This window comes from Kitasatospora sp. NPDC004723, assembly GCF_040609255.1.
Lineage (GTDB): Bacteria > Actinomycetota > Actinomycetes > Streptomycetales > Streptomycetaceae > Kitasatospora.
On record NZ_JBEXJT010000019.1, the window covers coordinates 1 to 115343 of the forward strand.

Consider the following 115343-nt stretch of genomic DNA (forward strand, 5'->3'; position numbering starts at 1 on the left):
GTTGCCCCCCCCCCGCGGGCCCCGCTCTCCCCCCGGGGGGGTGGCCCGGGGGCCCCGGCCCCCCCCCGGGCGGGCCCCCCCCCGGCCCGGCGCGGCGCCGACGGCGCTCCGGGGGAACCCGGGGGTCAGCGGGCCTGTTCCAGCGCGCGCCGCACCTCAGCCGCCGGGTCGCCCTCGTGGTACGGGCGCTCGCTGTCCTCGATGTGGTCCAGGAACTCCTGGTACCGCAGCGCGTACCCGAGGTGGAACAGCGGAGGGGCCAGCTCCAGCGCCCGCTCCGGCGCGCAGCCCGGCACCCGCTCGCGCCAGGCCCGCGCCCACTCCCCGGCCAGCTGGGCCCACCGCTCCCCGGACACGAACGCCCGGGGCCGCAGCGCGTCGGCCACCGGGTGGCCGAGGCAGGCGTCCGCGAAGTCGAGGACCACCGGCCCGCCGCCGTCCGAGCGCCAGTTGCCCGGGTGGAAGTCGCCGTGCACCACGGTCTCCGGCAGCCCGCAGGCGGCCAGCTCCTCGACCAGCGCGGGCAGCCTCCCGGCCAGCGCCCGGGCGGTGGCGAGCTCCCCGGCCGTCAGCTCCGACCCGGCGGCGAGCCGGTCGAGCAGCCCGGGGACGGCGGCGGCCAGCGCGCGCGGGGTGCGGTCGCGCAGCCCCGCCGCGGCGGCCCGGCCGTCGGCCGCGAGCGCGGCCTGCGCGGCGACCAGCCGCGGCACGACGTCCGCCACCGCAGCCTCCGACGGGCCCCAGCAGTCCTCCCCGGGCACCTCGTCCAGCAGCACCCGCCCCTCGGCCGGGTCGGCGGCGAGCACCACCGGCACCAGCGCCGGGTCGGCGGCGCCGAACAGCGCGATCGCCTCCGCCTCACGAGCGTTGAACGCCGGGTTGACCGCCTTCAGCCAGACCGGGCCGGTGGCCGTCGGCAACCGGAACAGGCCGGACAGGTTCCAGGTGCGGACCTGCCGGGCGCGCCCGGTGACCGGCCGTCCGGCCGCCGCCAGCGCCCGCTCCGCCCAGTCGAGCGCCGCCCGCAGCCCCTGCGGCGTCGCCCAGCCGGCCCGCCGCTCGGCCGGCCCCAGCAGCGCCGCGGTCCCGGCGTCCGCCGGCCGTGCGGCCCGTCCGGCCGGGCGCTCCAGCGCCTCCACGTGGTACACCGGGTGCCCGCCGCGACCGCCCTCCCCGCCGGTCACCGCGACCAGCCGGACCACCGCCACCGGCACCCCGACCTCGCCCGAGACCCGCTCCACCACCGACCCGACCGACGACCACCACGGCTCCCCCACCTCGAAGGGACCCACCGGCCCGAGGTAGTCGCCCCCGTGGGTGAGATGGACACCGACCGTCCGCACATCCGCTTGATTCACCGTCGCAGGTTCCCGCACCCGCCCCACCCGCGCGACCGGTTTTCGGGCCGGGGTCCGGTCGGGGCGGCGGCCCCGTCGGATCACCGCCCCGAGCCGCGTGTTCTGATGGCCCGCATGGCCACACCCCCTGCCCCCGCGACCACGGCGGTCTGCCCCTGCGTGATCTGCGCCACCGAGGAGACGAAGCGCTCCGGCTCGATCCGCTCGCTGCTCCGCCGACCGGGCGGGGCGCCCCGGGTCTCCCGGCGCTGGAAGCGCGCGGCGGGGGACGTCCTGACGCACGGCCACCACGTGGTCGGCGTCGGGGGCGGCGGGTCCGTCCCCGACTGGGCTTTCACGGTGGGCCGCTGGCACACCGGTCGTCTCCCGGAGCTGGCGATGTTCGGGCTGGACGCGTACGGCCAGATGAACTGGCTCAACGAGGCCGTCGCCCGGCTGCGCGAGGGCGCCTCCGCCGAGCCGGACAGCCTGCTCACCGGGGTGATCGACGGCTACCCGCTGCTGGTCAAGCCCGTCGATGCCGGCTGGCACCGGCCGCTGCTCGGCACGGCCGTCGGGTTCTACCGCCGCGCCGCCGTCCCGGTGCTCCAGCTGGTCTGGCCCGACCGGAACCACCGCTGGCCCTGGGACCCGGAGGCCTCCCCCGGCTGCCGGGCGCAGCCTCGGCTCTGGCTGCCGGTCGCCGCCCACCCGGAGGGTGTCTGGACGGAGGAGGCGGCGTCGGCCGAGGCGGACGCCGCCCCCTGAACCCGGCGGACCCCGCCTGCTCTACGGGATGGCCACCGCCGCGCCGGAGACGCGGACGCGTGGGGCCGCCGAGTGCAGGTCGACGTGGAGCACGCCGGGGCGGCCGAGGTCCTCGCCCTGGTGGAGGGTGACGGCGGCCGGGGCGCCGGCGGGGTCGAGGGCGCGCAGGTAGGCGCCGAAGGCGGCGGCCGCCGCGCCGGTGGCCGGGTCCTCGACGACGCCGCCGACCGGGAACGGGTTGCGGACGTGGAAGACGTCGGGGGCGGCGCGCCAGACCAGCTGGAGGGTGACCAGCTCACGGGCGGTCATGAAGGCGGCGAGGCCGTCGAAGTCGTACGCGAGCCGGGCCAGCCGCTCACGGGTGGCGGCGGCCAGCACCAGGTGCCGGGCGCCCGCGTAGGCGCAGCGGGGCGGCAGCGCGGGGTCGAGGTCCTCGGGTGCCCAGCCGAGCAGGGCGAGCGCCTCGGTGACGTCGGCCGCGTCCACCTCGGTGACCTGCGGCTCGACGCTGGTGAGGGTGGCGCGCAGGCCGCCGTCGGGGTCCTCGGCGACCTCGACCGGCACCTCGCCCGCCGCCGTGCGGTAGAGGTAGTGCCCCGGGCCGACCCGCTCGGCCAGCGCCACGGCGGAGGCGACGGTGGCGTGGCCGCAGAACGGCACCTCGGTGAGCGGGCTGAAGTAGCGCACCGCGTAGCCGCCCGCCGGGTCGGGGGTCAGGAAGGCGGTCTCCGAGTAGCCGACCTCGGCGGCGATCGCGAGCATCCGCTCGCCGGACAGGCCGGCCGCGTCGAGCACCACGCCCGCCGGATTGCCGCCCGCCGGGTCGGCGGCGAAGGCGGCGTAGCGCAGGATCTCGGGTGCGCCGGGGGCGGCGTCGTCACTGGTCATGACCGCTCGAACGTGCCCCGTCCGCTCCGTGTTCCCCGTCACCGCAGCACCGCTTCCAGCAGGTCGGTGCCGAGCCGGGCGCTGCCGGCCAGGTCGAGCTGGTAGTGCATGTACCGCCCGCGCCGATGGGTGGTCAGCAGGCCGGCCTTGCGGAGCACCGCCAGGTGCCGGGACACCTCGGGCGCGCTGAGCTGCCAGGCGGCGGCGAGCTCGCCGGTGGTGTGCGGGCCGCGGGCGATGGTGCGGGCGAGCCGGAGCCGGACGGGGTGGGCGAGCGCCTCCAGCCGCTGCTGGACCACCGCGAGCGAGACCGGTTCGGTCCCGCCGCCCTCCTCGGCGACGGGGTACTGCACCACCGGCCGCCAGCCGGGCGCGGAGACCACCAGCAGGTGCGGACGGCCGAACGCGGTCGGGACGAAGGTGACGCCGCCGCCGGCGGTCCCGCTGGTGGTGTTGTCCTGCAGCTTGTCGACGACGATCCGGCGCCGCCCCTCGCCGGTGTCCTCCAGCTGCACCGCGGAGGAGACGGCAGCCAGTGCCTCGGCCGCGCCGTACCGTACCAGCAGGTCGGTCTTGCGGCGGGCGTCGGAGGCCAGTTCGGGCAGCACCCGGCGCCAGGCGTCGGCGAAGAAGGCGTCCGCGCAGTCCTCCAGCAGCCGCCGGACCAGTGCCCGGACGGCGGGCGGGTCGGTGAGCAGCCGGTCGGCGAAGTCGGCCTGCCGGGGGCCGCGGGCCAGGGCCAGGTCGCGGGCCCGCTCCTGTGCGACCGGGTCGGTGAGCGGCGAGGCGAACCGGTGCGCCAGCCGGGAGGCGCCGCAGGTCATCACGAGGGCGGCCCGGACGTACTGCTCGTCGTCGATCCGGTCGACGGCGTCCAGTTCCTCGGCGAGGGTGGCGCCGGGCAGTCCGGGGACCAGGAAGTCGGCGCGCGAGGAGCGCCAGAGGAACTCCGCCTCGCCGAGCCGGTCGGCGAGCGCGGGCGGGACGGTAGCCGTGGTGCTCGCCGCCCAGCCGTGCAGGGCGGGGTGGTGCGCCGGTTCGGCGAGCACGTGCAGCATGGCGCTGAGCTCGGCCAGCGGGGAGGGGGTGAACAGCAGGCGCTCGTCGGGCAGGCCGGTGATGTCGATGGTCAGGCTCACGACTCCGATCCTGTCAGCTGCGACGACGGCACCCGGCACCGATTGGCGGGACTCGTCAATCGACGTGCCCTCCAGGCGGGCGCGGGCCGACGGTACCGGTCATGAACCCGACCCGAACCCCACCGCACCGTTCCCCCGCCCCCTCCCCCGCCCGGTCCCCCGCGCCCTCCCCCGCCCCACCGGAGCCCCGCAGCGGACCGGCCGCCCTGCTCGGCCTGCTCACCGCCGCGGGCGGCCCGCGCTACGCGGCGGCGCTGCTGGTGGACGCCCTCGGCACCGGCCTGCTGCGGCCGTTCCTGCTGCTCTACGGCATCGGCGTGCTCGCCCTGGACGCGGGGACGGCCGGCCTCGCGATGTCCGCGGGGATGGTCGCGGGCCTGCTCGTCCTCCCGCTCACCGGCCGGTGGATCGACCGGGGCGCCCGCAGCCGGCCGGCGGCGGCGACCCTGCTGGTGCGGGCGGCCGGGGCGGTGACACTGCTGCTGTCCGACGGCACGCCGGGGTTCGTGGCGGCGGCCGTGCTGCTCGGGGTGGGCAGCCAGTCCTGGCCCGCCACCCACGCGGCCGTCGTCACGACGCTCACCGAGGGCCGCACCCGGGACGCCGCGCTGGCGGCCGGGCGGACGCTGCGCAACGCCGGACTGGGCGCGGGCGCGCTGCTGGCCACCCTCGCGGTGGCGGGCGGACCGGGGACGCTGCGGCTGCTCGCCGGGGTGACCGCCGTCGGGTGCCTGCTGTCGGCGGCGCTGGTGCACTCGCTGCGGGTGTCCGCGCCCCGGACGCCGTCGGCCCCTGCCGCGTCCGGGAGCCCTGCCGCGTCCGAGGGCCCTGCGGGCACCGGGCCCGCCGGGAGCCCGGCGCTGCGCCGGATCACCCTGCTCAGCGTGGCCAACCTGCCCTTCGCCTTCTCCTTCGACGTCCTGGAGGTGGCCCTGCCGGCGCTGCTGGTACTGCACCTGCAGGCCTCCGCCGCCTGGTCCTCGGGCATCTTCGTGGGCAACACCGTGCTGGTGATCACCCTCCAGCTGGCCGTGGTGCTCCGCCTCGCCCACCGCTCCCGGCACACCCTGCTGGCCCTCGGCGGCACCGCGCTCGCCCTCTCCTACCTGGGCTTCTGGGCGGCCTCCGGGATCGGCGGCACCGCCGGGGCGTCCGCCGTGGCGGTGGTGTCGGTGCTCTTCACCCTCGGCGAGATCCTCTACTCCGGCTCGGGCACCGCCCTGGTCGCCGCGAGCGCGCCGCCGCACCTGCTCGGCCGCGCCCTGGCCCGCTGGGAGCTGTCGATGGGCGTCGGCCGCGCGCTCGCCCCGGCCGTCCTCACCGCCCTGCTCGCCGCCGGGCCCGGCGTCCTGTGGCCGTCCCTCGCCGCCGTCACCCTCCTCGCCGCGGCCGCCGTCGCCCGCCTCCGCCCGGCCGGCTGAGGACCGGCGCTGCGGCCCGGGGTGCGGACCGGGGCGCGGCCCGGGGTGCGGGCGGGCCCCCGGTCACCGATCCTGGGCGGCGAGGCACGCGCGCGCACGCGCACGGCTCCGGTCGTGAGGAAGGACACCGCATGAGCGCCCTCGACTTCGAGGTCATCGACAGCCCGGACAGCTCGCTCGACAAGACCTCCGTGCTGGTCACCGGGCCGCAGGACGCGCTGCTGGTGGACGCCGGGTTCACCCGGTCCGACGGGCGGCGGCTGGCGGAGCGGGTGACGGCGAGCGGGAAGCGGCTGACCACGGTGTTCGTCAGCCACGGCGACCCGGACTTCTACTTCGGCGCCCAGGAGCTGCAGGACGTCTTCCCACAGGCCCGGTTCCTGGCCACCGCGTCGACGGTCGAGCACATCCAGGAGACCTTCGACGCCAAGAAGCGGGCCTGGGCGCACCTGGGGCCGGAGCTGCCGACCCGGTTGGTGCGCCCGGAGGTGCTGCACGGCGACGAGCTGGTCTTCGAGGGGCACCGCTTCGAGCTGCGCGGCGCGGACTTCCACCTGCCGGACCGGCACTACCTGTGGCAGCACCACCACCGCGCGGTGCTCGGCGGCGTGCTGCTGTTCCAGGGGCTGCACGTGTGGACGGCGGACACGCCGACGCCGGAGCAGCGGGCCGCCTGGATCGACCTGCTGGACGGCATGGCGGCGCTGGAGCCGGCGTTCGTGGTGGCCGGGCACCGCACGGACGGCGCGCCGACCGACACCTCGTCGATCGACCACACCCGCGACTACCTGCGGGCCTTCGAGACGGAGATCGGCCGGGCACCGGACGCGGCGGCGGCCAGGGCGGCGCTGGAGCGGCGCTTCCCGGAGCTGGGCATGCCGCTGGCGGTCGACCTCGGGACGAAGGTCGCCAAGGGCGAGCTGAGCTGGGGCTGAGCGCGATGATCGAGATCCCGAGGTCCGAGGCCGCCTTCGCGGAGTCCGACGCCCCGGCCGACGTGGTCCGCCGCCAGTACCTGGCCTCGGCGCGCGGCGATCTGGGGGCGCTGCGGAGCACGCTCGCCGACGACGTGGAGTGGACCGAGATGGCGGGTTTCCCGCTGGGCGGCACCTATCGCACGCCGAAGGGCGTCACCGGCGGGGTGATGGAGCGGCTGGCCGCCGAGTGGGAGGACTGGACGGCGCACGACGACCGGTACGTGGTGGCCGGGGAGGAGGTGGTGGTGCTGGGCCGGTACACGGCGGTGCACAAGGCCACCCGCCGACCGCTGGCGGTGCGGGTGGTGCACCACTTCACGGTGCGCGGCGGGCGGATCGTGCGGTTCGAGCAGTTCACCGACACCGCGCTGGTCCGGGACGCGATGACACCCTGACACGCCCTGACGCCCTGACGCCCTGCCCAGCGCGTCACCCGTTCGGGGGAGCCCGCGCGGCGCGCCGGACGCGCTCTCGACAGCTCCCCCGGCCGGCGGCAGGCTGTCCGTGATTTCCGCCGGAGAACGAGGAGTTCACCATGAGCACGGACAGCAGCGGCACCGACGGCGGCGGGCGGCAGCGCCCCTTCGTGATCGTCGGCGCCTCCCTCGGCGGCGCCAAGGCCGCGCAGGCGCTGCGCGAGGCCGGGTACACCGGTGGCATCGTGCTGATCGGCGACGAACACGAGCGCCCGTACGAGCGCCCGCCGCTCTCCAAGGGCTACCTGCTCGGCAAGACCGACCGGGAGAAGATCTACGTCCATCCGCCGCAGTGGTACGCCGAGCACGACGTGACGCTGCGGCTGGGCACGCCGGTGGTCGCGATCGACCCGGCCGCGCACACGGTGACGCTCGCCGACGACGGGCGGGTGGAGTACGCGAAGCTGCTGCTGACCACCGGCTCGGTACCGCGCCGGCTGCCGGTGCCCGGGGCGGAGCAGGAGGGCGTGCACTACCTGCGGCGGGTGGAGGACAGCGAGCGGATCCGCGGGGCGTTCCGCGAGGGCGCCCGGGTGGTGGTGGTCGGCGCGGGCTGGATCGGGCTGGAGACCGCCGCCGCGGCGCGGACGGCGGGCGCCGAGGTGACGGTGCTGGAGGCGGCCGAACTGCCGCTGCTGCGGGTGCTGGGCCACGAGGTGGCGCAGGTCTTCGCCGACCTGCACCGTGACCACGGGGTGGACCTGCGCTTCGGCGTGCAGGTCACCGAGCTGACCGGCGAGGGCGGCCGGGTGACCGGCGTCCGGCTGGCGGACGGAACGACGGTGGCGGCGGACGCGGTGGTGGTGGGCATCGGCATCGCCCCGACCACCGCGCTCGCCGAGGCGGCCGGCCTGACGGTCGACAACGGCATCAAGACCGACGAGCACCTGCGCACCTCCGACCCCGACATCCACGCGGCCGGCGACGTCGCCAACGCCTACCACCCCCTCTTCGGCCGCCACCTGCGCGTCGAGCACTGGGCCAACGCCCTCAACCAGCCGCAGACCGCCGCCCGGGCGATGCTCGGCGAGGACGCGGTGTACGACCGTGTCCCCTACTTCTTCACGGATCAGTTCGACCTCGGCATGGAGTACACCGGCTACGTCGAACCCGGCGGCTACGACCGCGTGGTGTTCCGCGGTGACCCGGCCGCCCGCGAGTTCATCGCCTTCTGGCTCTCCGGGGGCCGGGTCCTGGCCGGCATGAACGTCAACGTCTGGGACGTCACCGACCCGATCCGCGAACTGGTCCGCTCCGGCCGCCCGGTGGACGTGAAGGCCCTCGCCGACCCGGCCGTCCCCCTCACCGATCTCTGAGCGGCCCGGGTACGCCGAACGGCCCGCTCCCGGAAGGCTGTTTCCGGGAGCGGGCCGTTCTGATTCGCGGTGGTCGGGTGTCAGGCGACCGGCGGGAACGCCTCGGCGTCCGGCTTCAGCAGCTGGCCGGCGGCCGGGGCCTTCTGGTTCACCAGGTAGTCGGTGACCAGCTTGCCCAGCTCCTTGCTGCGGCCGACGGCGCAGTGCTCGACTACGTCGACCGAGACCAGCACCGCGTTGCCCAGCTGGCGCTGCATGCGCTGGGAGAAGGTGTAGTTGGTGGCCGGGTCGTAGAGGTTGCCGACGACCATCACCGGGGCGGCGGTCTTCTTGTTCCACGGACCGGTGAAGCGCTCGGCGTCGCGGGCCGGGGCCGGCCAGCTGGAGCAGGTCGGGCCGTCGAAGGCCTGGTAGCGGCCGAAGGTCGGCGACTCCTTCTCCCAGGCCTTGGCCAGGTTGACGAAGGTCCACGGGTTGGACGGGTACGGCTTGTCCTGGCAGTTGACGCCGTAGTAGGAGTCGTCGGCCGAGTACGCGGTCTCCGGCAGGGCCTCGCGCAGCGCGTTCGGCACCTCCGTCGCGAGCACCTTGGCGTCCTCGACGACGGCCGGGTCGGCCGGCGCGACCGGGGCCAGGCCCTGGGCGGCGGCGGCCGGGGCGTTGACGACCGAGTAGAGCGCCTGGAGGGACTTGGCCAGCGGCGCCTGGCGGCTCTGCGCGTACAGGGCGTTGGCGACCTGGCCGGTGAAGCTGGAGAGGGTGACCTGGGTGCCGTCCGGCAGGGTGGCTGGGCCGGTGCGCAGGCGGTCGCGGAGGGAGTCGAACTTGGTGCGGGTGTCACCGTCGCCGAAGGCGCAGCGCGGGGCGCCCGCGGTCTGGCAGCGCTTGAGGTACTCAGCGAGGGCGACCTCGAAGCCGGTGGCGCGCTGGCGGTCGTACTCGATGCCGTTGTGCATCCGCAGGTTGGGGTCGACGTTGCCGTCGACGATCAGCGCGCGGACCTTGTCCGGGTACATGCCGGCGTAGGTGGCGCCGATCAGGGTGCCGTAGGAGAAGCCGACGAAGTTCAGCTTGGTGTCGCCGACGGCGCGGCGCATCCGGTCGAGGTCGCGGACCACGTTGATGGTCGACATGTGCTCGATGAGCGGGCCGGCGTTGCGCGAGCAGGCGTCGCTGTAGTCCTCGGTGGCGTCGATGGTCTGGGCTATCTCCGCCTTGGTCACCGGGACGCCGACCATCCGGTCGTTGACGCCGGCGGCCTCCTCGTCGGTGGTGAAGCACTTGAGCGGGTTGCTGCGCTCCACGCCGCGCGGGTCGAAGCCGATCTGGTCGAAGCGGTCCTGGACGTCCTTGCCGAAGCGGGTGGTGGTCGCCCACATGTAGCCGCTGCCGCCCGGCCCGCCGGGGTTGATGAAGAGCGAGCCGATCCGCTTGGCCGGGTCGCTCGCGCGGCGGCGCATCATCGCGATGCCGGTGGTCTCGCCGTTGGGGTGGTCGTAGTCGAGCGGCACCTGGTAGACGGCGCAGTCGTAGATCTTCGGGTCCGGCTGGCTCGGATCGGGATTGCACGGCTTCCAGTCGACCGGTGCCACCTTGGCCTCGGGCGCCGGGCCGGCGGACGGGGCGGCGACGGCCGCCGCGGCCGAGCCGGCGACGAGGGCGAGGGCACTGGTGACCGCCAGTGCCGCGCTGGTGATACGGGACACGAAACCTCCTCCGGTTCTGCAAACCCGCACAGCCTGTCAGTACTCGATCAGCAGGGGAAGACGTGTGCGACGGGAGATTCTTGCGGGATCGGCCCGAGGGGGCGTCAATCCGTGGTTCCAGCGGCTGATTGACGGGAAACAGTGCGGTCGATGGCTGAAGATCATCATTCACCGTATGCTCTGGCAGGCTGTCATGCGCCTCAGCAGGCCTCAGCAGGCCTCGGCGAGCGCCCCGGTGGTGACCGGCGTCCGCCACGGGCGGTCGCGCTCGGCCCGGCGCACGGCCGGGCCCATGGCGCAGCCGGCGGCCAGGAAGAGCCCGCCGAGCAGCAGCCAGCCAGGGCCGCCGCCGTCCAGCAGCAGCGTGGTCAGCAGCAGCGGTCCGGCCGTGCGGGCCACCGCCACGCCGGTGCCGAAGAAGCCCTGGTACTGGCCGAGCCGGTCGGCCGGGGCGAGGTCGAAGCCGATCTGCCAGGACCCGGCGGACTGCTTCATCTCGCCGACCACCTGGAGCACCGCCCCGGCCACCAGCAGAGCCGCCGTCACCCAGAGCGGGGCCGTCGCGGCGGACAGCGCGAAGACCGCGCAGGAGGCGAGCAGCACCGCCCCGGCCTGCCGGACGGTCCGGGCGGCCGAGCGCAGTCCGGTGACGGCACGGGCGGTGCGGACCTGGAAGAGCGTCACGCCGAGGGTGTTGAGCACGAACAGGCCCGAACCGAGCCAGCCGAGCTGCGGGGCCCGGTCCGCGATCCACAGCGGGATCACCAGGCTGAGCAGCGGCATCCGCAGCAGCAGGACGGTGTTGACCAGCGCCACGAGCACGTAGCGACGGTCCGCCAGTACCGCGAACCCGCCGTCCCGGGCCGGGCGGCCCTGGCCGGTCCGCGCGGTGGCCGGGGTCGACACGGGCGCCGACCCGGGCGCCGACCCGGGCACGACGGGCAGCCGCAGCAGGAGCAGACCCGTCGTCAGGAAGCCCAGGGCGGTGAGTGCGAACGCGGCGAGGAAGGCGCCCCTGGTCCCGACCGTCAGCGCGACGCCGCCGAGCGCGGCGCCCACCGCCAGCCCGGCGTTGAGGGTGGCCTGCAGCCGGGCCAGCGCCGCCGTCCGCTCCCCCTCCGGGACCAGCCCGCCGACCAGCGCCTGCCGGGCCGCGCCCAGCCCGGACTGGGCGGTCGCGTAGAGGCAGGCGGCGGCCAGGAACGGCAGGAAGGAGCGGACCGTCAGGAAGGAGGCCACCACCACCGCCGTGCCGAGGGCGAGCGCCGCCGCCGTGCCGCGCGGTCCGCGCCGGTCGGCGAGGTGGCCGAGCGGCACCCCGGCGAGCGAGCCGATCGCCCAGGCCACCGCGAGGCCGAGGCCGAGCCGGGTGGGCGAGAGGCCGACGATCCGGGTGAAGTACAGCGCCGAGCTGGTGTAGTACGCGCCGTCGCCGATCGCGCTCACCAACTGCGCGATGGCGAGCGTGCGTCGGGCCGGGGAGGCGGGGCGGAGACGGAACGGCACGGTACTCCCTGGGTGGTGGCGGGCGGCGTGGGACCCTCAGTCTCGAACACCGGCGGACCGTCCGACAGGGCCAGTGATCATCGATGATCTTGGGCCACTTCGGTCCCTCGGGGCGCCCGGGCGACCCCCGGCGCCCGCCGGTGCCCCCGTCCGCCCCCTCGGCCGGACGCGCGCCCCCGGGGCGCGGACCGCCGGACGAATCCACCCCGCGCCGTGCCCGGCGCGGCCCGCGCCCTCCGTGTCCGTCCCGTCCGACGTCCGCTCAGCTGTCCGATCCCCTCCCCCGGCTGTCCGATCCCGCCCCGGAAAGCCGTGTTGACCGGCCAGTAGGGCCCTCCTATGCTCATCCGCGTTCTCGTTCGCGATCGTGGACACGACCAAGACGTGCACGCCCCGCGAGCGCCGTCCGGCACCGCGGCGGGAGCGTCGCGGCTCCCGTCCGGCGGAAGCCGGCACCCGGCGAGAAGGGCTCTCCCATCAGCACCTCCACCGCGCCCCCGGGCGACCCGGGCCCCGCCGCCGAGCAGCGGGCCGCGGCCACGGACCGCCGCCGCTTCCTGACGTACCTGCTCGCCGCGCCGACCCTCACCGTCGCCGCCCGGGCCGGCCTCGACGCCGCCGCGCCCGCCACCGCCCGGGCCGCCGGGGCGGCGGTACCCGCGCGGCCGTCCGCCGCCCCGGCCCCGCTGCTCGGGCTGCCCGGCATCCCGGACATCGTCGACCTCGGCCAGGCGCTCCAGCTCGCCGGGCTGCCCACCTCGCACCTGCTCGTCCTGGAGATCACCGCCGCCGGCCGCGCCGTCCTCCACCTGCCCCGGCTGGAGGTCGGGCAGGGCCTCACCACCACGGTCGCGATGATGGTGGCCGAGGAGCTCGACGCCCGCCTCGCCGACGTCGAGGTCCCGCTCTCCGACAGCCGTCCCGACCTGCTCTTCAACCAGCTCACCGGCGCCTCCAACTCGGTCCGCACGCTGTACGACCCGGTGCGCGCCGTGGCCGCCGCCGCCCGGGCCCGGCTGGTCACCGCGGCCGCCCGGCGCTGGTCGCTGCCGGCCGACACCCTGCGCACCGCCGACTCCGCCGTACTCGCCCCCGACGGCCGCCGGGCCGGCTACGGCGAACTCGCCGCCGCGGCCGCCGGTATCGCGGTGCCCGCCGTCCCCGCCACCCCCAAGCCCGCCGAGCAGCGCCGGGTGATCGGCCGCCCCACCGGCCGGATCGACGCCCGCGACATCGTCACCGGCCGCGCCCAGTACGCCGGCGACCTCGCCGTGCCCGGCGCCGTGCCGACCGTGGTCGCCCGCCCCACCACCATCAACGGCACCCTGGCCACCCTGGACGCCTCCGCCGCCCGCGCGATGCCCGGCGTGCTCGCCGTGGTGACGGTCCCGACCGGGGTCGCCGTCCTCGCCGAAACGTTCGACCAGGCGCTCAGGGCCCGCGACGCGCTGCGCACCAGCTGGCATCCCGGCCCGGTCGCCGCGCTCTCCGACGCCGACATCCGGCAGCGGCTGCGCGGCGCGCACGCCCCGTTCCTGGTGCCCCCGCTGCTCACCCAGTACGTGGACGGCGAGTTCGACTTCGCCTTCGTCAACCACGCGCCGATGGAGGTGCTGACGGCGATCGCCGACGTCCGTGCGAACCGCGCCGAGCTCTGGTTCGCCGCGCAGACCCCGATCGTCGCGCAGCAGACCATCGCCGCCGCACTCGGCCTGCCGCAGGACGCGGTGACCGTGCACGTGGTGCGCGGCGGCGGATCGTTCGGCCGCCGGCTGTTCTACGACGCCGCGCTGGAGGCCGCGTTGATCTCCCGCGCGGCCGGCCGCCCGGTCAAGCTGATGTGGACCCGCAACGACGACATGCGGCACGGCCGGATGCGCCCCGCCACCCACCACCGCATCCGCGCCACCTACGGCCTCGGCCAGGTACTCAGCTACGAGCACCGCGCCGCCACCGTGACGACCGACTTCGGCCACGGCCTCGGCGAGGCGCTCACCGCCGCCGGCTTCCAGCTGGAGGTCGCCGGGCTCTCCGTCGCCCAGGCGTTCTTCCTGCTCAGCCAGAGCAACCCGTACGACGTCGGCGTCCCCACCCAGGTGCTCGCCGAGGTGCCGCTGAGGATCCCGACCGGCAGCTGGCGCTCCGTCTACTCCGGCACCGTACGGGTGGCCGACGAGATCATGACCGACGAGCTCGCCCGCCGCTTCGGCCAGGACCCGGTGGCCTTCCGCCGCGCCCGGCTGCGCGACCCGGCCGGGCGGGCCGTGCTCGACACGGTCGCCCGGGCCGGCCGGTGGGGCCGCGCCATGCCGGCCGGCCAGGCCCAGGGCATCGGCTACCACGCCGAGAACGGCGGCCGCACCGCCTACCTGGTCGAACTCGACGCCTCGGAACCCACCCAGCCCCGGGTCACCAAGGCGGTGATCGCCGCCGACCTCGGCACGGTGATCAACCCGACCGGCCTGGAGGCCCAGCTGACCGGCGCGCTGATCGACGGCATCTCGGTGATCCTGCAGGCCGGCAACCACATCGACCACGGCGCCGTCCGCGAGGGCAGCTACGGCGACTTCCACTACGCGCGGCAGAAGCACAGCCCGCCGGTGGTCGAGATCCACCTGCTGCCGCCGAGCGGACCGCCGGGCGGCGCGGGCGAACTCGGCGTCCCGGCGGCCTCCGCCGCGGTGGCCAACGCCTACGCCCGGGCGACCGGCACCGGCCCGCGCTCCTTCCCGATCAACTTCTGACAGCCGGACGGGCATCCCCGCCCGCCGACCCCGCCCGCCGACCCCGAGGAACCCGCCCTCCCATGCCCAGCCACACCTTCGTCCTCAACGGCCGGCCGATCACCGTCGAGGCACCGGACGACATGCCGCTGCTCTGGGTGCTGCGCGACAAGCTCGGCGTCACCGGTCCCAAGTACGGCTGCGGGGTCGGCGTCTGCCGCGCCTGCACCAGCCACCTGGACGGCGAGGAGATCCAGCCCTGCATCGTGCCGGTCAAGGACTGCGCGGACCGCCGGGTCACCACCATCGAGGGCCTCGCCGACGGCGACACCCTGCACCCCGTCCAGGAGGTCTGGCTGGAGTGCGACGTCGCCCAGTGCGGCTTCTGCCAGCCCGGCCAGATCATGACGGCGGTCGCCCTGCTGCGCCGCAACCCGGCGCCGACCGACGCCGACATCGACCGGATCCAGAACATCTGCCGCTGCGGCAGCTACCCGCGGATCCGCGAGGCCATCAAGCGGGCCGCCGCCCGCACCGCCGCCGCGGGCGGCCGAGCGGCCGACCGCGCGGGTGGCTGAACCACCGGGTCAGGACTGGTCCCAGGCATCGACGGTCAGCAGCGCGTCCGGCGGGCAGGCGGCCACCCGCTCGGGGTGCGGCTCGCACGACGGGTGGCCGGCGTCGAACACCGAGCCGTCGGCCAGCAGCGGCAGGACCTCCTCGGCCCGGACGACGTAACGCAGCGGGTAGCCGTCGAACCGCAGCTGTTCGGCCCGTCCCGCCGCGGCCAGCGCCGCGATCCAGTCGAGACCGTCGAGGCCGCTCTCCCACTGGGCGAGTACCTCGCCCTTGCCGTCCCCCACGGCCGGAGCCGTGACCACGAACCACCAACCGAGCATGCGACGCCTCCCCCCGCGGTGCTCCGCGCACCACGGGGGGAGGCTACGCCACGGGTCCGTCAGGGGACGAGCACCAGCCGGATCGGGTTGCCCTTCTTCTGCTCCAGGGCCTCGACCGCCTCGGCGGCCTCGGCCAGCGGGAAGGTGCCGCTGACCGAGCGGGAGAACTCCAGCCGGCCGCCGCGGACCAGGTCGACCAGGTCGACCACGTCCTTGCCCTCCGAGCCGTAGTGGCCGCGGATCTGCTGGCGCAGGTAGCTGACCAGGGTGCCGTTGGTGATCGTCAGCGGCTGGTTGGTCAGGCCCACCAGCACCAGGCGGCCCTGCTCACCGAGCGCGGCCATCGCCTGCTCGCGGACCGGGGCCACCCCGGCGAAGTCGAACGCGGCGGCCAGCGGGCGGCCCCGGGTCGCGGCGCGCAGCCGGTCGGCGAACTCCGGGTCGCCCGGGTCGAGGGCGGCGTCGGCGCCGAAGGCGAGCGCCCGCTCACGGGCGGCGGGCAGCGGGTCGACCGCCACGATCGGGTGGGCGCCGATGCCGCGCAGCAGCTGGACGCCGTGGGCGCCGAGCCCGCCCACGCCCCAGACGCCGACGGCCTCGGCCGGGCGGACGGCGCCGGTGCCGGTGATCGCGGCCCACGGGGTGGAGACCGCGTCCGGGATGAAGCAGGCCTGCTCGAACGGCAGCTCGTCGGGGATCGGCACCAGGGTCTCCACGGTGGCCAGGGCGTACTCGGCCCAGCCGCCGTCGTAGTCGACGCCCCGGGTGAGGACGACGCCGTCCCGGGACTCCCCGGCCTGGAGCAGCACCCGGTCGCCGACGGCGGCCGTGGTGACGCCCTCGCCCAGGACGTGCACGGTGCCCGCGACCTCGTGGCCGAGGGTGACCTTGTCGCCCCGCAGGTGCAGCGGCTTGAGCATGCCCTCGATCAGGTGAACGTCGGAGAGGCAGACGCCGGCGGCGCCGACCTTGATGAGGACCTGGCCCGGCCCCGGCGTGGGCACGGGCACCTCCTCGACGGCGAAGGCGCCCTTCGCGACGTCGAGCCGGCCGGCGAGCATCGTGGCGGTCATCCCGGTTCCCTTTCGCAGGGGGTGGCGCGGTCGGCGGGCCGCACCATCCGAACTTACTTGTTGTTCAACAAGCAAGTTCCACCCTAGCATGGTGGTATGTCCACGCACGCTTCCCCGACGGAGTCCTCCCCCGCACCGGCCGACCGGCCCGAGCCGCCGCGCCGCACCCAGGCCGAGCGCCGCGCGCGCGCCGAGCACGCGCTGCTCGCCGCCGCCGCACGCCTGGTCGCCGAGCACGGCAGCGCCGGGGTGACCCTCGCCCGGGTCGGCGAGGAGGCCGGCTTCAGCCGGGGCCTGGCCTCGCACTACTTCGGCTCCAAGGGCGCCCTGCTGGCCCGGCTCCAGGAGGAGGCGCTCGCCGAGGCGATGGCCGCCGCCGCGCCGGAGCGCAGCGGCGCGGGCGCCGTGCGGGAGCTGTGCGCCTTCACCCAGGCCTGCCTCGACGGGGTGCGCCACCCGACCGACCTCGGCCGGGCCTTCGTGGTGCTGGGCGCCGAGGCGCTCGCCGGATCCTCCGAACTCACCGACGCCGTAGCCAGGTTGGACGCCCGGATGCGCACCTGGGTGGCCGAGGTGGTCCGCCAGGGCGCGGCCGACGGCGAGGTGCGGGCGGAGGTCGACCCGGACGCGGCCGCCACGGCGGTGGTCGGGCTGCTCAAGGGCCTGATCGTCCAGGCCGCCACCGCCCCCGGGACCCTCGCCCTCGACCGCGCCACCGCCGAGGCCCAGCGCTGGATCCGCCTCGCCCTCACCTCCGCCTGACCCGCCCCCCGACGGACGACGGCCGGCAGAAAGCGGCCTACGGGCGACGGTCCGTGAGACGCCCCTAGCCGCCGACAACCCGCCCCACCTAGGGTGATCCGACGTCACGACCGTTGACCCGAGGGGTGGATGACGATGATCCGGCGCCGTTCGCTGCTGACCGCCGCGGGGCTGGGAGGCGTGGCGCTCGCGCTGCCGGCCTCGGCCGTCGGGGCCGCGCCCGGGCCCGGCGGCGCCCCGGCGCCGATCGACCTTCCGGCACCGACCGTGGGGCACCCGGTCGGCACGGTGTCGCTGCACCTGGTCGACGAGGGCCGGCAGGACCCGTTCGCCCCCACGCCGCGGCCGCGCGAGCTGATGGTGCAGCTCTGGTACCCCGCGGCGGGCGCCGCCGGGCGCCCGCGTGCGCCGTACGCCACGGCGCGGGTGGCGGAGGTGATGGAGCAGGACTCCTTCCTGGACCCGGGCACCCTCACCCGGATGCGCCCCACGGCGCGGCTCGGTGCGCCGGCGCTCCCGGGCGCGCTGCCGTTGCTGCTGCTCGGCCACGGCCGGAAGGGCGGGCGCAGCAACTGCACCGCACTGGCGGAGGACTTGGCGGCGCACGGCTATCTGGTCGCCTCGCTCGACCACACCTACGACGCGGCCGCCGTCGAGTTCCCGGACGGCCGGGTGGTGCGCAGCGTGCTGGAGGACGAGCCGGCCGACTGGGACGCAGCCGAGCAGAAGGAGGTCTCCGCCCGGGTGGCCGACCTCCGCTTCGTCACCACGGAGTTGACCACCGGCGGGTCGGCGCTCCGGCCCCCGGGGCTGCCGTGCGCCGACCCGCGCCGGATCGGCGTGTTCGGCCACTCGATGGGCGGTGCGGCCGCCGCCGAGGCCGTGCGGCAGGACCGCCGGTTCGCGGCCGGGCTCGACATGGACGGCGGCTTCTTCGGCTCGCCGGTGGCGGACGAGGGACTGGACCGGCCGTTCCTGCTGCTCACCGCCCTGGCGGAGCACGACACCTGGCGGCGCTGGCGCTCCCACCAGCAGGGCTGGGGAAGGCAGTTGCGGCAGCGCGACTCCGGTCACCTCAGCTTCACCGACCGGCCGTACTCGGCCGGGCCGGGCCACGCCGCCGACCGCATGTCGCCGGAGCTCTACTCCGCGCTGTTCGGCACCATCGCCCCGGCCCGCTCCACCGCGCTGGCCCGCGCCTACGTGCGCGCGCACTTCGACCGGTTCCTGCGCGGGCGCCCGTCGCCGCTGCTGGACGCGCCCTCGCCGCGCCACCCGGAGATCTCCTTCGTCTGGAGCCGCGGCTGAGCCGCCTCCCGCACTACGCGCCGGCCTCCGGGTCGCGGCCGAAGAAGCCGGCGAGCCGGTCGTACACCGGCGCGTCGTCGGCGACCGCGACCTCCGGTCCGAAGGCGTGCCGCTCCTCCTCGCTCCCCCGGTACTCCGGCCGCAGCGCGCCGCGCCCCCAGGCGAGCGAGGCCTCGGCGACCTCGTGGTCCAGCCCCGCCGTGGACTGGCCGGTGGCGCGGGCCAGGTCCCAGGCGTGCACGGCGAACTCGGCGATCTGCTGGTCCACCGGGAAGCGGGCCGGCAGCTCGCCGACGCCGGGGACCTCGATGACGCCGTCGAGGTCCCCGGCCTCGCGCCAGGCGGCCACCAGCCGCTCGGCGCCGGCCTCGAAGGGGTGCAGCCAGTCCTCCTCGACCCGCTCGAAGGGCTCCGACCAGTCGGGCGCGCCGCCCTCCGCCCGGACGGTGAACTGCCGCAGGTCGTGCAGCAGATGGCCGACCAGCTGCCCGACGTCCCAGGAGCGGCAGGCGGTCGGGTGGCCGGCCTGCTCGACCCCGGCTCCGTCGATCAGGCCGGCGGTCTGCGCGAGGGCCCGGGCGAGCAGCTCGATCGGGTCTTCCACTCCGGTCATGACGCACCTCTCCGTCGTCGGGGCCGCACCGGCCCCTCACTCGGGACCCGGGCGCCGGCGCACGCCGCGGACGCGCGCCCGCACCCGTGGTCGGACCGGCCGATCGTAAACGCGGGCACCGGCAACCGGCCCGGAGCAACACCCCGAGCCGGCCGCCGGCCGCTGGGTCAGGCGGCGAAGCCGCCGTCCACCGCGATCTCCGCGCCGGTGATGTAGCGGCCCTCCGCGCCCGCCAGGTGCGCGACGGTCGCGGCGACGTCGGCCGGGCGCCCGAAGCCGCCGAGCGCGGTGAAGCCGGCCTGGAACCCGGCCGACGGCCCGTCGGCCGGGTTCATGTCGGTGTCGATCGGGCCGGGGTGGACCACGTTGACGGTGATCCCGCGCGGGCCCAGCTCGCGGGCCAGCGCCTTGGTGAGCCCGATCACGGCGGCCTTGCTGGTCGCGTAGAGGCTGCCGCCGGGGAAGGCGGCCCGCTTGGCCATGCAGCTGCCGACGGTCACGATCCGGCCGCCCTCGGCCAGGTGGGCGACGGCGGCCCGGGCGTACAGGTACGGCGCGCGGACGTTGACGTCCAGCACCCGGTCGACGTCGGCCGGACCGGTCTCCTCGATCGGGGCGACGAAGCCCGCCCCGGCGTTGTTGACCAGGATGTCGAGCCGTCCGAACCGCTCGGCGACCGCCTCGACGACGGCGCTCACCTCCTGCGGGTCCGCACTGTCGGCCCGGACCGCCCAGCCGCGCCGGCCCATCGCGGTGATCTTGGCCGCGACCGCCTCGGCCCGTTCGGCGCTGCCCAGGTAGGTCACCGCCACGTCGGCACCGTCCTCGGCGAGCCGCAGTGCCACGGCCTCCCCGATGCCGCGGCTGCCGCCGGTCACCAGGGCCACCTTGCCGTCGAGCTTCGCGAGCGTGGTCGTCGTCATATCGTCAGAACTCCTCAAGTCGTTCGCGGACATGACTCGATCCTCGGCCCGCGCCGCGCCTGAGTCCGGCGGTATTCGGACGCCGCGTTCAACGTTCAACCACCACCGGTCGGCGCACCTTCGGACGGCCCACGGCAACGGCCCACGACAAGCCGTGCGGCCACCCCTGGGGCAAGGGGTGGCCGCACGGGACCCCGGGCAGGGGGTGCCGGGGAGTACCGATCGCTCGGTGGAACGGGGGACGGCGGACGGTGTCAGAAGGACAGGGTCTGGCCGGGGAAGATCAGGTTCGGGTTGGCGCCGATCGCCTTGATGTTGCGGGCGTGCAGCCCGGCCGGGTCGAGGCCGAACTTGGCCGCGATGCCGCTCAGCGTGTCGCCGCTCTTGACGGTGTAGCCGCCGCTCGTGGGGTTCTTCTCGGGCGCGGCGGGCGCGGCAGCGGGGGCCGCGGGCTTCGCTGCGCCCTGGGAGGGGGCCTGGGACGGGGTGCCCGGCGCCTTGCGGGAGGTCGGCTTCTGGCCCTGGGCCGGCGCCTTGGCGGGGGCCTTGGCGGGGGCCTTGGCGGGGGCCTGCTTGGCCGGGGCCTGCTTGGCCGGCTGCTGCGCCGGGGCGGGCGCGTCGGACGTGTCGGGCGCGTCGACGACGGCCGGCGCGCCGCCCCGGCTGAGGCCCGCCTTCGCCGAGCAGACCGGCCAGGCGCCCGGGCCCTGCTTGGCGAGGACCTTCTCCGCGACCGAGATCTGCTGCTCCCGGCTCGCCTGGTGGGCCTGCGGGGCGTACGCGGTGCCGCCGTACGAACGCCAGGTGGACGGGGTGAACTGGAGCCCGCCGTAGAAGCCGTTGCCGGTGCTGATGCCCCAGTTGCCGCCGCTCTCGCACCGGGCGACGGCGTCCCAGGACGAGGCGGGGGCGGCAGCGGCCGAGGTGGCCGTGACGAGGCCAGCCACCGGCAGCGCCACGGCGGCGCCCGCCACGACAGCGAGCCGGACCCGGTTGCGCCTGGCCGTGCCGTTGGTGCCGGTGGTGGTGCTGTCGACGGTGCTGGAAGCGGCGGTCTCGTGACGGGGATTCATGGAATTCCTCTCGACAAGCCCCGGGCAGGCGTGCGGAACCAGGCCCCTGCCGGGGCCGGCTGTCGCTCCCTCACTCGGTGGGCGGCCGAGCACGCGTCCGACGTGCCGTGCCGCCCCGGCCACCCTCCGCTCGCCGACGGCCTGCGCGAGCCGGCCGCGTCGACGGGCACCGCCCTCGCGCCGGTGGTCAGTCGGCGGGCCGTGCATCGGGGGTGAACCCGGGTGGTGCTCGTTGCACCGCCAACGAAGCTAAGGGCGCCCACCGGGCGGCACAAGCAATTCTTGGACGCCGCAGGTCAGTTGACTGTTACCGGCGGTATCGATCATGTAACCGACCGGGAAACGACCGGCTTTGACCGGATTTCCCGACCCAAACGGTCGTTTTCCGTGCCGTCACTCACACCCGGCCGGCCCCCGCGCCACCCGCGTCATCGACAAATCGCTACGGTCATCTGACGCGCCGTCATCGCACCAATCGGAGTTCCCGATTCCACCCGCCGGCGATGTGGCGTTCACCACTCCAGCTACGGTGAGTGAGCAAAAAATCGCTCAGCGCATGGCACACGACCCGTCCGCGCACGGACCGAACGGGCCGTCAACCCACCGTTGCCCCCGGGCCCGGCACCGACGCGGACCCCCGGCGCCTCGGCTCAGCCGACGCCGTCCAGCCCCGCGTCCCGGGCCAGCAGCGCCGCCTGCACCCGGTTGTCGCACCCCAGCTTGGCCAGGATCCGGCTGACGTACGTCTTCACCGTCGCCTCGCTCATGTGGATCCGGGCGCCGGCGTCCGCGTTGGACAGCCCCTCCCCGAGCAGCGCCAGGACCTCCAGCTCCCGCTCGGTCAGCACCTCCAGCCGCTGCCGGGCCCGCGCCCCGCGGGCCGCGGCCGGCCCGGCCTGTCCGCCCGCCAGCGAGTCCACGATGTGCCGGGTCGCGGCCGGCGACAGGAAGGCGTGCCCGGTGGCCGCCGCCCGGACGGCCTGGATCAGCTCACCCGGCGCGGTGTCCTTCAACAGGAAGCCCGCACCGCCGTCGCTCACGGCGCGCAGCACGTTCTCGCGCTCCCCGAAGGTGGTGAGGATCAGCGCCCGCGCGCCGGGGGCGACCCTCGGCAGCTCGGCGAGCGCCGTCAGCCCGTCCATCACCGGCATCTGGATGTCCAGCAGGACGACGTCCACCCGGTGCGCCCGGGCCAGCTCCAGCGCCTGCCGGCCGTCGGCGGCCTCCGCCACCACGTCGATGTCGGCGGCGGAGGACAGGATCATCCTGATCCCGGCCCGGATGAGCGGCTCGTCATCGGCGACGAGGACTCGGATCACTGCTGGCCATCCCCTTAGTACTGGTCCTGACAGCGCGCCACCGCACCCGCCGGCGGCACCGGGGACCATCCTCACACCCGCGCCGGTCAGCTGTTCACCCGGTAGTGCTGCTTGTCGACCAGCACCCCGTCCTTGAAGCAGAACCGGTAGGCGGGCTGCTCGTTCCAGCCGCCCGACGAGTCCTCGGCGAGGAAGTAGCGGCAGACCGACCCGACCGGCGGGGTGGGGCCGGTGCCCCGCAGGTTCTGGGTGAAGAAGTCGCTGCCGGGCGGCAGCTGCCGGGTGACCTCCTCCTCCGGGGCACCGAGCCGCACCGCCTCGTACGCCGCCTGCGACATCGTGGAGTCCTCGGCGGAGCGGATGAAGCCGATGACGCCCCAGACCAGCAGGCCGAGGACGGCCAGCAGTACCGCCGCGGCACCGACCGCGCAGCCGAGCGCCGGGCTCCGGCGCTTCGCCGGCGCGGCGCCGACCGGCGGCACGCCGTCGAGCGCCCAGGCAGGCGCCCCCGCCGCGCCCGCCGCTCCGTCCGCCCCCCACGTGCCGTCCGCTCCGGCGCCCGCGGCCGGGCTCCCGGTGTCGGCCGGATTCTCCGCGCCCTCGTAGGGCAGCACCGCCGCCAGCCGGAACCCCGCCTCCGCCGTCGGTCCGGCGTGCACCATGCCGCCGACCAGCCGGGCCCGCTCCCGCAGACCGGTCAGCCCCTGGCCCCCGCTGACCGCCGGCACGGCGCCGCCGGAGCGCACGCCCACCGGCTCGGGCGCCGCCGGGTTCACCACCTCCACCACCAGCGCGTCCGGCTCGTACCGGAGCGCGACCGTGATCGGCGCGCCGGGGGCGTGCTTGTGCGCATTGGTGAGCGCTTCCTGAACGACCCGGTACGCCGCGTGACCGGCAACCGCGGTCAGCGGACGGCGCTCGCCCTCCCGCGCCAGGGCGACCACGGTGCCGGCCGCCCGGGAGGAGGAGACCAGCCCCTCGATCCCCTCCACCCCGCCCGTCCCGGCGCCCCCGGCCCCGGCCTCCGCCGCCGGCGAGCCGCCGACCGCCGCCCCGGCACCCGGCCCGGACGGCGCCGCCGTCGACTCGTCGTGCAGCACCCCCACCACCTCGCGCAGCTCGCGCATCGCGGTGACGGCCGCCATCCGCAGCACCCCGACCGCCTCGCGCTGCCGGTCGGTGAGCGTCCGGTCGACCTCCAGCGCCCCCGTGTGCACCGAGATCAGGGCCAGCTGGTGGCCCAGGCTGTCGTGCATGTCCTGGGCGATCCGGTGCCGCTCGCGCAGCCGCGCCTGGTGCGCGACCATGGCGTGCTCGCGCAGCAACTGCTCGTTGCGCTCGCGCAGCGCGTCCATCAGCTCCCGGCGCTGCGCCCGGTAGCGGCCCCAGAGCGCGGGCAGCACCGCGAACAGCAGGTAGCCGCCCAGCGAGAACCCGATGACGAGCTTGGCCGGCAGCTCCCCGGCGTCCTTCACCACGCCCAGGACCGTCATCAGCACCCAGCCGACGACGAAGGACCCGACCAGCACCCCGACCCGGCGCACCCGGGCGCCGGCCGACCAGCCGACGCAGACCGTCAGCGGCAACGGCCCGCCACCGAACCCGCTGGCCGCCGCGGTGAGCACCAGCACGGTCGCGGGCAAGCCGCGGCGCAGCAGGAAGAGGACGGCGACCGCCACTCCCATCACCAGCTCGAATCCGGAGCGGGAGGCCACCTCGATCAGCGCGGCGACCCCACCAAGCAGGAGCGCCCCCACCCCTTCACGGAGCACGGTCCCGAACCGCCAGGGCCCGGGCAGCGCCGTCCGTACCGCCTTCGACCAGGCTCTCGCTATGACGTCCACGCGTCGAGGCTAGCCAAGCGCTCGTGCCCGGCACCGCCACCGTTCGTCGCGGCCGGGGCCGACGAAAGTCGCTCGGCCGCGGCCCCCGGGGTCCTCGCCCCGGCTCACCGGTAGGCGGTGAGCAGCAGCGCGATGTCGTCCACCCGGTGCGTCGAGCCGAGCTCGTACAGCACCCGCTCGGCCAGCCCGTCCGGCCCCTCCGCCGCCAGCCACCCGGCGTCCGGGCCCGCCAGGGCGGCACACAGCCGCTCCACGCCCTCGTCGATCGCCACGGCCGGGTCCTCCACCAGCCCGTCCGTGTACAGCGCGAGCACCGAGCCGGGCTCCAGGGTCAGCGGGCTGACCGGGTACGCGGCGGCCCTGTCCACCCCGAGCAGCGGTCCGCCCGGCACCTCCAGCGCCTCCGTCCGCCCGTCCGGGTGCCGCAGCACCGGCGGCACGTGGCCGGCCCGGGCGACCAGGGCGGTGCCCTCCGCGGGAGTGAGCCGGACCAGGCAGCAGCTGGCGAGCAGCCCGGGGTCGAGGTCCAGCAGCTGCTGATTGGTGCGGGCCAGCACCTCGTCCGGCGGGTGGCCGCCGGTGGTGAAGGCGCGGACGGCGCTGCGCAGCTGGCCCATGGTGGCGGCCGCGCCGACGCTGTGGCCCTCGACGTCCCCGATCACCAGGCAGAGGTCCCGGCCGGTGACCACGGCGTCGTACCAGTCACCGCCGATCTCCATGCCCTGGGTGCCGGGCAGGTAGCGGGCCGCGATCCCGACCCGCTCCACGCGCGGCAGCCGGTGCGGGAGCAGCGCCTGCTGGAGGCCGCGGGCCAGGGTGAACTCGGCGTCGTACAGCCGGGCACGCTCCAGCGCCTGGGCGATGAAGCCGGCCAGCGCGGTGAGCAGGCCGCGCTCCTCCAGGGTGAAGACGCGGGGCCGGTCGAAGCCGAGGATGAAGCTGCCGACCGGGTGGCCGGAGGCGATCAGCGGCAGGAACGCCCACGCCCCCATGTCGTCCAGGGTGAGGTCGGGGTAGGCGGCGGCCAGCTCGTCGACGGACTCGAAGAAGATCGGGGTACCGGTGCTGAGGGTCTCGGCGCCGGGCACCCGGGCGCCGATCGGGATGCCCTCGAAGCGGTCGAGGAAGCCCTCGGGGTAGCCGCTCTGCGAGACCAGGTGCAGCCGCTTCTCCCGGACGGCGTAGACCGCGAGCTCCTGTCCGCCGAGCGCCGGCAGGATCTCGTCGGCCACCGCCCGGAACACCTCGCGGGCGGTGACCGCCTCGCTCAGCGCGCTGGCCAGCTGGAGCAGGTGGTACATGGCGCCGAGGCCGGTCCAGGTGCCGGGCGGGGCGGGTTCGGCCGGTGCGACGGCGCTGCCCGGGGGCGGTTCGGCGGCGACCACCCGGCCGGTGACGCCGTGCGCGTCGGGGTAGAGCGAGAACGCCAGCCAGTTGTCCGGCGGGCGCAGCGCGAGGAACGCGGTGGGCTGCTGGGAGAGCAGCGCGGCCCGGTAGCGGTTCTCGTACACCGGGTCGGAGAGCCAGGTCAGCACCTGCCAGGGGTGGTGGCCGACCAGGTCCTCGCGGCGGGCCTGGAGCAGCAGCTCGACGCTGTGGTTGGCGTAGGTGATCCGGCCGTCCGGGTCGAGCGAGAAGACGCCCTCGCGCAGGCGCTCGACCGCGGCGGCCGCGGCGGTGCCGGTGCGGGTGTCGAGGACGGCGCCGACCAGCCGGCCCCAGGTGTGCGGGCCGTTGTGCGGCGCGCGGGCCCAGAGTTCGACGGGATAGGGGTGGCCGTCGCGGTCCAGCACCCGTACCCGGGCGGCGAGCACCCGGTCCCCGTCGAGGGCACCGCGCACGGCGGCCCGGAACTCGGGCAGGTCGCCGGGGGCGATCCGGGCGGACAGGGTGTCGGCCCGGCCGTCGAAGTCGCCGGGGGCGAGGCCGAAGATCTCGCAGAACTGGTCGTCGGCGGTCACCGCGCCGGCCAGCACGTCCCAGTCGAACAGGCCCACCCGGGTGGTGGGCGCGGACGGCGGGGTGAGTTCGACGACCGTGGTGTCGCCGTTCGGCTCCACCACGTGGCCGTCCGCCTCCAGCGCGGCCAGCCCGTCGGCCAGCCGGTCGGCCACCGCGCGCAGATGGCGGCGCGCGCCCTCGGGCACGCCGTCGCCCGAGGCCGGCCACAGCACGCCCAGCACCCCGTACGTCTCGCCGCCCGCCCGGACCGGCACCCAGGCGGAGGCGAAGTCGTACGGCAGGCCGAGGGCGAGCTGCGGGAAGCGGCGCATGGTGTCCTCGGTGTCGGCGAGCAGCACCGTGCGGCCGGTGCGGTAGCCGACCGCGACCGGCAGCGGCCCGGCGGCGGCGATCCGCCGGAACGGGGCGAGGACCGACAGCGGCACGCCCGCGACGGCGCACAGCACCAGCGAGCGGCGGTCGCGCGAGCGCAGGTGGAGGGTCGCGCCGTGGGCGTCGGTGCCGCCGAGCACCGTGCGCACGGCGGAGGTCAGCAGGGCGTCCCGGTCGCGGACCGCCTGCTCGTCCGGGGACGGCCCGGCGTGCGGGCGCAGGCGGTGCGGACCGGGTCCCACCGCCCGGGCACCGCCGCCGCTCGGTCGCGGACCGGGCGGGTCCGCCGGCACACCCTCGCGCATCCTCTCTTGCTACGCCGGGCCCCGGGGGCTGTCAAGGCGAGCCCCACCCGCCCCGGGGTGCCCGCCGGGCCCGGCTGCGCCACCATCGACCCCATGACGACCCGTGCCTCCCGCCCCGGTCCGACCACCGTGGTCAACCTGAAGGGCCACCGCGACGACCCCGCGTTCGACGACGTGGTCTACGTCGGCCGGGCGATGCACCGCGGCGGCTGGCAGCTCACCGAGTCCCCGCTGCACTGCCCGTACCGCCCCGGCCCGGACCTGTCGCGCGAGGAGATGCTGGTCAGGTACCGCGCCCACCTCCTCGCCCACCCCGGGCTGCTGGCCCTCGTCCCCGGGCTGCGCGGCCACCGCCTCGGCTGCTGGTGCGCCCCGCTCCCCTGCCACGCCGACGTCCTGGCCGACCTCGCCGACCACGGCCTCGCCTCCTGACCGGCCAGGCCGACCACGGCCGTGCGGGCGGGGGCGTTCCACGGGAGCAGGGGCGGGAGGCCGCTTGGGTATTCTCCCTGGACAGCGCAGCGCAGACCGCTGCCCCGGGGGAGACGAGTAGCGAAGCATGGGATCCACACCGTCCGATCGTTCGGCGGGCGAGGCGTCCTGGCAGTGGGACGGGGAGGACGAGGGCCGCGCCGCCGGTGCGCCCGGTGACGTGGTGAGCGGGGGTGCGGACGGGGACGGGCCCCGGCTGAGCCGGCGCGGACTGCTGACCGGAGCCGGGGTGCTCGCCGCGGGCGCCGCCGTCTGGGGGGTGTCCCGGGCGGTGGGCGGGTCGGATCCCGCTCCGCCGAAGCCTCAGCCGCTGCCCACCCGGGTGGTCGGCCCGGAGCCGGCGTGGGTCTACCGGGGCCCCGAACCGATGACGCCCGGCCGGCAGAGCGGCCGGCTGTTCGCGCCCGCCTACCTCTCCCGCAGCGGTGTGCGCCTGCTCGACCCGGAGACCGGCGCCGTGACCGCCACCGTCGAGGAGGGCCCGCCGAGGGGCTTTCCGGACGGCTCCCCGCTGGTCCTCGGCGCGGGCCGGCTGTTCACCGCCTCACCGGGCCATGTCGACGCCCGTACGCTGGTGGGCCCCACCGCCGGCTGGAGCCTGCCGCTGCCACCGGAGCTGGGCGACCGGATCACCGTGTACGGCTGCGACGGCGACAAGGTGTACGGCTCGGTCACCGCCAGGGGCGTCCTGAACCGCAACCTGTTCGCGATGAACGCCAACGGCACGGGGCTGCTCTGGTCCCGCCCGGCCGCCGACCGCGACGAGACGTCGATCGCCGTGCTCGACACCGGCGCGGGCCGGCTGCTCGCCTGGGGCGCCGATCCGTCCGCCGGTGTCTCGCTGCTGGACGGCGCCACCGGCGGCCGGCTCTGGTCCGCCGAGAACACCGGCACCGCCTGGGCGGCCGTCGACCAGCGGCACGTCTACCTCCCGGCCGGGTCGGGCGGGGTCCGGGCGCTGCGCCTGGCGGACGGCACCCCGCGCTGGTCGGTGCAGCCCCGGCCCGGCGAGCAGTGGCGCGCCCTGCCGCCGGTGAGCGACGACTTCCGGGTGTACGTGCTGCGGGACGACGGGCTGGTCACCGCGCACGCGGCGGACGGCGGCGAGCAGGTCTGGCAGCTCCAGCTGCCGTTCCGGCTCGACCGGCGCTGCCGCCCGCTGCTGACCAGTACGACCCTGGTGGTACCGGGCCCGGCCGACGCGGGCGTCCAGTTCGTCGAGACGGAGAGCGGCCGGACGTTCACGACCTTCGCCGACTCCGGCCCCGGCGTCGACGTCTGGTCGGTGACCAGCGACGGCACCCGGCTCTTCGCGGGCCACGACAGCACGCTCTACTGTCTGGGCGTGCTGCCGGTGCCCTGAACGTCCGGGGTGTTCGACGACGAGCGCCGCCCCTCCCGTCCCCCCGACCCAGGATGATGCCGTGCCGATTCGCCCGATCTCGCCCGACCGGCTCGTCGAACTGCTCGCCGACCGGATCGCCGCGCTGCCCGGGGCCGGCGAGCGCCGGCTGCGGGTGGCCGTGGACGGCGCCGCGGCTGCCGGGCCCGGGGTGCTCGCGGACGCCCTGGTCGAGCCGCTGCGGCTGCGCGGCTTCCCGACCCTGCGGGTTCCGGCGGCGGGTTTCCTGCGCCCGTCCTCGGTGCGGCTGGAGTACGGCCGGTACGACGCGGACGCCTTCCACGACCTCTGGCTGGACGACGGCGCGCTGCTGCGCGAGGTGCTGGACCCGCTGGAGCCGGGCGGCAGCGGCCGGGTGCTGCCCTCGCTGTGGGACCCGGTGACGGACCGCGCGACCCGCGCGCGCTACACCGAGCTGGCGCCCGGCGGGGTGCTGCTGCTGGACGGTGCGCTGCTGCTCGGCCGGTGGCTGCCGCTGGAGCTGACGGTGCACCTGGCGCTCTCCCCGGCGGCGCTGGCCCGGCGGACCGCGCCGGAGGAGCGGTGGACACTGCCCGCGTTCGCCCGCTACGAGGCCGAGACCGTACCGGCGGAGGCGGCCGACCTCACCGTCCGCTGCGACGACCCGCGCCACCCGGCCCTGGTCGAACCCGCCTGACCACCGGTCCCGCCTGCCCGAACGGGTCCCACCTGCCCGAACGGTCCTCAGCGCCCACGCCGTCCGGGCGGTCCGGGCCGGGCCTCCGGGGCGGGACCGCGCTGGCAGGACGGGCACCAGTACGCCGGCCGCTCCCGCTCCGCCGTCCCGTGCCGCGCCGTCAGCACCGTGGCCCCGCAACGCGCGCAGGGCCGCCCGGCCCGGCCGTAGACCCACTGCTGGTGGCCGCGCCGGGTGTCGCCGGTGGTGACGTGGCCCGAGCGCAGCCGGTTGGCCTCCAGCAGGTGGTGGGCGCGGGCCACCAGCCGGTCGGCGCTCGCCAGCTCGCCGACCGGCGTCCACGGGGTGACGCCGGCCAGGAAGCAGAGCTCGTTGGCGTACACATTGCCGACGCCGGCCAGGTTGCGCTGGTCGAGCAGGGCCTCGGCGACCGGCCTGCCGGGGTGGGCGAGCAACCGGCGGGCGGCCTCGGCCGGGTCCCAGTCGGGCCCGAGCAGGTCCGGTCCGAGGTGGCCGACGGCGCGCTGCTCGTCGGCGGTGCGCAGCAGTTCCACCACGGGCAGCCGGTAGCCGACGGCGGTTCCCCGCTCGGTGCCGAGGACGGCGCGGATCTGGTGCGCCGGTGCGCCGGTCCAGCGCTCGCCGGGGCGGAAGAGCACCCAGCGGCCGTCCATCCGCAGGTGGGTGTGCAGGGTGAGGCCGCCTTCGAGGCGGGTGAGCAGGTGCTTGCCGCGCGGGACGACCTCCAGCACCCGGCGCCCGGCGAGGTCGGCGGTGGCGTGGGCGGGCACCCGCAGCTCGCCGGTGGTCAGCACCTGCCCGGCGAGGGCGGCGTGCAGGCGGGCCGCCGCGCGGTAGACGGAGTCACCTTCCGGCATGCCTCCATCCTCCCTCCGCGCGACGGCCCGCCGCAGCCGATCGGCCGGTTACTCGGCGGCGTCGCCGTCGCCCTCCTCGCCGCCCACGCCGTGGCGGACCACGACCACCGGGCAGGGGGCGTGCTCGGTGAGGTGGCGGCTGACCGAGCCGAGCAGGGCGCCGGTGAATCCGCCGAGACCGCGGCTGCCGACCACGGCCAGCGCGGCACCGCGCGAGGCCTCCAGCAGCGCCTGGGCGGCGTTGCCGGGCTTCACCGACTCGGTGATCCGCACCTCGGGCTGCTTGCCGACGACCCTGGTGACGGTGTCGGAGAGGGTCTTGCCGGCCAGTTCCTCGGGGTTGAACTCGGGGGCGGGCACGCTCGCGCCGGCCCAGCCGTAGAACGCCGGGTACTCCCAGGCGGCGATGGCGTGGACGGTGCCACCGGTCAGCCGGGCGTAGTCGACCGCCCAGCGCAGTGCCCGTTCCGAGGCGGGCGAGCCGTCGACACCGACGACGATCCTGGGGTTCGCGCTGTTGGCCATGCCGCTGCTCCTTGCTCGACGTGCTGCTGTGCTCGACGTGCTGCCTTGCCCTCCAAACATAGATCAAAAGGGGCATTTGTCAGCTAATTGCCGCGCCGAACGGTTCGCACACCTCCGAAACTGGTACTGGCGGGTGCGCGGCGTGCTCGCCGCGCACCCGCCAGGGCCTCAGCTCCCCGCGCGGGGACCGTCAGGCCCGGTAGGCGGCCCAGGAGTTGGACATCCGGGCGACCTGACCGGGGGTGAACTGGGTCATGCAGGAGTCGTAGGTGTAGTCCATGAAGTTGTGGATCGGGTCGAGGCCGGCGGACGTGCAGGTGTCCCGGCCGGCCGGGCACTGGTAGGCGGCGCTCGCCTCGGCCGGGGTGTCGGCGACGTAGTCGCCCTGGCCGCTGCAGCCGCCCTGGAAGGTGTGGTAGAGCCCGAGCCAGTGGCCGACCTCGTGGGTGGCGGTGTCGCCCTCGTTGTAGTTGGTGGCCGAGCCGCCGGGGAACGAGGAGTCCAGGATCACCACGCCGTCGTCGGTCGGGTTGGACTTGTAGGAGCTGGGGAAGGTCGCCCAGCCGAGCAGCGACTGGCCGAGCTTGGCGGTGTAGAGGTTGAGGGCGCCGGCGCCGCCCTTGCGCAGCGCGGTCTTCATCGCCTTCTCGGTGGTGGAGCCCGGGGCCACGCCGTTGTACCAGGTGGCGTTGTCGGTGTAGTCGGTGGCGGCCAGCTGGAAGCGGAACTGGCTCGCGGTGTTGCCGGCGCCCTGGCCGCCGTACGCGGCGTTGAGGACGTCGATCTGCTGGGCGATGGTCGCGGCCGACAGCTTGCCGGTGGTGCCGGAGTGCACGACGTGCATGTACACCGGGATGGTCGTGGTGGCGGCCAGCGTGCCGGGGGCGACCAGCGCGCCGCTCTGCGGGGTCTGCGCCAGCCGGCCGAGCCGGGCCTTCAGGTCCGCGTCCATCGCCTTGGCCTGGGCATCGGTGACGGCGTTGGGCTCGTGGCCCGCGGGGCTGCCCGCCGGCTTGCGGGCCGCGGCGTCCTGGGAGGTGTCACCGGTGCAGGCGGCGGCGGACGGCCCCTGGGCGGGCGCGCCGGCGGCGGTGAACGCGGTGGGCGCCGCGAACTGGGTGAGGCCGAGGGCGGCGACGACGGCCGCCGCACCGAGGAATCGACTGGTGGCACGCGAGGGGACACGGGCGGAACGACGCATCTGCGCTCCCGGGGAGGTTGTGGGGGACGGCGGTTGAGGGGGGCCGCCGTGTGCCACAGGCTACGCAGGCTTGCGTGTACGCGTCAGACAGGTTCAGGCCTGGAGCCTCTGGCGACAAATCGGACATAATCCGGAAGTTTGAGCGGCCCGGCCTTGCCGCACATGAGCATTTCCCGTCGCGCGCCTGCGCACAGTACCGGCCCCGACCTGTCCGAAACGTGACACCCCGTCTGCCCCGCGCAGCGGTGCGGCGGCCGGCGGATACGGACGAACGGGATGAACCGGGCGTCCGGACCGCCTCGCCGAGACTACGACGCGACGAAGACGATCTCCCGCAGGGCACGCGCACCGGCCCGGTCGAGTACCACGGCCGACGCACAGCCGGCGGGCGGGCGGCCCGTCCCCGCCAGCCGCCGGCGCAGCCGCCGGGCGGCCTCCCGGTGCCGGGCGAAGGCGTAGGCGGAGACCGACTGCCCCCGGACGCGCTGGCCGTCGCGGGCCTCCTCGGCGGTGGCGTCCAGCAGGACCAGGTGCACCCGGCGCCCCTGCCGACCGGCCTCCCGCACCAGCCACTGCCGCACGTACGGCACCGCGCCGCAGTCGTGCACGGCGAGCGGGCCGCCGGCCAGCACGGCGCGCCGCAGCCGCCGGTAGTGCGCGATCCGCACCAGCGGGCGGTACACCGCGTACGGCAGCCAGGACGGCAGCCGGGCCGCGTACTCCTCGCGGACCGACTGCGAGTCCACCAGCGGGGCGCGCACGCAGCGGCGCATCAGGGTGCTCTTGCCGCTGCCCGGCAGCCCGGAGACCACCAGCAGGTCGCCGGCCGGGTAGTGCAGCGCGACCGGCCGGCCGCGACCGGGCCGGGTCCGCCGCAGGTCCTGCAGGCCGCGCGGGCGCAGCGCGGCGGCGCCCCGGTCCGGCTCCGCCGCGACATCCGGACAGCCGGACCGGGGCGCCGGGACCACCCGGTCGCGGGGCGCCGTGCCGCGCGGCACCGCACCGCGGACCGCGCCGTCGAGGACCGTCCTGGAGACCTGTACGTCCGCCATCGAAACCCCCCTGCCTCGAAGGGCCTTCCCCTTCAAGAGAGAGTAAAGACTAGTGGTCAGACCGGGTCCGGGCCGAGCCCTCCACCGCCCCAGGTAGGTCACAGGAGTGCTCCGGGACCGTTACAGGGCGGTGGGGGCGCGGCGGATCAGCCGAGCTGCGGGGCGACCCGGGAGGCGATCAGCTCCAGGTGGTCGAGGTCGTCCAGGTCCAGGACCTGCAGGTACATCCGCTGGGAGCCGACGGCGGCGTACCGGCCGATCTTCTCCACCACCTCGTCCGGGGTCCCGGCCAGACCGTTGGCCTTCAGCTCGTCGACCTCGCGGCCGATGGCGGCGGCCCGGCGGGCCACCTCGGCGTCGTCCCGGCCGACGCAGACCACCAGGGCGTTGGAGTAGACCAGCTCGTCGGCCTGGCGGCCGGCCTTCTCGACGGCTTCGCGGACCCGGCCGAACCGGGCGGCGGTGTCCTCGACGGCGACGAACGGCAGGTTGAACTCGTCGGCGAAGCGGGCGGCCAGCGCCGGGGTGCGGGCCGGGCCCGTACCGCCGACCAGGACCGGGATCTTGGCCTGGGCCGGCTTGGGCAGCGCCGGCGACTCGCTCAGCCGGTAGTACTCCCCCTCGAAGTCGAAGGTCTCGCCCGGCCCGGTGCTCCAGAGCCCGGTGATGATCTCCAGCTGCTCCTCCAGCCGCCCGAACTTCTCCTTGGGGAAGGGGATGCCGTAGGCGGTGTGCTCCTGCGCGTACCAGCCCGCGCCGAGGCCGAACTCGACCCGGCCGCCGCTCATCGCGTCGACCTGGGCGACCTGGATGGCGAGCACGCCGGGCAGCCGGAAGGTGGCGGCGGTCATCAGGGTGCCGAGGCGGATGGTGCTGGTCTCGCGGGCGAGGCCGGCCAGGGTGATCCAGGCGTCGGTCGGGCCGGGCAGGCCGCTGACGTCGCCCATCTTGAGGTAGTGGTCGGAGCGGAAGAAGGCGCTGAAGGCGCCGAGCTGCTCGGCGGTGCGGGCCACCCGGAGGAGGGTGTCGTAGCTCGCGCCCTGCTGGGGCTCGGTGAAGATGCGGAGGTCCATGGCGGCCATTCTGGTACCGATCACGGGCGCCCACGGCGGATCCGTCGATCCGGTGCCGGAGGGCCGGTGCCGGAGGGCTAGCGGGAAGGGCCGGTGCCGGAGGGCCGCCGCACCTGCCGCGTGGCCAAGGTCTCAGCCCGCGACCGCTCCCGGCGGCCGGAGCCGCTCCCGCGCTCGCCTACCGTGGACGGATGTTCGCCACGCCCGACGAGTCGCGCCCGGGTTCCCCCGACGACTCCCCCGACCCGCGCAATCGACCGGCCGGCTGTCCGCTGCCCCGGATCGTCTCCGCGTTCACGCCCCGGCTCGCCGAGTTCGCCTTCGAGCCCGGCTTCACCGCGGCGGTCGACCAGCACGCCGCCGAGCTGCGCGAACTGCTGTACGCGCAGGGGCCGGAGCTGCTGCCCCGGCCCCTGGACCGCGAGGAGTTGTCCGACTACGCGCTGGGCTTCCTCGACGCGCTCGCCGAGATCGGCTGGCGCGAACCGGTCGGGTACGACTACGCGGTGCACCGGCTGACCGCGATCTGCTGGCTGGTCCGGCAGGACGGCCTGCTCGCGGTCTGAGCGGTGTCCGCCCGACGGCGCCGTGCCGCTCGACCGGACCGCTCGACCGGACCGATCAGCCCGGCTGCTCACCCGGCCGGCCGGGGTCGATGCCCGGGGCGGGCGGCGTGCTCGGGGTGGTCGGCCGGGCCGGCTGGTTGGCCAGCGCGTCCGAGCGGCCCGCCTGGTAGGCGCTGCCGCGCAGCTTGGCGGTCTCCTGCTCCGCGCTGGAGAGCCAGCGCTCCCAGCGCTGCCGCATCGGGACGATCAGACCACCGCCGACGCCGACGATCAGCACACCGGCGATCGAGGCCAGCACCGCGATCAGCACCGGACCGGTGATCGCGGTGGCGATCCCGGCCTGCCCGAGCGCCGCGACCACGCCCAGCAGGACGATGAACGCCCAGGCGATGGTGGCCACCGTCCGCCCGTAGGCCGCGCCGGACAGCGCGTTCTGCACGATGTCGCGCACCGCGTTGGCGACGGCCATCGCGACGACCACGATGACGACCGCGACGATGCCCCTCGGCAGCCAGGCGACGATGCCGTGGATCATCACGCTGATCGGGTTCGGCCCGAAGACGCCGAAGGCCAACTGGAGGGCCATCAGCAGGATCGCGTAGTAGACGATCTTGCTGACGATCCCGGTCAGGTCGTACTTCGAACCCTCCAGGTACCGGGCGATCCCGGAGCGCTCGGACACCCGCTCGGAGCCGACCCGGCGCAGCACGCGGTCGAGCAGCCGGGCGATCGCCTTGGCCACGAACCAGCCGATGACGAGGATCGCCAGGAAGGCGATGAACTGGGGAATGAACTTGGCGACCTTCGACCAGGCCTCGGTGAAGCCGGAGCCGAAGTCGACGGACAGTGCGAGCTGCTGAGCCACGGGGGTCCTCCACTCGGCGACACCGCGCCGGGAGCGGCACGGCGACCCCCCGCCCTTCGTGGATACCAGGGCTCCCGGCGGCCCGCACGCCCCGGCGACCCGCGCTGGCCTCCACGGGTGAACCCAGGCCGGCCACCCGGGAGCCCCCGTCGGGCACGCCCCGGACGTACAGTGGCGGTCCACACGGCAGTACACGGACGGCGGGGCGGGGAGCGGGACGACGTGAGTGACAACCGTACGGGCGGCGGCGGCCACCGGGCACTGGTCTGGCAGGGACGGCCGCAGCGGCCGGGCGCCGCGGTGCTGGTCCTGCACGGCGGCCAGGAGCACAACCTCGCCCGGCCGGGGCCGCTCAACCTGGCCGGCCTGCGGATGGCCGGCTTCGTGCACGCGCTGCGCCGCGAGACGGCGGGCGCGGAGGTGGCGGTCGGCACCGTCCGCTACCGCCACCGCGGCTGGAACGGCGAGCGGGCCGACGCCGCCCGGGACGCCGTCGCCGCGCTGGACGACCTCGCCGAGGAGCTGGGGCCGGTCCCGACCGTGCTGGTCGGCCACTCGATGGGCGGCCGGGCCGCCCTGCGCGCGGCCGGCCACCCCACGGTCACCGGTGTGGTCGCGCTCGCCCCCTGGTGCCCGGCCGAGGACCCGTGCGAGCACCTGGCCGGCCGCGATGTCCTGATGCTGCACGGCGACCTCGACCGGGTCACCTCCCCCGCCGACACCCGCGCCTTCGCCGCCCGCGGCCGCGCCGCCGGAGCGCGGGTCTGCGGCTACACCGTCGCGGGCACCGGCCACACCCTGATGCGGCGGATCGGCGACTGGCACCGCGCCACCGCCCGGCTCTCGGCCGGGCTGCTCGGTCTGCGCGAGCTGCCGCCGGAGGCCGCCGCCGCCTTCGCCCTGCCCGCCGGCTCCGACGCCTCGCTCGCCCTCCCGCTCCCCGCCCACCCCCGCTCCGCCCCGGCCCGCTCCCCGGCCCGCCCCCTGCCGACCGACGCCTGACGTCCACCGGTGCCCACCCGTTCGCCGGCCGCGCTCCCCTTGGTGCCGACGAACGCCACGTGCTGCGGGCCGTCCGATGTCAGTGGCGTCTGATCCACTGTCCGCACAGTGGGACCACCTCCGAGCAGACAGGAGCCGCCGGCCATGGGCGTGCTGACCGACTACTTCCGCGCGGCCGACGACGCCGCCGTGCTCGCCGCTCTGGAGGACGCCGAGGGCGGGCCGCTGGTCGGCGGGGCGCGGCCGGTGTTCGACGGGGTCGAGGCGAAGGGCGTGGACCCGGATGTCGTCCTGGGGCAGCTGGTAGCCGTCGTGCGGGGCGTGGAGTGGGAGGCGGACCTGGTCGGCGGGGCGCCGGTGTGGCCGGCCACGCCGCCGCCCGGCCGGGAGGGGCCCGCCGACGAGGACGACCCGTGGGCCACCGGGCCGTGGGTGATGCGGCTCGGCGGCGCGGTGCGGGACACCCTGGCGGACCTCCCGCAGGCCGAGCTCGCGGCCGTCGCCGCGCGGTGGGCGGCGACGGCCGAGGAGCTGCCGGACGCGGACGGCGACGACCTGCGACCGCTGGTCGAGGAGCTGACCGGGCTGGCGCGTCGTGCCCGGGAGGCGGGTGAGGACCTCTACTGCTGGATCTGTCTCTGAGGCCGGTCCCGGAGGTGCCGGCCTCAGCCGGTGGCGGGGTGGGCCATGGTGACGTGCCGGGTCTCGTCCTCCGCGAGGCCCGCGTAGCCGCTGACGGCGGTGGGAGCGATCCCGGGGTCGCCGGGGCGCTGTGCTCCGGTGGCCGCGTCCAGGGTCACCGGCCCGGTGTTCGTCCTCCCGTAGACGAGGCCGTGCCAGGCGGTGGTGACGGTGGGCGCCGGCCGCGTTCCGGTGTCGTCGGGCAGCTTCCACAGGAGGTTTCCGGTGGCGGGGTCGGCGGCGACGACGAGGTCGCGGTCGTGGCAGACGGTCACGGAGCGGCCGTCGTAGGCGCAGATGCCCGGGAATTCACCGAGGTCGAGCAGCCGGCGACCGGTGCTCGCGTCCATCAGCCGGGCGAAGCGCTTCGGCGAGCCCTTCTCCTTGCCCTGCACGAGGACGGTGTTCGGGCCGGCCGGGCGCACCGTCGTCTCCAGGCCGTCGCCGTCCTCCGTCCAGGCGTCCCGCCCGTCGCCGAGGTTCACGGCGGACACCCGGCGTTCGGCGGTCGCCCGGTCCTTCTCCACGGCGCCGACGATCTGCCCGTCGCCGAGCAGGGCGCCCACGAACCCGGTCCGGCTCCAGAGCACCTTCCGGGAGGGCAGGTCCACCGCGAGGAGCAGGGCGTCGGCACCGTCCGTGACCGAGACGACCGCCGTGGTGCCCCGCACGCCGAGCAGGGTGACGTACTTGCCGTCGCGGAAGCGTCCGTCGGGGAGGTCCAGCGGCAGCGACCAGGCGGCCTGGTGGGTGGCGGTGTCCATGGCGACCAGCTCGGCGGCGGCGCGGGGCGCTCCCCCGCCCTCGCCGGGGATCGTCTCCGAGAAGGAGATGATGGCCAGGCGTGCTCCGCCGACCTCGGCGATCACGGGCCGCTCGAAGAACTGGGCGGGGTGCTGGGCGTTCACCGTGCCGATCACCTTGCCGTCGGTCAGATCGACCGCCTTCAGGCTGCCCTGGGCCGGAAGGTAGGCGGTCGGCCCGTCGAGCACGGCCCTCAGTGCGCTGGCGTCCGGGGGAAGCGCGACACCTCGGGCGCGGTCGAAGGCCGTCGGCGGGTCGTAGCTCGCCCGGGCGCCCGCGGTGGGCGCCTCGCTCCCGCCGCCGGTACTGCCGCTGCACCCGGTGAGCAGGACGAGAGCGACGGCGGCGCAGGCCGCCGGCCCGGAGAGACGCGGCTTCATCCTCGGGGTTCCCCTGACGTGATCTCATGGCCGCAAGGCCGAGGTCGACAAAATGATCACCATACCGGCCTGGCGGAGGCCTTCGGTCCGGGATCCGCGCCCCGGCCGGCCGAGGGGACGGACGGCCGCGCGGTGCCTGCGGCGCCGAGGGCGGGGGGATGCGGGATGCTGGCCCCATGACGACCGCGGTGGTGGTGGGCGGCGGACCCAACGGGCTCGCCGCCGCCGTACGGCTGGCGCAGGCGGGGGTGCGGGTGACCGTGCTGGAGGCCGCCGAGGAGGTGGGCGGCGGGGCGCGCAGCGGCGAGGCGATCGTGCCCGGACTGCTGCACGACCACTGCTCGGCCGTCCACCCGATGACCATCGGCTCGCCGTTCCTGCGCGGCCTGGGGCTGGAGCGCTTCGGGCTGGAGTTCCGGCTGCCGGAGGTCGACTGCGCCCATCCGCTGGACGACGGCTCGGCCGGCGTCCTGTACCGCTCGGTCGCCGACACCGCCGCAGGGCTGGGCGAGGCCGACGGCGCACGGTGGCGGCAGCTGTTCGAGGGCCCGGTCGCGGGGTACGACCGGCTCGCCGCCGACATCATGGGCCCGCTGCTCCGCCCGCCCCGCCACCCGCTGCGGCTCGCCCGCTTCGGGCTGCCCGCCCTGCTGCCGGCCGCCGCGCTGGCCCGGTCGTTCTCCGGCGAGCGGGCGCGGGCGCTGTTCGGCGGGGCGGCGGCGCACGCGTTCCAGCCGCTCCACCGGCCGCTGAGCGCCGCGATCGGGCTCGGGCTGCTCACCTCGGGGCACCGGTACGGCTGGGCGGTGGCCGCCGGCGGCTCGGGGGCGATCACCCGGGCGCTGGTCGCGCTGCTCACCGAGCTGGGCGGCACCGTCGAGACCGGGGTGCGGATCCGCTCGGCCGCCCAACTCCCCTCCGCCGACCTCGTCCTGTACGACCTCGCGCCCGGCGCTGTCGCCGGCATCCTCGGCGACCGCCTGCCGCCCCGGACCGCCCGCGCCTACCGCCGGTTCCGTCACGGGCCCGGCGCGTTCAAGGTGGACTTCGCCGTGGCGGGCGGCGTCCCCTGGACCGCCGAACCGGCCCGCCGCGCCGGCACCGTCCACCTCGGCGGCGGCTTCGCCGAACTCGCCGCCGCCGAGCGCGCCGTCGCCGCCGGGCGGATGCCGCGGCGCCCGTTCGTCCTGGTCGGCCAGCAGTACCTCGCGGACCCGCGGCGCTCCGTCGGCGACGTCCACCCGCTCTGGACGTACGCCCATGTGCCGCACGGCTACGCCGGAGACGCCACCGAGGCGATCACCGCCCAGATCGAACGCTTCGCCCCCGGCTTCCGCGAGCGGATCGTCGGCCTGGCCGTCCGCCGCCCCGCCGACTTCGCCGCCGAGAACCCCAACTTCGTCGGCGGCGACATCATGACCGGCGCCAAGGACGTCCCCCAACTGCTCCTCGGCCCCCGCGCCACCCTCCACCCCTACGCCACCGGCCTGCCCGGCCACTACCTCTGCTCCGCCGCCACCCCACCCGGCCCCGGCGTCCACGGCATGTGCGGCGCCCACGCCGCCGAGGCCGCCCTGCGCCACCTCCGCAGGCCCGGACACGGACGACCGGGCTGGCCGGGCTGACCGGGCTCCGGCTGGGCCGAATGCGTGTATCGCTCTCTTGACTGGCGTCACCGAAGCGCGATACTTGCCTCACTCCCCGCTCGCCCGATGAGGTGGCCCGCCCATGGAGCTCTCGCCCTCTGCGCACGTGGACACGTTCTGTCGCGACAACCTCCCGCCGCTCGACGAGTGGCCGGAATTCCTGTTCGAACTCCCGGAGTTGGCGTATCCGGACCGGCTGAACTGCGCGCACGAGCTGCTCGACGCGACGATCGAGCGGTACGGGCCCGACCGGCGCTGCCTGGTCACGCCGGGCGGGCAGTGGACGTACGGCGAGCTGCGGGAGCGCGCGGACGCGGTGGCCCGGCTGCTGGTCGGGCCGCTCGGGCTGGTACCCGGCAACCGGGTACTGTTGCGGGGGCCCAACGCGCCCTGGCTGGTGGCCTGTTGGCTCGGGGTACTGAAGGCGGGCGGGGTGGCGGTGACCACCATGCCGCTGCTGCGCGCCGGCGAGCTGAGCACCGTGCACGCGATCGCCCGGCCGGCGGTCGCGCTCTGCGACCGCCGCTTCCTGACCGAACTGGAGCGGGCCGAGACGCCCGGGCTGACCGTCGTGGCCTACGACGGAGCCGGGCCGGCGGGCCTGAGCGGGCACAGCGCCTTCGCCGCCGTGCCGACCGCCGCCGACGACGTCGCGCTGATCGCCTTCACCTCCGGCACCACCGGACGGCCCAAGGCGACCATGCACTTCCACCGGGACGTGCTGGCCAACGCCGACACCTTCTCCCGCCACCTGCTGCGCCCCACCCCCGAGGACCTGTTCGCCGGAACCCCGCCGCTCGCCTTCACCTTCGGCCTCGGCGGCCTGGTGGTCTTCCCGCTGCGGGCCGGCGCCGCCACCCTGCTGCTGGAGCAGGCCACGCCCGGGCAACTCGCCGAACAGGTCCGGCGGCACGGGGTCAGCGTGCTGTTCACCGCGCCCACGGCCTACCGGGCGATCCTCGCCGCCGGGCTGGCCGACCGGCTGACGGGGGTGCGGCGCTGCGTATCGGCGGGCGAGCACCTGCCGGCGGGCGTCTGGGAGGCGTTCCGGGCGGCCACCGGCCAGCGGCTGATCGACGGCATCGGGGCCACCGAGCTGCTGCACGTCTTCATCTCCGCCGCCGACGCCGATATCCGCCCCGGCGCGACCGGACGGCCGGTGCCGGGCTACCGGGCGGCGATACTGGACGACCGGGGCCGGCCGGTGCCCGACGGGCAGCCCGGGCGGCTCGCCGTCAAGGGCCCGACCGGCTGCCGCTACCTGCACGACCGGCGCCAGCGCGACTACGTCCGGGGCGGCTGGAACCTCACCGGCGACACCTATGTGCGCGACGCCGACGGCTACTTCTGGTACCAGGCGCGCGATGACGACATGATCGTCTCGGCCGGCTACAACATCGCCGGACCCGAGGTCGAGCAGGTGCTCGCCGAGCACCCGGACGTCGCCGACTGCGCGGTGGTCGGGGTGCCGGACGAGCGGCGCGGCAGCGTGGTCAAGGCGTACGTGGTGCTGCGCGCGGGGGCGGCGACGGCGGGCCCGGGAACGGTCCGCGCGCTCCAGGAGCACGTCAAGCGCGCCATCGCGCCGTACAAGTACCCGCGCGTGGTGGAGTTCGTCGACGCGCTGCCGCGCACCGCGACCGGGAAGCTGGCCCGCGCCGAGCTGCGCCGCCGGGCGGCGGCACCCACCCCCGCCCCGGTACCCACCCCCGCTCCGGTACCCACCCCCGCTCCGGCGCCGGCCCTGGCTCCGGCCAGCGTGAGCACCGAACGGCGGGTCGAGTGGTCGGACACCGACGCGGCCGGGCACTACCACTTCTCGGCCGTCCAGCGCTGGGCCGAGGCGGCCGAGGCGACACTGCTGCGCCGGCTCGGCCTGGACGGGCTGTTCGGGCGGATCCCCCGGGTGCACTTCGAGGCGGACTACCGCGAGCGGCTCTGGTTTGGCGACGTGGTCCGCACCGAGCTGCGGGTCGAGCGGGTCGGCGGCTCCTCGCTGCACTACGCCTTCGAGGTGCACGGGCCGCACGGCCTGGCCGCCAGCGGGCGGATGTCGGTGGTGCACGCCGCGCCGCACGCCAAGGGCGCCGAACCGTGGCCGGAGCAGGTCCGCCGCACGCTGGCCGCCGCCGGGCGCCAGGAGCCGGAGGTGATCCGGTGACGGCCGGCGCCGGCCGGATCGCGGTGATCGGCGCCGGACCGGGCGGACTCTACTTCGCCGCGCTGGCCCGGCAGTCGGCGCCCGAACGGGAGATCACCGTCTTCGAACGGGACGGCCGCGACGACGAGTTCGGCTTCGGGGTGGTGTTCTCCGACGAGACGCTCGACGGCATCGCGCAGGCCGACCCCCGGGTGTTCGCCGCGCTGAGCGCCGAGTTCGCCCGCTGGAGCGACATCGACGTCCGCTACGCGGGCCGGGTCCGCACCTGCGGCGGCCACGGCTTCGCCGCGCTGGACCGCAACCGGCTGCGCGCGATCCTGCAACGCCGCTGCGCCGAACTGGCGGTGGACGTGCGCTACCGCACGCCGGCCCCGCCCGTCGAGCGGCTCGCCGCGGAGTACGACCTGGTGGTCGCCGCCGACGGCGTCAACTCCGGCACCAGGGCCGCGTACGCCGAGGCCTTCCGGCCCGAGCCGGACGAGCGCGGCGCCCGCTACATGTGGCTCGCCACCGACCGGGTCTTCGACGCCTTCACCTTCATCGTCGAACGCTTCGACTTCGGCGTGCTGCAGGTGCACGCCTACCCGTACAGCGCCGAGCGGTCGACGTTCGTCGTGGAGCTGGCCGAGGAGCCCTGGCGGCGGGCGGGCTTCGAGGCCCTGGCCGCACGGGAGTTCGCGCGCGGCGAGAGCGACGCGGCGAGCGTGCGGCGCATCGCTGAACTGCTCGCCGGGCACCTGGAGGGACACCGGCTGATCCCCAACGCCTCCCGCTGGATCCGGTTCACCACGGTGCGCAACGCCACCTGGCGGCACCGCAACGTGGTGCTGCTCGGCGACGCGGCGCACTCGGCGCACTTCTCGATCGGCTCGGGCACCAAACTGGCCCTGGAGGACGCCCTGGCGCTCGCCGCCGGCCTGAACGAACAGGCCACGCTGGAGGGCGCGCTGGCGGCGTACGAGGCGGAACGCCGGCCGGTGGTGGAGTCCACCCAGCGGGCCGCGCAGGCGAGTCTGGAGTGGTTCGAGACGATCGGACGGCGGACCGGGCAGGGCCCGGACCAGTTCGCGTTCAACCTGCTCACCCGCAGCCGCCGGGTCACCTACGGGAACCTGCGGGCACGCGATCCCGGGTTCGTCGCGGCGGTCGACCGGGCGTTCGCGGGGGCGGACGAGACACCGGGCCTCCCGCCGATGTTCCGGCCGCTGAAGCTGGGCGCGCTGGAGCTGCGCAACCGGGTGGTGGTGCCGCCGCTGGCCACCTTCACGGCCGTCGACGCGCTGCCGAGCGCGTTCGACCGGGCGCAGCTGACCGTGCACGCGCTCGGCGGCGCGGGGCTGGTGCTCGCCGGGATGACGGCCGTCGCCCCGGAGGGCCGGGTCGTCGACTGCCCGGGCCTGTGGAACGACCGGCAGGAGGCGGCCTGGCGCGAACTCGTCGACGCCGTCCGGGCGGTGAGCGACACGCCGCTCGGGATCCAGCTGACCCACGCCGGCCGCCGGGCCGCGACCGCCGGGCCGGCCGAGAGCGGCCTGCCGCTGCTGGCCGCCTCGCCGCTGCCGTGGCAGCCCGAAGGTCCGCTGCCGCACGAGGCGAACGCCATCCAACTCGCCGCCTTCACCGCCGACTTCGCGGCGTCGGCGGAGCGCGCGGCGCGGGCCGGGTTCGATGCGCTGGAGCTGCAGTTCGGCCACGGCCATCTGGTCTCCGGCTTCCTGTCGCCGCTCACCAACCGGCGCACCGACCGGTACGGCGGCCCGCTCGCCCACCGGCTGCGGCTGCCGCTGGAGGTGCTGGCGGCGGTGCGCGCGGTGTGGCCGGCCGGACGGCCGCTGCTGGTGCGGATCTCGGCGAGCGACTGGGCGCCGGGCGGCACCAGCGAGGCGGAGGCCGTCGCGATCTGCCGCGCGCTCGCGGACGGCGGCGCGGACGCGGTGGACGTCTCCACCGGCGAGGTGGTGGCCGGGGAGCGGCCGCCGTTCGGGCGCGGCTACCAGACGCCGTTCGCCGAACTGGTGCGCCTGGCCACCGGTCTGCCGACCGTCGCGGTCGGCGCGATCTCCCACCACGACGACGTCAACTCGGTGCTGCTGGCCGGGCGGGCGGACCTGGTGGCGGTCGGCCGGGCCCAGCTGTACGACCCGCTGTGGACGCTGCACGCCGCCGCCGAGCAGGGCTACGCGGGCCCCGGCGCCCGCTGGCCCGAGCCGTGGGCGCCGGGCAGCCGCCGCCCGCCGACGCCGGGGGCCGACCGGGTGGCGCCGCGACTGCGGCTGGTGCGCGAGCCGGCCCCGCCGGTGCACCGCCGCTGGCGCCCCGGCACCGACGACCGTCCCGCACCGCCCGAGCGCCCCGCACCGACCGAGCGCCCCGAGCACCACGAGCATCCCGGACACCCCGCACGTCCTGAACGTCCCGCACGTCCCGGGGAGGAGCGATGACCGAGCCCGTGTCCGCCGCGCTGCGGCTGCCCCGCTTCACCGCGGCCGCCGTCCAGGCCGCGCCCGTCTTCCTGGACACCGCCGCCACCGTCGACAAGGCGGTCGCGCTGATCCGCGAGGCCGCCGGCCACGGCGCCTCCCTCGTCGTCCTCCCCGAGGCGTTCGTCCCCGGTTACCCCTACTGGAACTGGACGATGACCCCGGTGCAGGGCTCGCCCTGGTACGAGCGGCTCTACCGCGCCGCGGTGGACGTGCCCGGGCCGCACGTGGACACGCTGCGCGCCGCCGCCCGCCGGGCCGGCGTGGTGCTGGTGATCGGTGTCAACGAGCGCGGCCCGCACAGCCTCGGGGTGCTCCACAACACTCTGCTGGTCATCGACGCCGACGGCGAACTCCTGAACGTGCACCGCAAGTTGGTGCCGACCTGGGCCGAGAAGCTGACCTGGACGCCCGGCGACGGCAGCACCCTGCGCGTCCACCGCACGGCCGTCGGCCCGCTCGGCGCGCTCGCCTGCGGCGAGAACACCAACCCGCTCGCCCGCTTCACCCTCCTCGCGCAGGGCGAACTCGTCCACGCCGCGAGCTACATCGCGCTTCCGGTCGCCCCCGAGGACTACGACATGGCGGAGGCGATCGCGCTGCGGGCCGCCGCGCACTGCTTCGAGGGCAAGGTGTTCACCGTGGTCTCGTGCTCCACCCTCTCACCGGAGATCACCGCTGCGGTGGCCGGCGAGGACCACGAGCTGCGCGGGCGACTCTCGCGCCCGCACAGCGCGCTGTCCGGCGTCTTCGGCCCGGACGGACGCCCGGTGACCGAACCGCTGGTCGACGAGGAGGGCATCGTCTACGCCGAGATCGACCTCGGCCGCTGCGTGCAGCCCAAGCAGATGCACGACATCGTCGGCCACTACAACCGCTTCGACGTCTTCCGGCTGCACGTCGACAACCGCCCGCTGCGGCCGCTCACGCTCGACCAGCCCCCTCCGAAGGAGGAGCCATGACCGAGAACCCCGCCCACGACGACAACCGGATCGGCCGCTCCCGGGTCACCGGGAACCCCGAACTCACCGAATACTACGAGGAGTTGGCCAAGGTCGACGCGGGCGCGCTGTGGACCGTGGCCAATGAGATCGAACCCTGGTACCCCCAGCCGAGGTCGGTGCCGGTGCTCTGGCGCTACGCCGACCTGCGCCCGCTGGTCCGCAAGGCGCTCCCGCTCGTCACGGCGGACGACGCCGGGCGCCGGGTGGTCATGCTGGTCAACCCCGGCCGACGCGAACTCAGCGCGGCCGTCGGACTCTTGTACACCGGCCTGCAGATCATGGGCCCCGGCGAGTCGATGACCGCGCACCGCCACCAGGCCTCCGCACTGCGCTTCGTCCACGAGGGCACCGGCGCCTGGACGATCGTCGACGGCCAGAAGCTCAGGGTCGGCCCGCGCGACTTCGCCATCACCCCCAACAGCACCTGGCACGAGCACGGCAACGAGTCCGACGAGGCCCCGGTGATCTGGCAGGACGGCCTGGACATCCCGCTGGTCAACATGCTCGACGCCAACTTCTACGAGGTGCACCCCGAGCTGTACCAGCGGCCCGGCGAGGTGGTGAACTCCTCGCTGCTGACCTACGGCGGCAACCTGCTGCCGTACGGCGTCGAGCAGTGGAGCCGCCCGTACTCCCCGCTGCTCGGCTGGCCCTGGGAGCCCAGCTACCACGCGCTCTCGCAACTCGCCCGCGCCGCCGAGGGATCGCCCTACGACGGGGTGATCATGGAGTACACCAACCCGGTCACCGGCGGATCGGTGATGCCCACCCTGGGCGCCCACCTCCAGCTGCTGCGTCCGGGCCAGGCCACCCGCGCCCACCGGCACACCGGCTCCGTGGTCTACACGGCGGCCAAGGGACGCGGCGTCTCGGTGATCGCCGGAAGGAGCTTCGCCTGGCAGCAGGGCGACATCTTCGTCGTGCCCTCCTGGGCCTGGCACGAGCACGCGAACCTCGACCCCGGCGAGGACGCCTGCCTGTTCTCCTTCAACGACTTCCCGGTGATGCACTCGCTCGGCCTGTACCGCGAGGAGGCCTACCCGGAGCACGACGGGCACCAGCCCACCGCCACCCCGTGACCAGGAGCCCGCAGCCATGCGCCTGTTGACCTTCCGCACCCCCGGTACCGACGACCCGCGCCTCGGCGCCCTGCTCGCCGGGGACCGCGTCGCCGACCTGTCCGCGCTCGCCGCGGTCACCGGCGCGGACCTGCCCGGTGACCTGCTGGGGCTGATCCGCGCCGGGGAGCGGGCCCTCGCCACCGCCCGCGCGCTGGCCGACGACGCGGCCCGGGACCCGTCGGCCCTGCCCACCCTCGCGGAGGTGGCGCTCAGCGCACCGCTGCGCCCCGGAAAGATCGTCGGTGTCGGCCTCAACTACGTCGAGCACGTCGCCGAATCGCACCGCACCCTGGACACCGACCGCGAACTGCCGGACCGCCCGGTGCTGTTCAGCAAGCCCTCGACCGCCGTCACCGGCCCCGGCCAGCCGATCCGGCACAACGCCGACCTCACCGAGCAGCTCGACTGGGAGTGCGAACTCGCCGTCGTCATCGGCGCACCGGCCTTCCGGGTGGCCGAGGCCGACGCCCGGCGGCACGTCTTCGGCTACAGCATCGTCAACGACGTCAGCGCCCGCGACCAGCGCCGCTCCGGCCAGTGGTTCTTCTCCAAGGGCCAGGACAGCTACGCGCCGTTCGGCCCGGTCGTGGTGACCGCCGACGAGATCCCCGACCCGCAGCGGCTGGACCTCTCGCTGCGCGTCAACGGCGAGCTGCGGCAGGACTCCAACACCCGCCACATGCTGTTCGGCATCGCCCGGCTGATCGCCGACATCTCCTCCGGCGTCACCCTGGAGCCCGGCGACGTCATCGCCACCGGCTCGCCGTCCGGCGTCGGCGCCGGGATGGTGCCCCCGCGGTTCCTCCGGCCCGGCGACCTCGTCGAGGCGACCATCGAGGGCATCGGCACCCTCGCCAACCCGGTGATCGACGCCCGCTGACCGGCCGCCCCGCCCCGCGGAGGAGCCCGTCCCGCAGAGGAGCCCACCCCGATGACCAGCCCGAACGCCACCACCACCTACCGGATCGGCCAGATCGTCCCGAGCTCCAACGTCACCATGGAGACCGAGGTCCCGGCCCTGCTGCGGGCCCGCGAGCGGGTCGCGCCGGAGCGGTTCACCTTCCACTCCAGCCGGATGCGGATGACCAGGGTCACCCCCGAGCAACTGCGCGCCATGGACGCCGAGTCCGACCGGTGCGCCGCCGAACTCTCCGACGCCCGGGTCGACGTGCTCGGCTACGCCTGCCTGGTCGCCGTGATGGCCACCGGCCCCGGCTACCACCGGGAGGCCGAACAGCGGCTGCACCGGCGCACCGCCGAGAACGGCGCCGCCGCGCCCGTGGTCACCAGCGCCGGCGCGCTGGTGACCGGCCTGCACACGATCGGCGCCGCGAAGGTCGCCGTCGTCACCCCCTACCTGCGGCCGCTGGCCCGCACCGTCGTCGACTACCTCGGGCACGAGGGCATCGAGGTGGTCGACTTCGCGGCCCTGGAGATCGCCGACAACCTCGACGTCGCCGCCCACGACCCGGCGAAGCTCCCGGCGATCGCCGCCGGGCTCGCGCACAGCCGGGCCGACGCGGTGGTGCTGTCCGCCTGCGTGCAGATGCCCTCGCTGCCGGTGATCGAGGAGGCCGAGCGGCGGCTCGGCAAACCGGTCGTCTCCGCCTCGATCTGCACCACCCACCAACTGCTGCGGGCCCTCGGCCTGCCGGCCTTCGCCCCCGGCGCGGGGCACCTGCTCTCCGGCGCCTTCGCGGAGTCCTGACCGCCTCCCGGCGGCTCGGGCACCACCACTATGATCACCACCAGCCGACGGGAGGAGATCCGGATGACCGAGAACACCTCCCGGCCGAGTTCGCTGATCCACACCGTCTACGGCGAGTTCGTCCGCCGCCTCGGCGGCTGGATATCCATCGCCGACCTGATCGGCCTGCTGGCCGAGCTGGACGTCGACGCACCCGCCGTCCGCTCGGCCATCTCGCGCATGAAGAAGGCCGGCACCCTCCTCCAGGAACGCCGCGCCGGCGACCGGAGCGGCACCGGCTACCGGCTCTCCCCCGCGATGGACCCGGTGTTCGACGAGGGCGACCGCCGGATCTTCCGCAGCCTGGCGCCCGCCGAACTCGCCGACGGCTGGGTGGTGGCCGTCTTCTCCGTCCCCGAGTCCGAGCGCGCCCACCGCCACACCCTGCGCTCCCGGCTCAGCTGGCTCGGCTTCGGCAACGCGGCCCCCGGCGTCTGGCTGGCCCCCGCCCGGGTGCTGCCCGACGCCCGGCGGCTGCTCGAACGCCTCGGCCTGGACGCCTACGTGCACCTCTTCCTGTCCGCCGAGTACGCGGGCTTCACCGACCTGCGCACGGCGGTCGCCGACTGGTGGGACTTCCCCGCCATCGAGGCCCAGTACGCGGCCTTCACCGACGCCTGGCGGCCCGCCGTCACCACCCTGCGCGAACGGACCGACCTCGACCCGGCCGAGGCGTTCCGCGCCTACGTCCCGATGCTCGACCAGTGGCGCCGCCTGCCCTACCTGGACCCGGGCCTGCCCGAGCCGCTGCTGCCCGCCGACTGGAACGCCGTCGCGGCGCGGGCCGTCTTCACCGAACTGCACGCCCTGCTCGCCGGACCCGGCCTGGAGTACGTCGAGAAGGTCACCGGCCTGTCGGCCGCCACCCGCCACCAGGAACCGTTCCACCACCAGGAGCCGTGACGACGATGACCCGTCCGCCCGCCGACCTGCTGGTGCGCGCCGGCCGCGTGCACACCCTCGTCCCCGGCGAGCCGCCGCGGCGCGCGCTCGCCGTCACCGGCGGCCGGATCACCGCGCTCGCCACCGACCCGCACGGCCTGGACGCGCTGGCCGGACCGGCCACCGAGGTGGTCGACGCCCCGCACGCCACCGTGCTGCCCGCCTTCGACGACACCCACACCCATCTGGTCCTGGCCGGCCACAGCGTGCACGGCGTGCCCGTCCACCGGGCCGCCGACCTGCCCGGGTTCCTCGCCCTGATCCGCGAGCGCGCCGCCCGCACCCCCGCCGGGGAGTGGATCCGCACCACCGTCAACTGGCAGGAGGTGAACCTCGCCGAGCAGCGGCTGCCCACCACCGGGGAACTGGACGGCGCCACCGCCGACCACCCGGTACTGGTCCGCCGCGGCGCCTACAACATGGTGCTCAACTCGGCGGCGCTGCGGCTCGCCGGGATCACCGCCGCCACCCCCGACCCGCCCGGCGGCGTGATCGAACGCGACGCGGACGGCCGGCTCACCGGCCGGCTGATCGACAAGGCGACCGAACTCGCCGACCGCGTGCTGCCCCGGCCCGGGCTCGCCGAGCGGATCGACGGCCTGCGCGCCGCCTCCGCCGGGTACGCCGCCACCGGGATCGGCACCGTCCGCGACTGCCTGGTCCCGGTCGAGGACCTCGAGGTGCTGCGGGCCGCCCGCGACGAGGGCGCGCTCGCCGTCCGGGTCCGGGCCCTGGTCTCCGGCTTCGCCCTCCGCACGCCGGAGCAGGTGGACGCGCTGCTGGACCGGGTCCTCGCCTGGCGCGCCGCCGGCCACGAGGACGACCGGCTCTCCGTCTGGGGCGTCAAGTTCGGCATCGACGGCGGCTTCGAGGCGGGCGCGCTGGAGGAGCCCTACCAGGGGCGGCCCTGTTACCACGGACGGCTGCTCTGGGAGCCGAAGGAGCTGGCCGACGCCGTCGAGCGGGTCGTCGGACGCGGCCTGCGGGTCGGCGTGCACGCCTGGGGCGACCGCGGGCTGCGCACCCTGCTGGACGTCTACGAGGACGTGCTCGCCCGCTGCCCCGGCCTGCCGCCCGGCACGCTGGTCGTCGAGCACGGCGGCCTCGCCCGGGCGGATCAGCGGGCCCGGGCGATCACGCTCGGCATCCCGGTGACCGTCCAGCACCCGCTGCTGCACGACGGCGCGCCCGCCCAGCGGCGCGCCTGGGGCGAGGAACGCACCGGCGCGCTGTTCCCGCTGCGCGAGTGGCTCGACGAGGGGGCGCAGCTCTCCGCCGGCTCGGACTTCCCGGTCGGCCCGTACGGCGCGATGCTCTCGGTGTGGGGCATGACCACCCGCGCCACGGTCGCCGGGGTGCTCGGCGCCGAGCACGCGATCGAGCGCGCCGAGGCGATCGCCCTGCACACCGTGGCCGCGGCCCGGCTGACCGGCGAGAGCGCCGAGCGCGGCTCGCTGCGCCCGGGCGCGCTCGCCGATCTGACGCTGTGGCCCGCCGACCCGCTGAGCTGCCCGGTCGACGAGCTGCGCGCGCTGCTGCCGGAACGCACCGTGGTCGGCGGACGCACGGTGCACCGCCGCTGAGACACCCGCTGAGACACCCCCCTGGGACGCCCGCCCGCTCAGGCGGGGCGCACCTCCTGGAGCAGCCCCCAGGTGAAGTCCGCCGTGCAGGCCCGGGGTCGGCCCCCGGCGTCCGGGGCGGTGAAGTCCAGCCGGAACCTGGTCGGCGCGCTGCCCTCCCGCGGCACGGCGGGCGGGAAGGCGGCGCCGACGTCGGCCACCACGCAGCTCCACGGCGTCAGCTCCTCGAGCGTGCGCGGCACCGGCGCCGGGGTGCCGGGCGCCCGCACCAGCCAGGCGTTGAGCTCCGCCCCGCCCGGGCCGACCAGCACCTCGAAGCGCAGCCCGGGCCAGAGCGGCAGCGCCCACTGCCGCGCGGTGCAGGCGAGGTCCCCGATCCGCCGCGCCTGCTCCGCCTCCGGCGGGCCGAGCACGGCCGCATAGCGCCGCGCGCCGGACGGGAACCCCGGCGCGCGTTGCATCGCCTGCCACCGCTTGTTCGCCTCGCGCATCCCGGCCCGGCTCGCCCCCAGCCGGCGCACGGCGTCCTCGACCAGCTCCGGCCGGAAGTCCGCCATCCGCCGCAGCAGCACCAGCTGGAACTCCGTCACCCCGAATCCATGGACCACCCGGGCAGGCTACCCGCCCGGACGACGGGTGTGGCCTGCTCGCCACGGGCGCCGTCGTCGGGAAGGCTCGTCGTGCAGTCGCCGTGCAGTCGCCGTTGTGCAGTCGCCGCTGCGCGCGTGACGCGTCGTCGCCACGCGCGCGACGGCGGTTGCGACCGTTCCGCCGAAGCCCCCCACGAGGAGCCCCGTGATCGAGTACCGCGTCCGCGTCCACCCCAGTGCCGACCGCCTGCCGCGCGAGGAGCAGCTCGCCTGGCGGCTCGCCGCCGTGGCCACCGCCACCGAGGAACTGGAGCCCGACAGCGCCGGGATGGCCGTCAACCGGGTGATCGACAACGCCGCGGTGGCCGTCGCCGCGCTGCTGCACCGGCCGGTCGCGGTCGCCCGCGCCCAGGCGCACGCGCAGGCCCACCACGCCGCGCCCGGCGCCCGGGTGTTCGGCAGCCTCACCCGGGTCTCCCCCGAGTGGGCGGCCTGGGCCAACGGCACGGCGGTGCGCGAGCTGGACTTCCACGACACCTACCTCGCCGCCGACTACGCCCACCCCGGCGACAACATCCCGCCGCTGCTGGCCGCCGCCCAGCACACCGGCCGCACCGGCGCCGACCTGCTGCGCGCCGTCGTCGCCGCCTACGAGGTGCACGTCGCCCTGGTGAAGAGTATGTCCCTGCACACCCACCGGATCGACCACGTCGCCCATCTGGGCGCGGCCACCGCCTGCGGCATCGGCGCGCTGCTGCGGCTGCCGACGGAGACGGTGTACCAGGCCGTCCAGCAGACGGTGCACACCACCACCGCCACCCGGCAGTCCCGCAAGGGCGGGATCTCCAGCTGGAAGGCGTTCGCCCCGGCCTTCGCCGGCAAGGCGGCGATCGAGGCGGTGGACCGGGCGATGCGCGGCGAGAAGTCCCCCTCCCCGATCTACGAGGGCGAGGACGGCTTCCTGGCCTGGATGCTGGACGGCCCGCGGTCGGACTACCGGGTCCCGCTGCCGGAGGACGGCGAGCCTCGCCGGGCGATCCTGGACACCTACACCAAGGAGCACGCCGCCGAGTACCAGGCCCAGGCGGTCATCGACCTGGCCCGGCGGCTGCGCGAGCGGATCGGGCCGCCGACCGCCGTGCGCTCGATCGTGCTGCACACCAGCCACCACACCCACCACGTCATCGGCTCCGGCTCGGGCGACCCGCAGAAGTACGACCCGAAGGCCGGCCGGGAGACCCTCGACCACTCCGCCCCGTACGTCCTCGCCGTCGCCCTGGAGGACGGCACCTGGCACCACGAGCGCTCCTACGCCCCGGAACGGGCCACCCGCCCCGAGACCGTGGCGCTCTGGCGGAGGATCAGCACCGTCGAGGACCCGGAGTGGACCCGCCGCTACCACGACCCCGACCCGGAGCGGCGGGCCTTCGGCGGCCGGGCGGTCGTCACCCTGGAGGACGGCACCGTGATCGAGGAGGAGCTCGCGGTCGCCGACGCCCACCCGGCCGGCGCCCGCCCCTTCGACCGGCCCGCCTACGGGCGCAAGTTCCGCACCCTCACCGAGGGCCTCGTCACCCCCGCTGCCCAGGGCCGCTTCCTGGACGCCGCCGACAACCTCGCCGAACTGCGTGCCACCGACCTCGACGAGCTGTTCCCCGCCGTCGACACCCCGGCCGTGCGCGAGTACGACGAGACCCTGCCGAAGGGCCTGTTCTGATGCTGCACACCCGCACCACGCCCGCCCAGCGCCGCCGCGCCCTGCGTGAACGGCTCTCCACCGGACGGCTGCTGACCGTGCCGGGCGCGCTCAACCCGCTCACCGCCCGGCTGGTCCAGGACCTCGGCTTCGAGGCCGCCTACCTCTCCGGCGCCGTGCTCGCCGCCGACCTCGGCCTGCCCGACATCGGCCTGACCACCGCCACCGAGGTCGCCGCCCGCGCCCAGCAGACCACCCGGGTCACCGACCTGCCCGTGCTCGTCGACGCCGACACCGGCTTCGGCGGACCGCTGAACGCCGCCCGCACCGTCCAGCTGATGGAGGACGCGGGCCTGGCCGGGCTGCACCTGGAGGACCAGGTCGCCCCCAAGCGCTGCGGCCACCTCGACGGCAAGACGGTCGTACCGCGCGAGGAGATGGCCCGCCGGCTGCGGGCCGCCGTCGACGCCCGGCGCGACCCCGGCTTCCTGCTGATGGCCCGCACCGACGCCCGCGCGGTCGAGGGCCTGGCCGCGGCGATCGACCGGGCCAAGGCCTACGTGGACGCCGGGGCCGACGCGGTCTTCCCCGAAGCCCTCGCCGGTGAGGCCGAGTTCGAGGCGTTCCGCAAGGCCGTGGACGTCCCGCTGCTCGCCAACATGACCGAGTTCGGCAAGGGCCCGCTGCTGGACGCCCGCACCCTGCAGGACCTCGGCTACGACATCGCGCTCTACCCCGTCACCCTGCTGCGCCTGGCCATGGGCGCCATGGAGGACGGACTGCGCACCCTCGCCGCCGACGGCACCCAGGCCGCCCTGCTCCCCCGGATGCAGACCCGCTCCCGGCTCTACGAACTCCTCGGCTACGCCGACTACACGGCCTTCGACACGGCCGTCCTCGACGCCACCCTGCCGCCGGGCGCCTGACGGGCGGCAGCAGCACCCCCGAGCGCACCTCGACGTCATCGGCACCGGTACGGGCGACCCGGACCACGACGGCCGGGAGGGCGGGCACACCGGGCGCCCGCCCTCCCGGCTGTGCGTCAGCCGGCGAGTTCCTCGCGCAGGCGGCGGGCCGCGGTGACCAGGCTCTCCAGGGAGGCGCGGGCCTCGGTCCAGCCGCGGGTCTTCAGGCCGCAGTCGGGGTTGACCCAGAGCCGTTCGGCGGGGATCGCCGCCAGCCCGGCGCGCAGCAGCCGCTCGGCCTCCTCCGTGCTCGGCACGCGCGGGGAGTGGATGTCCCAGACGCCGGGGCCGACCTCGCGCGGGTAGCCGGCGGCGGCCAGTTCGCCGGCCACCTCCATGTGGGAGCGGGTGGCCTCCAGGGAGATGACGTCGGCGTCGAGGTCGTCGATCGCGGTCATGATCGCGCCGAACTCGGCGTAGCACATGTGGGTGTGGATCTGGGTGTCGGCGCGCACGCCCGAGGTGGCGAGCCGGAAGGCCTCGGTGGCCCACTCCAGGTAGGCCGGGCGGTCGGCGGTGCGCAGCGGCAGGGTCTCGCGCAGCGCGGGTTCGTCGACCTGGACGACGGCGGCGCCGGCGGCCTCCAGGTCGGTCACCTCGTCGCGCAGGGCCAGCGCCACCTGGCGGGCGGTGTCGGCGAGCGGCTGGTCGTCGCGGACGAAGGACCAGGCGAGCATGGTGACCGGGCCGGTGAGCATGCCCTTGACCGGGCGGTCGGTGAGGTCCTGGGCGTAGCGGTACCAGTCGACGGTCATCGGGTGCGGGCGGGAGATGTCGCCGGCGAGGACCGGGGGCCGCACGTAGCGGGTGCCGTAGGACTGCACCCAGCCGTGCCGGGTGGCGAGGTAGCCGGTGAGCTGTTCGGCGAAGTACTGGACCATGTCGTTGCGTTCGGGCTCGCCGTGCACGAGGACGTCCAGGCCCGCCTTCTCCTGGTAGGCGATCACCTCGCGGACCTCGGCCTCGATGCGCTCGCGGTAGGCGGCGGCCTCGATCCGCCCGGCGGTGAGGTCGGCGCGGGCGGCCCGCAGCTCGGCGGTCTGCGGGAAGGAGCCGATGGTGGTGGTCGGCAGCAGCGGCAGGCCGAGGCGGGCGTGCTGGGCCTCGGCGCGCCGCGGGTAGGCCTGGGTGCGGCGGGCGTCGGCCCCGGTGACGGCGGCGGTGCGGGCGCGCACGGCGGGGTCGCGGGTGATCGGTGAGGTGGCGCGGGAGGCCAGGTCGGCGCGGTTGGCCGCGAGTTCGGCGGTGATCGCGCCGGTGCCCTCGCGCAGGCCGCGGGCGAGCAGGGCGACCTCCTCGGCCTTCTGCCGGGCGAAGGCGAGCCAGCGGGCGATCTGCGGGTCGAGGTCGCGCTCGGCGGTCGCGTCGATCGGCACGTGCAGCAGGGAGCAGGACGGCGCCACGTCCACGTGGCCGGCCAGGCCGAGCAGGGTGGCCAGGGTGGCCAGCGACCGCTCCAGGTCGTTGATCCAGATGTTGCGGCCGTCGACGACACCGGCGACCAGGCGCTTGCCGGGCAGTCCGCCGACGGCCGCGAGCTCGTGCAGGTTGGCGGCGGCCGGTCCGGTGAAGTCCAGGGCCAGGCCCTCGACGGGGGCCTTGGCGAGCACCGGCAGGGCCTCGCCCAGGCGGTCGAAGTAGCTCGCGACCAGCAGCTTGGGCCGGTCGGTGAGGGCGCCGAGGTCGCGGTAGGCCCGGGCGGCGGCGTTCAGCTCGGCCGGGGTGCGGTCCTGGACGAGCGCCGGCTCGTCGAGCTGGACCCACTCGGCGCCGGCCGCGAACAGGTCCGCCAGCAGCTCGGCGTAGACCGGGAGCAGCCGGTCCAGCAGGGTGAGCGGCTGGAAGTCCCCGGCCACGCCGGGGGCGGGCTTGGCCAGCAGCAGGTAGCTGACCGGGCCGACCAGCACCGGGCGGGCCCGGTGGCCGGCCGCCAGGGCCTCGGCCAGTTCGGCGACCGGCTTGCCGGAGTTCGCGGTGAAGGCGGTGCCGGGGCCGAGTTCGGGCACCAGGTAGTGGTAGTTGGTGTCGAACCACTTGGTCATCTCCAGCGGCGCGGCCTCCTGGGTGCCGCGCGCCATGGCGAAGTAGCCGTCGAGCGGGTCGGCCTCGACGGCGGCCCGGTGGCGGGCGGGGATCGCGCCGACGGCGACGGTGGTGTCGAGCACGTGGTCGTAGAGCGAGAAGTCGCCGGTGGGGACCTCGTGGACGCCGGCCTCGGCGAGCCTGCGCCAGCTCTCCCGGCGCAGTCCGGCGGCGGCGGTGTGGAGGGCGTCGGCGGTGACCGTGCCCTTCCAGTAGCCCTCGATCGCCTTCTTGAGTTCCCGGTTACGGCCCTGCCTGGGGTAGCCGTGGACGGTGGCCGTGGTCGCCGCGGCCGCGGACTTCGTGGTCAAGGGACTCTCCTTCGCGAGCCTGTCTCCTGGACCCGGCGACGACACGGGGGCACGAAGGGGTGACGGACCGGACGGGCACCCGCGCCTGCGCACGGCTCCGCCTGGTCTGCACGCCGACCCGCCCACGAGGTCACCGGGATGGCCGCGCGCGATCGGTCGCGCACGGGCAGCGGGCAGGTCTTCGGACTCGCGGGCACGCCCGCCCTCGTCGAGGGCGGACACCTACTGGCCGTCGCTTCCCAGACCCGTCCCGGGTCCAGTGCGTATGACGGCGTTCGTTCCCACTCACCGCTGCGGGGCAGTCCCGGACTGGCCAGTCGAAAGGCGTCACCGGGTTCCCTCTTACGACGTCCTGTCTGGCGGACAGGACGAACCAGCTGCCCGGCCAGCCTAGAGGCTGGGTGGCCGCCCCGTCACCCGGATATCCCCGAACGTCCGTCCAGCGGTACCGTCGCGCCCCTGTGCTACGTCAAGCACGTTGTCGTAGCCTGCCGGGATGAGCGAACGCGTAGTGCCCGAACCCCAGCGGCGGCGCCGACGGCCCACCAAGCAGGGGGTGGTGCTCTCCCACGAGCTGATCGTCGGCACGGCCCTGCGGCTGATCGGGCAGCACGGAGCGGAGGCGCTGACCGTACGCCGGCTCGGCACCGCGCTGGGGGCCGATCCCAGCGCCGTCTACCGCTACTTCCACAGCGCGGACGACCTGCTGCTCGCCGTCGCGGACGAGCTGATCGGCCGCGCCCAGGAGGGCTGGCGGGCCACCGGGGACTGGCGGGCGGACCTGCGGGCGATCGGTCTGCGCATCCACGCCAGCTACCAGGCCCACCCGCAGGCCGCCCTGCTCGCCGCCCACCGCACCACCGGGCGCACCCACGAGATCGCCGCCGTCGAGGCGATCCTCGGCGTGCTGCGCACCGCGGGATTCCCCGACCCGGAGGCCGTGCGGATCTACCACGCGTTCGTCGACCAGAGCCTCGGCTTCGCCGCGCTGGACGCCGCCGCGCTCGCCCTGCCCGCCGCCGCGCAGACGGCGGACCTGAGGGTCTGGCAGGCCTCGTACGCGCGGGTCGACCCCGCGGCCAACCCGCACATCGCCGCCACCGCGCACCTGCTCGCCGCCGACATGCGGCGCAGCGGCTACCCGTTCGCACTGGACCTGCTGCTGGACGCCGTCGAGGCCCGGCTGGCGGCGCGCTGAGCGCGACCGCCGGCCGGGCGGGCGGGGGATACGGACGGCTGACGCTCGGGCGCCGGGCGGCCGGGCCGGGTCAGTCGGCCGCGTGGACCAACTCGCCGCCGACGTAGGTCCGCAGGACCCGGGCCCCGGCGATCCCGTCGGCCGGGCCGGTGAGGATGTCGCGGTCCAGCACGACCAGGTCGGCCCACCGGCCCGGGGCGAGCACCCCCGCGTCGTCGACGCCGTTCACATGCGCGGAGCCGGCCGTGTAGGCGGCGATCGCGGAGGCGAGGTCGAGCCGCTGCTCGGGCAGGAACACCCGGTCGTCGGTGGCGTCCGGCTCCCTCCGGTTGACGGCCACGTGCAGTCCGGCCAGCGGGTCCGGGCTGCTCACCGGCCAGTCGCTGCCCGCCGCCAGGGTGGCGCCCGCCCGCTGGAGCGCGCCGAACGGGTACTGCCACGCGGCGCGCTCCGGGCCGAGGAAGGGGATGGTCAGCTCGTCCATCTGCGGCTCGTGCGCCGCCCACAGCGGCTGGATGTTGGCGACGGCGCCGAGCCGGGCGAAACGCGGCACGTCGTCCGGGTGGACCACCTGGAGGTGCGCCAGGTGGTGCCGGGTGCCGCGCCGGCCGTTGGCGGTGCGGGCGGCCTCGACCGCGTCCAGCGCCTCGCGCACCGCCCGGTCGCCCAGCGCGTGGAAGTGCACCTGGAAGTCCAGTGCGTCCAGGTCGGTGACGTACCCGCGCAGGGCGAGCGGATCGACGAAGCTGAGGCCGGAGTTGGCGGTCGCGCAGCCGCAGCCGTCGAGGTAGGGGCTGGTCATGGCGGCGGTGAAGTTCTCCGCGATGCCGTCCTGCATGATCTTCACCGAGCCGGCCCGGAACCGTCCGTGCGCCAACGCGGCGCGCCGCTCGACGAGTTCGGGGATCTGCTCGGCGCCCCGGTCGCGGTCCCACCAGAGCGCTCCGGTCACCCGGGCGGTCAGCGCGCCCGAGCGCGCGGCGGCCAGGTAGGCGTCGGACGGGTCGGGCTGGCCGTTGAACTCCCCGAGCAGGGCGTCCTGCCAGCCGGTGACGCCGAGCGAGTGCAGCAGCCGCTGCGCGCGCAGCAGCCCGTCCAGCCGGTCGGCGGCGGTGGCCGGCGGCAGCAGCCGGGCCACCAGGGCGGTGGCGCCTTCCTGGAGGGTGCCGCTCGGGGTGCCGTCGGGCTCCCGCTCGATCCGTCCGTCGGCCGGGTCGGGGGTGTCGCGGTCCAGGCCGGCCAGCTCCAGGGCCCGGGTGTTGGCCCAGGCGCCGTGGTGGTCGCGGTTGGTCAGGTAGACCGGGCGGTCCGCGACGACGCTGTCGAGCAGTTGGCGGGACGGCAGGCCGCCGTCGAAGCTCTCCATCGACCAGCCGCTGCCGGTGATCCACTCCTGCTCGGGGTGGGCCTCGGCGTAGTCGCGGATCCGCGTCAGGTAGTCGGTGACGCCGACCGTGCCGGTGAGGTCGCAGGCGGCCAGCTCGGCGCCGCCGAAGACCGCGTGGACGTGCGCGTCCTGGAAGCCGGGAAGCAGCAGCTTTCCGGCGAGGTCGACGACTTCGGTCCCGGGACCGATCAGCTCGCGGACCTCATCGTGGCCCACGGCGGTGATCCGTCCACCGGTCACGGCCAGGCTGGTCGCCCGGGTCCGGGCGGCGTCGCCGGTGTGCACGGGGCCGCGGGTGAAGACCAGATCGGCCTTGGTCATGGGTGGTGCTCCGTTCTCGGGTGGTACGGGGTCGTGCGGGGTCGTGCGCGGTGGTACGGAGTCCTGCGGGGTGGTGCGAGGCGGTTCAGGTGGTACGAGGTCAGCGGGTGCCGCCGAGGAAGTACGGCGAGCGCCGCCGCCAGCGGGCCCAGGCCGCCGCGGGCAGGCCGCTGACGATCATCAGTACCACCACCGAGAGCTCGAACCAGCCGTTGTCGGCGGAGAGTTCGAAATGGTCGGTGGAGTCGTAGAAGGTCCAGGCCAGATAGCCGCCGACGACGAGCAGCGTCGCCGCGCCGAGCAGCGGGCCGACGACCGCCCGCAGGCCCTCCAGCAGGTCGGTGCGCAGCAGGTGGCGGAAGCGGACGGCGGCCGCGACGGCGGTGAGCGCGTAGTACAGGGCGACGATGATGCCGATCGCGTTGACGGCCGCCGCGATGAGGTCGTTGACGGTCGGGACGGCGACCGAGCAGAGCGCCAGCAGCACCGCGACCCCGGTGATCAGCAGGGTGCCGGTGGCGGGCGTCGAGTGCCGGGGGTGCAGCCGGGTCCACACCGGGCCGAGCACGCCGTCGCGCCCCATCGCGTAGAGCCCGCGGGCGGTCGGGATCACCGAGGACTGCAGCGAGGCCACCGCGGAGAGCATCAGCGCGATCAACGGCAGCGCGGCCAGCGGCTGGTCGGCCAGCCGGGCTCCGAAGTACGCCAGACCGTGCGCGCCGTTGTCCGCCAACTCGCCGAGCGGGAGTACCCGCTGGAAGGCCGTTCCGGCGAGCAGGAAGAGCAGCAGCATCACCACCAGGGCGAGCGTGCCGCCCCGGGAGGCGTCCCGCGGGTCGCGGACCTCCTCCCCCACACTGAACACCGACTCGAATCCCCAGTAGCAGAACACCGCCAGCACCATGCCCTGCGCCAGGGCCTCGAAGGACGGGATCGCGAAGGGGTTGAACCACTGGAGCGAGAACGGCTGGTCGCCGGCGAACAGCCCGTACCCGCAGAAGCCGAGCAGCACCGCGTACTCGAAGACCAGTAGCGCCTTCTGCAGCCGGGCGGCCAGGTCGAGCCCGCGCACCGCGACCAGCGCGGCGCCGATCAGGACGACCAGGCCGATCAGGGTGCACTGGACGGTCGAGTCCGCGTCGAGCCGCAGGCCCGCGATGCTGCGCAGGTGGGCCAGGTCGAGGAGCTGGACGATCGAGGAGCCGGTGACGGTCGTGGTGTAGGCCATGAACACCACGGTGCCGACGGTGTTCACCCAGCCGGTGAGGAAGCCGAGCCAGGGGTTGAGCGTGCGGCCCACCCAGCGGTAGCTGCTGCCGGCGTCCGGCTCCGAGGCGTTCAGCCGTCCGTAGCCGCCCGCGATGGCGAGGACCGGGAGGAAGGCCAGCAGCATGATCGCGGGGAGGTGCAGCCCGACGACCCCGGCCATCAGGCCCAGGCCGATGCCGATGCTGCTGGTCGCGGCGGTGCTGGAGGCGGCGATGGCCGCCCCGTCGAGGAGGCCGAGCGAGCGGCGCATGGAGAGGTGGGAGCTGTCGGCGTCCGTTCTCGGACCGCCGCCCGTGGCCTTCACCGTCGATGCCAAGGGATCACCGCCTTGAGGGTGGGGTGGGGGTGGGGGAAGTGCGAGCCATGAAACCGGGGGCGCCGGGACACGTCAATGCTGTTGTCATAAGGGAGGGGGCGCCGCCCCCCGGCGCGCGGAACAATGGTGAGCGCCCTTACGCCACCGCCCCGGCCGGTCGTACGGTCGCCATCGGCCGACCGTTTCCGACCGCCGCTCCCGGTCCAGGAGGGCCCATGGAACCCCGCTGCCCCATCACCCACGTGCTCGACACCCTCGGCACCGACCTGCACGCCGAAGCCGCCCATCTGCGCACCCACGGCCCGGCCGTCCGGGTCGAACTCCCCGGCCGGGTCCTGGCCTGGTCGGTGACCCGCGCCGACGTCGCCAAGCGCCTCCTCACCGACCCCCGGCTCGCCAAGAACGCCCGCCGCCACTGGCCCGACTGGATCGACGGCCGGGTCGGCCCGGACTGGCCGCTGGCCAGCTGGGTCGCGGTGGAGTCGATGTTCACCAGCGACGGCGAGGACCACCACCGGCTGCGCACGCTCACCTCGCCCTCGTTCGGCCCGCGCCGGGTGGAGGCGCTGCGGCCCCGGGTGCGGGCGATCACCGCCGCCCTGGTCGACGGGCTGCGCACGGCGGCGCCCGGCGAGCGCGTCGACCTGCACACCCGGCTGTCCTATCCGCTGCCGACCACACTGATCTGCGACCTGTTCGGAGTCCCGGAGGAGCAGCGGCCCGAGGTGCGGCGGGTGGTGGACGGCGCCCTGGAGACCGACGCCGCCCCCGAGCACGCCAAGGCCCTGCTCGACGACCTGTTCGCCGCGATGGCCCGGCTGGCCGCCACCAAACGGGCGACGCCGGGCGACGACATGACCAGCGACCTGATCGCCACCCGCGACGCCCAGGGGTCCCGGCTGAGCGAGCCGGAGCTGGTCTCCACCCTGATCCTGATGATCGGTGCCGGGTCGGAGACCACCGTCAACCTCATCGACCACGCGGTGGCGCTGCTGCTCGCCCACCCCGGGCAGCTGGCGCTGATCCGCTCCGGCGAGGCGACCTGGCGCGACGCCATCGAGGAGACGCTGCGCCTGGAGGCACCGGTGATGCACCTGCCGATGTACTTCGCGGCCGAGGACGTCGACCTCGGCGAGGGCGTGCTGATCCGCGCCGGCGAGCCGATCCTGTTCGCCTTCGGCGCGCCCGGGCGCGACCCGGCGCTGCACCCCGACCGGCCGGAGGAGTTCGACCTCACCCGGCCCGACAAGACCCACCTCGCCTTCGGCCACGGCCGCCACTACTGCCTGGGCGCGCTGCTCGGCACGATGGAGGCCGAGGAGGCGCTGAGCGCCCTGTTCGGCGCCTTCCCCGACGTCGAACTCGCCGTTCCGGTGGAGGAGTTGCTCCCGCAGGAGTCCTTCATCGTGAACGCCCTGCAGGCCCTGCCGGTCCGGCTCACGCCCACCACCGGGTGACCGCCGCGCGGGCGCCGGCGCCGACTGTCGGTGGCACCGCCTACCGTACGCCCATGAAAAATCACCCCACCGTGGTACGCCTGGAGCCCTGGTCCGAGCAGGACGCCCCGCTGCTCTCCGCCCTCAACGCACCGGAGCTGATGACCCATCTCGGCGGCCCGGAGACCGAGGAGAAGCTGGCCGACAGGCACCGCCGCTACATCGCCCTCTGTGCCCAACCGCCCTCCGAGGGGCGGATGTTCCGGATCGTGCTGCTGCCGGAGGGTACGGCGGCGGGCGGCATCGGCTTCTGGGCACGGGAGTGGGAGGGCGAGGAGGTGTACGAGGCCGGCTGGGCGGTGCTGGCGGCCTTCCAGGGCCGCGGGGTGGCGACGGCCGCCGCCCGCGCGGTGGTGGCCGAGGCCCGGGCCGCCGGGCTCCGCCGCCACCTGCACGCCTTCCCCTCGGTGGACAACCCGGCGTCCAACGCGGTGTGCCGGGGCGCGGGCTTCGAACTGCTGGGCCCCCGGGGCTTCGAGTACCCGCCGGGCCGCCCGATGCGCTGCAACGACTGGCGCTTCGACCTCCGGCGGCCGTGACGCCGGGGAGACCCGGCCGCCCCGGGCCCGGTGAACGGGCCCGGGGCGAGCCGGCAGGGCGGGGTCGGGCAGGGCTGGATCAGGCGGCGCTGTTGCGGCGGCGCAGCAGGAAGACGCCGGCGGCGGTGGCGAGGGCCGCCGCTCCGCCGACGGCCGCGACCTGGGGGTTGATCATCGGCACGGCCTCGGCGGGCGCGGCGCCGCCGCACTCGGCGTGGCCGATGGTCAGGTTCGCGCCGTTGAGGATCGGCAGCAGGGCGATCCGGACGGCGTTGACGGTGAGCACGCCGTTGGCGTCGGTGGTCTGCTCGTTGAGGACGATGGTGGCGACCCCGGGCACGTTGACCTGGGTGTTGGGGGCCGCACCGGCCTGCAGGGTGATCGCCGGGAGCAGCGGGACGCGGACGGTACCGCCGGCTATGAGGCCGGAGCCGGTGGCGCCGGTCGGGGTGGCGGTGCAGGTCGAGTTGACGCCGGTGAGCGAGACGGTCGCGAGGGTCAGGTCGACGCCGAGCGAGTCGACCGTGGCGGAGGCCCCCGAGGTGCCGGCCTGCGGGTCGCCGGAGGTGGTGGCGGTGAGCACCGAGTCGGTGGCGAACGGCCCGAGGTGGACGCCGGCCAGGGTGTTGGTCCCGCCCGAGGGGTAGGTGGAGGACGGCATCGGGGAGACGGAGACCAGGCTGCCGACGGCGTCCGCGGCCACCACGTAGGCCTTGGCCTGGGGCGCGGCGAGCGCGGCCCAGGCCGGTGCGGCGGTGCAGACCAGCGTGGCGGTCAGAGCGGCACCGGCGAGCAGGCGGGTGCGGTTACGACGAGAGGTCATGGTGGTGGTGCCTTTCGTGGGGACGGGAGGAGGACGACGGTCGGTGACGGTCGGGGGGACGGCGGGACCGCGCGCGGCCGTCGGGCGGGGCGCGGGCCGGTCCGCGGGCGCTCATCGCACCGGCTCGCCGAGGACGGCCGCGGGCGGCGGGGCGCTCGCGACGGCGGCAGGTGCGACGGGCGCGGGGGCGACGGCGACCCGGGCGGTCTTGTGCCAGGAACTGCGCCGGCACAGCATCCGCCAGGCCGCCCGGACGGCGACCAGGTAGGTCGTGGCGGCGTACAGGGCCAGCGCGAGCCCGTACCCGAGCGCGGCCCGCCGCCCGGTGCCCGGCTCGCAGCGCCGCCGGTAGAGCGGACCCCAGATCGCGAACTCGCCGACCCCCAGCAGCAGGTAGAGCGTCAGCAGCAGCGCGCCGCCCTGCCGCAGGAAGGCGAGCACGAACTCCGGGTAGACCACGAGGTTGTAGCCGAACGCCGCGATCGGCACGGTGTACACCAGCAGGCCGACGAGTTGGAGCCACGGCTGGCTCATGAAGTAGAGCACCTCCAGGAAGCCGGCCGTGCCGAACGCCCGCGAGCCCCAGATCTCCCGCAGGTAGCGGGTGCACTGCATCGAGCCCTGCGCCCAGCGCACCCGCTGGGTGATCAGCTGCCGCACGCTCCACAGCGCCTCCTGGTCGACCCAGGCGTCGGTGGTGTAGCCGTTGCGCCAGCCGGCCAGCATCAGGCGCAGGCCCAGCTCGTAGTCCTCCAGCAGGGCCTTGCCCCACGGCCGCCCGCCGCCGCGGTCCACCGAGCGCAGCGCCGAGAGCCGGGTGAACTGGCCGTTGCCGCCGACGTTGACGGTGCCGGTGCGGCGGCGGGTGATCTGCATGGCGGAGATCGGCCCGCGGAACTCGATGTCCTGGAGGCGGGCGAGCAGCCGGGCCCGCCGGTTGGCGAGCGCGCCGCGGCCGGGCAGCGGCCGGGGCACGTCGCGGTTGGACATCCGCACCTCGACCTGCACGGCCCCGATCCCGGGATCGCCGAAGAGGGCCGGTCCGGCGCACACGGCGAGCGCTCCGGGAGAGGGGCGGCCGTCGGCGTCGAGCACGCAGAGCACCACCCGTTCGGGGTCGGTGCCGGCGGGCAGCGCGGCCTCCACGGCCCGGTAGCCGGCGTTCAGCGCGTCGCCCTTGCCGGTCCGGGCCTCGGGCAGCCGCCGGGACACCAGGTGCACGGTGAGGCGGTCGCAGGTGGCGGGCCAGGTGCGGACGAGTTCGGCCGTCCGGTCCGCGGAGGCGTCGTCGACGACCCAGACGGTGGCGCCGGCGAAGTGCTCGGCGAGGTAGTCCAGGGTCGTGGCGATGACGGCCTCCTCGTCCCGGCAGGGGATCAGGAAGTGCCAGCCGAAGCCGTCCGGGTCACCGGGCAGGGCGGGCCGGTCCCGCAGGTAGCCGCGCACGATCACCACGACGTAGGCGAGGAAGCCGATGCCCAGGACGAAGGAGAGCGAGACGGAGGTGTCCAGCAGGGTCACGGTCCGTCCTCCCCGTTCGTGCGGACGGGTGCGGCGGCGGTGCCGCCGCTGGGCAGCAGCCACAGGTAGAGCAGGGCGGCGGCGAGGGCGGCGGCCATCATCAGCACCGAGCCGAACAGGACGTGCGTCCAGCCGAAGCCCTCGGCGCCGTACCGGTGTTGCATCACCAGCACGAGGGTCAGCCGGGCCAGGTTGGTGGCCACGACCAGTGCGGCGGCGAGCGCGAAGGCCACCAGGACGCGGCCGGGCCGGCGGTTGCCGAAGAGCAGCAGCAGGGCGGTCACCAGGGCGAGCGGGGCGATCAGCAGCGCGCTGCTGCAGCCGGTGCTCAGGGCCACTCCGCGGTCCAGGCCGGTGTGGTCGCCCGCGTACAGCACGGGGGCGCTCGGACCTTCGAGCAGCAGGGTGCGCATGCCCAGGAGGTGCTCGACGAGCCACGCCGTGCCGCGGCTCTCCTGGGAGCGGTAGGCGCGTTCGCCGGCCACCAGGGAGCCGCACACGCCGAGCAGCGCGGCGCCGCAGAGCATCCCGACCGGGGAGCGCCCGGTGCGGGTCGCCGCGCGCGGGCGGGGTGCGAGCGGGTGCGGCAGGGATTCGGTCATGGCGCGGCTCAGTCCTCGCCCGGGCCCTCGCCGCGGCGCAGTCGGCTGCGGCGGAGCAGTCCGAGCCCGAGCAGCACCATGGCCACCGCGGCCGTCGCCGTGACGCCGAGGCCCACCGATCCGGTCGCCGCCAGGGCGCCGCCGCCGGCTGCCGGCGGCAGTCCGCCGGCCACAGGTCCGTACATGGGGGAATTCCTCTCGTCGGAGAACCGGGGTCATACGAGGGGGGGTGCCGCGCAGCGGAAGGGATGCGGGCGAATTCGGTGAGCACCCGGACACAGGGGGGGCAGCACCGGGCACATCGGAACGGCCCAGGCGGGGAGGAACGTTACCGCGATGCCACCGCGGATCGAACTCCCTTTCTGGTGGCACATCATGGAACGAAAATCAGACTTCTGATGGTCCGTATTCGCACGATGCTTCCCGCGAACGAGCCGAACGGCGTGTCGACGGCATGTCAACGGAGTGTCGCGGCGACCCGCCGTACCGCCATTCGGGGGACATTGATCACCAACGGTTGCCGCGGCTCAGCGCCGATGGCCATGTTGTGACACGTAGTCCGAGCACTCCGAGCTTTCGATCGGATGCACCGTCAAGGGAGCCCGAATGCCCTCAGCCGACATAGCCGTGGTCCTCGGCACCCGACCGGAAATCGTCAAACTCGCCGGTGTGGTGCGGCTCCTGGAGGACGCCGCCCGCATCGTGTGGACCGGTCAGCACTGGGATCCCGGCCTCACCACCGCCTTCTTCCGGCAGTACGCGCTCCCCCGCCCGCACATCACCCTCAGCGGCGTCGCCGGCGAGGCCCGGGGCCGACAGATCGGCCGGATGGTCAGCGCGCTCAGCGACCACTTCACCGAGCATCCGCCCGCCGCCGTCGTCGTCCAGGGCGACACCAACTCCGCCGCCGCCGGCGCACTGGCCGCCCACTGCGCGGGCGTGCCCGTCGTCCACGTCGAGGCCGGACTGCGCTCCTTCGACCCCGACATGCCCGAGGAGGCCAACCGCCGGCTCATCGCCCCGCTCGCCGACCTGCACTGCGCCCCGACCGCGACCGCCGCCGCCCACCTGCTGCGCGAGGGCATCGAGGCGGAGCAGGTGGTGGTCACCGGCAACACCGTCGTCGAGGCCACCCTGGAATCACTGCCCGGACCGGTCGAGGCCCGCGCCGTCCTGGACGGATTCGGGCTGCGCCCCAACCGCTATCTGCTGGCCACCCTGCACCGGCCGGAGAACACCGACGACCCCGCCCGGCTCGGCCGGATCCTCGGCCAACTCGCCGCGCTGGACCTGCCGGTGGTGCTGCCGCTGCATCCGCGCACCCGGGCGGCGATCGAACGGTTCGGGCTCTCCGGCGCGCTCGCCGGGCTGCGCCCGGTGCCCCCGGTCGACCACCGCACCTTCCTCGCCCTGGCCGCCGGCTGCCGGCTGCTGGTCTCGGACTCCGGCGGGGTCCAGGAGGAGTGCACGGTCCTCAAGCGGCCGCTGATCGTGGTCCGCAACTCCACCGAACGGCCCGAGGCGGTCCGCTCCGGCTTCGCCCGGCTGGTCCGGCCCGGTGCCGAACTCGACGTCGCGCTCCGGGAGTTGCTCGCCGACCCGGAGGCCGTCGGGGCGCTCGCCGGGCGGCCCTCCCCGTACGGCAACGGCACCGCCAGCGCGGAGATCGTCGCCGCCGTCCGCTCCCGCTACCTCGCCGAGGACCGCGCGCGGCTGCTCTGCGCCGGGTGAGCCGGTTCGTCCCTAGGGCCGACCGCTGCCGGACCCGGGTCCGCCGAGGCGAAGGTTCCAGCGGCCCACCCACCCGGTCAGTTCGACGCCGGCCAGCGGGGGCACGTCGAGCCGCCGGAAGGCCTGGTCCGTGACGCCGAGGGCGTGCACCGCGGCGGCCCGCACCACGTCCGGCTCGGCGACCACCAGCACCCGGCCGCCCAGCACCGCCGCCGTGCCGTCCAGCCAGCCGCCCACCCGGGCGCACAGCTCCCGCACCGACTCGCCGCCGTGCGGCGCCGCCGCCGGGTCGGACAGCCACGCCCGCACCGCCTGCGGCTCCTCGGCCACCACCTCGTCGAGGGTCCGCCCGCTCCAGCGGCCCGTCGCACAGCCGCGCAGCTCGGGCTCGTCCACGGCGTCGGACAGCCCCAGCTCCTCGGCGGTGCGGCGGCAGCGGGCGGAGGGCGAGACGAACCGCAGGGCCGCCGCCGGCAGGCCCGGCCCGGCGGCGCGGGCGGCCCGCACCCCGGCGGCGTCGAGCGGATCGCCCCCGTCCACGGACCCTTCGCCGCCGAACCGGGCCTGCCGCAGCTCCGGCCCGATCGCCGGAGCGACGAAGATCACCCGTACTGTCATGCCCTTCCCCCTTCGTACACCTGTGACCCTTGGCAGCCCCCCGGACCAGCGGCTTCCGGGCCCTGCGGCGGACGATTGCGCAGCTCGCGGCGCGGCAACGATTCGGCGTACGCCCTTGGCTCCGCCGTCACCGGGCGCTACGGTCTCACCCGACAACTGAAGACGACGGCGAGACGGAAGCCCGGTGGAAATCCGGCACGGTCGCGCCACTGTAAGCCGGAACCGGCCGCCTCACGCAACGGCGGGGTCCGGCGAGTCAGACCCGACCGCCGTCGTCAGAGCTCCACCGAACGGGACGCGTGTTTCCCCCAGGAGGTCCTGCCATGGCCCAGTCCGTCCTCTCCCCCAGCCTGCCCGCGGGCGGTTCCGCCCCGGCCACGCTGCCGATCCGCGCCATCCTTCCCTGGGCGCTGTTCCTCGGCACCCTGATGCTGGTCCTGCTCTACTTCGTCGGTGCCGAACAGGGCGCCACCTCCGTGTTCTCCGGGGCCACCGTGCACGAGTGGGTGCACGACGGCCGCCACCTGCTCGGCTTCCCGTGCCACTGAGCGGAGACCACGCACCGATGAACGACTCCGCATCCATGCCCTCGGGCACCGTCGGAAAGCTGCTGCTGCGCGGTCTGCTGGCCGGCCTGGTCGCCGGGCTGGTGGCCTTCGTCTTCGCCTACACCGTCGGCGAGGGCCCCGTCTCGGACGCCATCGCCCAGGAGCAGTCGCAGTCCGCCCCGGCCGGGCACCACCACGACCACGGCGGCGGGGCCGGTTCCGCCGCCGGCCCGGCGGACTCCCACGAGGCCGCCGACGCCGCCGGGGCCCCGGCCGAGTCCGCCGACGAGGAGGAACTGGTCAGCCGGGACCTCCAGTCCACCGCCGGCCTCGCCACCGGCGTGCTCGTCTACGGCGTCGCCGTCGGCGGCATCGCGGCGCTGGCGTTCTGCTTCGCCCTCGGCCGGGTCGGCCGGTTCGGCCCCCGGGCCACCGCCGCACTCGTCGCGGGCGCCGCGTTCACCACCGTCTACCTGGTGCCGTTCCTCAAGTACCCGGCGATGCCGCCGGCGGTCGGCAATCCGGACACCATCGGGAAGCGCACCGCGCTGTTCTTCCTGATGATCGCGCTCAGCGTGCTGATCGGCACGGCCGCGGTGATCACCGGCCGACGGCTGGCACCGCGCCTGGGCACCTGGAACGCCGTCCTCGCGGCCGGCCTCGGCTACGTCGCGGTGATGGCCGTGCTCTCCTTCGTGCTGCCGGACAACGACGACGCCATCCCGGACGGCTTCCCGGCCGGGCTGCTGTGGGACTTCCGGCTCGCCTCGATCGGCCTGCAGGCCGTGCTGTGGACCGGTTTCGCCCTGGTCTTCGGCGCCCTGGCGCAGCGGATGCTCGCCCCGGCGGCACCCGCAGCGGAAAAGACGGCCGTCCCCGCTCCGGCGGTCTGACCCACTCCCCCGGTCCCCACTCCCCGTCCCTCCTCCCCAGCACACGACTCGACCCTGCCGATGGCGCGCCGGCGGGGTCGAGTCGCACGTGCGCCCCCCGTGCGGGTTTGGCAGCATCGGACTCGGACGGACGCCGGGCTCCGGGGCGTCCCCGAGCGGAGGAGGGAACGGCCGATGCGCGGCAGGAACGGCCCGACCTCGGGCCATGGCGCCGGTCCGGCCCGGCGCGCCCCGCCATGACCGCAGGACGCGGGCGCTCGCGGCGCCCCGGCAGGCCCAGGACCGCCCTTCGCACCGGGCCGGACCGGGCCACCCGCCGCGCGGCCACCCGCACCACCGACCGAACGGGCGAACGAGTGCCGCCCGGACTGCGGACCGCCGCCGGCTACGCCTGGCGGCTGGTCGCCCTCGGTGTTTCCGCCTACCTGGCCGTCACCGTCCTCAGCCGGCTCCAACTGCCGGTGATCGCGGTGTTCCTCGCCCTGGTCATCACCTCGGTCCTGCGCCCGCCGGTCGATCTGCTGGCCCGGGCGCTGCCCCGCTCGCTGGCCGTGCTGTTCACCCTGGTGGGCTCCGCCGTGCTGGTGGGCGGGATCCTCGCCCTGGTCGGCACGACCGTCGCCGTGGAGTGGGGCCGGCTCGGCGACGAGTTGCACGGCGGGTTCGGCCGGATCGACCGCTGGCTCAGCGGGGCCCCCTTCCATCTGCGCCCCGGCGCGGCCGGCGACCTCAGGTCCCGGATCGGCGACTACCTCTCCGCCCACCGTTCCGCGCTGCTCAGCACCGCGCTCAGCGGCGCCGGGCGGGCCGTCGAGCTGCTCACCGGGCTGGCGCTCGCGGTGTTCTGCGCGATCTTCTTCCTGCACTCCGGCGACCGGATGTGGAGCTGGGGAGTGCACCAGCTCCCCACCCGCACCCGCCCGGTGTGGCAGCGGGCGGGCCAGGCCGCGTGGCACACCTTCGCCGGTTACACCCGCGGCGTGCTGATCGTCGCGGCGACCAACGCCGTCCTGGTCGGCATCGCGCTCGCCGTCCTCCGGGTGCCGCTGGTACTGCCCCTGGTGGTCCTGGAGTTCGTCGCCACCCTCATCCCGCTGATCGGCTCCCCGATCGCACTGGCGATCGCCGCCCTGGTCGCCCTGGCCGCCCGCGGCCCGGTGGTGGCCCTGCTGGTCCTCGGCCTGATCGTGGTGATCGGCCAGATCGAGGGCCACCTCCTCCACCCCCTGGTCCTCGGCTGGTCGGTGCGGATCCACCCGGTCGCCATCGCCCTGTCCGTCGCCGGCGGCGCCGTCCTCGGCGGGGTCCTGGGCGCCCTGGTGGCCGTCCCGGTGGTGTCCGTCGCCTGGGCGGTGACCGGCGCCCTGCGCCACGACTCCCCCGACGGCTGAGCAACGCACCGGCCACCAGGGACCGTCCTCGGTCACCCGGTGGCCGGCGCGTTCGGGCGTACCGGCCACTTGCGGCAAGGTCACTTGGCGGCCCGGTCGAACACCGCCTTCGACCAGCGGTAACCGAGTACGGCCAGCCCCAGGCACCAGGCCACGGCGATCCACCCGCTGTTGCCGATGCCGGTGCCGAGCAGCAGCCCGCGCAGGGTCTCGATGGCCGGGGTGAACGGCTGGTACTGGGCAATCGGCTGGAACCACCCCGGCATCGCGTCCACCGGGACGAAGGCGCTGGAGACCAGCGGCAGGAAGATCAGCGGCAGGGCGTTGTTGCTCGCCGCCTCGGCGTTCGGGCTGACCATGCCCATCCCGACCGCGATCCAGGTGAGCGCCAGGGCGAACAGCGTGAGCAGCCCGAAGGCGGCGAGCCATTCCAGCACCGTCGCGTCGGTGGAACGGAAGCCGATGGCCACGCCGACGGCGCCGACGACGACCGCGCTGGCGACCGCCTGCAGCACACTGCCGACCACGTGACCGATCAGCACGGACCCCCGGTGGATCGCCATCGTGCGGAACCGGTCGATGATGCCCTCGGTCATGTCGTTCGCGATGGAGACCGCCGCGCCGACCGTGGTGCCGCTGATGGTCATCAGCACGATGCCCGGAACGAGGTACGCGATGTACTCGGCGCGGTCGGCGCCACCGCCGCCGATGCCCGCGCTCATCACGTCGCCGAAGATGTAGACGAACAGCAGCAGCAGGACGACCGGTGTCAGCAGCAGGTTGAGGGTCAGCGAGGGGTAACGGCGGGCGTGTAGCAGATTGCGCCGCAGCATCGTCGCCGAGTCGCGCAGAGCGAGCGGGACGGAGCTCATCGGACAGCCTCCTCGGGCTGGTTCGGAGGGGTGGACCCGCCGGTCAGGGCGAAGAACACGTCGTCGAGGTCGGGTGTGTGCACGGTGAGTTCGTCGGCCTCGATGCCGGCGGCGTCCAGGCGGTCGAGGATCGCGCGCAGTTCGCGCTGACTGCCGTCGTTGGGGATCCGCAGCGCGAGCGCCTCGTCGTCCCGGACGGCGTCGGCCAGCACGGCGGCGGCCGAGCGATGGGCCGCCGCGTCGGAGAAGCGGAGCCGGACGTATCCGCCGGGGATCAGCCGCTTCAGCTCGTCGGCGGTGCCGTCGGCCACGATCCTGCCGCCGTGGAGCACCGCGATGCGGTCGGCGAGTTCGTCGGCCTCCTCCAGGTACTGGGTGGTGAGGAGGACGGTGACGCCGCCGGCGACCAGTTCCCGGACGACCTGCCACATGGCGTGCCGGGAACGCGGGTCGAGGCCGGTGGTCGGCTCGTCGAGGAAGATGATCCGCGGGTTGCCGACCAGGGTCATGGCGATGTCGAGCCGCCGCCTCATGCCGCCCGAGTAGGTGGAGGCGGGTTTCCCGGCGGCCTCGGCGAGGTCGAACCGCTCCAGCAGCTCGGCCGTGACCCGCCGTCCCTCCTGCCTGGACAGGTGGTGCAGGTCCGCCATCAGGCGCATGTTCTCCTCGCCGGTGATCAGGCCGTCCACGGCGGAGAACTGCCCGGTGACGCCGATCGCGGCGCGCACGCCGTCCGGGGCGGCGGCGATGTCGTGGCCCGCGACCCGGGCCTGCCCGCCGTCGGGCTTGATCAGGGTGGAGAGGATCTTCACGACGGTGGTCTTTCCGGCGCCGTTGGGTCCGAGCAGCGCGAACACGGTGCCGGCCGGGATGCTCAGATCGACGCCGTCGAGGACGGTCTTGTCGCCGTAGGACTTGCGCAGGCCGACGGCGGTGACCGCGGCGGGCGCCTGCGGGCCGGGCGACCGCCTCGGCGCGGGCATGGCAGAAGACGGCATGGGGTCCTCCCGTTCGAGGGCTGGGTGGCGGAGAGCGCGGGCGAGTCGGGACGCTACGGGATCGGCGGGCGATGTGCGGCCCGAAGGCGCCACGAGGCCTGAAGGTGCCAAAGGGTCTGAGGGTGCCGGCGGGCCTGAGGCTGCGGCGGGATCGGGGGCACCACGGGACCGGAGGCGCCCCGGGGCTGAACGGCGGTCAGGCCTTGGCGCGGACGATGTCGATGTTGCCGTAGCGGGTGCGGGCGTGGAGCTTGACGGCGTCCTCGGTCTCCGCCGGGGCGTCGGAGGCGGCGAGCAGGTTGCGGACCTGCCCGGACACCGAGCTGACGTCGAGCCAGGCGGCCGTGCCCTCGCGGATGCCGACCTCGATGGCGCCGTAGGAGGTCTCCAGCTGGACGGTGCTGCGGGCGACCTCCCCGACCCGCAGGGTGCCGTGGGCGGTGGTGGCGGTGACCGAGGCCTCGGCGCGCCGGATCTCGATGTCGCCGTTGGCGCCGCTCACCCGCAGGTCGCCGGTCGCGGCGTCGACGGTCGTGGTGCCGTGCGAGTTCTTCAGCACGGCCGGGCCGTCGGCGAGGCCGACGCGCAGGCTGCCGGAACTGGTGGTGATCTCGGACCGGCCCTCGACGCGGTCCACGGTGATCGACCCGTGCGAGGCCGTCAGCGTCAGCGGACCGGTCGCATCGAGGCGGACGTCACCGGCGGAGGTCTTCACCCGGACCTCGCCGAGCCGCCCCTCGCCCAGCACCTGGGCCCAGGCGCCGGTCAGGTCGACACGCGAACCCGCCGGCAGCTCCACCGTCACGTCGACGGTACCGGTGCGCCCGACGAGGTACCGCGGCCTGGGCGTCCTGACGGTCAGCGCCCCGTTGGCGTACCCGACCTCGGTCTGCTCGGCGGCCCGCACGTCCAGGTCCTTCTTCGGGTCGCGCGGCCGCACCTCCACGGCGGTGTCGGTGCGGTCCTCCGCGACGAAGCGGATCGAACCGGCCTCCACGTGCGCGGTCACCGAGATCGGTTCCGGGGTGTCGAAAGAAGGCATGGTGTGCCCCGTTCTCCGGGCGTTCGGCCCAGGTTGCTCGATGCTCTGGCTGACCTCCGGAACGAGGTCCATGACGCTATGGTGGCATCACTTTGGCGCCACCGCAAGCCATTCTGGCAGTGGGATGGCGGCAAGAGCTCCCGAGGCGTGGATCCGAAGGCGCCGCCGGCGCCGCAATCGGCGGGGACTGCCCACGGATCCGGCTCACTCAGCACCCACCGTGGCACCCTTCGACGCCCGGCGACGCCACCATGGCATCACTGCGATGCCGTCGAGCTTGTCCGCCGCACCTACCGGCGGCGGAGCACCAGGGCCCTCAGCCCGTTCCGGAAGTCGGAGACCAGCCGCCACGGCGGAGCCTCCGGCACGAGTTCGAGGCCGGGGAGCTCCGCGACGATGCGCTCGCGCAGGGGGCGGTGGTGCGGCGGGCGGACGCGGCTGCGCCCGACGGCCGCCGGGATCCCGTAGGGTCGGCCAATGGCGAAGTACTTCGATGTGCATCCAGAGTCCCCCCAGCCGCGCACCATCGGCACCGTGGCCGACACTCTCAGGTCCGGGGGTCTTGTCGCCTACCCGACCGACTCCTGCTTCGCCCTGGGCTGTCAGCTGGACAACCGCGACGGCCTGGAGCGGATCCGATCGATCCGGCGCCTCGACGAGCGCCACCACTTCACCCTGATGTGCGTGGACTTCGCACAGCTGGGGCAGTTCGTCCAGCTCGACAACAACGTCTTCCGCGCCGTCAAGGCGGCCACCCCGGGCAGCTACACCTTCATCCTCCCCGCCACCAAGGAGGTCCCCCGCCGTCTGATGCACCCGAAGAAGAAGACGGTCGGCGTCCGGATCCCCGACCACGCCGTCACCCGGGCCCTGCTCGCCGAACTCGGCGAGCCGCTGGTCTCCAGCACCCTGCTCCTCCCCGGCGACGACGAGCCGATGACCCAGGGGTGGGAGATCAAGGAGCGCCTCGACCACGTGCTGGACGCCGTGGTGGACTCGGGCGACTGCGGCACGGTGCCGACGACGGTGGTCGACTTCTCCGGCGGCGGGCCGGAGATCGTCCGGCGGGGAGCCGGCGACGTCACCCGCTTCGAGTGACGGGCCGCGTGAGCCGCCCGGGTACTCGGGCGGCTCACGCGACTCGGGCGGCTCAGGCGGCTCGGGCGGCTCAGGCTGCGACGAGGTCCGTGAGCTCGCGCAGGTCGACGCCGCGGCGCAGGGCGCGCAGGTCGTCCTGGAGGTCGGACGGCGGGACGGCGAGCACGGTGCAGCGGGCGTGGGTGAGGCAGTAGCGGCTCACCGATCCGCCCTGGAACAGGCGGCGCACCGTGGTGCGCAGGGTGCCGTGCCGGCCCGCGCCGACCACCAGCAGGTCGTCCGGCCGGTCAGCCAGCGAGGTCAGCACCGGTCCGACCTCGCCGCGCACCACCTGGGGCTCCACCCGGACCCCGGCCGGGAGCCCGCCGAACGCCTCGTCCAGGGCCTGCTCCAGGCGCGCGTCGGCCATGCCCTGCCAGGCGCGGAGCAGCGGCGGGCAGGGGCGCAGCCGGTAGTTGTACTCGCCGCCGGCCGGCGTCCAGGCCAGCACCGGCACCAGGACGGCGCCCCGGTCGCGCGCCTCGTCCGCCGCCCGGTGCAGGGCGGTGAGGCTGTGCAACGATCCGCTGACTCCGACGATGACGCGCGCGCCGTCCGACATGATCCTTCGCTTTCCGGTGTTCGATCCGCTGAATGCTTATGGATTATGGTTCCATAGGGCGCAAGAGCCTGCAAATCGAAGGCTTTCACTGTATATGACCTTGCATCGCGCCGACCCGTCCGGCCGCCGGGCCGAATTCGGTGGCGCCGCCCGGCCGAGCGGTCCACGCTGGCGGCGTGACAGCACCGAACAGCACTGCTCCAGAGCCTGCGGACCGGATGGACCTGGTGGACCTGGTGGACCGGGTGGCCCCTGTGGAGCCGAAGCGCCGGATCCGCGCCCTCCACACCGGACGGTGCCCGTCACCGACGTCACGCCGCTCGTGCGGCGGATCCACGGCCATCTGCGCAACGGCGAGCCGGAGGCCGCACGGCTGCTGCTGCCCGACGAGCGGCCGTACCCGGTGGCGGACGGCCTGCCGGCCCACGTCGGCGGGTGACCGGCAGCGGGGCGGCATACGATCAGGGCGTGTCCAAGTCTCGTGATTGCTCGTCAACGACCGCCACGGCCGCCTGCGCGCCCGGGTGGGCGGCGTGTTCCAAGGACTCCCTGCTGTCGATCGGGTCGGTGGGATCGGTCCTGTCGATCGGGTCGGTCGGGTCGGTGCTCTCGATCGGATCGGCCGGCAGCTTCCTGTCCATCGGCTCAGCCGGATCGGCGGCCTCCGTGCTGTCGGCCGGATCGTGGCTGAGCGTCGGCTCGCTGCTCTCCGCGAACTCGCGCTGGTCGGTGCTGTCCTGGCGCTCCCGGGGCGGGGTGCTGGCCGCCGGTGCGGTGGCGCTCACCGTGGGCGCGGTGCTCACCCGCGGGGCGCGGACGCCGCGCCGCGGCCGGTAGGACCCGGCGTGGGGGCGCGGCTGCTGCGCAATCCGGCGTTCTGGTACGTGAGCGCGCTGGCCGCGATGTGGCCGGTGCTGCGGCTGCTGCCGGCCGAGCGGGTGCTGGCGCTGCGCGAGTGGGCGTCGACCGACCTGGACAATCTGCGCCCCTGGCCGGACGGCCACCCGGTCGGCTCGCTGACGGTGTCGGCGTTCGTCCCGCAGGACACCGTCTGGATCTGGCCGGTGTTCGCGCTGTCCGTCTTCGCGGTGGTCGGGGCGCTCGGCGGCCGGCGGGCGGTGGCGGTACTGGCCCTGGTGCACGTGGTGGCGACCGCGCTGACCGAGGGTCTGGTCCGGTGGCGGATCGACCACGGCGCGCTGCCGCCCGAGGCGGCGCACGCCCTGGACACCGGCCCTTCCTACGTGGTGGTCGCGGCACTGGCGGTGGCGGCCTGCCGGGCCCGCCCGGTGTGGTCGCGGGCGCTCTGGCTGCTCATGCTCGCGGTCGCGGCGCCCACCCTGCTCGGCGGCGTCACGGACGGCGAGGTCGCCGCCGTGGGACACCTGGTCTCGCTGCTCGCGGGGCTCGCCGTCGCGGTCGCGCACCGACTGGGCCTGCGCCCGGTGGCCCGCCGGAGCGCCACCCCGTCGGCGCCGCGCCAGGCCTCGGACCGCGTGCCGTCGAACTGAGGGCGCGAGCCGACGCGTGCTACCGCGTGCCGTCGAGGTAGGCGAGGACGGCGAGCACCCTGCGGTTGTCGTCGTCGGAGGCGCCGAGGCCGAGCTTCGCGAAGATGCTGGAGGTGTGCTTGCTGACCGCGCCCTCGCTGAAGTGCAGCCGCTGGGCGATGGCGGCGTTCGAGCGCCCCTCGGCCATCATCGCCAGCACCTCCCGCTCGCGCGGGGTGAGCAGCGCCAGCGGCCGGTCGTCGGCGTTGCGGGCGAGCAGCCGGGTGATCACCTGCGGGTCCATCACGGTGCCGCCGGAGGCGACGGTGCGCAGCGCGTCCATGAACTGCGCGGCGTTGGCGACCCGGTCCTTGAGCAGGTAGCCGACCGCCCCGGCGCCGTCGGCGATCAGTTCCCGCGCGTACAGCTGCTCGACGTGCTGGGAGAGCACCAGGACCGGCAGGCCCGGCCGGGCGCGGCGGGCGGCCAGGGCGACCTGGAGGCCCTCGTCGGTGAAGGTGGGCGGCAGCCGGACGTCGACCACCGCGACGTCCGGGCGGTGCTCGGCCAGCGCGGCGGCGAGCTCGGGGCCGCTGCCCACCGCCGCGACGATCTCGTGCCCGTGGGCGGTGAGCAGGAGGGACAGACCGTCCCTCAGGAGGTAGAGGTCCTCGGCGAGGACAACGCGCACGGTAGCTCCATGGTCAGCCGGGTCGGCCCGCCCGGGGGGCTGATCAGCGTGAGCGTACCGTCGAACGCGGCGAGCCTGCGCTGGATGCCCCGCAGGCCGGAGCCCCGGCCCGGGTCGGCGCCGCCCCGGCCGTCGTCGGTGACCTCGGCGCGCAGCACGCCGCCCACATGGACCAGCTCCACCGCGGCGTGCCGCGCGCCGGCGTGCTTGACCGCGTTGGTCAGGGCCTCGCTGACCGCGTAGTAGACCGCTGACTCGACCGGGGACTCGGCCCGGCCGGGCAGCTCGGCCCGCACCTCGACGCGCAGCGGCACGTCCAGGGCCAGGGCGCGCAGCCCCTCGGCGAGGCCGCGCTCGGCGAGTACCGGCGGGTGGATGCCGCGCACCAGGTCGCGCAGTTCCTGGAGGGCCTGGGTGACGTTCTCCTGTGCCTCCGTCACCACCGTCTTCGCCTGCGCCGGGTCGCGGTCGATCAGCGCGGCGACCGCGCCCAGCCGCAGGCTCACCGCGACCAGCCGGGCCTGGGCGCCGTCGTGCAGGTCGCGCTCGATCCGGCGCAGCTCGGCGGCCTGCGCCTCGGTGGCGTCCAGCCGGGTCTCGGTCAGCTGCTCGACCCGCAGGGCGAGGCGGGAGCGCTCGGTGGGGCCGAGCAGCGCGTGCGTCCAGCGGCCGTGCAGACGCAGCGCCGGCCGGGCCAGCGCCGGGCCCGCGGCGGCACTCGCGAGGCCGAAGGCGAGGGTGAGCGCGGGGGTGAGGGCGGGGGCGGGCCGGCCGCCGAGCAAGGCCCGGAGCGGGCCGAGGTCCGGGCCGGGCAGCGGCAGGACGGTGCCCGCGAGGGCGTACAGGCCGACGCCGAGCAGCAGCGGCGGGGTGGCGGCGAGCACCCCGCCGACCAGCGGGTTCAGCACCACCCAGAGCACGTCGCGCCAGGTCGCCGGGTCCTTCCAGAGCCAGCGGATGTTGCGGGCGACGCTCGCGAACCAGCGGTTCTTGTGGTAGTCGTGGCCGGTCCAGAACCAGCCGTGCAGGGTGCGTTCGAGCCCCGGGCGCGGCAGGTACGGCGGTGGCACCGGCACCCCCGACCAGCGGCCGGCGTAGGCCCGGGCGAGGCCGGCGGCCGCGCGGGCGAGCCGGGTGGTGGAGGGGAACAGGACGAAGATCCCGAGGCCGAACCAGAGCACGAAGCTGCCGATGACGACCACCAGCAGCACCAGTTCGGCGGGGACGACCGCCGTCAGCACCAGCAGCCGGCCGAGGGCGGCGACGCGGCCGGGCCGGTCGGCGCGGCCGGGCCGGTCGGCGCGGCCGGGCCGGTCGGCGCGGGCGGCGGGTAGCGGGCGGTTCACCGGGCCTCCGGTCGCTGGTCGATCGTCCTGTGCGGGAGCGGCCCCGCCCGGGTGGCGGTCCGTCGCCCCGTCATGATCCCAGCTCCGCCGACGGGGCCCGGCGGTCGGGGCGGTCAGGGCGGTCCGGCTGCTCTGGCTGGTTCAGCCGGTGCGCCGTCCGCAGGCAGAACGCGCCGAGCAGGACGAACGCCACCGCCACCGGTATCCCGAGCGCCCGGGGCAGGTAGAGCACCAGGAACCAGCTGCGCACGGAAGGCGTGAACAGCGACAGGGCGAGCGCCACCAGTCCCTGCGGCGCGATCAGCAGGATGCCGCCGGTGGTGAGCAGGCCGACCGCCGCCGAACGTCCGTGCGAGAGTCCGGCCGCCGCCGGAGCAGCATCCCCCGTGTCCGCCGACCTGGCAGGCTTCGCGGACTCCGGGGTGCGGCGCAGTCCCTTGCGCAGCACGTCCAGCAGCTCCGGTCCGCGCGCCTCCAGCCGACGCCCGGCCGCGCGGCCCAGCCCCCACGTGTACAGCGCGCCGGTGAGCAGGCCCGCCGGCACCCCGGCCCAGCGCAGCGGGGCGCTGGACAGCAGGGTGCCGGCCAGCACCACGCCGGCCGCGGGCAGCGCCGCGAGCAGTTGCAGCCAGAATGCCGCCAGGCCCTGAGCCCGGACGTGTTCGGCGCTCTCGTCGGCGAGGTCGTCCAGCGGGCCGCCGCCGGGGCGGTCGGGCGACGGGGCGGCGCCGAGCACCGCCATCAGCGGGATCAGCCCGGCCGCCGCGCCGAGCACGGCCGGCAGCACCGCGAACACCCACGGCCGGACGGCACCCGGGGCGACCGGGAGCGCGGCAAGCGTCAGCAGCAGCGCCACCGGGGTGGTGACCAGCAGCCAGGCGGCCTGCCGGGCCCGGACGTCGGCCCGTTCCGCGCCCGGCACCACCAGCGTCAGCCAGAGCGCGCCCGCGTCCAGGCCGTACAGGTTGACGCAGAACGCGCCGGCGAACACCGCGGCGACCACCCCCGTCCATGGCAGCAGCTGGCCGAAGCCGTCGAGCAGCGGGAGCAGACCGGTGAACACGCCCGTCCAGAGCGCGGTCCGCAGGAACCGGGCCCGGCGCGGGTCGCGCCGCCAGAGCAGCAGTTCCTTGGCCAGGACCGCCCCCGCCGGGGTGTCGGGGAGCAGCCGGTTCCGCGCCCGGGGGCGGGCGGCGGCCCGGTGGGGGCGGGCGGTGCCGCCGCGCACCAGCTGCCGGGAGAGCAGCGCCGCCCAGGCCGCCAGCAGCAGCCCGCACACGGCGGCCAGGGCGCCGAGCGCGGCGACGGCCGTCGGCCAGTCCGAGCGGCGGGCCGCGTCCACCGCGACCACCGCCCAGCCCGAGGGCAGCACCCGCACCGCGGTCTGCGCCCCGGCCGCCCAGTCACCGGTCCCGAGCCGGACCAGGAAGCCGATCGCGAACCAGCCGGAGTTCAGACAGGCCATCACCAGGCCGACCAGCAGCGCGGACAGCTCCCAGCCGAGGCGGAAGCGCAGCACGCCGCCCAGCACCTGCGGGGTGAACTTCGCCAGCACCACCACGAAGAGCAGCTGGAGCAGTACGGCGGGCACCGCGACCACCGCCGCCGCCGGCCCCTGGCGGACGCCGTAGGCGAGCAGCCCGCCGAAGGCGACCAGCGCGAGCGCCGGGGTGACGCCGACGAAGGCGGCACCGAGCAGCCCGACGGCCAGGCTGCGCGGGCGCATCGGCACCATCGCGAACCAGGCCGGCCGCAGGGTGGAGTCGCCGCCGGTGACCAGCGGCCCGAGCGCCCACCCCAGGCTCCACAGCAGCTGGGCCAGCGCCAGGACGCCGAACCCGGCCTCCGGGGTCGCGTAGTCCGCGAAGCCGAGCAGCGCGGTGCCGACCGCGCCCGCCCCGCCGCACACCGTGCCGACGACCAGCCCGGCGGCACGCGGGCCGGACATCGACCGCCGAAGGACGGTCGCCTTCATGCCGGTGAGCACGGTGATCGCCACACGGCCGCCCGCCGCCGGCGGAACCGTCAGGAGGCCAGCCATTCCAGCCCCTCCGTTCCCCCGGTCCGGGCGCCGACCAGCTCGACGAACACGTCCTCCAGAGCCCGCCCGCCCCGCACCTCGGCCACCGGCCCGGCGGCCGCCACCCGGCCCCGGGCGATCACCGCGACGTGGTCGCAGAGGCTCTCGACCAGGGCCATCACATGGCTGGAGAGCACCACCGAACCGCCGGCCGCGACGAACCGCTGCAGGATCGTGCGGACCGTCGCCGCCGACACCGGGTCGACCGCCTCGAAGGGCTCGTCCAGGACCAGCAGCCACGGTGCGTGCAGCAGGGCGGTGGCCAGGCCGATCTTCTTGCGCATCCCGGTGGAGTAGTCGATCACCGCCGTCCGGGCCGCGTCCGCCAGCTCCAGCACGACCAGCAGCTCCTCCGTCCGGCTGTCCACCGTCCGCCCGTCCAGACCGCGCAACCGGCCCAGGTACCGCAGCAGCTCCCGGCCGGTCAGCCGCTCCGGCAGCGCCAGGCCGTCGGGCAGGACGCCGACCAGCGCCTTGGCCCGCAGCGGATCGGCCCACACGTCGACGCCGAACACCTCCGCCCGGCCCGCGTCCGGCCGCAGCAGCCCCACCGCCATCGACAGCGACGTCGTCTTGCCCGCGCCGTTCGGCCCGACCAGCCCGTAGAACGAGCCGCTCGGCACGGTCAACTCCACCCCGTCCACCGCCTGATGGGACCCGAACCGCTTGCTCAGCCCCGCCAGCCGCAGGGCCGGCGCACCCTCGCCCTCCACCCGCACCGCTCCTCGCACCGCACCCTCCCACCCGCACCCGGCCCACCCCCTCCGGGCGACCCAAGGCAACGCTAGGACGGACACGATCGAGGCGGAATCCACCCCGCCTCACTCTTCGGGGTGGGGCTGGACCCACCCCTGCCCTGCACCTGGCATCCGGCCCTCGACCTGCGCCACAGCACCCCGCCGCCGGCCATACCCACGGCCCGCTCGGCCCGCCCGGCCCGCGGACGGTGCCACTCCTCGCCGGGGAACACGACCGACAGCCGCCGCTCGGCGAGCACCTCGCGACGGGACCGCGGGGGCCGCCCGGGGTCCGCTTCGGCCCGGAGGGGACGGGCAGCGGTCACGGACAGCGGTCACGGGCACCGGCCTGCCCGACACACCACCGACACACCCACCGGCCATCCGAACCGCGACGAATCCCGGGCGGCCCCGCCCGGCGCGGTCAGCGGGCGAGGACCCCGGCCAGCCGAGCCGCCTCCGCCCGGACCCGGCGGGGCGCCGTGGGGGCGGTCAGGGCATCGAGGGCGGGGACGGTGGTGCGGATGCCCTCGGCGGCTGCGCAGTCGGCGGCGAGGGTGAGGACGGCCGGCAGTCCGCGGCGCGCGGGGTCGGGGGCGAGTTCGGTGAGCATCGCGGTGAGCACGGCGAACACCTGCCGGCTCGCGCCGCCGCGGGCGGCGTCGGCGAGCACGGGCATGATCCGGTTCGGCTTGGCGACGGACAGCCGCCACAGCGCCGCGAGCCACTCGCCGAGCGCCTCCGCCCGCAGCCGGCCGCGGGCGACAAGCGTCAGCACGGCGTCCAGGGCCGCGGTGCGGTGCTCGGCCCGGGCGGCGGTCATCCCGTAGGCGAGCAGGAGATGGCTCACCGGACCCGGCTCGCCCGGGAGTTCCGCGAGCCGGGGCAGCAGGGGGTCGGGTTCGCGGGGGCCGGGATCGGACGCCTGGAGCGCCAGAGTGGGCAGGCCGTGCGCGGCGACGGTCTCCGGGTCCCAGGGCGCCAGCCAGGGCAGCTGGGCGAGCTGGCCGGCCGACGTCCGGAACACGGCCGCGAACCATCCGGTCCGGGTGGGGTCGGGCAGTGCGTGGAGCAGCCCGATCACCCCCTCCGACACGGCCGGGGCGGGGGCGAGCGGGGCGATGCGCGGGGCCGTCGGCGGGGTCCAGTCGTTCGGGTCGGCCCGCTCGGGCCGGTCCGGGGGTTGGACGTGGAAGCCCTCGGGTGCGGGCGGCGGTGTGTCGGGCGGCAGGTCGCAGCCGAGTCCGGCCGCCGCCGCACGGACCGCCGACAGCGCGGACGGCGGCACCCGGAGCAGTGCCTGGGCCAGATCGGCGGGCCAGGGGCGGGCACCGGCCGCCCGGTGGGCCGCGAGCCGTTCGGTCAGCACCGACGGATCGAGGGTGCCGTCCGCTGCGGTGGGGGTGGCGAGGAGCACCGGTATCGGCGCGTCGGCGACGCCGCAGGCCGCTTCGAAGACGCGGAGCGCGGGGATCAGGGCGGGGCCGCGGAGCGGGTCCCGGAGGGCGAGCAGTTCGGCGCCGAGCGCGGCGGACCGGTGCTCGCGGCCGGTCAGGGCGTCGAGCAGGCAGCCCAGCGCTCCCCCGACGCTGCCGATGCCCGCGAGGAGGACCGGATTCTCGCCGCGGCCCCGGACGAGCGGAGCGAGCGCGTCGGCGAGGGCGGCCCGGTCGCGGTGGTGCTCGGCGACCAGGGCCGCCAGCACCACCTCGAACTCCCCGGGGTCGGGCGTCCGGTCGGCCAGCACGGCGGACAGCCGCTCGGCGAGCTCGAACGGCCCGCCCGGCGCGGGCGGAAGGGCGGCGGGCCGCCCGGGCCCCACCACCGCCGAGCGTTCGGCCGGCGCGGGCGGGGCGGCCAACAGCTCGTACGCGTCCGACCGCAGGGCGGGGCCGAGGGCGGTGGCGGCGGTGCGCACGGCCTCCCCCGTCGCCGGATCGGCGGTGTCGGGCAGGTGGCGGGCGACGAGGCGCAGGGCGCGTTCCTGGACCGCGGGCGCCGGGTGGGCGAAGGCCACGGCGAGGGCGGGCAGCAGCTCGTCGGCCCCGGCCGGGTCACGGCGCAGCGCCGCGTCGGCCCAGCTCAGCTGGACGGTGGCGAGCGTCTTCTCCGGACGGGCCAGGATCCCGGACGTCAGCTCGGTGAACAGCTCGGCGGGGAGCCGGGTGCCCACCGACCGCAGCGCCGCCTGGGCGGCCTTGGCGGCGGTCGGCGCGCCGTCGACGGCCAGCCGGATGTGGTCGCGGGCCCGCGCGGCGACCTCCTCCGGATCGGGGGCCAGCTCCGCGTACAGCCGGAGGAAGCCGCGCAGGTTGCCGGGCCGGTCGCCGCGCAGCAGGCTGCCGAGGCAGCGGTCGATCAGCTCGGCGCGGTCGAGCGCCCCCTCGCCCGCCAGGGCCGCGAGCACCTTGGGCCACTCGTTGTCCGGCCCGAAGCGGGCGGCGTAGGGATCGGTGAACTCGGAGCCGACGTCCGGGAACTCGAACAGTCGGCGGACGAACTCGGGGAGCCTGGGCTGGGCGCGCAGCCAGGAGAGCAGCGTGTCGTGGTGCGGCACCGGCGGGCGCAGGCCCTGATCGGCGAACCACTCGCCGATCTCCTGGTGGTCGTAGCGCATCAGGGTGCCTTCGCGCACCCAGCCGATCAGATAGCCGTCGGTGACGGGGACCTCGGCGCCGGACCAGACGGCGAGTCCGTGGGTGATCAGCCAGCGGAAGGCATCGCCGCGCGCGGGCAGCCACTCGGCGAGCCGGACCGCGAGTTCACGCTGGAACGCCGCGTCGCGGTGCGGCAGCAGCAGGACCAACAGGAGGTCCCGGGCGTCGGCGTTGGCGGAGCCGCCGCCGGGCAGCGGCCGGGTGAGGGAGAGCAGCCGGCGCGCGGTGAGCCAGTCCAAGGCCTCCGCCGGGGTGGCGGCGGAGAGCACCCCGGCGAACTGCAGGGCGGCGAGCTGGTCGTACGCGGCGGAGTAGCGCCGCGGGTCGCCCGAGGACAGCTCGCGCAGCAGCTCGGTGCGGAGCCGGCGCAGCGGGGCGCGCAGATGGTGCAGCTCGCGGGCGGGCGCGGGTGACAGCCGGTCGACCACCGCCTCCGGCAGCCGGGCGGCGATGAGCGCGCGCACCTCGTCCCACGCGATCGTCCCGCTCGTGGGACCGGTCATGACACCCTCCTCCGCCCGCTCCGGTTGGTGATCGCGAAGCTAGCTGATGCCACTGACATTGATGCGGCCCCGCCGAGGCGGTCGCGCCCGGCCGCGAGACGCCGGCCGGGAGACGCCGGCCGGCGCGGGGGCGCTCGCCGCGGCCCCGGGCGCCCTCCCCGCCCGACGCGCGCCCCGGGAATGCCGCCGAGGCCCGCACCGGACGGTGCGGGCCTCGGCGGCGTGCCGTTGTCGTCAGGCCCGGCGGCGGCGGGCGGTGCGGACGGTGTGGACGAGGACGCCGACGAGCAGGAAGAGGACGCCCTGGTAGACGGCCTGGTAGCCGGCGCCGGCGACGAGCCAGGCGGAGAAGGCGAAGGCGCCGAGGGCGAGGGTGAGGTCGCGGGCCAGGCGGGTCGGGGCGACCCGGTCGCGGTCGCCGGCCAGCAGCCAGCGGAGCTGGGCGGCGCTCGAGAGCAGGTAGGGGACGGTCGCGGTGAAGGTGGTGACCAGCACCAGGGTGTCGAAGGCGGCCTTGGCGCCGGAGGCGAAGTCGAGGACGGTGAGCAGCGAGGCGAGGGTGACGCCGGTCAGCACGCCGACGACCGGCACGCCGCGGCGCTCCTTGGCGAAGACGGCGGGGAACAGGCCGTCCTTGGCGGCGGCGTACGGGGCCTGGGCCGAGAGCAGGGTCCAGCCGTTGAGCGCGCCGGTCATCGAGACCAGGGCGGCGACGGCGACGGCCGTTCCGCCCCAGGAGCCGCCGAAGACGGCGTTCACGGAGTCGGAGAACGGAGCGGTGGAGTGGATCAGCCGCTCGTGGGCGACGGTGCCGAACACGGCGAGCGTGCCGAGCAGGTAGACGACGGCGGCGCCCGCGGTGCCGAGCACGCTGGCCCGGCCGACGTTGCGCTCCGGGTCGCGGACCTGGCCCGCGCTCATCGCGGCCGACTCCACGCCGAGGTAGCTGAAGAGCAGGAGCCCGGCGGAGGCCGTCGTCCCGCCGAGCCAGCCTTCGCCGGTCGCGTCGAAGGGGCCGAGGTTCGCCGGATCGAAGGAGCAGAGGCCGGCCACCGCGACGATCGCCAGCGGGATGAACTTGAGGACGGTGGCGACGAGCTGGACGGCGCCCACGTACCGGGTGCCGGCCAGGTTGGCGAGCGCGGGCAGCCACTGGACGGCCAGCGCGCAGCCGAGGGCGAGCGCGGTGGAGTGGCCGACGGCCGGCCACAGCACGGCGAGGTAGCCGACGGCGGCGACGGCGAGCGCGGCGTTGCTGACCCAGGTGGTGATCCAGTAGGACCAGGCGGCCACGAAACCGGCGAAGTCGCCGAAGGCCTCCCGCGCGTAGACGTAGGGACCGCCGGTGCGCGGGTCGCGGCGCGCCAGCCGTCCGAAGACCAGGGCCAGCGTGATGGCGCCGACGGTGAGCACGGCGAAGGCGAGCAGACTGACCGTCCCGTACGGGGCGACCGCGGCGGGGATCATGAAGATACCGCCGCCGATGATGTTGCCCATCACCAGGGCGGTCGCGGTCGGCAGACCGAAGCGGCGGACGGCGGACCGGGGTGACGGCGCCGGGGGCGGGGACGACGGCCCGGGGGACGGCTGCGCAGGGGATGGCTGCGCCGTGGGTGCCTGCCGGGTCACGGCCGGGCTGGTCTGCATGAGGGTGTGGTGCCTTTCTGGTCCTGCTCGCTCGGTGGAGCGCAGGCCCATGCTCACGCAGTGGACACCTTGTACCAAATCAGTGGTATTTGTCCTCCCGGTTGCCCCGCGGACCGAAAAACCTCCGGTCGCGCGACGGCCGGGCGGGCACTCGTCCGGCACCCGTCAGCGGGGAATACCGGGGATGCCGGGGATGGCGGGCGCCGGGGCGCGGACCCTCGCCCCCGCCTCACCCCCTCCTCAGCGCACCGAGTGCCGCAGGATCTCCAGGACCTCGCCGCCGATGGCGGCCTCGTTCTGCTCGAAGACCGGCCCGGTGAGCTCGTCCGTCCGCTCCGGCAGGCCGGTCAGCACGGGGGTGTGCAGATGGCCGCCGGGCAGTTGCGGGGCGAGCTCCAGGCGCAGCCGGTTGCTGCGGTAGGCGACCTCGTTGGAGAGGTAGCCCCCGCCGCCGCCCGCGACCGCGCGGGAGCCGGGGGTCGGGCCGTCCGCCCGGTCGACGGGAGCGGTCGCCCCGGCGGGGATCTCGGTGACGGTGGTGTTCAGCTTGACCGGGAACGGCTGCTGAACGGCCGTCATCGGCCCGGCGGGCAGGCTGGTGGCGATGAACTCCGCGCCGGGGCCGAGCCCGGGGGCCGTGACGGGGTGTTCGCGGGTGCCGCCGGAGAGCACGCCGGCGTTGTCGGGGTAGGGGTCGGCGGAGCGGGCACGGCCGGCCCAGGCCTCCAGGGTGAAGAGTCCGGGGTAGCCCTGGCTGATGGTGGTGATCTGGTCGGCCGAGCGGTGGCCGGGGGCGAGCCGGGGGCCGAAGGCGCGCTCGACGATGCCCCGGTCGAAGTCGCCGTAGCGGACCGGGAACACCACCGCCTGGATCTCGGCGGGGGTGCCGTCGGCGAGCGTGATCCGCCGTCCGTCGAGCTGCAGGACCGCCGAGCCCGAGGGGTTGGCACGGCGCGGCTCGGCGTCCAGGCCGAAGGGGTCGAAGCCGCTCACGAGGATCCGGCGCACCCCGGGGCGGGCGCTGAAGCCACTGTCGGCCAGGCCGCGCGAGGCATCCTCGAAGCGCTGCCGCAGGGCCGCCGCGTCGACCGCGAAGTCCGGCTGCCAGCGGGCGAGTTGGATGGTCATGGCGACCCTGGTCCAGTACAGCGGGCGGTCGTCGGCGGCCGGCAGGTCGCCGCCGGGTCGGCGGCCCTGGGCGCGGTCGACACCGGCCCGCCAGAGCGCCTCGCCCCAGGCGTCGACGATCCGACCGGCCCCCGCGGCGCCGCGCGCGGCGCAGAGCGCGGCGGGGAAACGGCGGACGAAGTCGCCGAGGCCCCCGCGCTCGGTGAGGGCGGCGGTCCGCGGGTCCGCGGTGCGCGCCTGCTCCCGGTCGAGCGGCGCGGAGTCGACGGTCCGACAGGACGGGCGGGCCGGCTGCGCGCTGGCGGCGGTGGCGGGGAGGACGGTGGCGGCGAGAGCGCCGATGAGGGTCGCGGCGAGGGCGACCCGGCGCCGGGCGGTCGTCATGGCGTGGACACTACAGTCGCGCCCCCGCGCTTCACCAGAGCGCCTCGTCGACGCCACGTTCGGTGACGACAGGCGGCGCCGACGGACGGATCCCCCCCAGCGGAACGGGCTCCCCCTCCCCTGGCGGGTCACGCGCCGTAGCGGTTTACTGGGAGTGAGCAGGGCAGGAGACGGAGGCCCGGCGATGGAATGTCCCCACCCACCCGGATTCCACGCTGAGGTCCGCGCACAGTACGCGGCCGCCGGAGCCGAAACGGCCCGGCTGCTGCGCTCGGTGTCCGAGGACCTCTGGACAGCGCCCACCCCGTGCCGCGACTGGGACGTGCGCACGCTGGTCAACCATCTGGCGGCCCAGCACCTGCGGGTGTGCCAGGCGGTCGCCGGCTACACCCCGGAGCAGCTCGGCCACCGCTTCGAGGGCGATGTGCTCGGCCGCAACCCGCTGGGCGTGTGGACGATGGCGGTGCAGAGCGCCCTGCGCGCGCTCAACCGCCCCGGCGCGCCCGACTTCCTGGTGCGCCTGCCGTACGGCCTGCGGGACGCCGGCGGGTACGCCCGGGAGCTGACCGCCGAGACCGTCGTGCACGGCTGGGACCTCTCCCGGGCGCTGGGCGGGCGCGGGCGGATGCCGCCCGGCGCCGCCCGGTACGCGCTCGCCGAGTTCCGCGGCTACCGCGACCTGGCCGGCTCGGGCCGGTTCGACCCGCCGCGCGCCGCACCGCCGGGCGCCGACGCGGAGGACCTGCTGCTGGCCCTCACCGGCCGCGACCCGGCCTGGTCGGCCGACCGGATCTGATCCGCCGGACCCGGTCGCCGACCGCGTTCCCGCCGGTCACCCCGCCTGCTGCTGCGCCATCGCGGCGAGCGCGCCGGGCTCGTAGGAGCCGCCCGCCCGGTGGACGATGACGTTCATCCGGGTCGCCGCGTTGATCAGCGCGATCAGGCAGACCAGCGCGCCGAGCCGGTCGTCGTCGAAGTGCTCGCGCGCCTCGGCCCAGGTCGTGTCGGTCACGCCGTGCCGGTCCAGCACGGTGGCCTCCTCGGCGAGCGCCAGCGCGGCCCGTTCGGCCTCGGTGAACACGGTGCTGTGCCGCCAGACGGCGACCAGGTTGAGCCGCAGCGCGCTCTCCCCGGCCGCCGCGGCCTCCTTGGTGTGGATGTCGACGCAGAGGCCGCAGCCGTTGAGCTGGCCGACCCGCAACTGCACCAGCTCGCGCAGGGTCTTCGGCAGCGTCGACTGCTCCAGGACCAGCGCCGTGTTGAAGAAGCGCTTGGCCAGCTTCGCGGCGGTCGGGCTGTCGAACAGGTCGAAACGGGGTTCCATGGCGGGGTCCTCACTCGTGGGAGGTCGTGTGCTCGCGCACCGGACGAGCACAAGATGCCGCCGGGCCGCGTGCTGTGACGGCCCGTCGGTGTGAGCTGGAACACCGCGCCCGGATGTCACAGAACGGCGCCCCGCGACGTCCCGTGACCATGGGCAAGCAAACACCGGACCGCCGGCGCTTCCAGGACCGTCGAGACCCCCAGGGCCGTCAGGGCCGTCAGGGCCTTCGGGAGACCGACCCCACCGGCCTCGCCACCGAGGCCTTCCTCACCCACCGCAACCTGCTCTTCACCGTCGCCTACGAGATGCTCGGCTCGGCCGCCGACGCCGAGGACGTCGAGCTGGCCGAGAGCGTCTCGACGGCGATGCTGCTGGTACTGGAGACCCTCGCCCCGACCGAGCGGGCGGTGTTCGTGCTGCGCGAGGTCTTCCGCCTGGAGTACGGCGAGATCGCCGTGGCCGTCGGCAAGACCCTGACGGCCGTGCGCCAGACCGCCCACCGCGCCCGCGGCCGGGTCGGCGAGCGCCGGCCGCGCGGGGCGGTGTCGGCCGCCGAGAAACGCCGTGCGATCGAGGCGTTCCGCCGGGCCGTGGAGACGGGCGAACTGCAGGGCCTGCTCGACCTGCTCGCCCCCGACGTCGTCCTGCTCGGCGACGGCGGCGGCGTGCGCCGGGCCGTCCCGCACCCCGTCGTCGGCGCCGAGCGGGTGGCCCGGCTGCTCACCGAGGGGCTGCCCCGCCTCGCCGGCACCGCAGCCGTGCGGCCCGCCCTGGTCAACGGCGGCCCGGCCCTGCTGGTCGGCCTGCCCGGGGAGACCGACAGCGTCGTCACCCTGCGCCTGGACGACGGGCTCATCACCGCCCTCTACGTCGTGCGCAACCCCGAGAAGCTCTCCCGCCTCACCCGCGCGACCCCGATCACCCGCTGACCCACGGCGGCCACCCGGTGACCCGCGGCGGCCACCCGGTGGTCACCGCGCGAGGCGGCCGAGCAGCGCGGAGGAGGCCGCGATGCCGAGGACCGTCGCCAGGACGAGCACGCCGAAGTCCAACAGCAGGTGCGAGGGCGTGCCGATCAGCAGCCCGCGCAGCGCGTCCACCTGGTAGCTCAGCGGGTTGGCCCGGCTGACCGCCTGCAGCCAGCCGGGCATCAGGTCCACCGGGTAGAGGGCGTTGGAGGCGAAGAACAACGGCATGGTGATCGCCTGACCGATGCCCATCAGCCGGTCGCGGGTCAGCACGATGCCGGCGATGGTCATCGACAGGCAGGAGAAGAAGGCCGAGCCGAGCACCACCACCGCCACCACACCGAGCAGCCGCAGCGGGTTCCAGGTCATCGCGACCCCCAGCAGCGCCGCGAGCACCACCACCACGGCGGCCTGCAGCACCGCCTTCACCCCGGCGGCGAACGCCTTGCCGGTCACCAGCGCGGCCCGCGGGGTCGGGGTGACCAGCAGTTTGGTGAGCACGCCGGAGTCGCGCTCCCAGATGATCATGATGCCGTAGAAGATCGCGACGAACATCGCGGACTGGGCGATGATCCCGGGGGCCAGGTAGTCCAGGTACGGGATGCCCCCGGTCGGGATCGCCTTCAGCCGGGTGAAGGTCTGGCCGAAGATCAGCAGCCAGAGCGCGGGCTGGACCGCCCGGGTGTACACCTCGGTGCGGTCGTGGCGCAGCTTCTGCAGCTCCACCGCGCACATCGCCGCGACCCGGGCCGGCACCTGCCGCCAGCCGGTGCGGGCGGGCGGGGGCACCAGCAGCAGGCCGAGGTCGGGCGGGGCGGGCGCCGCCCCGGGCCCGTCAGCCGACGCGGTTGGCCGTGCGGCGGGTTCGGCGGACATCGTTGAAGTCTCCTTCCCCACCCTCCCCCGGGCCGCCGCGGGAGAGCCCGCGGCCCGAGAAGTGGCGGAACACGTCGTCCAGCGAGGGGTCGGGCAGTCGCGGGTCCTGCTCGCGGACCCGGGCCTTCAGCTCCCCGGGCGTGCCGAGCGCGCGGATCCGGCCGCGGTCCATCAGCGCGACCCGGTCGCAGTGGCGGTCGGCCTCGTCCATGTAGTGGGTGGTCACCAGCACCGTCATGCCGGTGGCCCGGCGGACGGCGTCGATCCGCTCCCAGACGCCGGCCCGGGCGATCGGGTCCAGGCCGATGGTGGGCTCGTCGAGCACCAGCAGCCGCGGTGCGCTGACCAGCGCCTGGGCCAGCTCCAGCCGGCGCACCATGCCGCCGGAGTAGGTGCCGGCCAGCCGGTCGGCGGCCTCCGTGAGGTCGACGGCGGCCAGTGCCTGGGCCACCCGGGCGGCCCGCTCGGCGCGCGGCACGTCGAAGACCCGGGCGAACAGGGCGACGTTCTCCCGCCCGGTCAGCCCGGCCTCGGCGGACAGTTGCTGCGGCACGTAGCCGAGCAGCCGACGGACCTCCGCCCGCCGCCGGGCCGCGTCGTGGCCGAAGACCCGGACCATGCCGGAGGCGGTGGGCAGCAGGGTGGTGATCGCCCGGATCGTGGTGGTCTTGCCGGCGCCGTTGGGGCCGAGCAGGCCGAACACCTCGCCGGCCCGCACCGTCAGGTCGACGCCGTCGACGGCCTTGGTGCCGCCGCCTTTCCGCCGCCCGCGGTGGAAGGTGTACTCCAGGCCGCGGCAGACCACCGCCGCCGGCGCCTCGTCCGCTCCGTCGGTCATCGCCCGGCCCTCCCTCCGGCCGTCGCCACCCATCCCGGCTCGGCCGCCCGCCCGCGCAGGCCCGCCGCGACGCCGCGCAGCGCGGGCAACGCGGCGGCCAGCGCCGCCCGGTCGTCCGCCGACAGCCCCGCCACCACCTCGCCGACCAGCGCCTCGCGCCGGGCCCGCCAGGCCGCCAGCCGTTCGACGGCCTCGTCGGTGGCGTACAGCAGCGCCGCCCGGCGGTCAACCGGGTCCACCTCGCGGCGCAGCAGACCCAGCGCGACCAGCTGGTTGACCAGGGTGGACACCGAATTGCCGGCCAGGCACAGCTCCTCGGCGGCGTCCGAGACCCGCAGCCCGGGGAAGTCCGCGACCAGGCGCAGCAGTTCGACCTGCGCGCCGCGCAGCCTCGGTTCGCTCAGACCCTCACGCAGCCGGCGCCGCACCAGGCGCTGGATGCCGACGAGGAGGGTGGAGAACTCCTCGCCCAGCGCGGTGTCGGGCGTGTCCGGGGCAGCCGCACTCATAGTCCGATTTTACCTCTCAGTGAGAGCTATCCGTCCAGAGCGAGCCGGCCTCCGGAACGGTTGACGTCCGATTCGCGCCAGCCCAACCCCCCGTCCGCTTGGTGGACTTCCGGAATCGATCACCCGCCGCGCCCGGACAGGAACGCCGCCATGCCCCTCACCACCGCCGCCACCTCGCGACCCCTGCCGGGGTCCCGGTCCCGGACCGGCGGGTGGCCCGCCGTCCTCGCCGTCACCGCGGGCGTCTTCGCCATCGTGACCACCGAGATCCTGCCCGTCGGCCTGCTCACCCCGATGGGCGCCACCTTCCGGATCTCCGACGGCACCGCCGGGTTGACCATGACCCTGCCCGGGCTGGTCGCGGCGGTGGCCGCGCCGGCGGTCACCGTGGCGACCCGTCGCGCCGACCGCCGCACCGTGCTCCGCGCCCTCCTGCTGCTGCTGGCCCTCGCCGACCTGCTGAACGCCTTCGCCCCCGCCTACGCGGCGGTGCTGGTGGCCCGGGTCGTGCTCGGCCTGGTCATCGGCGCCTTCTGGTCGATCGGCTCGGGGCTCGCCCCGCGGCTGGTGCCGCCGGACCGGCAGGCCCGCGCCAACACGGTGATCTTCACCGCCGTCCCGCTCGGCTCCGTCCTCGGCGTCCCGGCCGGCGTCCTGCTCGGCTCGCTCGCCGGCTGGCGCGCGGCCTTCGCCGCGATGGGCGTGCTCACCCTGCTGGTCCTGGCCGCCCTGTCGCTCTGCCTGCCCCCGCTGGCCCCGCCGGACACCACCACCGGCCTCGGCGTCCTGCGCGGACTGCTCACCGACCGGGGCACCCGCACCGGCCTGCTGGTGACGTTCCTGATCGTCCTCGCCCACTTCGGCGGCTACACCTACGTCACGCCGTTCCTGGCCGAGGTCACCCACGCCGGACCGGCCGTGATCAGCGGTCTGCTGCTCGCCTACGGCGCCGCCGGCCTGCTCGGCAACCTGCTCGCCGGCCACCGCGCCGCCCGCGCCCTGCGACCCGCCTTCACCACGGCCGCCGCCCTGCTCGCCGCCGCCACCCTGCTGCTGCCCGTCCTCGGCACCACCGGCCCCGGCGCCACCGTCCTGCTGCTGCTCTGGGGAGTCGCCTACGGCGCCGTCCCGGTCTGCTCCCTCAGCTGGTTCCTCGCCGCCGCCCCGCACGCCCCCGAGGCCGCCGGTGTCCTCTTCACCTCCTCCTTCCAGGCCACCATCGGCATCGCCGCCCTGCTCGGCGGCGCCGTCGTCGACCGCACCACCCCCTCCACCGTCCTCCTCCTGGCCGGCGCCACCGCCCTGCTCGCGGCCGTCACCGCCCTGCTGACCGCTCCCGCCGCTACGACATCCCGATGAGCACGCCCGTGGGCAGCAGGGTCAGTCCGGCGCTCACCGGCCAGTACACCCACCCGCCCACGGGCCGCCCGGACCGTCCGGTCCGCCGCCGGACACCCTCGTTCGCCAGCCACCACAGCGCCGCGGACGCCAGCACCACCGGCCCGCCGAGCACCAGCCACGGCAGCGGGCCGTCGTTCTCGGTCGGCTCCCCCACCGTCCATCCCAGCGCCTTCAGCGGCCAGTTGACGGCGAAGTACCACAGCAGCCAGACCGGCACCACGGCCGGCAGGCCCAGCACCAGGTTCACGACCGCGGCGGCCGGTGAGTACGTACGCATCCGGCCAGTATCCCCGGCCCCGGACGGGACACCGTCCGGGGCGTCGCGGGCCGTCGGCCGACGCCGGTCCGAGGCCGCCGGACGCCCGCGGGCGCGGCGACGGGCGGGACTCCTCGACTCCTCGACCCCACCGGCGTGCACGATTGTCGGAGGCCCCTGGCACGATGCCGTCATGCTCGCCACCCACCCCGACCGGCACCCCGACGGCGCACCGCCCCTCCCCGGTCTCCGAGGGGAGTTCGAGGTGCACCTCACCGTGCGACCGGACGCCGCCGAGGCGTTGACCGCCTGGGCCACCGGCCACGGACTGAAGTTCACCCACATCCTGCTCGACCGCGGCGCCACGCCCTCCCAGCCGATGCTCACCCTGCGCGCCACCGGCGAGCTGGACGAGGTCGCCGCGACGGCCGCCCGAACAGCGCGGCGGCTGGGCGCGGCCGGGTTCGCCGTGCTGCGCACCAAGATCGAGGCCACTCCGTGGGCCCTCGGCGTCCCGGCCGAGGACGGCGACGCCGCCGCGCACGGCCCGGCCCGCTACTTCGAGCACCACGTCAAACTGCTGCTGCCCGGGCCCGCCCCGGCGCCCGGCCTCGCCGAACTCGCCGTCCGGCACGGCGCCCACCTCTCGCACAATCCCCGCCGGGTGCGCGAGGACGGCCGCCGCGAGTGGTTCGTCACCCAGCGGTGCCGCCGGGTCGGCCTGACCACCGCGGGCCACCGCCTGGAGGCACTGCTCACGGACCTCGCCGCCGACGGCCACCTGATCGCCTCCGTGGAACGCGAGTTCGTCGCCGTGGACAGCGACGAGGCGCTGGACGCGGGGTGGCTGACCGACCACGACCGCACCGCAGAAGGAGATCCCCGATGACCAAGGAGCAACCCCTCGCCTGGGAGGGCCTGGAGTACGGGCCGTGGCAGGGCCTGCTGCTGCCCGGACAGCCCCCGCCGGAGGACATCCGGAAGGAGCGGGACCTGCCACGGTCCATCCGGCCGATCGACGACGAGGCGGTGCGCCAGCAGCCGGTCTTCGACCCCGCGCTCGCCGGCTACGCCCGGGCCCTGCGGCCCAGCGAACCCGTCTTCGACGACCCCCGGCTCGCCGAGCGCTGGCTCACCGCCCGCCGCGAGGCGCTGAGCACCGTCCTGTCCGCCGTCGCCGCCTCGCCGTGGGCGGAGCACCTCGTCCTGCGCGGCAGCGTCCTGCTGCGCGCCTGGTACGGCGAACAGGCCAGGGAGCCGGGCGATCTGGACTTCGTGGTGCAGCCGAGGGACTGGCTGCTGGAGGACGAGCGGACCGGCCGGATGCTCGCCGAGCTCGCCGCCGGCGCCGAGGCGCGCTCCGGCACGGTGCGGCTGCACGCCGACCGGGCCGTCGACGACGACATCTGGACGTACGGCCGGGTCCCCGGGCGCCGGCTGGTGCTGCCGTGGACGGCCCCCGGCCTGCCCGGCGGCACCGTCCAGCTGGACTTCGTGTTCACCGAGCACCTGCCCGCCCCGCCGCGGCCCTGCGACCTGCCCGGCGTCGACGGCCCGCTGCTCGCCGTGACGCCGGAGCTCTCGCTCGCCTGGAAGATCCTCTGGCTGTACTTCGACTCCCACCCGCAGGGCAAGGACCTCTACGACGCCGTTCTGCTCTCGCGCACCGCCGAAATGTCCTACGAGCTGCTGCGCGAGGTCTTCACCCTGTCCGATGCGGGCTACGCCCGGTGGCCGCTGCTCCCCGGGAGGATCGCCGAAATCGAAGCCGACTGGGAGGAGTTCGCCAAGGACTACCCCGACTTCACCGGACCGGTCGAGCAGTACCCGGCCGAACTGCTGGCCGGACTCGCCACCACCTTCGCGGGCCCCGGCGAGTACGCGCTGCGCGCGCGCTGGCTCGCACCCGTCATCGAGGGGCAACGGGAGGTCCTGGCCCGCGAGGGCATGCCCGCGGTCCAGCGCTGGCTGACCATGCACCACATGTACTCCGCCGACGCCCTGGTGCTCGTCACCGAGCTGCTGGACGGCGACCTCGCCGCCGCCCGCCGCCTCTTGGGGGACCACGGCCACCCCAACCAGTACGCGCACGGCCTGGCGGAGGCCGCCGAGCGCTTCGCCGCCGAACTGGCCGCCGGGTAGCCGCTCGATCGCCGCCCGTGCATCGAACGCCATGATGGGCCGTGCCCCCTCCGGAAACTCTCCGGAGGGGGCACGGCGGGGTCCTGCGGCCTCGACGGACGGCCCTGTCACACGCCGGCCGTCACGCAAGCCGCGTTCCGGCCCGTACGGGGCGGCTCAGAAGTCCGACGGCACGGACCACCGTCCGGAATGGTCGAAGGCCTCGCAGCCGTCGTGCTCGAACCGCACGGTCCCGTCGAGCTTCGACCTCCCGTTGGCACAGGCCCCGTAGTCCAGCCCCAGCTCGCCGGCGAGCGGAAACCAGTAGCGGCAGAAGCCGCACTGTTCGCCGTACCACTCCTCCCGGTACTCGGGGTCTTCCGTGCGGCGGTTGCGCCCCCCGATCCACCGGTCGTGGATCGCGTCCATCTCTTCCGCACTGTCGACTACGTGTCGCTCTCTCATCTCCTACTTTCCCAGGATTCGAAGGATGCTCTTCAGGCTGGTGACACGGGGTTCGAGCTTGATGGCCCGCTTCCCGAACCCTCCGTCGACCTCGGCGCCCTTGTCATAGGTCAGCACCTCGGCATCCAGCACGGTCGCGAAGGTCAGGAGCCCCGGGTCCTTGGTGCCCTTGAGTCCCATCTCCTGAACGTGCACCGCATCGAACCCGGCCTCTCGCAGGCCTTGCGCGATCGTGGGGCTCAGGTTCTCGTCCACGATGATCCTCCGGCCGTTCCCGGTGAAACCCGCCTTCTTCTCCAGCATCGCCTTGAAGTTGGCAACGGCCCTCTGGAGATTGCAGTTGTGGACGAGAACGGGGGTCTCGCCGGCGACCACATAGTAGGCGCGGGTACCGTCGACCCGCAGGTCGAAGGTCGTCGACCCACCGACGGCCGCGGCCACGTCGAGCACCACGGCGACTCGGCCGTCCGGCGTGTTCAACTTCAGCCCAGGGGCCAAGTCCCCTGCGGGAATCCACCGTTGCTCACCCTCGGCCCAGAACGGGTGAGTGACCGTGGTGACCAGCCGTTCGGCGCGACCGTCGGCTTCGATCGTCACGTCGACGAAGGACTTGTCCGTGTTCGTGACGATGACGTCGGTCACGGATCTGACAATCGGAACCGAGGCCCCCGCCTCCGCCGTCAGAACAGCGTCACCGACCTTGACCTCGGAGATCGGCTTCTGGGTGCCGTCGGCCATGAGGACGCCGGCATCGGCCAGGAAGCTGTGGCACTCCAGCGACGCCCCGTTGCCGTAGTCGATGGTCAGCCGGCTCGGGACCGGCACATCCGTCCTGTGCGGGCCGGCGTACCCGAAGGACTCCTCCTCGTCGTAGAAGACCCCCTTGCTGCCGCTTCCGCACGACGAGCTGAAGGCACACGAATTGACCAGGAACGCGCCATTGTGAATCGGAGGACTGTTGACCCCCGCAGGGAAGACGACATCGATCGCCCAGAGGTCCTCGATCATCTCCTGCACGTCCTCGGTGCAGGCGGGACCGATCGCCTTGCAGGCGGAGGACAGCGCCGCAACCTCGTCACGGGACGTCATGAACTGGGGGTGCGCGATCTTGGCCACCTCGGCCTTGTAGGCCTTGCTGAACCTCTGGACGAGACCGGACCCGTCGTCCTCGATGGCGAGACTGCTGTTGATCGAGACGTACTTGGGCCCGGCGGCGGGGCTTCCGTTGCCCTCTCCACCGCCGCCACCGCCGCCACCACCGCTACCGCCGCCGCTGCCCGCCTTGGCGGCCGCCCGCTCGTCCTCCTCCTTCTGGGTCGCGTCGGCGCAAGCCTGGGTGGCACACCAGCTGCCGTAGAGGCCGTTGGGATCGCTGGCGTTGACCGGGTCGTTGTAGCTGTAAGCGTAGGCGTTCCACTGGAGCGCATTGCCCTGGTCGAGGACGGGGTCGGGGCTGATGAAGCGGCCCGTCACCGGGTCGTACTGACGCGCCCCGAGGCTGGTGAGCCCGGTGGTCTCGTCCTTCAGACCGCCGACGAAGCCCTTGGTTCCCGCCCAGGCGGAGGCCGCGGGCTGGGTGCCGCGGGGGTTGCCGAAGGGGTCGGTGGGCCGTCGGGTGACGGTCATGGCCGTGTCGGTGCCGATCTGCAGGCCGTTGGTGCCGTGCGGGTCGGCGGCCTGGATGACGACGGTGCCGCCGCCGACAGGGGTGGTGACGCGGGTGAAGGTCAGGCCGCCGCCGCCCGCGAGGGTGCGGGTGTTGGTGGTGGCCTGGGTGGCCGTGTCCAGGGTGAGTTCGTCGGAACCGACCAGGATGGTGGTCTTGCCGGGGCTGTGCCGGACCAGCTGGTTGCCGTCCGCGTCGTAGACGTAGCTGGTACTGCCCGCCGTCCCGGTCTTGCTGACCGTGGTGGGCTTGCCCTCGGCGTTCCAGGCCAGGCCGGTGGTGCCCGAGGTGTCGGTGATCGCGGTGGTGTTGCCGACCGCGTCGTACTGGTAGCGGGTGGTCCTGCTGCCGGCCGGGCCGTTGGTGACGGAGCTCAGCAACGCGTGCGGACCACCGGTGCCGCCGCCGGTGTTGGGGGCGGTGGTCGGGGTGTTGCGGGTTCCGGCGGCGCCGAACACCGAGGTCGTGGTGGTGTCGTTGAGGCTGTTGCCGGTGATGTCGTGCTGGACCAGGCCGGTGCGGTTGCCCGCGGCGTCGTAGCTGTAGGTGTTCCAGTACGGCGCCGGACCGCCGACGGTGCGTCCGCCGGGGCTGACGGCCGCCGGGCCGTTGGCGTTGTCGCAGCCGCCGGTGCCCGGAACGGCGGTGGAGCTGCCGGTGCCGTGCTTGACGTCGGAGGTGTCCGTCCAGTCCGCGGTGGTGTGGACGCCGCCGGTGTCCGTCCAGGCGTTGGTCAGCCGGCCGGTCCCGTCATAGGTGAAGCACTGCAGGTCCCGGTCACGGGCGTCCTGGAGATTGGTCACCGAGGTGATCCGGCCGGACTGGGTGTAGGTGTAGCTGGTCTGGTCGGCCGAGACCGTGCCGTTCTGCCGGTCGACGAAGGAGTTGATGACCCGCCCGGTGGCCCAGTCGTACTGCTGGGTGGAGACCACCTGGGTTCCCGGGGAACCGACGGTGGTGCGCACGGGCCGGGCGGCGGCGTCGTAGACGACTCCGGCCACCACGGACTTCTTGAGGCTCTTGCTGGAGACCAGCAGCCCGGTGTCGTTGTACGTGTAGCCGATGGTCTCGGACGGGAGTCCGCCGGCGGCCGGCAGCGTCAGGGTGTCCACCAGCCCGAGAACGGGTTCGTAGGTGATCGACGTGGTGTAGGTGTTGGCCAGAGCCCCCTCGGTGGAGGGGATGGTCACAGCGGTGCCGGTCGGCCGGTAGCCGATGTCGTAGCCGGTGACGGCACTGACGTACTTGGCGCCGTCCTTTCCGCCCACGTAACGGGTGGAGGAGGTGGGCCTGCCGTTGGCGAGCGTGTCGAACGTCCAGGAGGCGAGCAGGTTCGCATCGGCGACGCTGCCGTTGTACTGGCCGGTCTTGCGGCCGATCAGGTCGTAGGTGTAGGCGAGCGTGCCGCCCTTGGCGTCGACCGTGTGGTCGACCCGGGAGTTGGCGTCGTAGTAGGTCCGGGAGGTTCCGGCGTCCGGGTCGGTGACCGAGGTCTGCCGGCCCAGCAGGTCGTAGGTGTAGTTCCAGGTGTTCCCGGAGGAGTCGGTGTGCGCGGCCGTTCGGCCGAGCGCGGTGTAGGTGTAGGTGCTGATGTCGGCATCGGCCGGATTGCCGGTCGCCGTCGCAGTGCGGTACTGCCAGGCCGCAGTCCTCCGGCCGCGGGCGTCGGTGATCGTGGTGGTCGGCGAGGCGCCGACCGGCGGGGTCACGTCCACCCTGTCGACACCGGGGTAGGCGGTGGTGGTCGCCCACTGCAGGCTGGCGTTGGAACGGAACTCGGCGCGCACCGGCCGACCGAGGCCGTCGTACGACGTCCAGGTCTGCGCAGGCACCTGCGAGTCCTGCGGGACGAACAGCGTATTGCCGGGCGCGGTGGTGGCCTCGTAGTACGGCTGGGAGGTCTTGATGACCCAGCCGTGCGAGTCGTACACCGTGTCGGCGATCAGCCGGCCGGTGGCCCGGGCATCACTGGTCCGCTGGACCTGCCGGATGCGGCCGAGGCCGTCGAACAGTTCGCGCTGGCCCGAGTAGGTGCCGCCGGACCGCTGGAGCCACTCGCTGGTGATCACCGACGGAGCGGTACTGCCGTTGACGGCGTAGCTGAACCGCTGGTTGGGAAGCTCGTCGAGGCCGCGCCCAGGTACCCATACGGCGGTGCGGCGCCCGAGGCCGTCGTACTGCTGTGTGGTGGTCCGCTGGTTGGCGTCGGTCTCGTTGAGCGGCAGACCGCGGCCGGGCTCCTGGTTGACCACGACCTTCCAGCCGGCACCGAGCGGGCCGATGGTGGTCACGGCCGTCGGGAACAGTCCGGTGGCGGGGCTGCGGGTGGTGGTGGTGACGGCCGGGGTGAGCGTCGCGCCGCTCAGTTGGCCGCCGTTGGCGTCGTAGACCGACCCGTCCGCGGTCGCGGTGGTGACGGTGCGGCCGTAGGCGTCGTAGGTGGTGCTGCCGCCGTGGGTGTAGACCGGCTTGCCCGCCGCGTCGAAGTGGTCGAGCGCCTGCACGCTGGAGGTGTCGCCGGTGGTGCCGGCCTGCTTGAACGGCCGGCCGTCGTACAGCGTCCGGCTGCCGCCGACGGTGTTCGCCGCGGTCGCCGCGGTGCCGCAGGGGCCCTGCACGGTGGTCCGCCCGGCCGGCAGGATCATCAGCAGCGGGTTGTCGGAGACCGCGTACTCCATCGTGGTGCACAGCTCCGGGGTGGCGGCGGTGCCATCCCCCTTGTCGGCGGTGTGCAGCACCCGGTTCCCGTGCGCCGGGTCGGTGGTGGTGACCGTGCTGGTGGTCCGCCAACTGCCGTCCGCCAGCTTGTCCTTGCTGATGTCGGTGACCTGGGAGTCCGGGTACCGGGCATAGATCATCGGCGCACCGGCACTCTGGGCCTGGTGCGCGGTCTCCTGCTGGCCGGAGCGCACGCTGCCGGAGACGGCCTTCACCGTGCCGCCCGCCTGGTCGAAGACCTCGGTGGCGACGGCGCTGCCGGCCAGCCAGTCGCTGTCCTTGACGGTGCCGCCGAGCGGGCTGGCGACCTCGACGCTGCGGGTGGTGCTGTCGGCCTTGTGGTCGCCGTCCATGCCCCGCAGATAGGTGGTCTTCTGCTGGGTCTTCGGAGCCTCGCCGGGGAAGGCGCTGCCGGTCGTGGTGGTGACCGCCTGGTAGCCGCGGAAGTAGTCCCAGGTGCGGGCCTTCGGGTCGGTGAACTCGGCGTCGTCCCGGTGCCAGGCGGCGTCGCCGTGGTAGGTGTACTCGGTGGTCCGGGTGACCGAGGTGGTGACCAGGTCCTGCTCGGTCACCGTGCGCACCATCGGCTTGTTGAACCAGTCGTTGACCGGGAACACCTCGGTCTGGCCCGGCAGCGGGATCCGGCCCGGCGGGTACCAGTTGACCGGCATGCAGGCCATGGTGTTGCTGTCGGCCGAGGCCGGCATGTGGTTGTTGACGCGCGAGCACTCGGGGTCGGTGTAGACGACGTTGATCCGGCCGCCGGTCTCGGTGGTGATCTCCTTGATGCGCGGGCGCATGAACCAGAAGGAGGCCGGGTCGGTACCGTCCACCCGGTTCTGGATCATCTTGTACGCGAAGGACACCGGCTTGAGCGCCGCGTCCGGACTGCCGTTGCTGCCGGTCCGGGTGATGGAGTCCAGCCACAGCGTCCGCTTGGTCCCGTCACCCGGGTCCACCAGGGACTGGCCGAGCGCCCAGGTGTCCACGGTGACCGGGCCGGAGCCGGTCGCCACCCGGGTGGTGATGGAGGTGAGCCGCTTGGTGGAGAAGAAGGTCGGCGCGTAGTTGGTGCAGGTGCCCGAGGACGCGCAGAGCTCGTCGACCGGCACGTCCGGCCAGAAGTCCGCGTTGGCGGTGGTGCGCTGGCTCTCCGCGCAGGTGACGCTGCCGCCGGGCTTGCAGCGCTCCGCGGTCGCGTCGAACAGCACCTCCGCGCCCGGGGTGAGCGTGCCCTTGGCGGCCTTCTGCTCGTCGTAGCGCTGGTTGTAGCCGATCTTCGTCAGCGTGGTGGCGCGCTCGTAGGAGGTGAGGGTGCCGCTGTTGTTGTTCTGCCCGCCGCCGCGGCTGTAGTGGTTGGTCTCCGGCGCGTAGCGGTAGGTGATCAGGTTCTTGTGCGGGTCGACGACGTAGTCGAGCTGCCAGCGGTAGGCCATCTGGCACCAGGAGCCCTTGCCGGTGGACGCGCCGTAGCAGGGGTCGCCCGGGTTGGGCGAGTAGACCGGGCTGGTCAGCACGGACTGGGCGGCGGGGTCGGTGGCGTCGCCGCCGGGCAGGTGGTTGCTGCCGAAGTAGTACTCGGTGCCGTCCGGGGTGGTGATCCGCCAGTACTCGGTGTCCTTGTACTCGCGCTCACCGGCCGCGCGCGGGGCACCGGTGAGCCGCTCGACCTTGGAGCCGTCGTCGCTCTGCAGGTGCCAGACGCCGGTGTCGTCGTCGCGCACCAGGGTGCCGGACCGGCCGCCGAGCGAGAGCGTCGCGTTCTGCCCGCCCCAGCAGCGGTCGCCGGAGTTCTTGATGCCCTTGTCGCCGGCCTTGTCGCAGGTGCGGTAGGAGCGCTCGATGAAGCCGGGCTCGTACGACCAGCCGTCACCGATCCAGGAGGACTGGGAGTTGGTGGCGGACGTCCGGCCGTCGACGGCGGAGGAGTTGTACCCGAGGACGACCGACGGCGCCAGGCCGCCCAGGGGCGGCGGGACCTGGATCGTGTAGTTGTAGGTGAAGCTGCCGACGTTCGAGCCGGCGCTCCACTCCATCGACGGCGCGAGCGCCGTCGCCGCGTAGCTGCCACCGGGTCCCGACGGGGTCGGCTCGGCGGACAGGACCAACGGGGCCGCCGCCGCAGCGCCCTGCGCGGCCGGAGCGGCGGTCTTCGCCGACACGGTGGCGTCGACGGACTGCAGGACCACGTCGGCGGACAGCTTGCCGCTCGCGTCGACGGTGGACGCCACCGCCGTCCTGGTCCGGCACTCCTCCCGCTCCGGGGTGGTCAGCGCACAGGCGGGCAGGGCGACCAGGCGTGCCCGGTCGGACCAGCCGCCGGCCTCAAGGCCCTTCAGGTCCAGTGAAACGTGCGTCCGCCGTCCCTCGGCGGACGGCGTCGTGTCCGCGTCGGTCAGCGCGACCAGCGCGCTGCCGGCGCCGGCGGCCCGGCCCTTGGCGGTGTCCGTCACCTCGACGGACACCGCGGTGGCCTGCGGCGCTGCGGTCTGCGGCGCGACGGTCCCGCGGTCCGGAGCCGACGCCTCGAACGCCGCGCCGTCACCGGCGGGCGAGAGCAGGACCGGCAGGGTGCCCGCCCGGCTCGGCGTGGCGCCGCCCGAGGCCGGGGAGGTGCCACCGGTCGCGGCGCGGGCGGCCTGGGCCGCCGCCGCGTCGGCGCCCAGCCGGACGGTGGCCTTGCCGGGCACCACCGGCGCGGCCACGACCGGCGTCCAGGTCTCCGGACGCGACGCCGCGGAGGCGGCGCCCCTGCCGTCCGGCAGGTGGTCGCGGCCCGGCACCGACGGTGTGTCGGCACCGAGGGGTGTCTGCGCCGGGGACCATATCCGGTCCTCCGACTCGGGTGCTGCCGCCCAGGCCACACTCGGCGGCACCACCACACCGGTCAACGTCAAGGCGAGCAGGGCGGCGAGGCCCGGCGACCGACGCCTGCCCGTCCTCCCGGCCCGCTTTCGGGCATGCCGAAGCTCCACGTCAGTCCCCTCCGTAGGACGGCATGACGCGTCATCAGAGGTTCGACGCGTCTGTCCGCGCATAGATCGGGCACGCACGTTAGTGACCGCCCGTCAGGTCACGCCACCACGAATCGGACGAACCGAAATTGGTTTATACCTTTGTTACCGAGGCTCGTGGCGCCAATGGGACATGCGGGAACAAAGCGCCGAACGGGATTGACCAACCCCATGGCCAGCAAGCATCGTTCGTTCCCGCACACGCCGCCCCGGAGGGGCGGGCTTCACCGGAGGGGACCGATGTCGTCCATCAGAAGCACCCAATCACCGCCGAAGCGGATACCTCGCACCCGCCCCCGCAGGTCACCGAACCGGGCCCTCGCGGCGCTCGGCACGAGCCTCGCCCTCGGCCTCGGGCTGCTCGGCGGGACCGGCGCCGCCACGGCGGCGGCCGCACCCGGCCCCGCCGGCGGGAGCCAGGCCCCGGTCACACCGACCGGTACCGCACCGCAGCGCACCCCCGAGCAGCAGGCCATGCTCGACGCCGTCACCACCGCGAAGTCGACCGGCAAGCCGGCGGTCGTCGAGGCGATGACCACGGAGACCTCCCGGACCGTGGCCAACCCCGACGGCACCCTCACCACCACCGACCACAGCGCACCCGTCCGCACCAGGAGGTCCAGCGGCTGGGCCGAGCTCGACGCGACGCTGCGCACCAATCCCGACGGCACCCTCGCCCCGGCCGTCTCCTCCACCCCGGTGACCTTCTCCGGCGGCGGTCGCGGCCCGATGGCCACGCTCGCCACCGAGGACGGGAAGAAGATCTCCTTCGACGCCCCGTTCCCCCTCCCGAAGCCGACCCTGGACGGCGCCACCGCCACCTACCCGGATGTGCTGCCGGGCGTCGACCTCCAGCTCACGGCCCTGACCGACGGCGGCTGGCGCGACGTCATCGTCGTCCGCACCGCCGAGGCTGCCGCCGGCCCCGCCCTGAAAGCCCTGCGCTTCCCGATCAAGGCCGAAGGGTTGAACGCCTCCACCACCGGCTCCGGGGAGGTGGAGGTCAAGGACGACGGCGGCACCGTCCGCTTCCGCTCCGCCGCCGCCCTGCAGTGGGACTCCTCCCGCCCCGCGCCCGCTTCCGCCTCCGCCTCCGCCTCCGGCAAGTCGGCCGCGGCGGGCAGGTCCGCGGCGGCGCGCAACGATCCCGACGCGCCCCCGCCACCGCCCGCCTCCACCGCCGAGGGCCCCGGGGACGGCGCCAACCTCGCCGCGATCACCACGACCGTGACCGCCGGCGCCCTGGAGCTCACCCCGGACCAGGCCGCCCTGGGCTCGGGCACCGGCCCCTGGTTCCTCGACCCGACCTTCGTCTCGGCCGCCAGTTCCTCCGAGGGCTCCGTCCAGGTCCAGGAGAACTACAAGACCGCCAAGAACTACAACAAGAAGACCAACCTCTCCACCGGCTACTGCGGCTACCACAGCAGCGACCCGAACCTGAACTGCCAGTACGAGGGCCGGGAGCGCGCCTACTTCAAGATCCGGATCAACCCGGTCCTCTCCACCATCCCCAACGGGGCCCAGTTCCCGCCCACCCTGTACACCTCGATCCTCAACGGCCAGGTCAGCGAAGCCTCCAGCCCCGGCACCCCCACCGACCTCGGCGTCTACTCGGCGCCGCGGGACCGGACCATCAACGACGCCAGCGACTGGAACAACCAGCCGTGCGGCACCAACGGCAACCTGGTCATGGAGGGCTGCGACTACGTCGGCACCCAGCGCATCACCGGGTCCGGACCGCTGGCCGTCGACGTCTCCGCGTGGGTGAGGTGGTACGCCACGGAGAAGTGGGACTACTGGACCATCGGCATCGTCCCGCAGGCGAGCGAGTGGGAGAAGCTCTACCGGCACAAGATCGCCAGTAACCCCAGCATCGCCACCACCTACGACATCACCCCCACCGTCTGGTACCCGCGCACCATCCCGGCGCCGGGCTTCGCCGACAGCCACACCTCCGCCGAGTGCACCAGCGGCGGCGCCAACCCGTGGGACAACCCCGGCTGGATCGGCAACAACCAGAACATCCAGCTGCGGGCCAACAGCTGGTCGCCCGCCGGGCAGAACCTCTACACCGGCTTCCACCTCTGGGACGACAACGACCCCAACTTCAGCATCATGGACGGTGGTTGGGGAGGCAGCTACAACGACCCCGGCTTCGTCCTGCCGGTCGGCTCGCTCGCCGACGGCCACCAGTACGGCTGGGTCGCCCGGGCCACCGACGAGGCCCTCACCTCTCCGAACAGCGCCAACTGCTACTTCCGCGTCGACCGCACCAACCCGCGGGTGAGCATCGGCTCGACGGACTTCCCGCCGTCCGGGACGCCCAACGACCACCCCACCCGGTTCGCCAACGACCCCCAGCACCCGGGCACCTTCGTCATCAACGCCGAGGACCCGGCGCCCGGCGCCGGTCTGCGCGCCTCCGGCGTGGCCTGCGTGCGCTTCAGCACCGACCCGACCCCGGTCGTCGGCTGGCAGTGCGGCCAGCCCGGCACCCACGCCGCGGGCTCGTCCGTCACCTTCGCCCCCACCCGCTGGGGCACCAACTCCGTCTACGCCTGGGCGATGGACGTCGCGGGCAACTACAGCCAGCGCGCCGACTACAACTTCTACGCCCCCTGGAAGCCCGGCACCGCCCCGATCTTCGGTGACACCGACGGCGACCAGATCCCCGACATCGTCACCCCCGACGCCGCCGGCAACCTGCGCACCCTGAGCGGCAACAACGACCCGTCGCGCGCCATCACCGCCACCGCCGCGAGCGCACCGCGCAATGACATCAACGACACCACCACGAGCTGGGCCGACTACCAGGTCACCCACCGCGGCACGCTCAACGAGGTCGGCGACCTGGACCAGCTGATCGTCCACAACACCCGTGACACCAACCTCAAGAAGAACCTCTACCTGATCGACAACGACGGCACCGGCCGGTACGACCAGTACACGAAGATTCCGCTGACCCGGCAGAAGTCCACCGCCTGCGCGGCCGTCCCGACCTCCGGCCTGAGCTGCCCGGCCGACCGGCCGTTCGCCGCCGACTGGTCCCAGGTCGGCCAGGTGATCGCGCTCGGCACCCCCGACGGCGAGCTGACCCAGAACTTCCCGGCCACCTCGACCGAACCGGCCCGCACGAAGCTCATCAGCCAGACCTCGGCGCTCACCGTCGAGGGCGGCCGGCTCTGGCTGCACGACGTCAGCGAGCTCAAGTGGAACGACGTCAACTCCCCGGCGCTGCTCATCCCCACCGCTCCCGGAACCGGCAGCTGGGACGACTACGACCTCATCAACCCCGGCCCCGCGAACGGCGTGACCAAGACTCCCGGCTTCGACGACGCGTGGCAGGCCACCCTCTGGGCCCGGCATCGCGCCACCGGTGACGTCTTCTCCTACCCGATCACCCGCACCACGGACGGCAAGTCCGACTTCAGCGCGCTGACCAAGCCCAACGGCGGCACGCTGATCGACCGCGGCGACGGTCTGACCGCCGCCGCCTACCCCAAGATCGGCGCCGCCGACTTCAACGGCGACGGCTTCGCCGACCTCTGGGGCATCAACACCTCCGGCACCGTCACCGTCCTGACCGGCGGAGGCAACGCCACCACGGCCCCGGGCAAGGTCACCGGCTTCACCGGCGTATCGACCATGGGCAATGCCAACACCAGCGTCTCCGTGCACTCCAACCAGGTCTCCTGGCAGTGCGTCGACGCCGAGGGCGGGGCGCGCAGCGGGGCCGCGATCACCTCCTACGCCTGCTGGGACACCCCCAACCAGCGGTTCACCTTCGGCATCGACGGCACGATCCGCGCCGCCGGTTACTGCCTGACCGCGCAGGACCCGGCACTCGTCAACGGCGCCGCGGCCGTCCTCGCCGTCTGCGACAACAAGCCGTCCCAGAAGTGGGCGACGACCTCCGACGGCCGGATCTACCTCCCGGCCACCGTCACGACCTCCAACCCCGTCGGCCGCTGCCTGGAACGCCCCCAGGAGAACCCCGCCCAGGCCATCCGCCTCGGCATCTGGGACTGCCAGGCCTCCAAGCCCCACCAGCAGTGGACCCTGAACCTCGAGTCCAAGATCTGACCCCCTGACACACCTCGGCCCGCCCGTCCGCGCCTCCACAGGGAGCGCGCACGGGCGGGCGCTTCGCATCGCCGCGGACCCGTCGGGCCCGTGGCGATGCCGCAGCGGCCCCACCGGCGGATCGCCGGTGGGGCCGCTGCCCCGTCAGAACGAGGTCGCGGAGGCGGCCGTGCGACCTGGCAGGAGGGGCACCCGGGAGGCACCGCCCGACGCCGCCGGAGCGACGGCGACGGACCGGTTGCCGGGCCCCGGCCGGCTATCGACCCGATCGACCCGGATCGCCCGCGTATCACGCGGCCTCGGCGAGGTAGCCGAAGTAGCGGAAGTAGTCGAGGTGATCGATGTAGTCGAGGTACTCAGGACGCTCGGACTCGTAGCCGTGGTGCGGCGGAGGCGGGCACTCCTCGACGGTGATGCAGAGCTCGACGGGCGGGCTCTGGACGGGCCGGCAGTCCGGGTCGAAGGCATTGGCCGTCGCCCGGTTGGTGACGTGTCCCTCCTTGGCGTCCTGCTCGGTGACCACATAGCTGCCGGTGCAGGTCGTGCTCTGCCCGGGAGCGAGGGTCGTCTCGACGCAGCTGATGTCCGAGACCCGGTCGTCGCTGATGGTCAGGTCGGTCAGCGTGGTCGTGCCGGTGTTGGTGACCGTGTAGGTGTACGTGATCGTGTCACCGGGGTGCACCGGGCCGGGCGTGTCGGCCTCCTTGGTCAGCGACAGGCTCGACGTCATGCCCTTCACCGTCACCGTGCTCTGCGCCGGCGGGCTCTGGACGGGTCGGTCCTGCGGGTCCAGACCGTTGGCCGTGGCGTGGTTGGTCACGCTGCCGGCTGCCGCGTCGGCAGCCGTCACCACGTAGGTACCCGTGCACGTCGTGCTCCGACCGGCCGCAAGAGTCGTCGCCGAGCAGGTGATCGGCGAGACCCGGTCGTCGGTCACGGTCAGGTCGTGCACCGCAGCCGTACCGGTGTTGGTCACCGTGTACGTGTACGTGATCGTGTCACCCACGTTGACGGGACCGGCGGTGTTGGCCTTCTTCGTCAGGGAGAGGCTCGCCACGGACGTGACCGTCACCGTCTCCTGCGCGGGCGGGCTCTGCACCGGCTGGTCCTGCGGGTTGAGACCGTTCGCCGTCGCGACATTGGTGACGTGTCCCGCCGCCGCATCGGCGGCCGTCACCAGGTAGCTGCCGGTGCAGGTCGTGCTCCGACCGGCGGCAACGGTCGTCGCCGAGCAGGTCACCGGCGAGACATGGTCATCGGTGACGGTCAGGTCGTGCACCGCAGCCGTACCCGTATTGGTCACCGTGTACGTGTACGTGATCGTGTCACCCACACTCACCGGACCGGCAGTGTTCGCCTTCTTCGTCAGCGACAGGCTCGCCGCAGATGCGACGGGGACGTTCTCCTGCGCCGGAGGACTCGCCACCGGCTCACCCTGCGGGTTGAAGCCATTCGCCGTCGCCACGTTCAGCACATGACCGGCCACCGCATCAGCAGTGGTCACGACGTAGCTGCCGGAGCAGGTCGTGCTCTGGCCGGCAGTAAGAGTCGTCGACCCACAACTCACCGGCGACACCCGGTCATCCGTCACCGTCAGGTCATGCACCGCAGCCGTACCCGTATTGGCCACCGTGTACGTGTACGTGATCGTGTCACCCACACTCACCGGACCGGCAGTGCTCGCCTTCTTCGCCAGCGACAGAATCGCCACCGACACGACCGGCACCGTCTCCTCCGCCGGAGGACTCGCCACCGGCTCACCCTGCGGGTTGAAACCGTTCGCCGTCGCCACGTTCAGCACATGACCGGCCACCGCATCAGCAGTGGTCACCACATACGTACCGGTGCACGTCGTACTCTGACCAGCCGCCAACGTCGTCAACCCACAACTCACCGACGACACCCGGTCATCCGTCACCGTCAGGTCATGCACCGCAGCCGTACCCGTATTGGCCACCGTGTACGTGTACGTGATCGTGTCACCCACACTCACCGGACCGGCAGTGCTCGCCTTCTTCGCCAGCGACAGGCTCGCCACAGCCGTGACCGGCACCGTGACCTGCGCCGGAGGACTCTCGACGGGCAGCCCCAGCGGGTTGAGGCCGCTCGCCAGCGCCACATTGGTGACGTGTCCCAGCACCGCGTCCGCGGCCGTCACCACATAGCTTCCGGTGCACATCATGACCTGCGCGGGAATGAGGGTCGCCGTGGGGCAGTCCACCGGCGTGACGTGGTCGTCGGTGACCTTCACGCTGTGAAGCGTCGTCACGCCCGTGTTGGTGACCGTGTACGTGTAGGTGATGGTGTCACCCACGTTCACCGGACCGGGGGTGCTCGCCTGCTTCATCAGCCCCAGACTCGACGTGGACACCACCTCGACGGTGGCCTGGGTCGGCGGGGAGGCGACCGGGGATCCGTTGGCCGTGCCGGTGGCGTGGGCGTGGTTGGTGACCTCGCCGGCGTCGGCGTCCGGCTGGGTGATGACGTAGGTGCCGTGGCAGGTGGTGCTGTCGCCGGGGCTGCCGGCCGGGGCCAGCGTGGTGGCGGCGCAGGTGATGCCGGTGACCTTGTCGTCCGTGATGCCGACGGCGTCGACCTGGACGCCACCCGTGTTGGTGACCACATACGTGTACGGCACGGTGTCGCCGACGGCGAACGGCCCCGGGGCGTCGACGTGCTTGGTCAGGTGGATGCCGGGCGGGGCCACGACCGGGACGTTCTCCGAGGACGGCGGGGACTCGACCGGGGTGCCGTCGGCGGTGCCGGTGGCCACGGCGGTGTTGGCGATGTGGCCGGACTGCGCGTCGGCGGCGGTCACCAGGTAGGTGGCCGTGCAGGTGACGGTCGTGTGGGGGGCGAGCGTGGACACCGGGCAGCTGACCGGTCCGACCTTGGGGTCGTTGACGCCCAGGTTGTCGATCGGCACGGTGCCGGCGTTGGTCACCACGAAGTCGTACGGCACCGGTGTGCCGACCGTGATCAGTCCGGGCAGCGGCTCGCGGACCTGCTTCACCAGGTTCAGCTCGGGCAGCGGCTGGTCCGTGCTCACCGTGACGTTGCGGATCAGGTGCACATCGGTAAATGCGCCGGTGGAGCCGGCGAAGCCGAACTTGTAGGTGGAGGGAACGGGCGTCGGGGCGGGGGTCGACAGCACCTGGTGCGGACCGGTGCCGTCGTTGAAGTCGACGCCGACCGTCAGCACCGGGGAGGGCGCCGGCGTCAGGTGCACGTTCACCCGGCGGCGCGAGGGCTCCAGCAGAGTCTCGGCCTGGGCCGGGGTCACCGCGGGCGGCAGCACCGTCAGCGGGCCCTGCAACTGGCCCGGCAGGGTGGAGGGCCAGGGGCCGGTGGTGGTGAAGTTGCTGGTCGTGGCGGTCAGGAAGCAGTAGCCGGTGGTGCCGTCGCCGGGGCCGCGGACGGTGACCATGTTGGCGCCGGGCGCCGGGATGCGGAACCCGGTGCCGGCCGGCGAGCGTGTCGCGCAGCCGTTGCCGCGCTGTTCCCAGTCGCCGAAGTAGTTGCCGAGGACGTCCAGCCCGACGCCCAGGTAGCCGCGGTCGACGCCGGGCAGGAAGTCGAGGTTCGGGTTGTCGTCGGGCAGCTTCTGGGCGTAGCCGAGGCTGCCGCCGAAGGCCCCGGGGTGGGCGAGCGCGGTGTCGCCGTTGACCAGGAAGAAGGAGATGCCGTCGGCCGGGGTGGCGGGGGTGGTGCTGCCGTACTGCCACTGGTCGAAGGAGACATCCAGACCGTTGCCGGCCGGCAGTGCCTGGTCGAACAGGACGGCGCCGCTCTGGTCGTTCGCGGCGTCGGTGATCTGGAGATAGCCGTGCGGCGCTCCGTTCACCGGTGGCACCGGCCCGACCTCGATCGCCGGGCAGCCTTCGAGCGGATGGCTGCCGGCGCCGGCCGCGCCGATGGGCGCACCGGTGAGGCACGCCGTGCCGACGGCGGTGAAGCGGGAGTCCGCCGTGGCCCCGGTGAAGGTCTCCTGCAGAAGTGGGGTACCGGTCGCCAGGACGCGCTCGCCCGTGCTGACGGGCGGCGCCTTCTGGGGGGCCGGTGCGGCCCGGGCCGGTAAGCCGGTGAGGCCGGCGCTGAGGAATCCCAGCATGGTCGCTGCCGTCACGAGGCGGGCCGTGCGCTCCAGAAGTCGCGACGGCCCGCGAAGGTCTCTTGTCATGAAAACACTATGTGCACATATTATTACTATCTGTCATCTTGGCTGACCGTCATATGACCCATCGGGAGGCCGCCACCACCGGGTACAACGCACCGTCACCCGGACGCCACGTCAGCCCGACGGCTCGCGCCGTTCGGCGAGTTCGACACAGGCGCCGAACAGCTGAGCGACTGTTCGACCGACACGACGACGTGCCCCGAGCCGCGCCGCTCAGGCCGCGTGCTCGGGGGTCCGGACGACCGGCGCCGGCAGCGCCGCCGCCTCCGGGCCGGCCGGGGCCGGCCGCCGCGCCGGGCGGACGGCGAGCAGCACCCGGAGCGCGCCCACCCAGACCATGGCCGCGCCGAGCAGATGCAGGATCACCGCCGCCGCGGGAAGAGCGGTCAGCGACTGCACCACGCCCAGCAGGCCCTGGGCCACCAGCGCCACCAGGAAGACCACCGTGCGACGCCGGGCGCCGGCGCCGCACGGGTCCGGGCGCAGCGCGGCGAACAGCAGCGCCGCGAGCACCAGGACGGCCGCCGCGAGCACGCCGTGCACCACGGTCACCGTCGTCCAGTCCAGGCCGATCCGGGGCACGTCGGAGGAGTCGCCGGCGTGCGGGCCGGTGCCGCTGGTGACCGTGCCGGCCACCACCATCACCGCGGCGACCGCCATCAGCGCCGTCGCCAGGCGCCGGGCCCGCTCGGACGGCGCGGTCCGCGCGCCGTCCGGCGCCTCGCCCATCGCCTCGCCCATCGCCCCGCCCGACGTGGCGTGCAAGGTGGCGTCCCAGGTGACCACGGCCGTGGTGAGCAGCAGCACCGCGGCCAGGAAGTGCGTGGCGACGATGTACGGGCTGAGCGTCAGCCAGACGGTGACGCCGCCGACCACCGCGTTCAGCACCACGACCCAGAACTGCGCCCAGCCACCCCGGAGCACCTGCGGCATGGGGGTGCGCTGCAGCCGGGCGGCGATGATCACCCAGCCGACCACCACGCAGAGCACGCTGGTGAGCATCCGGTTGGAGAACTCGATCGCGCCGTGCAGGCCCATCTCGGCGGTCGGCGCGAGCGTGCTGTCGGTGCACATCGGCCAGTCGGGGCAGCCGAGGCCGGAGCCGGTGACCCGGACGACGCCGCCGGTCATGATGATGCCGATCGCCGCCACCACCGAGGCCACGGCCGCCGCCCGGATGCTGCGCGGTCCGAGCGTGTAGCGTTCCGCCAACCAGGACAAGGGAGTTCGTGCCATCCGGGCCATCCTCGATCGAGCCGTCGTTCGGTGGACCCCACCCTACGACGGCCTTACGGATGGGTGACCGAAACCCTCCGCAGCGTCACGGCGGGTACGACCCGGCCGTTCCGACCGGCGGTCCGGCCGCCTCCGGGAGCAGCTCGGCGGCGCGGTCGGCGACCTCCCGGTGCAGGGCGTCGCGCACGGCCCGGACGGCGGGCAGGGTCACCGCCTCCCGCCGTACGGCCAGCGTGATCGGCAGCCGGATGTCGACCTCGTCGGCCAGCAGCCGCCGCAGCCCGGCCCGTTCGGCGAGGAAGGCGGGCAGCACGCCGACGCCGGCCCCCAGGCGGGTGGCCTCGACCTGGGCGAAGACGTTGGTGGAGGAGAAGGCGGGCGTGATGCCCGGCAGGTGGCGTTCGATGTCGAGGTCGCCGACCTGGAGCATCGACTCGATGTAGAAGACCAGCGGATGCTCCCTCAGCTCGGCGGCCGAGCCGGGGCTGCCGCACCGCGCGAGGTAGTCGTCGGCGGCGTACAGGCCGAGCGCGTAGTCGGTGAGGTGCTCGGTCACCAGTCGGCTTCGCGGTGGCCTGCCGATGGTCAGGGCGAGGTCGAAGCCGGCCGGACGCAGCGGCAACTCCCGTGTCACCGTGATGAGTTCGGCCTGCAGCCGGGGGTGGCGGCGGCGTACCCGGGCCAGCGCCGGGGTGGCGAAGGCGGTGCCGAAGCCGTCGGGGGCGCTCACCCGGACGGTGCCGTGCAGCGACGGCGTGTCCTGGCCCGACACCGCGTCGACGGCGCGGATCAGGGCGTCCTCGATCGCCCGCGCGCTCTCGCAGACGGCCTTGCCCGCGTCCGTCAGCGCCCAGCCCTCCGTACCGCGTTCCATCAGCCGCACGCCGAGGCCCTTCTCCAGGGCGGCGATGCGGCGGGAGACGGTGGTGTGGTCCACGCCGAGCGCGTCGGCGGCGCTCACCAGTCGGCCCGTACGGGCGACGGCGAGCAGGTAGCGGAGGTCGTCCGCGCGGAGCCGGTCGCCGACCGGGCGGGAGCGGGAGCGCACGCGGTCAGCGTATCTGCATTTGCGCACACGCCGTCTGCGTGATTGGCGATTGAACGCACGCCCGTGCGGGCGTCACAGTCGAAAGCCTCCCCCGGCCGG

93 protein-coding genes, 1 pseudogene and 2 riboswitches are annotated in these 115343 nt (G+C 74.8%); of the genes and pseudogenes, 44 read left to right on the forward strand and 50 right to left on the reverse strand.

Annotated features, from left to right (window positions below; genetic code table 11):
* Window positions 1-125: 125 nt before the first annotated feature.
* A complete protein-coding gene (locus ABZW10_RS19710; protein ID WP_355367130.1) occupies window positions 126-1358 on the reverse strand; it encodes an aminoglycoside phosphotransferase family protein in 1233 nt (410 codons plus the stop codon).
* 114 nt (window positions 1359-1472) lie between these two features.
* Between ABZW10_RS19710 and ABZW10_RS19715 the strand changes: the two genes are divergently transcribed.
* Window positions 1473-2105, forward strand: a complete 633-nt coding sequence (locus tag ABZW10_RS19715; protein WP_355367133.1) for a DUF4262 domain-containing protein — start codon at window positions 1473-1475, stop codon at window positions 2103-2105.
* Window positions 2106-2126: 21 nt separating this feature from the next.
* Here the strand turns inward: ABZW10_RS19715 and ABZW10_RS19720 are convergent, their stop codons facing one another.
* Together ABZW10_RS19720 and ABZW10_RS19725 are read right to left on the reverse strand one after the other, a co-directional pair.
* Complete coding sequence (locus ABZW10_RS19720; RefSeq protein WP_355367136.1) at window positions 2127-2993, reverse strand: PhzF family phenazine biosynthesis isomerase; 867 nt, start codon at window positions 2991-2993, stop codon at window positions 2127-2129.
* A gap of 38 nt (window positions 2994-3031) precedes the next feature.
* A complete protein-coding gene (locus tag ABZW10_RS19725) occupies window positions 3032-4132 on the reverse strand; it encodes a DUF5937 family protein (RefSeq protein ID WP_355367138.1) in 1101 nt (366 codons plus the stop codon).
* Between the two features lie 101 nt (window positions 4133-4233).
* On the opposite strand from ABZW10_RS19725, the gene ABZW10_RS19730 reads away from it, so the two are divergent.
* The 4 genes from ABZW10_RS19730 to ABZW10_RS19745 all read left to right on the forward strand — a co-directional run bounded on the left by ABZW10_RS19730 (window position 4234) and on the right by ABZW10_RS19745 (window position 8322).
* Window positions 4234-5553, forward strand: a complete 1320-nt coding sequence (locus tag ABZW10_RS19730) for an MFS transporter (protein WP_355367141.1) — start codon at window positions 4234-4236, stop codon at window positions 5551-5553.
* A 131-nt stretch (window positions 5554-5684) separates the two neighbouring features.
* On the forward strand, window positions 5685-6488 hold the full coding sequence (locus ABZW10_RS19735; protein ID WP_355367144.1) for an MBL fold metallo-hydrolase: 804 nt from the start codon (window positions 5685-5687) through the stop codon (window positions 6486-6488).
* 5 nt (window positions 6489-6493) lie between these two features.
* The gene (locus tag ABZW10_RS19740; RefSeq protein ID WP_355367147.1) at window positions 6494-6925 is read left to right on the forward strand and encodes a nuclear transport factor 2 family protein; all 432 of its coding nucleotides are present in this window, start codon (window positions 6494-6496) and stop codon (window positions 6923-6925) included.
* 140 nt (window positions 6926-7065) lie between these two features.
* A complete protein-coding gene (locus ABZW10_RS19745; protein WP_355367150.1) occupies window positions 7066-8322 on the forward strand; it encodes an FAD-dependent oxidoreductase in 1257 nt (418 codons plus the stop codon).
* 80 nt (window positions 8323-8402) lie between these two features.
* On the opposite strand, the gene ABZW10_RS19750 is transcribed toward ABZW10_RS19745, so the two are convergent.
* Window positions 8403-10028 carry an alpha/beta fold hydrolase gene (locus ABZW10_RS19750; protein ID WP_355367153.1) on the reverse strand — a complete coding sequence of 542 codons (1626 nt, stop codon included), beginning with the start codon at window positions 10026-10028 and terminating at the stop codon, window positions 8403-8405.
* A gap of 210 nt (window positions 10029-10238) precedes the next feature.
* On the reverse strand, window positions 10239-11534 hold the full coding sequence (locus ABZW10_RS19755) for an MFS transporter (RefSeq protein WP_355367156.1): 1296 nt from the start codon (window positions 11532-11534) through the stop codon (window positions 10239-10241).
* 140 nt (window positions 11535-11674) lie between these two features.
* Here ABZW10_RS19755 and ABZW10_RS19760 point away from each other — a divergent pair, with 140 nt between their 5' ends.
* Window positions 11675-14278, forward strand: a complete 2604-nt coding sequence (locus tag ABZW10_RS19760; RefSeq protein ID WP_355367159.1) for a molybdopterin cofactor-binding domain-containing protein — start codon at window positions 11675-11677, stop codon at window positions 14276-14278.
* A gap of 62 nt (window positions 14279-14340) precedes the next feature.
* Complete coding sequence (locus ABZW10_RS19765) at window positions 14341-14835, forward strand: (2Fe-2S)-binding protein (protein ID WP_355367162.1); 495 nt, start codon at window positions 14341-14343, stop codon at window positions 14833-14835.
* 9 nt (window positions 14836-14844) lie between these two features.
* Here the strand turns inward: ABZW10_RS19765 and ABZW10_RS19770 are convergent, their stop codons facing one another.
* The gene (locus ABZW10_RS19770; RefSeq protein WP_355367165.1) at window positions 14845-15156 is read right to left on the reverse strand and encodes a hypothetical protein; all 312 of its coding nucleotides are present in this window, start codon (window positions 15154-15156) and stop codon (window positions 14845-14847) included.
* A gap of 59 nt (window positions 15157-15215) precedes the next feature.
* Window positions 15216-16229: a zinc-binding dehydrogenase gene (locus ABZW10_RS19775; protein ID WP_355367168.1), complete on the reverse strand. Its 1014-nt coding sequence runs from the start codon at window positions 16227-16229 to the stop codon at window positions 15216-15218.
* 96 nt (window positions 16230-16325) lie between these two features.
* Between ABZW10_RS19775 and ABZW10_RS19780 the strand changes: the two genes are divergently transcribed.
* On the forward strand, window positions 16326-16991 hold the full coding sequence (locus ABZW10_RS19780; protein WP_355367171.1) for a TetR/AcrR family transcriptional regulator: 666 nt from the start codon (window positions 16326-16328) through the stop codon (window positions 16989-16991).
* Window positions 16992-17120: 129 nt separating this feature from the next.
* Complete coding sequence (locus ABZW10_RS19785) at window positions 17121-18299, forward strand: alpha/beta hydrolase (protein WP_355367174.1); 1179 nt, start codon at window positions 17121-17123, stop codon at window positions 18297-18299.
* Between the two features lie 13 nt (window positions 18300-18312).
* Here ABZW10_RS19785 and ABZW10_RS19790 read toward each other — a convergent pair whose 3' ends face one another.
* The 6 genes from ABZW10_RS19790 to ABZW10_RS19815 all read right to left on the reverse strand — a co-directional run bounded on the left by ABZW10_RS19790 (window position 18313) and on the right by ABZW10_RS19815 (window position 26710).
* The gene (locus tag ABZW10_RS19790) at window positions 18313-18912 is read right to left on the reverse strand and encodes a TIGR03086 family metal-binding protein (RefSeq protein WP_355367177.1); all 600 of its coding nucleotides are present in this window, start codon (window positions 18910-18912) and stop codon (window positions 18313-18315) included.
* Window positions 18913-19079: 167 nt separating this feature from the next.
* A complete protein-coding gene (locus tag ABZW10_RS19795) occupies window positions 19080-19835 on the reverse strand; it encodes a 3-oxoacyl-ACP reductase family protein (protein ID WP_355367180.1) in 756 nt (251 codons plus the stop codon).
* 254 nt (window positions 19836-20089) lie between these two features.
* Entirely contained in the window at window positions 20090-20908 is an 819-nt protein-coding gene (locus ABZW10_RS19800; protein ID WP_355367183.1) for a transglycosylase family protein, read from the reverse strand.
* A gap of 650 nt (window positions 20909-21558) precedes the next feature.
* Window positions 21559-22227, reverse strand: coding sequence for a response regulator transcription factor (locus ABZW10_RS19805; protein ID WP_355367186.1), 669 nt, complete (start codon window positions 22225-22227; stop codon window positions 21559-21561).
* A gap of 86 nt (window positions 22228-22313) precedes the next feature.
* On the reverse strand, window positions 22314-24071 hold the full coding sequence (locus tag ABZW10_RS19810) for a histidine kinase (RefSeq protein ID WP_355367189.1): 1758 nt from the start codon (window positions 24069-24071) through the stop codon (window positions 22314-22316).
* A gap of 104 nt (window positions 24072-24175) precedes the next feature.
* On the reverse strand, window positions 24176-26710 hold the full coding sequence (locus ABZW10_RS19815; RefSeq protein ID WP_355367192.1) for a SpoIIE family protein phosphatase: 2535 nt from the start codon (window positions 26708-26710) through the stop codon (window positions 24176-24178).
* Window positions 26711-26803: 93 nt separating this feature from the next.
* Between ABZW10_RS19815 and ABZW10_RS19820 the strand changes: the two genes are divergently transcribed.
* The 3 genes from ABZW10_RS19820 to ABZW10_RS19830 all read left to right on the forward strand — a co-directional run bounded on the left by ABZW10_RS19820 (window position 26804) and on the right by ABZW10_RS19830 (window position 29262).
* The gene (locus ABZW10_RS19820; RefSeq protein WP_355367195.1) at window positions 26804-27142 is read left to right on the forward strand and encodes a DUF4326 domain-containing protein; all 339 of its coding nucleotides are present in this window, start codon (window positions 26804-26806) and stop codon (window positions 27140-27142) included.
* A gap of 127 nt (window positions 27143-27269) precedes the next feature.
* On the forward strand, window positions 27270-28565 hold the full coding sequence (locus ABZW10_RS19825) for a PQQ-binding-like beta-propeller repeat protein (protein WP_355367198.1): 1296 nt from the start codon (window positions 27270-27272) through the stop codon (window positions 28563-28565).
* Between the two features lie 61 nt (window positions 28566-28626).
* Window positions 28627-29262, forward strand: coding sequence for a uridine kinase (locus tag ABZW10_RS19830; RefSeq protein ID WP_355367201.1), 636 nt, complete (start codon window positions 28627-28629; stop codon window positions 29260-29262).
* Window positions 29263-29309: 47 nt separating this feature from the next.
* Here ABZW10_RS19830 and ABZW10_RS19835 read toward each other — a convergent pair whose 3' ends face one another.
* From ABZW10_RS19835 to ABZW10_RS19855, 5 genes are all read right to left on the reverse strand, one after another.
* The gene (locus tag ABZW10_RS19835; RefSeq protein WP_355367204.1) at window positions 29310-30140 is read right to left on the reverse strand and encodes a DNA-formamidopyrimidine glycosylase family protein; all 831 of its coding nucleotides are present in this window, start codon (window positions 30138-30140) and stop codon (window positions 29310-29312) included.
* Window positions 30141-30188: 48 nt separating this feature from the next.
* Window positions 30189-30665, reverse strand: coding sequence for a universal stress protein (locus tag ABZW10_RS19840; RefSeq protein ID WP_355367207.1), 477 nt, complete (start codon window positions 30663-30665; stop codon window positions 30189-30191).
* A 190-nt stretch (window positions 30666-30855) separates the two neighbouring features.
* Window positions 30856-31866, reverse strand: a complete 1011-nt coding sequence (locus ABZW10_RS19845; protein ID WP_355367210.1) for a zinc metalloprotease — start codon at window positions 31864-31866, stop codon at window positions 30856-30858.
* Window positions 31867-32174: 308 nt separating this feature from the next.
* Window positions 32175-32918: an AAA family ATPase gene (locus ABZW10_RS19850; RefSeq protein ID WP_355367213.1), complete on the reverse strand. Its 744-nt coding sequence runs from the start codon at window positions 32916-32918 to the stop codon at window positions 32175-32177.
* 146 nt (window positions 32919-33064) lie between these two features.
* Window positions 33065-33991, reverse strand: coding sequence for an LLM class F420-dependent oxidoreductase (locus tag ABZW10_RS19855; RefSeq protein ID WP_355367216.1), 927 nt, complete (start codon window positions 33989-33991; stop codon window positions 33065-33067).
* Between the two features lie 191 nt (window positions 33992-34182).
* Between ABZW10_RS19855 and ABZW10_RS19860 the strand changes: the two genes are divergently transcribed.
* The gene (locus ABZW10_RS19860; RefSeq protein WP_355367219.1) at window positions 34183-34557 is read left to right on the forward strand and encodes a DUF6401 family natural product biosynthesis protein; all 375 of its coding nucleotides are present in this window, start codon (window positions 34183-34185) and stop codon (window positions 34555-34557) included.
* A 55-nt stretch (window positions 34558-34612) separates the two neighbouring features.
* Here the strand turns inward: ABZW10_RS19860 and ABZW10_RS19865 are convergent, their stop codons facing one another.
* On the reverse strand, window positions 34613-35422 hold the full coding sequence (locus tag ABZW10_RS19865) for a hypothetical protein (RefSeq protein ID WP_355367222.1): 810 nt from the start codon (window positions 35420-35422) through the stop codon (window positions 34613-34615).
* 222 nt (window positions 35423-35644) lie between these two features.
* On the opposite strand from ABZW10_RS19865, the gene ABZW10_RS19870 reads away from it, so the two are divergent.
* Entirely contained in the window at window positions 35645-36424 is a 780-nt protein-coding gene (locus ABZW10_RS19870; protein ID WP_355367225.1) for an alpha/beta hydrolase, read from the forward strand.
* A gap of 144 nt (window positions 36425-36568) precedes the next feature.
* On the forward strand, window positions 36569-37066 hold the full coding sequence (locus tag ABZW10_RS19875; RefSeq protein ID WP_355367228.1) for a hypothetical protein: 498 nt from the start codon (window positions 36569-36571) through the stop codon (window positions 37064-37066).
* 23 nt (window positions 37067-37089) lie between these two features.
* Here ABZW10_RS19875 and ABZW10_RS19880 read toward each other — a convergent pair whose 3' ends face one another.
* Window positions 37090-38289, reverse strand: a complete 1200-nt coding sequence (locus tag ABZW10_RS19880) for a hypothetical protein (RefSeq protein WP_355367231.1) — start codon at window positions 38287-38289, stop codon at window positions 37090-37092.
* 176 nt (window positions 38290-38465) lie between these two features.
* Between ABZW10_RS19880 and ABZW10_RS19885 the strand changes: the two genes are divergently transcribed.
* The 10 genes and pseudogenes from ABZW10_RS19885 (at window position 38466) to ABZW10_RS19930 (ending at window position 50973) form a co-directional block, all read left to right on the forward strand.
* Window positions 38466-39914: an NAD(P)/FAD-dependent oxidoreductase gene (locus ABZW10_RS19885; protein ID WP_355367234.1), complete on the forward strand. Its 1449-nt coding sequence runs from the start codon at window positions 38466-38468 to the stop codon at window positions 39912-39914.
* Between the two features lie 103 nt (window positions 39915-40017).
* Window positions 40018-41604: pseudogene (locus ABZW10_RS19890) on the forward strand (AMP-binding protein); the annotation flags it as partial.
* Window positions 41584-42096 carry a thioesterase family protein gene (locus ABZW10_RS19895; RefSeq protein ID WP_355367432.1) on the forward strand — a complete coding sequence of 171 codons (513 nt, stop codon included), beginning with the start codon at window positions 41584-41586 and terminating at the stop codon, window positions 42094-42096. The pseudogene ABZW10_RS19890 and the gene ABZW10_RS19895, both read left to right, overlap by 21 nt.
* Entirely contained in the window at window positions 42093-44537 is a 2445-nt protein-coding gene (locus tag ABZW10_RS19900) for an FAD-dependent monooxygenase (protein ID WP_355367237.1), read from the forward strand. Before ABZW10_RS19895 ends, ABZW10_RS19900 begins: the two co-directional genes overlap by 4 nt.
* A complete protein-coding gene (locus tag ABZW10_RS19905) occupies window positions 44534-45538 on the forward strand; it encodes a carbon-nitrogen hydrolase family protein (protein ID WP_355367240.1) in 1005 nt (334 codons plus the stop codon). Before ABZW10_RS19900 ends, ABZW10_RS19905 begins: the two co-directional genes overlap by 4 nt.
* On the forward strand, window positions 45535-46659 hold the full coding sequence (locus ABZW10_RS19910) for a cupin domain-containing protein (RefSeq protein WP_355367243.1): 1125 nt from the start codon (window positions 45535-45537) through the stop codon (window positions 46657-46659). Before ABZW10_RS19905 ends, ABZW10_RS19910 begins: the two co-directional genes overlap by 4 nt.
* A gap of 16 nt (window positions 46660-46675) precedes the next feature.
* A complete protein-coding gene (locus ABZW10_RS19915; protein WP_355367246.1) occupies window positions 46676-47581 on the forward strand; it encodes a fumarylacetoacetate hydrolase family protein in 906 nt (301 codons plus the stop codon).
* 51 nt (window positions 47582-47632) lie between these two features.
* Window positions 47633-48409 carry an Asp/Glu racemase gene (locus tag ABZW10_RS19920; RefSeq protein ID WP_355367249.1) on the forward strand — a complete coding sequence of 259 codons (777 nt, stop codon included), beginning with the start codon at window positions 47633-47635 and terminating at the stop codon, window positions 48407-48409.
* Window positions 48410-48472: 63 nt separating this feature from the next.
* Complete coding sequence (locus ABZW10_RS19925; RefSeq protein WP_355367252.1) at window positions 48473-49351, forward strand: PaaX family transcriptional regulator C-terminal domain-containing protein; 879 nt, start codon at window positions 48473-48475, stop codon at window positions 49349-49351.
* Between the two features lie 5 nt (window positions 49352-49356).
* A complete protein-coding gene (locus ABZW10_RS19930; RefSeq protein WP_355367255.1) occupies window positions 49357-50973 on the forward strand; it encodes an amidohydrolase in 1617 nt (538 codons plus the stop codon).
* Between the two features lie 38 nt (window positions 50974-51011).
* On the opposite strand, the gene ABZW10_RS19935 is transcribed toward ABZW10_RS19930, so the two are convergent.
* Window positions 51012-51530 carry a hypothetical protein gene (locus tag ABZW10_RS19935; protein WP_355367435.1) on the reverse strand — a complete coding sequence of 173 codons (519 nt, stop codon included), beginning with the start codon at window positions 51528-51530 and terminating at the stop codon, window positions 51012-51014.
* Between the two features lie 238 nt (window positions 51531-51768).
* On the opposite strand from ABZW10_RS19935, the gene ABZW10_RS19940 reads away from it, so the two are divergent.
* Together ABZW10_RS19940 and prpB are read left to right on the forward strand one after the other, a co-directional pair.
* Window positions 51769-53280, forward strand: coding sequence for an MmgE/PrpD family protein (locus ABZW10_RS19940; RefSeq protein ID WP_355367258.1), 1512 nt, complete (start codon window positions 51769-51771; stop codon window positions 53278-53280).
* Window positions 53280-54185: a methylisocitrate lyase gene (gene prpB / locus ABZW10_RS19945; RefSeq protein WP_355367262.1), complete on the forward strand. Its 906-nt coding sequence runs from the start codon at window positions 53280-53282 to the stop codon at window positions 54183-54185. The genes ABZW10_RS19940 and prpB overlap by 1 nt, the downstream gene beginning before the upstream one ends.
* 116 nt (window positions 54186-54301) lie before the next feature.
* Here prpB and metE read toward each other — a convergent pair whose 3' ends face one another.
* Window positions 54302-56617 (reverse strand): 5-methyltetrahydropteroyltriglutamate--homocysteine S-methyltransferase, encoded by a 2316-nt coding sequence (gene metE, locus ABZW10_RS19950; protein ID WP_355367265.1) that lies wholly within the window; start codon window positions 56615-56617, stop codon window positions 54302-54304.
* A gap of 154 nt (window positions 56618-56771) precedes the next feature.
* A riboswitch (cobalamin riboswitch) is annotated at window positions 56772-57010 on the reverse strand.
* A gap of 103 nt (window positions 57011-57113) precedes the next feature.
* Here metE and ABZW10_RS19955 point away from each other — a divergent pair.
* On the forward strand, window positions 57114-57815 hold the full coding sequence (locus ABZW10_RS19955) for a TetR/AcrR family transcriptional regulator (RefSeq protein WP_355367268.1): 702 nt from the start codon (window positions 57114-57116) through the stop codon (window positions 57813-57815).
* A 70-nt stretch (window positions 57816-57885) separates the two neighbouring features.
* On the opposite strand, the gene ABZW10_RS19960 is transcribed toward ABZW10_RS19955, so the two are convergent.
* Window positions 57886-59523 carry an amidohydrolase gene (locus ABZW10_RS19960; RefSeq protein ID WP_355367271.1) on the reverse strand — a complete coding sequence of 546 codons (1638 nt, stop codon included), beginning with the start codon at window positions 59521-59523 and terminating at the stop codon, window positions 57886-57888.
* Between the two features lie 100 nt (window positions 59524-59623).
* Window positions 59624-61042: an APC family permease gene (locus ABZW10_RS19965; protein WP_355367438.1), complete on the reverse strand. Its 1419-nt coding sequence runs from the start codon at window positions 61040-61042 to the stop codon at window positions 59624-59626.
* A 281-nt stretch (window positions 61043-61323) separates the two neighbouring features.
* Here ABZW10_RS19965 and ABZW10_RS19970 point away from each other — a divergent pair, with 281 nt between their 5' ends.
* Both ABZW10_RS19970 and ABZW10_RS19975 read left to right on the forward strand, forming a co-directional pair.
* Entirely contained in the window at window positions 61324-62565 is a 1242-nt protein-coding gene (locus tag ABZW10_RS19970) for a cytochrome P450 (protein ID WP_355367273.1), read from the forward strand.
* Window positions 62566-62618: 53 nt separating this feature from the next.
* The gene (locus ABZW10_RS19975) at window positions 62619-63143 is read left to right on the forward strand and encodes a GNAT family N-acetyltransferase (RefSeq protein WP_355367276.1); all 525 of its coding nucleotides are present in this window, start codon (window positions 62619-62621) and stop codon (window positions 63141-63143) included.
* A gap of 79 nt (window positions 63144-63222) precedes the next feature.
* On the opposite strand, the gene ABZW10_RS19980 is transcribed toward ABZW10_RS19975, so the two are convergent.
* The 4 genes from ABZW10_RS19980 to ABZW10_RS19995 all read right to left on the reverse strand — a co-directional run bounded on the left by ABZW10_RS19980 (window position 63223) and on the right by ABZW10_RS19995 (window position 66274).
* Entirely contained in the window at window positions 63223-63966 is a 744-nt protein-coding gene (locus ABZW10_RS19980) for a choice-of-anchor P family protein (protein WP_355367279.1), read from the reverse strand.
* A 111-nt stretch (window positions 63967-64077) separates the two neighbouring features.
* Window positions 64078-65487, reverse strand: coding sequence for a glycosyltransferase family 2 protein (locus tag ABZW10_RS19985; RefSeq protein WP_355367282.1), 1410 nt, complete (start codon window positions 65485-65487; stop codon window positions 64078-64080).
* Window positions 65484-66089 carry an archaeosortase/exosortase family protein gene (locus ABZW10_RS19990; RefSeq protein WP_355367285.1) on the reverse strand — a complete coding sequence of 202 codons (606 nt, stop codon included), beginning with the start codon at window positions 66087-66089 and terminating at the stop codon, window positions 65484-65486. Before ABZW10_RS19990 ends, ABZW10_RS19985 begins: the two co-directional genes overlap by 4 nt.
* Before the next feature lie 8 nt (window positions 66090-66097).
* Entirely contained in the window at window positions 66098-66274 is a 177-nt protein-coding gene (locus ABZW10_RS19995; protein ID WP_355367288.1) for a hypothetical protein, read from the reverse strand.
* Window positions 66275-66695: 421 nt separating this feature from the next.
* Between ABZW10_RS19995 and wecB the strand changes: the two genes are divergently transcribed.
* Window positions 66696-67820, forward strand: coding sequence for a UDP-N-acetylglucosamine 2-epimerase (non-hydrolyzing) (gene wecB, locus ABZW10_RS20000; RefSeq protein ID WP_355367291.1), 1125 nt, complete (start codon window positions 66696-66698; stop codon window positions 67818-67820).
* Window positions 67821-67832: 12 nt separating this feature from the next.
* Here the strand turns inward: wecB and ABZW10_RS20005 are convergent, their stop codons facing one another.
* Complete coding sequence (locus ABZW10_RS20005; RefSeq protein WP_355367294.1) at window positions 67833-68438, reverse strand: histidine phosphatase family protein; 606 nt, start codon at window positions 68436-68438, stop codon at window positions 67833-67835.
* Between the two features lie 175 nt (window positions 68439-68613).
* Window positions 68614-68700, forward strand: a riboswitch (cobalamin riboswitch).
* Between the two features lie 61 nt (window positions 68701-68761).
* Here ABZW10_RS20005 and ABZW10_RS20010 point away from each other — a divergent pair.
* The 3 genes from ABZW10_RS20010 (at window position 68762) to ABZW10_RS20020 (ending at window position 71270) form a co-directional block, all read left to right on the forward strand.
* Window positions 68762-68986 (forward strand): CbtB-domain containing protein, encoded by a 225-nt coding sequence (locus tag ABZW10_RS20010; RefSeq protein WP_355367297.1) that lies wholly within the window; start codon window positions 68762-68764, stop codon window positions 68984-68986.
* Between the two features lie 35 nt (window positions 68987-69021).
* Window positions 69022-69879 carry a CbtA family protein gene (locus tag ABZW10_RS20015; RefSeq protein WP_355367441.1) on the forward strand — a complete coding sequence of 286 codons (858 nt, stop codon included), beginning with the start codon at window positions 69022-69024 and terminating at the stop codon, window positions 69877-69879.
* A 236-nt stretch (window positions 69880-70115) separates the two neighbouring features.
* Entirely contained in the window at window positions 70116-71270 is a 1155-nt protein-coding gene (locus ABZW10_RS20020) for an AI-2E family transporter (protein WP_355367300.1), read from the forward strand.
* Window positions 71271-71350: 80 nt separating this feature from the next.
* On the opposite strand, the gene ABZW10_RS20025 is transcribed toward ABZW10_RS20020, so the two are convergent.
* The 3 genes from ABZW10_RS20025 to ABZW10_RS20035 form a co-directional block, all read right to left on the reverse strand.
* A complete protein-coding gene (locus ABZW10_RS20025) occupies window positions 71351-72142 on the reverse strand; it encodes an ABC transporter permease (RefSeq protein WP_355367303.1) in 792 nt (263 codons plus the stop codon).
* Window positions 72139-73140, reverse strand: coding sequence for an ATP-binding cassette domain-containing protein (locus ABZW10_RS20030; RefSeq protein WP_355367306.1), 1002 nt, complete (start codon window positions 73138-73140; stop codon window positions 72139-72141). Before ABZW10_RS20030 ends, ABZW10_RS20025 begins: the two co-directional genes overlap by 4 nt.
* A gap of 196 nt (window positions 73141-73336) precedes the next feature.
* Entirely contained in the window at window positions 73337-74182 is an 846-nt protein-coding gene (locus tag ABZW10_RS20035; protein ID WP_355367309.1) for a DUF4097 family beta strand repeat-containing protein, read from the reverse strand.
* A gap of 477 nt (window positions 74183-74659) precedes the next feature.
* On the opposite strand from ABZW10_RS20035, the gene ABZW10_RS20040 reads away from it, so the two are divergent.
* Window positions 74660-75280: an L-threonylcarbamoyladenylate synthase gene (locus tag ABZW10_RS20040; RefSeq protein WP_355367312.1), complete on the forward strand. Its 621-nt coding sequence runs from the start codon at window positions 74660-74662 to the stop codon at window positions 75278-75280.
* A gap of 70 nt (window positions 75281-75350) precedes the next feature.
* Here the strand turns inward: ABZW10_RS20040 and ABZW10_RS20045 are convergent, their stop codons facing one another.
* Entirely contained in the window at window positions 75351-75881 is a 531-nt protein-coding gene (locus ABZW10_RS20045; RefSeq protein WP_355367316.1) for a universal stress protein, read from the reverse strand.
* 295 nt (window positions 75882-76176) lie between these two features.
* Between ABZW10_RS20045 and ABZW10_RS20050 the strand changes: the two genes are divergently transcribed.
* From ABZW10_RS20050 to ABZW10_RS20060, 3 genes are all read left to right on the forward strand, one after another.
* Window positions 76177-76320: a hypothetical protein gene (locus ABZW10_RS20050; RefSeq protein WP_355367319.1), complete on the forward strand. Its 144-nt coding sequence runs from the start codon at window positions 76177-76179 to the stop codon at window positions 76318-76320.
* Window positions 76321-76430: 110 nt separating this feature from the next.
* Entirely contained in the window at window positions 76431-76718 is a 288-nt protein-coding gene (locus tag ABZW10_RS20055; RefSeq protein WP_355367444.1) for a hypothetical protein, read from the forward strand.
* 8 nt (window positions 76719-76726) lie between these two features.
* On the forward strand, window positions 76727-77392 hold the full coding sequence (locus tag ABZW10_RS20060; RefSeq protein ID WP_355367322.1) for a rhomboid-like protein: 666 nt from the start codon (window positions 76727-76729) through the stop codon (window positions 77390-77392).
* Window positions 77393-77411: 19 nt separating this feature from the next.
* On the opposite strand, the gene ABZW10_RS20065 is transcribed toward ABZW10_RS20060, so the two are convergent.
* The 7 genes from ABZW10_RS20065 to ABZW10_RS20095 form a co-directional block, all read right to left on the reverse strand.
* Window positions 77412-78062: a response regulator transcription factor gene (locus ABZW10_RS20065; RefSeq protein ID WP_355367325.1), complete on the reverse strand. Its 651-nt coding sequence runs from the start codon at window positions 78060-78062 to the stop codon at window positions 77412-77414.
* Window positions 78026-79408: a sensor histidine kinase gene (locus ABZW10_RS20070; RefSeq protein ID WP_355367328.1), complete on the reverse strand. Its 1383-nt coding sequence runs from the start codon at window positions 79406-79408 to the stop codon at window positions 78026-78028. Before ABZW10_RS20070 ends, ABZW10_RS20065 begins: the two co-directional genes overlap by 37 nt.
* A gap of 70 nt (window positions 79409-79478) precedes the next feature.
* A complete protein-coding gene (locus ABZW10_RS20075) occupies window positions 79479-81449 on the reverse strand; it encodes a hypothetical protein (protein ID WP_355367331.1) in 1971 nt (656 codons plus the stop codon).
* Entirely contained in the window at window positions 81434-82201 is a 768-nt protein-coding gene (locus ABZW10_RS20080) for an ABC transporter ATP-binding protein (RefSeq protein WP_355367334.1), read from the reverse strand. Before ABZW10_RS20080 ends, ABZW10_RS20075 begins: the two co-directional genes overlap by 16 nt.
* 448 nt (window positions 82202-82649) lie before the next feature.
* A complete protein-coding gene (locus tag ABZW10_RS20085; RefSeq protein ID WP_355367337.1) occupies window positions 82650-85385 on the reverse strand; it encodes a DUF6493 family protein in 2736 nt (911 codons plus the stop codon).
* 234 nt (window positions 85386-85619) lie between these two features.
* Entirely contained in the window at window positions 85620-87032 is a 1413-nt protein-coding gene (locus ABZW10_RS20090; protein WP_355367340.1) for an amino acid permease, read from the reverse strand.
* A gap of 240 nt (window positions 87033-87272) precedes the next feature.
* A complete protein-coding gene (locus tag ABZW10_RS20095) occupies window positions 87273-88544 on the reverse strand; it encodes a pyroglutamyl peptidase (RefSeq protein WP_355367343.1) in 1272 nt (423 codons plus the stop codon).
* 184 nt (window positions 88545-88728) lie between these two features.
* Between ABZW10_RS20095 and ABZW10_RS20100 the strand changes: the two genes are divergently transcribed.
* On the forward strand, window positions 88729-89340 hold the full coding sequence (locus ABZW10_RS20100; protein WP_355367346.1) for a TIGR03086 family metal-binding protein: 612 nt from the start codon (window positions 88729-88731) through the stop codon (window positions 89338-89340).
* Window positions 89341-89376: 36 nt separating this feature from the next.
* Here ABZW10_RS20100 and ABZW10_RS20105 read toward each other — a convergent pair whose 3' ends face one another.
* Window positions 89377-89868, reverse strand: coding sequence for a carboxymuconolactone decarboxylase family protein (locus ABZW10_RS20105; protein WP_355367349.1), 492 nt, complete (start codon window positions 89866-89868; stop codon window positions 89377-89379).
* Between the two features lie 149 nt (window positions 89869-90017).
* Between ABZW10_RS20105 and ABZW10_RS20110 the strand changes: the two genes are divergently transcribed.
* Complete coding sequence (locus ABZW10_RS20110) at window positions 90018-90797, forward strand: sigma factor-like helix-turn-helix DNA-binding protein (protein WP_355367352.1); 780 nt, start codon at window positions 90018-90020, stop codon at window positions 90795-90797.
* A 42-nt stretch (window positions 90798-90839) separates the two neighbouring features.
* On the opposite strand, the gene ABZW10_RS20115 is transcribed toward ABZW10_RS20110, so the two are convergent.
* Genes ABZW10_RS20115 through ABZW10_RS20125 form a run of 3 tightly spaced genes read right to left on the reverse strand, consistent with a single transcriptional unit; the run spans window position 90840 to window position 93059 of the window.
* Window positions 90840-91712, reverse strand: a complete 873-nt coding sequence (locus ABZW10_RS20115) for an ABC transporter permease (RefSeq protein WP_355367355.1) — start codon at window positions 91710-91712, stop codon at window positions 90840-90842.
* The gene (locus tag ABZW10_RS20120) at window positions 91672-92550 is read right to left on the reverse strand and encodes an ATP-binding cassette domain-containing protein (protein ID WP_355367358.1); all 879 of its coding nucleotides are present in this window, start codon (window positions 92548-92550) and stop codon (window positions 91672-91674) included. The genes ABZW10_RS20115 and ABZW10_RS20120 overlap by 41 nt, the downstream gene beginning before the upstream one ends.
* Window positions 92547-93059 carry a MarR family transcriptional regulator gene (locus ABZW10_RS20125; protein WP_355367361.1) on the reverse strand — a complete coding sequence of 171 codons (513 nt, stop codon included), beginning with the start codon at window positions 93057-93059 and terminating at the stop codon, window positions 92547-92549. The genes ABZW10_RS20120 and ABZW10_RS20125 overlap by 4 nt, the downstream gene beginning before the upstream one ends.
* A 150-nt stretch (window positions 93060-93209) precedes the next feature.
* Here ABZW10_RS20125 and ABZW10_RS20130 point away from each other — a divergent pair, with 150 nt between their 5' ends.
* Window positions 93210-94418, forward strand: a complete 1209-nt coding sequence (locus tag ABZW10_RS20130) for an MFS transporter (RefSeq protein WP_355367364.1) — start codon at window positions 93210-93212, stop codon at window positions 94416-94418.
* Here ABZW10_RS20130 and ABZW10_RS20135 read toward each other — a convergent pair.
* The gene (locus tag ABZW10_RS20135) at window positions 94402-94737 is read right to left on the reverse strand and encodes a hypothetical protein (RefSeq protein ID WP_355367367.1); all 336 of its coding nucleotides are present in this window, start codon (window positions 94735-94737) and stop codon (window positions 94402-94404) included. The two genes, ABZW10_RS20130 and ABZW10_RS20135, sit on opposite strands and share 17 nt — an antisense overlap.
* Window positions 94738-94909: 172 nt before the next feature.
* Here ABZW10_RS20135 and ABZW10_RS20140 point away from each other — a divergent pair, with 172 nt between their 5' ends.
* Both ABZW10_RS20140 and ABZW10_RS20145 read left to right on the forward strand, forming a co-directional pair.
* A complete protein-coding gene (locus ABZW10_RS20140) occupies window positions 94910-95605 on the forward strand; it encodes a hypothetical protein (protein ID WP_355367370.1) in 696 nt (231 codons plus the stop codon).
* Window positions 95602-96858 carry a nucleotidyl transferase AbiEii/AbiGii toxin family protein gene (locus ABZW10_RS20145; RefSeq protein WP_355367373.1) on the forward strand — a complete coding sequence of 419 codons (1257 nt, stop codon included), beginning with the start codon at window positions 95602-95604 and terminating at the stop codon, window positions 96856-96858. Before ABZW10_RS20140 ends, ABZW10_RS20145 begins: the two co-directional genes overlap by 4 nt.
* Window positions 96859-97014: 156 nt before the next feature.
* Here the strand turns inward: ABZW10_RS20145 and ABZW10_RS20150 are convergent, their stop codons facing one another.
* Both ABZW10_RS20150 and ABZW10_RS20155 read right to left on the reverse strand, forming a co-directional pair.
* Window positions 97015-97302 carry a DUF3027 domain-containing protein gene (locus ABZW10_RS20150; RefSeq protein WP_355367376.1) on the reverse strand — a complete coding sequence of 96 codons (288 nt, stop codon included), beginning with the start codon at window positions 97300-97302 and terminating at the stop codon, window positions 97015-97017.
* Between the two features lie 3 nt (window positions 97303-97305).
* Entirely contained in the window at window positions 97306-104583 is a 7278-nt protein-coding gene (locus ABZW10_RS20155; protein ID WP_355367379.1) for a DUF5615 family PIN-like protein, read from the reverse strand.
* A 357-nt stretch (window positions 104584-104940) separates the two neighbouring features.
* Here ABZW10_RS20155 and ABZW10_RS20160 point away from each other — a divergent pair, with 357 nt between their 5' ends.
* Complete coding sequence (locus ABZW10_RS20160) at window positions 104941-108783, forward strand: RICIN domain-containing protein (RefSeq protein ID WP_355367382.1); 3843 nt, start codon at window positions 104941-104943, stop codon at window positions 108781-108783.
* 289 nt (window positions 108784-109072) lie between these two features.
* Here ABZW10_RS20160 and ABZW10_RS20165 read toward each other — a convergent pair whose 3' ends face one another.
* The 3 genes from ABZW10_RS20165 to ABZW10_RS20175 form a co-directional block, all read right to left on the reverse strand.
* Window positions 109073-112963: a hypothetical protein gene (locus tag ABZW10_RS20165; RefSeq protein ID WP_355367385.1), complete on the reverse strand. Its 3891-nt coding sequence runs from the start codon at window positions 112961-112963 to the stop codon at window positions 109073-109075.
* Between the two features lie 210 nt (window positions 112964-113173).
* Window positions 113174-114196 (reverse strand): COX15/CtaA family protein, encoded by a 1023-nt coding sequence (locus ABZW10_RS20170; RefSeq protein ID WP_355367388.1) that lies wholly within the window; start codon window positions 114194-114196, stop codon window positions 113174-113176.
* 85 nt (window positions 114197-114281) lie between these two features.
* Window positions 114282-115244, reverse strand: coding sequence for a LysR family transcriptional regulator (locus ABZW10_RS20175; RefSeq protein WP_355367391.1), 963 nt, complete (start codon window positions 115242-115244; stop codon window positions 114282-114284).
* Between the last annotated feature and the right edge of the window lie 99 nt (window positions 115245-115343).

Coding starts and splice junctions, on each gene's coding strand:
- ABZW10_RS19745 (WP_355367150.1), top strand. CDS start 7,066: ATGAGCACGGACAGCAGCGGCACCGACGGCGGCGGGCGGCAGCGCCCC.
- ABZW10_RS19975 (WP_355367276.1), top strand. CDS start 62,619: ATGAAAAATCACCCCACCGTGGTACGCCTGGAGCCCTGGTCCGAGCAG.
- ABZW10_RS20040 (WP_355367312.1), top strand. CDS start 74,660: ATGGCGAAGTACTTCGATGTGCATCCAGAGTCCCCCCAGCCGCGCACC.
- ABZW10_RS20025 (WP_355367303.1), bottom strand. CDS start 72,142: ATGAGCTCCGTCCCGCTCGCTCTGCGCGACTCGGCGACGATGCTGCGG.
- ABZW10_RS20010 (WP_355367297.1), top strand. CDS start 68,762: ATGGCCCAGTCCGTCCTCTCCCCCAGCCTGCCCGCGGGCGGTTCCGCC.
- ABZW10_RS19720 (WP_355367136.1), bottom strand. CDS start 2,993: ATGACCAGTGACGACGCCGCCCCCGGCGCACCCGAGATCCTGCGCTAC.
- ABZW10_RS19885 (WP_355367234.1), top strand. CDS start 38,466: ATGACGACCGCGGTGGTGGTGGGCGGCGGACCCAACGGGCTCGCCGCC.
- ABZW10_RS20035 (WP_355367309.1), bottom strand. CDS start 74,182: ATGCCTTCTTTCGACACCCCGGAACCGATCTCGGTGACCGCGCACGTG.
- ABZW10_RS19960 (WP_355367271.1), bottom strand. CDS start 59,523: ATGACCAAGGCCGATCTGGTCTTCACCCGCGGCCCCGTGCACACCGGC.
- ABZW10_RS20045 (WP_355367316.1), bottom strand. CDS start 75,881: ATGTCGGACGGCGCGCGCGTCATCGTCGGAGTCAGCGGATCGTTGCAC.
- ABZW10_RS19825 (WP_355367198.1), top strand. CDS start 27,270: ATGGGATCCACACCGTCCGATCGTTCGGCGGGCGAGGCGTCCTGGCAG.
- prpB (WP_355367262.1), top strand. CDS start 53,280: ATGCTGCACACCCGCACCACGCCCGCCCAGCGCCGCCGCGCCCTGCGT.
- ABZW10_RS20130 (WP_355367364.1), top strand. CDS start 93,210: ATGCCCCTCACCACCGCCGCCACCTCGCGACCCCTGCCGGGGTCCCGG.
- ABZW10_RS20165 (WP_355367385.1), bottom strand. CDS start 112,963: ATGACAAGAGACCTTCGCGGGCCGTCGCGACTTCTGGAGCGCACGGCC.
- ABZW10_RS19840 (WP_355367207.1), bottom strand. CDS start 30,665: ATGGCCAACAGCGCGAACCCCAGGATCGTCGTCGGTGTCGACGGCTCG.
- ABZW10_RS19775 (WP_355367168.1), bottom strand. CDS start 16,229: ATGACCGCCACGATGCTCGCCGGCCGGCTCGACGTCGCGAAGGGCGCC.
- ABZW10_RS19730 (WP_355367141.1), top strand. CDS start 4,234: ATGAACCCGACCCGAACCCCACCGCACCGTTCCCCCGCCCCCTCCCCC.
- ABZW10_RS20120 (WP_355367358.1), bottom strand. CDS start 92,550: ATGACCGACGGAGCGGACGAGGCGCCGGCGGCGGTGGTCTGCCGCGGC.
- ABZW10_RS19785 (WP_355367174.1), top strand. CDS start 17,121: ATGACGATGATCCGGCGCCGTTCGCTGCTGACCGCCGCGGGGCTGGGA.
- ABZW10_RS20110 (WP_355367352.1), top strand. CDS start 90,018: ATGGGCAAGCAAACACCGGACCGCCGGCGCTTCCAGGACCGTCGAGAC.
- ABZW10_RS19905 (WP_355367240.1), top strand. CDS start 44,534: ATGACCGAGCCCGTGTCCGCCGCGCTGCGGCTGCCCCGCTTCACCGCG.
- ABZW10_RS20170 (WP_355367388.1), bottom strand. CDS start 114,196: ATGGCACGAACTCCCTTGTCCTGGTTGGCGGAACGCTACACGCTCGGA.
- ABZW10_RS19980 (WP_355367279.1), bottom strand. CDS start 63,966: ATGACCTCTCGTCGTAACCGCACCCGCCTGCTCGCCGGTGCCGCTCTG.
- ABZW10_RS20075 (WP_355367331.1), bottom strand. CDS start 81,449: ATGGCTGGCCTCCTGACGGTTCCGCCGGCGGCGGGCGGCCGTGTGGCG.
- ABZW10_RS19820 (WP_355367195.1), top strand. CDS start 26,804: ATGACGACCCGTGCCTCCCGCCCCGGTCCGACCACCGTGGTCAACCTG.
- ABZW10_RS19850 (WP_355367213.1), bottom strand. CDS start 32,918: ATGGCGGACGTACAGGTCTCCAGGACGGTCCTCGACGGCGCGGTCCGC.
- ABZW10_RS19875 (WP_355367228.1), top strand. CDS start 36,569: ATGGGCGTGCTGACCGACTACTTCCGCGCGGCCGACGACGCCGCCGTG.
- ABZW10_RS19925 (WP_355367252.1), top strand. CDS start 48,473: ATGACCGAGAACACCTCCCGGCCGAGTTCGCTGATCCACACCGTCTAC.
- ABZW10_RS20100 (WP_355367346.1), top strand. CDS start 88,729: ATGGAATGTCCCCACCCACCCGGATTCCACGCTGAGGTCCGCGCACAG.
- ABZW10_RS19995 (WP_355367288.1), bottom strand. CDS start 66,274: ATGTACGGACCTGTGGCCGGCGGACTGCCGCCGGCAGCCGGCGGCGGC.
- ABZW10_RS20085 (WP_355367337.1), bottom strand. CDS start 85,385: ATGACCGGTCCCACGAGCGGGACGATCGCGTGGGACGAGGTGCGCGCG.
- ABZW10_RS19715 (WP_355367133.1), top strand. CDS start 1,473: ATGGCCACACCCCCTGCCCCCGCGACCACGGCGGTCTGCCCCTGCGTG.
- ABZW10_RS20090 (WP_355367340.1), bottom strand. CDS start 87,032: ATGCAGACCAGCCCGGCCGTGACCCGGCAGGCACCCACGGCGCAGCCA.
- ABZW10_RS20135 (WP_355367367.1), bottom strand. CDS start 94,737: ATGCGTACGTACTCACCGGCCGCCGCGGTCGTGAACCTGGTGCTGGGC.
- ABZW10_RS20145 (WP_355367373.1), top strand. CDS start 95,602: ATGACCAAGGAGCAACCCCTCGCCTGGGAGGGCCTGGAGTACGGGCCG.
- ABZW10_RS20030 (WP_355367306.1), bottom strand. CDS start 73,140: ATGCCGTCTTCTGCCATGCCCGCGCCGAGGCGGTCGCCCGGCCCGCAG.
- ABZW10_RS19770 (WP_355367165.1), bottom strand. CDS start 15,156: ATGCTCGGTTGGTGGTTCGTGGTCACGGCTCCGGCCGTGGGGGACGGC.
- ABZW10_RS20005 (WP_355367294.1), bottom strand. CDS start 68,438: ATGACAGTACGGGTGATCTTCGTCGCTCCGGCGATCGGGCCGGAGCTG.
- wecB (WP_355367291.1), top strand. CDS start 66,696: ATGCCCTCAGCCGACATAGCCGTGGTCCTCGGCACCCGACCGGAAATC.
- ABZW10_RS20015 (WP_355367441.1), top strand. CDS start 69,022: ATGCCCTCGGGCACCGTCGGAAAGCTGCTGCTGCGCGGTCTGCTGGCC.
- ABZW10_RS19860 (WP_355367219.1), top strand. CDS start 34,183: ATGTTCGCCACGCCCGACGAGTCGCGCCCGGGTTCCCCCGACGACTCC.
- ABZW10_RS20125 (WP_355367361.1), bottom strand. CDS start 93,059: ATGAGTGCGGCTGCCCCGGACACGCCCGACACCGCGCTGGGCGAGGAG.
- ABZW10_RS19780 (WP_355367171.1), top strand. CDS start 16,326: ATGTCCACGCACGCTTCCCCGACGGAGTCCTCCCCCGCACCGGCCGAC.
- ABZW10_RS19955 (WP_355367268.1), top strand. CDS start 57,114: ATGAGCGAACGCGTAGTGCCCGAACCCCAGCGGCGGCGCCGACGGCCC.
- ABZW10_RS19795 (WP_355367180.1), bottom strand. CDS start 19,835: ATGACGACGACCACGCTCGCGAAGCTCGACGGCAAGGTGGCCCTGGTG.
- ABZW10_RS19880 (WP_355367231.1), bottom strand. CDS start 38,289: ATGAAGCCGCGTCTCTCCGGGCCGGCGGCCTGCGCCGCCGTCGCTCTC.
- ABZW10_RS19845 (WP_355367210.1), bottom strand. CDS start 31,866: ATGCGTCGTTCCGCCCGTGTCCCCTCGCGTGCCACCAGTCGATTCCTC.
- ABZW10_RS19740 (WP_355367147.1), top strand. CDS start 6,494: ATGATCGAGATCCCGAGGTCCGAGGCCGCCTTCGCGGAGTCCGACGCC.
- ABZW10_RS20020 (WP_355367300.1), top strand. CDS start 70,116: ATGACCGCAGGACGCGGGCGCTCGCGGCGCCCCGGCAGGCCCAGGACC.
- ABZW10_RS20095 (WP_355367343.1), bottom strand. CDS start 88,544: ATGACGACCGCCCGGCGCCGGGTCGCCCTCGCCGCGACCCTCATCGGC.
- ABZW10_RS19915 (WP_355367246.1), top strand. CDS start 46,676: ATGCGCCTGTTGACCTTCCGCACCCCCGGTACCGACGACCCGCGCCTC.
- ABZW10_RS20160 (WP_355367382.1), top strand. CDS start 104,941: ATGTCGTCCATCAGAAGCACCCAATCACCGCCGAAGCGGATACCTCGC.
- ABZW10_RS19930 (WP_355367255.1), top strand. CDS start 49,357: ATGACCCGTCCGCCCGCCGACCTGCTGGTGCGCGCCGGCCGCGTGCAC.
- ABZW10_RS19935 (WP_355367435.1), bottom strand. CDS start 51,530: ATGGCGGACTTCCGGCCGGAGCTGGTCGAGGACGCCGTGCGCCGGCTG.
- ABZW10_RS19990 (WP_355367285.1), bottom strand. CDS start 66,089: ATGACCGAATCCCTGCCGCACCCGCTCGCACCCCGCCCGCGCGCGGCG.
- ABZW10_RS19835 (WP_355367204.1), bottom strand. CDS start 30,140: ATGCCGGAAGGTGACTCCGTCTACCGCGCGGCGGCCCGCCTGCACGCC.
- ABZW10_RS20150 (WP_355367376.1), bottom strand. CDS start 97,302: ATGAGAGAGCGACACGTAGTCGACAGTGCGGAAGAGATGGACGCGATC.
- ABZW10_RS19735 (WP_355367144.1), top strand. CDS start 5,685: ATGAGCGCCCTCGACTTCGAGGTCATCGACAGCCCGGACAGCTCGCTC.
- ABZW10_RS19790 (WP_355367177.1), bottom strand. CDS start 18,912: ATGACCGGAGTGGAAGACCCGATCGAGCTGCTCGCCCGGGCCCTCGCG.
- ABZW10_RS20140 (WP_355367370.1), top strand. CDS start 94,910: ATGCTCGCCACCCACCCCGACCGGCACCCCGACGGCGCACCGCCCCTC.
- ABZW10_RS19765 (WP_355367162.1), top strand. CDS start 14,341: ATGCCCAGCCACACCTTCGTCCTCAACGGCCGGCCGATCACCGTCGAG.
- ABZW10_RS20115 (WP_355367355.1), bottom strand. CDS start 91,712: ATGTCCGCCGAACCCGCCGCACGGCCAACCGCGTCGGCTGACGGGCCC.
- ABZW10_RS20105 (WP_355367349.1), bottom strand. CDS start 89,868: ATGGAACCCCGTTTCGACCTGTTCGACAGCCCGACCGCCGCGAAGCTG.
- ABZW10_RS19965 (WP_355367438.1), bottom strand. CDS start 61,042: ATGCGCCGCTCGCTCGGCCTCCTCGACGGGGCGGCCATCGCCGCCTCC.
- ABZW10_RS19855 (WP_355367216.1), bottom strand. CDS start 33,991: ATGGACCTCCGCATCTTCACCGAGCCCCAGCAGGGCGCGAGCTACGAC.
- ABZW10_RS19800 (WP_355367183.1), bottom strand. CDS start 20,908: ATGAATCCCCGTCACGAGACCGCCGCTTCCAGCACCGTCGACAGCACC.
- ABZW10_RS19920 (WP_355367249.1), top strand. CDS start 47,633: ATGACCAGCCCGAACGCCACCACCACCTACCGGATCGGCCAGATCGTC.
- ABZW10_RS19910 (WP_355367243.1), top strand. CDS start 45,535: ATGACCGAGAACCCCGCCCACGACGACAACCGGATCGGCCGCTCCCGG.
- ABZW10_RS19815 (WP_355367192.1), bottom strand. CDS start 26,710: ATGCGCGAGGGTGTGCCGGCGGACCCGCCCGGTCCGCGACCGAGCGGC.
- ABZW10_RS19970 (WP_355367273.1), top strand. CDS start 61,324: ATGGAACCCCGCTGCCCCATCACCCACGTGCTCGACACCCTCGGCACC.